Genomic DNA, 115,343 nt, shown 5'->3' on the forward strand with positions numbered 1-115,343 from the left:
TGCGCTTGCCTGTGCAGCAATCACACAAAACAAATACACGGTACTTTGCCTGCCGTTCTTTGCGGCGTATTCATGGAATCAGTTGATTACACGACTCTCTGCAAGAGCATTTATGCAGCCGGAAACGAATATGAATTGGCTTCGCTTTCTGGCAGTATGCCCGACTAATTCTGTGCTTTCTGTTTTTGAGCACAGTACAGCGGAGATTCTTGCACTGCACGGCAGCATTGCGCTGTTGATGATGTTTCTCTTCATCGGAATCATGCAAAGGAGGCGGGACTGTGGCACATAGAACCATACAAAAGGCTTGGGCAGTTGCCGTAACGGAATGGGGAAAATGGCTGCGGAATCCGCGTATGATGATCGCACTAATGCTTGTGATCGTTGCACGGACGCTCGCTGTTGAGCCGTTGAACACACGAACCGCCGAAAGCGGATCGCCAATGAACATTTTTGAACCGATGATCGCAGTTGGCAATTCCGGAATGCTCGTGATGCTCCTTCCGGCTGTGTTTCTGATCCTCATGAGTGACTACCCTGTGCTGGAATCGAACTCTCTGCTGTATCTCTCCCGCACCGGAAAACGTGCGTGGTTCTGGGGGCAGATTCTCTTTGCGGTCATGAGCATTCTGACATATTTAGGCTGTATTTTTCTGCTTGTGACGCTCTCCTCACTCGGCAATACAGAATACAGCTTATCATGGAGTGAAGCAACACGCACCTTCATCGCGCGGAATCCTGAAAAAGCAGACAGCTTTCTTGCGGAGCTGCTGCCGTCCAATCTGTATAATCAGCTCACATTGCCGCAGGCGATTTTTTACACATTTACGCTGCTTGCATTGTATCTGTTCTTGATGTGTATGATTTTGCTGATGTTTACCATGCTAAAGCGGCGCACGATCGGTGTTTTGTCTGCATACGGCGTGCTGCTTTGCGGTGTTATCACCTGTGCCGCACGGCTGCATAGTATGTGGATGTTCCCGATGGCAAATTCGATTATCTGGCTGCATTATACCGAAATATTGCGCAAACCGATATACCCGATTTTGAATTCATATCTGTATTTAGGTGTGTTTAGCGCGGTATTCTTTGCCGTCAACCGTTTTTTGCTGCGCAGAATGGAATTTGAACAAACGGAGGTGCTGACATGATAGAGGTTCAGGGACTTTCGCTGACAATCAGCAAAACAGAGATACTGAAACACATTGATATCAGATTAGAATCCGGCAAGATTCACGGGCTGATCGGCAGGAACGGCAGCGGCAAAACAATGCTGATGAAGTGCATCTGCGGATTTGTGCGCCCGACTGCAGGCAGTGTGACCGTTGCCGGAAAACAGATCGGAAAGGACTGCGATTTTCCGGAATCGGTCGGTCTGATTATCGAAACACCGGGGTTTATTCCGTATTATTCAGGTTATCGGAATCTAAAGCTGCTTGCTGATTTGAATAAGCGAATCAGCAAAGACAAGATTCGCAGTACCATGCAAACGGTCGGACTTGATCCCGACCTGAAACGCCATGTGCGGAAATATTCTCTCGGAATGCGGCAGCGTTTGGGGCTGGCTCAGGCAATCATGGAAAATCCCGATCTGCTGATTCTCGACGAGCCAATGAACGGGCTTGACAAGGAGGGTGTTGCGGATATGCGGAAATACCTCCTTGACCTCAAAGCACAGGGCAAAACAATTCTGATTGCTTCGCACTCTGCGGAGGATATCTCTGTATTATGCGATACTGTATGTGAAATGGACAAGGGCGTGCTAATGAAACAGAGAGGATTTCCAGTTTGAGGAAGCATTATAACTTATAAAAGGGGCTGCAACAGCCCTTTTTATAGTCCGTATAATTGTACTCGTTTCAATTGACAAGCAAGAACGTTCGTGATATAATATATACAAATCAAACATATGTGCATATCAAGATTAATCCAAACCGAAAGAAGGTGTATACCCGCAATATATCATTTCAACGTCAAAATGGTCACTCGAACGAGTGGTGGATCATGTGTAGCAAGTGCCGCATACATCGCAGGAGAGAAGATCAAGAATGAGCGTGATGGTTCAAAGTCATAAAAATTAATTATATACAAAGAGAAGAAGGATGATGTTATGTTTAATACAAAAAAATTAGTTTCACTGGTTATGTCTGTGGTTGTTGGCTGTACAATGGTGACAGCGATACCTGCGAATGCAAAATGCTATGAAAACAAAGGGTCAGGTTTCAAAGCGGTCAACAATTTTACAGCGTATAACAGAGAGTTTTCCATATCACGCCTGCGGAAGCTTTAAAAATAATCTCAAAGAAATATTAAGAGGAGATAAGAGCATTTTAAGTTATAGAGCCGATCAGCCTTTGGATATCAAGAAGACCTGTATCGGACTGAAATACGATAAGGACACAAATACTTATTATGTAACTCTTGTTCTGCTAAACAAAAATGGCGTCAAGCATTATAAGTGGAATGGCGCCATACCCGAGGATATCATGATGAAGATACTCATCTACGGCCACATGAACGACTCTTTTTCAACTGAGTTCCTTTTGCTGGGACTTGCATACAACATAAAGAAGCTTTTTGCTAAGATCTCAGAAAACCGACTTGGAATTTCTCTTTTTGAACTGAAAACGGCATAAAAACCAGCAGAACATAACACCCCCGAGTCCACTTTTTTGAAGAGGGCTTTGGTGTTACTACATCGCTAACGTTTTAGTTTAATCTAATTTATATTTCTTTTGTATGAGTATGAGCCTACAATTATTAAGACTGCGCGCACTGTATCAAAACTTACAACAAATCATATATAAATATGTAATTTGTAACAATTCAAATCGTATATTATTGATTTTTATGAAACTGTATGATATAATTTCATAAATGATTTGATCAAACATTTTACATACAAAACCCAAGTGCTAGCTCTGATGGGTTAAAATTTAAAAGTAATAAAGAAAAAAGGAATTATAATATTATGACTAATTTTAATAAAAAACTGGCTTCGGCTTTAGCAGTAGTCACTTTATTTACATGTGCATCATCGACTTGCCTGACAGCATCAGCAAGTAATTTTATCGGTGATGTTAACAACGATAACAGAGTCGATAATAATGACGTGAATCTTCTGCAACGTTATGTTGTTTACAAAGACGTGTCAATCAACCGTGGTAATGCTGATATAAATGGTGATGGAAATGTAAATATTGCCGATGTAGTGTCATTACAAAAGATGACTAATAATAATAGAGGCAGTTCTATCTCCTGTACTTCGAAGAATAACACCCTACTTAGCAAAGGTCAGCAGTTGACCTCTCCAGATGGCAAATACTTCGCTATCATGCAGAAAGACGGTAATTTTGTTGTATATTACAAAACACCAGTAAAGAATATTGTAATCTGGGCAACATATACACAAAATAATCCCGGAGCATACCTTGCATTACAGCAGGATGGAAACCTTGTTGTCTATAATAGTTCATCTCGTTGGATCTGGCAATCCAAAACAAGCAATCGTCCATTTTCAGATTATATTCTCTCGCTCGGTAATGACGGAATTCTGAGACTTAGGCGAAAAAAAGATGGTAGGCAGCTTTGGAGCAGCCCAAATAATTATCCGAATCTGATTAGTCAAGCACAAAGCAGAGTCAAAGCAAGACATCAGTATTCTTCTATTGATGAAGCAGCAAAAGATTTTATAATTGCTTATAACGGCATGTCAGTTAATCAGAACAGAGAGTATGGTGCAGGCATTGTAAAGGTTGGAAACAAATATACATTTAATCATATTGTTTGGGGACCTGTCAGAAACAGTGTTAATGGTGAATTAGGCGATGATAATTGGAATGAAATAAATTCTTCAGATGCCGTTGCTTATGTTCATACACATGGTAAGGTATGGAATGGAGATAAAGCAAATCTTGTATTTTCTCCAGATGATATGAATGTTGTAGATGATTCCGATCATCTTCAGTATGCTTATCTTGGCAACGAGCATGGTGATGTATATAGGTATAAGAAGAACTCAACTCATTACAGCTATAATGATTATAGAAATAATGGATTGGCAAGCGGTGATCTGATCGCAACTTATCCGCAATATTCATATTTATATTCAAACGATACCTCTTTTAGGCAGAATAACAATCCCGGCATATACAGACTCGGATAATAACGAACCGTAAATTGATCATTATTGTAAGTATCTATATTACATAATTGTACATATTGGCTCTTATAATATATTGGATTCGAAAGCTTCGAAGTACTGACGGTTTAATGGACTTACAATGAAGCGTGATCGTTGTAGTATATAGTTGATGATCGTTTCCGTGTCGGTTATGTGTTGAAATGATCTGATCGAAGATGAATATATCATCTTGATGGATACTACTTTATTTATAAAACGTAACCTAAAAAAATCACCCCTTGCTGAGATTACATCTTGGCAGGGGTGCTCTTTGTACTAGAAGAAGATTAGGATCTCTTATCTCAAATGGAGTGGAGTTTTGACTTTGATGATTGTTCGGTAAAGCGTCGTATGTCCTGTATGAAGGCTTGGATGATTTTCGTCGCAAGATGTATGACGGGATCAAGGATATGTACGAACATACAAATGATTTGACATATAGGTACAATTTTCAGATTGAAAGCGAAGTGCTGGACAATTTTGAAAACGACTTAGATTTTATAGAGGACGTTGTTGCAAAGGATTATCCGCAGTATTACCAGTATTAAAACAATAGTTTTTACATAATAACTTACAACAAACTAGGCAAGAATAATGATGGATATGAGGTAATAGAACTATATCAGGCTTATATATACCGCTCCGACTGCCACAGCTGCACGGACATTTTGCCCACGCTTGCCGCTGACTGCCCACGGGCACTGCACGGCAAAATATGATATACTTGATATGGCACGTCAATGACGTGACTACATATCAAGGAGGTCTATCATATGGTGGACTACAAAGAGATACTCAGGTTTACTAGTATTGGTTACAGTCTGAGGCAAACAGCTGCAAGCGTAGGACATTCTCATCATACCGTCAAGAATGTTCTGGAACTTGCTGAAAAATGTGGTATCGAATGGCCTGTCGATGACGATGTAACTAACGTCGAACTTCTCATATGATACAGAAATGATATTCCATGATGCAAAGGCAAAGTTCAAAAAGGGACACATTTACTACATATGCGGTCAAAGCGGAGTTGGAAAGTCTACGCTTTTACAGCTTATATCAGGTCAGTTGAGAAATTACAAAGGTACGATAAAATACAACGATTCAAACCTTCAAGAGATAGGCACAAAGAACATTTCCGACCTTGTTTCCGTTGTGATGCAGGAAAGTGTACTGTTCAATGATACTATTCTTAACAATATAGTTCTTGATTAGGAGATAGACATTGAACGCATAAGGTATCTTTGCAGGATATGCAATATCCTTGACGATATTGAAGAACTGCCCGATAAATTTGATACGGTAGTCTCAGAAAAGGGTGACAGTTTCTCAGGCGGTCAGAAAAGCAGACTGTGCCTTGTACGAGCACTTTATAAAAACCTTCCAGTCCTTATCATAGATGAGATAACTGCCGGGCTTGACGGAATAACAGAGCGCAATATCAGAGAGAACCTCACTGAGGTAGTCAGCGACAAGATAGTTATAATTGTTACGCACAGCAGCAATTTCATTATGGATAAGTCGATAATTTATAACATAAACGATCATAAAATAAAGCAGGGAGAACCCAGATGTTTAAAATAGTATACAGATATATCCTGAGAAATAAGAAGTATAGTATAGGCGCAATAATAGGTATCATTGTATCAACGATGCTGATGTTCAGTATGATACAGATCAGCGCAAGCTATATTATTTCATACAGGTCTTTCATTAGTTCGGGAGCACCGCAGGATTTCTACGTGGTGGATCTTAGTTATGATGAACTTACAGCTATAAATGATAAGTTCAGTAATATGGGAAAAGATAAGCCTGACAGATACCTTTCTACCATTTACGTTGGCGATATGGACTATGACCTCTCGAAAGCATCAGTCATTATGGGATACGAAGGTGATCTGGATTACTTCAAGAAAACTTCGCTTATAAACGGTGAATACCCTTCAGCCGAAAACGAGATATGCGTTGAGGAAAGCTACACTATATCCAATCCCGAACTAAAAATAGGCGATGACCTTACCCTTGTTTTTACACTGACAGATCAGACCGATGAGAAACAGTTGAAAGTCAGCAGAACTTTCAAAGTGTGCGGAATAATAAAAGACACTATGGATACGGGAAATTTCTTCTTTTCCAATCTAAAAACAGCCGCAGATATCTACAGTGAAAACGGTCTGCCATGCAGCAAATCCAATTCAATAACAGTCGAAGCAGAGGAAGGAAACCTCAATGAAGATAAGCAAGTCATTGCTGTTAATGCTATAAGCGATATCGTAGTTGATGGGACTCCCGAAGATAGAAGATATTTCAACTACGAACAGCTTATCCGAAATGAAGAAAAGACTGCGAATTACGATGAAGAGGGTTCATTCAGGGCGGTATCACTGGGTATATTTCTACTTTCGCTTATAATCGCAGTCTGCCTGACTATATTCGTCTATAACACGATCACTCTCAGCTTTGCACGCAAGATAAGTGTTTTCGGTACTATGCGCTGTATCGGTCTAAACAACAGGCAGCTCATACGGTTCATTCTCTCTGAGCAGTTCCTGATTGTATCGGCAGGAACGATCATAGGTATGGCATCAGGTGCACTGCTTAATCTTGCTGTGGCCGAGAAGATAATGTCTGCACTGATAAATACAGCCGCAAGCATGAAAGTAGAACAGAAAGTATCCACCTATCTGATTACCTATCTGCTTACCCTTGTTTCGTCATTTATTGCCTGCCTTAAACTTATACTTAAAATCAGGAAGACCAATCCTGTAAATATAAGGACATTCAATGCCACCAAAAAGATGCTCACAGAAAAGACAAAAATGTTTTCTTCAAAAAATTATCTTTTTGGTCTTGCTATACGCAATCTTAGAAGGAACTTTGCAAAGAGCGCCATACAGACTGTTACACTAACTGTTAGCTTTCTGCTATGCCTGGTGATAAGTAATGTATTTGCGGTAGTAGGTTTCAATTCTGTCAAGAACGCAGCCGATTTCAGTGATTATTCAATACAGGCAAATATCATCGATCTTAAAAGTAAAAATAACAGTTTCACCGAAGCCGATCTGGATCAACTGCGTTCTACGGATAAGGTAGAAAAGGTATATACAGAGAAATGTTTTGTTGATTACACATGGGACAAAGCAGAACAACAGGACGAAGACGGTAATCTTCAGGTGATGCTGTATGACGATGAACTTTGGACACAGTTTTCGAAAATCAATGGCATCACTTATGACGGATCAGATTCATTTTCAGTATTGATATCAGGAAATGAGTATAAAGAGGTAGAGATCTATTCACGAGATACGGATAATAGGTTCATTGTGAAGCCAGATCACTGGTTTGCTGCTGCCAGCCAGTTAAATTATGCGCTGTACCACAACAGTAATACTCTAATAATAAATGAAAAGCTGGCAGAAAGCAATAATATGGAAAACAAAGGCTACTGTGCATTCCTTGTCAAAACGGATCGTTCAATGTCCGAGCTTTCAGCTATGACATTTTCAGCTTCTGATGTATATGTTACCGATCTTCACGATGGACGTGCAGAATCTGAATCACAGCTTATCGGTATGATCATCATATCAGGATATATAGTTATTGCAACAATAGTGCTCAGTTTTATGATAATAAGCAATACTATCAAGGAAAATATGACAAGCAGAAGGTCGGAATATGGCGTTATGCGAGCTATGGGTCTGAAACTGAAAGATCTGTGGACAGTAGCCTGCTATGAGAACCTTGTGCTTTCACTAATAGCGGTTCTGATAAGTATACCACTTTCTCTTATAGTAAATGTTTATATTTCCTTTGTACTGTTTGATAAGATAAAAATATCGATACTTGCATATCTGCTCGTAAATCTGATATTCATAGGTGCGATAGAACTGTTTGCATATTTCAATATCAAGGGCAGTACAAAAGATTCGATAGTAGAAATGATATATGAAAGGTAGTGATGATCATGGGTATTATTTCATTAAAAAACGTAAACAAATACTATAAAACAGGTGATAACTCCTTTCACGCATTAAAGGATATTAACCTTGAAATCGAAGAAGGCGAGTTCGTTGTTATACTTGGAAAAAGCGGTTCGGGAAAAAGTACTCTGCTTAATGTCATCGGGGGGCTTGACGGATATGATTCGGGTGATGTTATCATGGAGGGTTTCAATTACCAAAATGCTGACGATACTTTGATGTCAGATCTTAGATGCAGAAAGATAGGATTTGTTTTCCAGGCTTACAATCTCATACCAGTACTCAATGTTTATGAGAATATCACCTTTCCGGTAAATATAAACGGTGGAAAGATAGATAAGGAATACATAGCGAATATCATAAAAGAACTGGGACTTGAAGGCAAGGAAATGTCATTCCCGAATCAGCTTTCGGGTGGACAGCAGCAAAGAGTTGCTATAGCAAGAGCTCTTGCCAATAAACCTAAGATAGTTCTTGCAGATGAACCCACAGGAAATTTGGATACTGCCATAAGCTCAGATGTAATAGAGCTACTTACCCATGGAGTAAAGGAGTATGGTCATACTCTAGTAATGATAACTCACGATCCTGATATCGCACAGTACGCAGACAGAGTTGTAACTATAGAAGATGGTAGAATCGTATAAACACTTTATCCGGTAATACCGCCTTAGTACTGGAATATCACTACAGACTAATCACTCGAAATAATCATCTTTTTTGAACTGATGTCACAACCTATGAAGTCAAAAAAGATGATTTCACTTAAAAGCGCGTATTTACGCGCTTTTTTGTTGCCCTGAAACAGAAATTTTTTATATGAAAACCGAAGATGATTTTTGGTATAAAATGCCTTTGGACAGGATTCGAACTCTTTTTTGGAGCGTTTTCAGAAGAATAGAAGATTTTTTTTAAGGGAAAAACAAAAATATAAAGCAAAAAGTTTCACAAACTTTTCAGCCCGAATTTGGTGCTTTTCACGAAATGTGAGAACACCGGATTCGGGCTTTTTTTATTTTTACATTTTAAAGAACGGAGGTGAAAGAATGCCGGGAAATTTTGATGGGATAAAAAATAGAAAATTTGGTATCGAGATCGAGATGACTGGTATAACAAGGTGCGAAACTGCTAAAGCAATTAAAAAAGTTCTTGAAGGTGATATAGATCATGTGGGCGGCACCTACGACAAATACACTGTCGGTGATGACAAAGGAAGAAAATGGCAGATAGTCTTCGACAGCAGTATCTACGCACGAAAGAAAAACTGAGATCTTGCAAGTGACTATTATAAAGTAGAGCTTAACTCCCCTGTGCTTGAATATGAGGACTTTGATCTGCTTCAAAGTGTCATTCGTGCTCTGAGAAAAACAGGAGCGATAACAGGACCAGATTATGACTGCGGTACTCATATCCATATCGATGCGGCTGATTATACGCCGCAACAGATAAGAAACCTTGTAAACCTGTGGTCAAGCAAAGAGGATTTCTTGTGGGACGCTCTTCAGGTATCATCCGCAAGATCAAACTACTGCAAAAAGATCAACCGAACTTTTGTGGAACAGCTCAACCGTAAAAAACCGAAGACTCTAGATCGGATAAGTGACCTGTGGTATGCCGAGACTTCAAACAGCCGCTATAATCACTGCAATCCGACTAGGTACCACGCTCTTAATCTGCACTCGTTCTTTCAGCATGGTCATTATGAGATAAGAGCCTGCAATATGTCGGATATGACGACGGGGGACTGTTGACCAACGCTGTAAGATCTGAACCAAATTGTGTTCTTCTCCTGGACGAAATAGAGAAAGCTCACCCAAAGGTCTATAACGCTCTTCTTCAGGTCATGGACTACGGTATGATGACCGACTCAAAGGGAATAAAGGTCGATTTTACCAATACTGTCATAATAATGACTTCAAATGCAGGTGCTGCATCCATAGTAAAAAAGAACGTAGGCTTCGCAAAAGTTTCTGAAACAGTTGATAATTCTGCAATGGACAAAGCACTCGAAGAGAAATTCCCGCCCGAATTCAGAGGCAGACTTACAGATGTCATATAATTCAATGATCTAACTCCCGAAATTTCAAAAATGATAGTAAGGAAAGAGATCGCTGCTCTGGCAGACAACCTCTATAAGCAAAAAGTCAAACTCACAGTTACCGACAACTGTGTTGAACATCTGGCTGAGGTCGGATACACTCCCATGACAGGAGCAAGAAACATAAAGAATCTTGTTTCCGGGGAACTTTCCGAACTTATTGTAGATGATATGCTTTTTGGAAGTCTTAAAAGCGGTGGCAGCATAAAGATAGACTGGCAGGAAAGATACAAGAAGACTATTAGAACAAAGAAAGCTGTTTGAGAAAACTACGGTCCTCAGAGAAATATAAGGCTCCGAGGGCTTTATTTTTTTCATATATAATCATCGTCACTACCAAATATGGATTTTTCACGTATAATATTTACATGCTGTCAAAAATATACATTAATATTCTTTTCTAATATGAATAGATAACAAACAATCAAGATTATGTGTCAAAATTATTGACAGCGGTGTTCCTGCGTGTTATAATAATTTTGTATTTTATTGATATATTATAGTATTCAACATAATTGGACGGGAGGGCATATTTATGAAGATGAAAAAAGTTTTAGCAGTAATGATGGCGTTTTGTATGACAGCGGGTGCTGTCAGCTATGTTCCGCCGGTAAAAGCACACGCCATCACAACTAAGTTAGCTCCGGCTGATTCAGACTGTTATTATTTTGATGAAACAACAGGCACACTTACACTCAGAGGTGTGGTTGACGGTGATGCATTAAGAAATTTAGATTACAAGGGTAAGGTAATCTCAATTGTAGCTGAAGAAGGTACTGTATTTCCAGAAAATTCTTATTGGCTATTTAAAGGATATTACAATTGTACTTCTATCAATCTTTCGAAAGTTGACACCAGCAGTGTAACAAATATGGATGCTATGTTTTACAGGTGTCAAAATTTAACTTATCTTGATCTGAGCGGCTTTGATACAAGAAATGTTACTAGAATGGCAGATATGTTTTTTTATAATTCCAAATTGACCAAACTAGATTTGAGCACTTTTAACACCAGTCAGGTTACTGACATGACAGATATGTTCTACAATTGTTCAAGCCTGACTACACTTGATCTGAGTGGTTTTGACACAAGCCAAGTTACAAGAAGGGACAGTATGTTCAAGCTTTGTTCAGACTTAAAAGAACTCACTCTCGGCGAGAAATTTTCCGGCATACCAAAAGATGCTGAACTCCCCAATGGCGAGGGCTGGGTAAACGCAAAAGCTCCCACAACTGTTATCAGCGGCAATGGTGATTTTGCTGAAATCGAAAACAGCGGTAAGAACACCTACAAACGCTTACCTATCGTTGAAGAAACCAAGCCCACCTACCCAACAAACATCAAGGTGGAATACAGTGAGAAGTACCGTCAGGTAAGATTTACATGGGACAAAGTCGAAGGTGCTGACAGATATGGTATAGCTGTATACCTGGCAGGAAAGTGGAGAGTACAGAATCAGAATATAACCGGTACGGTTTACACTTCTCCCAAAAACCTTACCCCTGGCATGACTTACAAAGTAGCAATCGCCGCAAGCGTGAACGGTAAATGGGATACAGCTAACGCTATCAAAAATGCTGTAACTGTTACCGTAAGAGGCAATAATTCCTATGTCAAGCCTGACATAGAGCTCAAATATAGTTGGGACTTATATGTTATTGCCGATGAGATCACTATGTATCTCGGACCTGATACAAGCTACGGTAAAGTTACTACTATCCCTAGAAAAACTTTCCTTGATGAACTCGGCATTATGAATGATAATGACAACTGGGCATTTACAAAGTATAACGGACAGTATGGCTGGGTACAAATGGTTAATGAAAAAGGTATAATGGAGGTTCAAATTTGGGGTCCCGTGGCTGCCAAGCCTGTTATCTACCTCTATCCCGAAAAGGAGACAGATGTTCATGTTGAGGTTGAGCTGACCGAAGCTGAACTTTACACTACCTATCCTAAGTACAACAACGGCTGGGATGTAGTAGCTAAGCCAGACGGATCACTTGTGAACAAGGCTGACGGCACTCATCACAGATACCTGTTCTGGGACGCTGTAAACTGTCGTACAGAATTTGATCTCTCCAAAGGATTCTGTGTAGCAGGCAGTGATACCGAGAGTTTCCTCAAAGAGAAACTCAGCTATATGGGTCTGACCGAAGATGAGATGAACGAGTTTATCGTATACTGGCTGCCTAAAATGGAGCATAATAAGTATAATCTCATCTCCTTCCAGAGTGACAAATATACAGATTCCGCAAAGCTGAACATCACACCCACACCCGACAGTATGCTGCGCGTATTCATGACATATGTACCACTTGAAGAGGCAGTGGACATCGAACTGCAGGAACTTTCCACATTTGAAAGAAGCGGCTTCACAGTCGTTGAATGGGGCGGTTCCGAATTATGAAATAAGAGTGTTAAATTGATGCATTTTTAAAGGGCTGTGTCAGCTTATGTAATATATAATGAAGCACTTAATGAATGATTCAGTAGGACATAAATGTACGTATGAAATATTTTTTGAATCTTTAGTTATACTCAGTATCGTAGAAATGAAAAATCCAGTAAGAGCTTATACAAGATGATCTAATTATACCGGACTCGGAATAAACTGAGTCCGGTTTTTTTGTTGAAATCAAAATTTCAGATTTTCATTTTTTGAATTTATGTTTTTCTTAATAGCTCCCTTTTAGTGTACACACGAAAAAGTGTGAAGATTCTAAGGGGCTATTTTATTTCTTGAGACATTAGGATAGCAAATGAACGACACATAGTTACTGTCAAAATATACATTAATATAATTTTCTAACATGGTTATCCCTTTAACACACCACAGATAATTTACAATGCTGTCCAAATAAACAGACCTCAAAACTCAGAAAATATAGTATAATAGTGACAGAAACCGAAGGGAGCTGTCGCTATGTCAAAAAGATTTCCTAAACCTGAGATCACACTTGATGGGATATACTCAAAGTTCGCAGATGAAAGTTTTTGTAAGGATTTTCTGCTTGATATCCGCTTTGAAAAGGGCTTTGCCTGCCCGTTTTGCGGTGGCTCTGAGTACCGCAGGATAAGGTCACGCCACCTGCTGCGCTGCAAGTTCTGTAAAGCTGATATATCCGCCACAAACGGAACTTTTATGCACAGAACACATATTCCGCTGAGGCTGTGGATAGTCACCGCATTCCTCATTATGAGCAACAAATGCAGCGTTTCTGCTGTTACACTGATGAGGTCTTTGGGGGTGACCTACAAGACTGCATGGTACATCCTTCACCGCATCAGAAAAGCTATGAAATGCCGTGAAGAACGCTATTTGCTCGACGGGATCGTTGAACTTGATGACACGTATCTCGGTGCTCCGACTCACGGTAAAAAGCGCGGCAGAGGTACTGAAAAAGTCAAGATGATCGTAGCTTTATCGAAGAACGCAGCAGGAAATCCCGAGTACGTTAAAATGAGCGATGTGCCGAATTTAAAGGGTATAACTGTTGGTAGATTTGCCAGGGATAATATCCGCGCAGGCTCGAAGATCGAGAGTGATAATGCTCGGAGTTACAAGAAACCGTTGGCACAGAAATACTTCCATGTTTTTGAAACATATGATCCGACAAGCGGTCAGCTGAACTGGATGCATAAAGTTATATCAAACTTCAAAGCAATGATCATGGGAACTTACCACGGAAACGAAAAGATCCACACAGCGTTATATGCTGCCGAATACTGCTACAAATTCAACCGTCGTAAGCTGGGAAACAGTGCGTATTTAAGGCTTTTGGCTGCTTTGGTGCAGTGATCTTACTTGTGGTGTGTCAGGGGGATAACCATAATTCATTATAGTCGAAACCAACAAACTGAAAATGTTTCTGGTCAATAAGTACTATCTTTTCATCGCTGTTCTTTTTCTGATATGTGCCCTCTTTAAATCCAAATTCGTTTTCTAATGGCGCAAAAAGATCATCATGATCAGGTTCATCGTCTGTTTCAGAACTGCCGCAACCTGTAATAAGTGCAGTGAAAATCATCAAATGGATAATTAGTTCCTTTTTATTCATTATCATAATCAAACTCACTTATCGCTTATTATAGTCATTTCCGATCTATTAGTTCATTTTTCGGAGATAGATTAAAATTCCACTTATAAATCATAACAAAACCACGTATATTTGTCAATAACAAATCGGATGTTTCATTTTTGTTCATATCGTTTTCGTGATATCTGATATTAATAATAACATTTAATTGTGTAATTCAAACAACGTGCTGATAATAGAACAGTGCAAAGCATACAACACTGATCTTGTTTCTGTAATCAGTCCCAGCCACATGTCCGACAGCTTATTTTTTCGTTCGGTGAAGCCGACGGTATTCCGATGGCGTTTGATGGGTGATGCGCTTGAACTGCTTCATGAAATAGCTTTCTGTAGAATATCCGCACATAACAGTTATCTCTGAAAGCGGGTGATCCGTTTCGGAAAGAAGGCGCTTTGCCTCTTCTACGCGAAAATCTATCAGGTCTTCAAACATGCTTTTTCCGAACAGCTGCTTATAATGTTTTTGCAAAGTGCTTTTTGACAGCCCGCTCTCTTTACAAAGTGCATCGACCGTCCATTGTTCGGCAGATGTTTCGCGCAGCTTTTTACGCAGCATGATCAGCTTTTCATTCAGCGCCGAACGCCTGTGCCCCTGTTCAGTTTCGGAAGTACTGTTCAGTTCATCAGAACATTCGGAATAAAGCCTGTCAAGTGCCTGCGTCAACACAGTAACATAGTTAAGCCAGCCTGCATCGTAAACACGGTAATTCTCACCAAATGATACAGATATGACCCCGAACTGCTTTTCATTCAGATGCAGCGGAGAAACAAACACGATTTCAGGATCGTCTTTACCTGAAAGGAATGCTGATGCGCTATCTAAAGACATATCACAGCGGTGTATCTGCGGAGTCCCGTCAGCATTGCAGGTAGCAGCAAATACATATTCTCCCGAATGTCCGCGAAGATATATCCCTACCCTTTGCATATGGTAGATTTCTTTGCTATGATACAGCGCACACGCCAGAAAATCCGAAACATTTTTTGCCTGTTCGAGAGCAGGAGCCATATTGATGCCGAACGTGTATTCCGACCACATTCGCGGGATCGTTACACAAGGGTCAACAGACAGCTGTTTTGTCGGAATATTGGTGCAGCCACAAGAACTTCCTATCAAAAATCCGCTTTTCTGACTTTCCACAGAACTGCATAAAAGCCCTGTCAAATTGCGATGAAGTCGGCGTACCGCATCTGCACCCAACTGAAAATTATTTCGCACATATGTCGTCAGCGTTACATCAACATTTGCAGTAAATGGGTACCCGTCATATCCTGTCACCGCAACATCGTCAGGTACACGTACACCTCTTGAGATGAGGGTCTTGATAAGTGCAACAGCCATAACATCATTGCCGCAGACTATAGCTTCAGGCATCTGTAATTCACCTGAAAGCAGCTTTTCGGCATAAGGCGTGACAGAATCATACCAGAATGTGCCGTATTCAAAATAGGTATCATCGAAATAAAGTCCATGCTGAGTCATGCGGTCTTTCCATGCTCGCAGTCTTGTCTGTGCCTGAAAGCTGTCCTTCCAACCTGTCAGACAATATATTCGCCTGTATCCGTGAACCTCTATAAGATGTTCGACGACTTTGCCAAACTCATCATAATCATCATACTGCGTGCTGTCAAAAACAGTGTGTGTGCTCTCGTCAACTGTCATGACATATTTCTGCGTTTCCAGCAGCCGATGTTCTATATCTGATATAACGGCAGCACCCATAGTCGTATCATCTTTCAGATAAAGAAAGGCATCAATATCTTTTGCACCGATCATACGGAATATTTCACGTTCAGCCTTTGCATGCGCCTGAACATTATTTTCAAATTGTATCAGCGGCGCAATAATGAGCGCATCACAGCCGCAGTGTCTTAGCTGACTGATCGCACCGCGCAAAATATCCTGAACATATACTCTTGAAAGCACAGGTGCAACTATCCCGATAATAGTTTTTTTACTCACATGCATTTCCTCCCCTTTTATACCTGAACATTTACCGCTTATTCACCGCATATCATGCGGGACATTGTGTCCCTATCTATTGTACTATTATATCATAATAATTTATAATAATCAAGATAATATTACAATCATTGGAAATAAAAATGCGATATTCAGGACAATATTGAATTGACTTTTCGCTTCTGATGCGGTACAATAATAGTACAAAAGTTTTGTTTAAAGAAATAACAAAACTAATACCACAACTGACATTTAGGAGGGAAATATCAATGCAGAAAAAGAAGATCATAGCTGTGCTGGCAGCGGCAGCACTTTATCTGACGCCGTTGACTTCACATATCCGACCGCTTGCATCAGTTTCCGTATCGGCATCTGCGGAAACGATCTCAGATATCCCGCAGGATTATCTTACTGCCTGCGACTGGGTCTGGAAGAATCGTATCGAAACGGAGCGTTCATGTGAAGCATGGTCTACCATCTACGATCAGATCATCGCAGGCAACGGCACACTGCAATACATACTGATATGGCAGTCCTACGAACCGATCACGCTGGCACAAAGACAAAAGCTGCCGCAAATGCTTGAAGAAGCTATAAACAAGTGGAATGACTGCCTTGTGGGCTATGATGACTGGCCGATCGACCACGTTAATGTCAAGGTCGTTGGGTATGCTGTACTCGATGAAAGCTGTATCCTTGACCGTCAGCCGGACGAAAAGGTCTACACACAGACCACGACTTCATGGCTGCATGATGACATGGTATCAAGCGGCATGGGTAATTCAAGCGTCCCGACTATCCAGCCCGCCGAACCTACCGATCTTTCGCGCTATGTACACTGGAACAATAAAAAATGGAACTACAACGGCAGCTACGATAACCGCTATGATATGTACCTTCATGGCATCAAAGGCATGATAAATATGGGCGGCTACGGTTATCACTACGGACAGATACTTTCAGATCAGTCTGTGCTGGGACTTATTGACGGCACGACCACCCAGCATATCCTGCTGCACGAAATGGGACACGGCTTTGGTTTTCCAGATTATTACGGCGGTGAGGGCGAATCTGACGGCTTTCCTCCCGGAGGTTTTCCCGGCGGAAAAGGTTCGATAATGATGGCAGGTTCGTGCAGTTATATCAATACTTTCGACAAATACTTTGCACGCTACACATGGAGCAAGCTAAAAAATGAAGCAGGCAGATTTGACTTGAAAAATGTTCAGCCTGCCGCATCAACAGCTGAATTTACCGACAAGATAACAGCCATCAATATACAGCAGAACGGCTATTCTGCCATAACCTTTGAGAACAACGGCACATACCGTTTCCCTGTCAGCGGCTACTTTGACAGCACTGACAAAGACCTTTCGTTCTATGAGGTCGGAGATACAGTTTCTATCAGCTTCACATACGATAAGTCTGATATGCTGATAAAAAACATCGATCATATACAGCTTATCAGCTATGACCCGATAAAAGGCACTCTTATCAGCAAAGTCAGTGTCATTGATACCGACTATTATAACTCATGGGGCATCGACACATATCTGCAAAAAGGCGATGTGCTGTTCGGTGACAGAACTGCTGACAGATGCGCTGTCACAGAACTGCCCGACTCACTAATTGGCGCGGAAGCTGTACTTACTCCCTGTGATGCAAAATCATCTTCAAAAGAGCAGGCTGCTGTTACTGCAAATAAAGATATTACCCTTTATGTGGGACTTGACAGCCGTGTGACAAATGTACCGTCATGGCTTGGCAGCTTCACAAAAACAAGCCAGACAGTAAAAACAAGCAACAATGTTACATTTCTTCTTTATTCTAAAAAAGTAAATGCAGGCGAGAGCGTTAAACTCGGCGCAAACGGGCAGTCCGCAGGCTGCATGAATTACATCGTGCTTGCATCAGCTGCCGCGAACACCTCAATTTCTGATATTTATCCCGAAATAACCGATGTTGCGTACAGCGAACAATATCATCAGATCAGATTTACATGGAAGCCCGTTGACGGCGCTTCAAACTACGGTATTGCAGTATATCTTGCAGGCAAGTGGCGCATACAGACACAGAACATATCTGCATCGGCAACAAGCTACACCACCCCAAAAAATCTCACGGCGGGCAAGACCTACAAGGTAGCAATCGCTGCAAGAGTTAACGGCAAATGGGATACTGCTAATGCTATCAAAAATGCTGTGACTGTTACAATAAAGTGATTTGAAAAATAAGAAGCGGATAGACCGTCATTATCTGGCGGCTATCCGTTTTTTTGTGCTACGATTTTCATGCAATTGTAATCAATTTTTTGTTTTTATCGTAAGCGTATAACCCTCCGCACCTACCCCATCGAAGTCTAATGAAGTATAATAAACTTCAAGGAACATCATGAAGTAAATTGGACAATCCAAATTGGTACATGGAGTTAATTGGAGTATATTAGACAGGAGAGGGTAAAATATATGCAGTCAAATACGACAAGCATCACAACAATAAAGCAGGAAGTACGTCTGCAAGAATGGGCAGCACAGATCGAGGCGCAGCAGGCGAGCGGATTGACGGTCAGAGAATGGTGCGCAGAAAATGGGATCAAGCCTAACACGTATTACAACCGCTTAAGAAAAGTCCGTGAACAGTATATCGAGAATTCTCCGACCATCATTCCTGTATCAGTTCCTTGTTCAAACGAAAATATCCGCATCGAGAAAAACGGACTTCAAATATCTCTTCCGGCAGATAAATCTGCGGATACTCTGACCGCTTTGGTGCATGAGCTATGCTGAATGATCTGGCAGCGGACGCACAGGTCTATCTTGTTACGGGATACACCGACCTTCGGCGCGGGATAGACGGTCTTGCAGCTATCGTTCAGGCTCAGCTTCGACTTGACCCGTTCTCGAAAGCATTGTTTTTGTTCTGCGGAAGACGCTGTGACAGGATCAAAGGTCTGTTGTGGGAGGGCTTATCCGCAGGTTTTTGTTATCCGAACATTTTTGTGGAACAAGGCTTGATGCTGATGATCAAGCCTTGTTCCTTCAAAAAAATATGCGGATAAAAATTTACCTCAAGCCGCAAAGCCGTGCAAATTCATCCTCGTCATCGGGCCATTCTGGTACCTCATTGCCAGAAGATATTACAGGGTTCCCTATTTCCATGGCCTTGCGTTTTTGTTCCAAAGATGGAAATGCGTAATGGTCCTTCGTGGTCTGGATGCTCGAATGTCCCATTGCCACAGCAATCGTCTCTATTGCCACTCCATCACGATAAAGGTATGTTCTCCGTGTTCTTCGAAGCATATGGGGATAAACTGGATTGGGCAGGTCTGGATGATCCTTTCGGACAATGTCCGCATATTTTTTCACTATGCGCTACACATTCCTTTCCGACATAGATTGTTGTGATACTTGTCGTATTTGACTGCATATATTTCACCAACTCCTATCTGTCTAATATACTCCAATTAACTCCATGGACCAATTTGGATTGTCTAATTTACTTCATGGTGTTCCTTGGAGTTTATTATACTTCATTAGACTTCGATGGGGTAGGTGCGGAGGGTTATACGCTTACGATATTTCAATTCCAATGATATTATTGACAATTTTAAATGAATTCTACAATTTGACCCTGCCGGGATATTGTTTCGGCAGGGTCATGGTTTTGTATACTTGAACTGTTTAACTGTTGAAATTATGTCGTATAATACAGCTATGAATAATGCTATTAAAATTGCGAGATTATTGATGATAAATCTTTAAATATATCGGCAAATGGAATATGACAGACAGCCATTATAATTGCAACGAAAAATAGTATAAGGCTTAATGCAACTTTGTGTTGTTCAATTTTAGGTGCCAGTGTGATGATATTGAAAATAAAAGAACTTAGCGTTAACAACAGAAGTACGAAAGTGAAATGCCAATTACTGCTAACAAATAGCATCCTGCACATATTGCACAGACTGCTTTTGGTCACAACATAGAATATTTTTGTTTTTTGCGCTGTCTACTTGACAGGGGACGGTTCATCTTGGTCTGTGCCAGGCTCTTTTTCTTTGTTGGGGCTGCAACAGCCCCTTTGTTTGTTATTTTAAATCAGGTATTAGGATGTCGCCAAGCGGTAAGGCAAAGGACTATGACTTAAATAAAGACTGGTGATCAACCGTGAAAATCCCTTGCGGATTCTCCGTCTAAAAGGTAAATTCAAGAAGCTCTGCATTGATTTTACAGGGCTTCTTTTGCATTCGAAAAAGATTTTCTTTTTATCGTACAATATTTTCTGCTATCATTTTTTTAGAGATTAATATTGATAACCTGTAGGTCAGACTTGTTGTTGATGTATTTAATCCTATTAGGAGGGGCGCTTTTGTTGTTTGTAAAATTCAAGTATAATTCAGATACACATTGTAATGGAGGAATGATATGCCAAAAGCTATTTTTCGCCCAATCGCATACGGTCGGATTGCGTTCTCTGATCGGTTGATGTTTGGAGGCACATTGTTATTTTGCAGGTTTGTAACATATAAAAAAGTTATGCACGAAAAAAATTCATGCCATTACGCGCGTTTTATTCATTTATATGTTACAATTGACAAACAAAATATTTTATGATAGAATATATATCGTCAGGAATTCACGACAGCTTCCGGAACGGCATATTAAATCAGATTTCTTCAAATTCAGACGTGAAGTTGGAGCAATGTCGCAAAAGAAGCATTTTTTAAGTATTGGAAATCATGAAAAGGAAGGAGCATTGCCAATCATGAATATATTGAAAAAAGCAGCACTCAGCGCAATGGCAGCAGTCATGGCGATAACAGGGCTTGCAGCCACTGTCCCGTCTTTGGAGGTCGGTGCAGAACACTACGGAGAAAATGAACTGACCGCTGAACTTGAGCAGATTGCAGCTTTGAAGAAGACCGTTTTAAATGATTATAAAACGGGCAAGTTTACGCAGTATACAGCCCCATCCGAGTGGAGTGTGCTGTGTGTAAAGTTCAGCGATGTTACGTTTAATAAAGGAACGTCTGGCGAAAGGCGTTATACAATCCCGCATAACAGTGATGCAAACACTGTCATTGACCATGGAATTCAGAGATTTGAAGAAACAATGGAAGATATGTCCAATGGTCAGGTTGATTTTAAAATCACTACAATTTGGGTAGATGAACCTGTTAAAGTAGTATATAATCACTTTGGATACGGAGAAATCATAAGCCAGATTAAACAGGTCATCCCGTACAATTCGTTTGATTCTGTATTCTTTTTCAGCAGTCAGGAAGGCACAAATGGAATGACATATGACAATTTAGCAGGTAATACTTTTGGTCATTCATATGTTCAGCCTTTTAACATTGCTGCTGAGATGAAAGCCATTAAGAATCACTATACAATCGAACAAGAGGAAAAAGAATGCTGGACCTGCGGTATTATGACACATGAATTTTTCCATCAGGTTGATGCAGCTGCAAAGGAAGTGCTGGGCGAAACGAATTTTCCGATGTGTCATGATTATCAGGTAAACGGCAATAGGCTGCCAGATGAAAAGGTTAACGATCCAAAGTACGGATATCTGGTGAAAGGAGAAACCGGAAAATATGACTCCCTGCTTGTGAATAAAAATAAGTTCAAATACGTGATAGGAAAATATCCGGATTATCTCGGTGACTATTATGAAGCATTCTTCAGAGGAGAAATTTACTATCAGGAATCTTCTACAAAACAGGTCAGAAAAGGTATGTTCCCATCTATGTGGCGTTATTTAGACAGAACTGCACGTTTGAATCGATATAATTACACAATTCGTAACGTCGAAACCGGAAACTATCTCAAAAAGGAAGATGAGGTTGACGTGCCTGGTGCTTCCGTATTGAGTAGTGTAAAGACAACAGATCTGTTCTCGGAGAATGTACAATGGAAATTAACTGCTAATCTCTCTGCAGCAGATCCAGCTGTATTTCAGTTGATTCCGGCAGCCGATACAACGCAGTTGATTCGAGCAGAAAAAGGTTCACCGTACGGTACTGCTGCACTTTATAGATCCGGTTGGGGAACGGCTGAGACTGCAAACAAGGGATTTGGATTTAAACTTGTTCCAACAACGGATTCCAAGGGCAACTTCGCTTACAGGATTCAGAGCACCCTTGATGTTTTCAAGAACTGCTATTTCCGTGATAACGGCAATGGCAGCGTGTGCATTGAATCCAATACCAAGAACAACACATGGGATATCGAGAAAATAGGTATCCAGTCCGGCAAATACTATATCAAGAATCTCAAAACCAGAGGCGCTCTGACCGTCAGCAATAACGCTGCTGCGATCACCGAGTATTCAAACGGTAATGGCAATGTCAATCAGGAATGGATGATTATGGAGGATAAGAACGGCTTCTTCAACATCTATTCTGCTGTTGCAAATACAAACCTTTATTTCGACGTTGTGGATAACAACGCGCTTGAAGGCAACAAGGTTCAGCTTTATGGTAAAAGCACGAGGTACGCTGATGCACAGCTTTTCCAGTTCAAAAAGAACTGCAGCGGTTTCTACACCATTATTTTCAATCGCAACCCCGAACTTTGTATTGCATGGAATGCGAACAAGAATCAGATGGAACTCCAGAAGATTAACGGTTCTGCTGAACAGACATGGGATATCGGACAGACTCAAAAGACACCGTCAATCCAGTCAGGCAAATATTACAATATCAAAACTGCTGACGGCGAATACCTTAGTTGGAACGGTTCGACTGTTACCAAATCCGCATCTGCTGCAAAGTGGAAGATTACGGACAAGGGTAACGGTTACTACTGGATCGAAGCGAACACCACAAACAGCATCCGATTCCTCGATGTGTTTTATTCCAAGAATGAGGAAGGTACGCAGATCAGAGTCTGCACGGATACCACGCTTTGCGCAGATGCAGAAGGTGCGCGCTATGCACAGAACTGGGCATTTGTTCCGAATGCTGACGGCACTCTTAAGATCATGCCGAAGCTGACCTTTGCAAGAGGTCTGAAATTCAGCGGTACTAACGCACAGCTTTCTAGCACGCCTGACAGTTTCACGCTGGTTCTTGCAAAATAATCAAACAACCCAAAGCCAGAGATTTGCAGGTCTCTGGCTTTCTTTTATTCTCTTTCAGCAAGAAGACTCCCACCTCTTAGGTGGGAGATGAATTGCGTTTCTTACTCACCGGACTTTTCACTTTGCTCATAGCATAAAATATTCAGTCGAATAAAATGGAGTGGCTAAAATACAGTGGATTTGGATAATAAAGCACATTCTTGCTTTACAAAATGGGAGATTTTTTTTACAGGGCGAGAACACACGTTATTTCAGCTGTGGGATGAAGCACTGTTTTTATTTTTTATAATATGGTTATCCCCTTAACACACCACAAGTAGTACTGGAATATCACTACAGAATAATCACTCGAAATAATCATCTTTTTTGAACTGATGTCACAATAAGACCTCGTAAACGTATAGTTTGCGAGGTTTTTTGTTACTTCTCAACTGCATTTTCTACAGGTGAAAATGTTCATTTGCAGCCCGTAAATTTACGATAGAATGAGCTGAGATATTGAAAGAATATCAGGAAAAAACAAACGTCATAACGTGTAAAGCGTTTGATATATCAATTAAGCGGCAGGGTTTCGGCTCTGCTGATTTTTTTGTACAGTTTTTTTTCAGGATGACAGATAAATAGGTAAAACTTAAACAAGAAAAAGATTAATGTTAACGATTAATTTGTGATTACATAAAATGATTTAAAAAATCCATTGACAAATAATGACACACGTGCTAAACTGATAACATAATTGTTTTTTATATAGGAGGAACTAAACATGAAAAGTAAAAAAATCATTTCAGGTCTGTTGGCATTGAGCCTGGTATTTGGTGGGGCTGTGGTGCCGAGTGCAGTAATAGGTAATTCTGTTATCTCTGCAAGTGCGAGCAGCATTTGTGATGATTCCTTGTTTATTAGTTATGGTGGTAATCATGCGGTTGATTTTACTTCGGAGGATAATCACTATTCTTATTATATCTTCAAAGATGGTACAGTTTACTTATTTGAAATCCAGGGATTATATGATGATACTGGTGAATGGCATAAATATGATGAGGAGATGGTAATGCCAAGTGAGATCGATGGCAAAGCAGTAACCTGTATCGGATATGCTGCTGTAGGTACTAATTCGATCGTAAAAAAAATAACGGTCCCCGAAGGCATTACAATGATCGATAATGGTGCTTTTCAATCTAGTTATAGTCTTGAAAGCATAGATTTACCTGACACAGTAACATATATTGGTGATTATGCATTTGAATGTGATGAAAAACTTAAAAGCTTTAAGATCCCTCCAAAAGTAACTACAATAAATAATTTAACTTTTATGGGATGTAAAAGTCTTACATCTGTATCAATACCGGATGGTGTGACTAGTATTGGTGATTATGCATTTGAATACTGTGAAAGCCTTCCGTCAGTTAATATACCGGATAGTGTTACTAGTATTGGTGACGGTTGTTTTTATGGATGTGTAAATCTTAGAAGTATAGTTATCCCTGCAAGTGTAACGAGTATTAGTAAAAATGCATTTGTTAAAGATGAATATTATGAAAATAACGAGATAAAATATCGCCCTTTGAAAAATCTAACAATTTATTGCTACAAAGGATCATACGCTGAGGAGTATGCAAAAGCAAACGGATTAAAATATTGTTTATTAGATCAGGGTTTTGTTTACAAGCAGCTTGACGATAATACCATTGAGATAATTAAGTATGTCGGTAATGATACAGAAGTCAATATACCAAGCAAAATTGACAATATTCCTGTAACAAGTATTCATTCCGCTGCATTTTATGGCTCTAATACAATTAAGAGTGTTGTTATACCGGATAGTGTTGTTTCCTTAGGTGATGCGGTTTTCGGTGGCTGTACAAACCTTGAGAACGTATCTTTATCAAATAACGTAAGATCTATTGGTCAAGTTGTATTTTCAGGTTGCTCATCTCTGAAAGAGATCGTGATACCTGATAGTGTTACAAGCATTGATTCAGCTGCTTTCCTTGATTGTATCGGTCTTGAGAAAGTATATTTATCTAATAATTTGGAAACTATCGGTGCTTCAGCATTTAATGGATGTAAATCACTGAAAGAAATAGTGATACCTGATAGCGTGATATCTATTGAATCTGCCGCATTTGTTAATTGCACAGGTCTTGAAAGTGTCACTATTCCAAAGAATGTTGTATCAATAGGTGAATATGCATTTGCCGTATGCGATAATCTGACTATATATTGCTACACAAATTCTGCAGCTCAGCAGTATGCTATTGATAATGAGATCAAATATGAGCGTATAGATGCATCAAAGCCATTTGTTCCTACTTACCCCACAAACATAAAAGTAGATCACAGCGAACAGTACCACCAGGTAAGATTCACATGGGACAAGGTTGAGAATGCAGAAAAGTACGGCATAGCTGTATACCTCGCAGGCAAGTGGAGAATACAGACACAGAATATCACCGGTACGATTTACACTACTCCCAAGAACCTTACTCCCGGCAAGACCTACAAGGTAGCTATCGCTGCTAAGGTGAACGGTCAGTGGGATGTTAATAATGCTATCAAGAATGCTGTTACTGTTACAGTAAAGTGATAGGTTTCATCGACATAATTTTATAAACACCAAGCGGATAGACCATCCCGATCGGATGGCTATCCGCTTTTTTATCAGAATGGTATAAAAAGAATCTCAAGTTGTTTTATTCAGAAAGATTAGATAAGTATTCTGTGTTTTCAAAATCTCCTCACACCGGGTCTTATATGTTACGTACTACAGTAAATCTTCTTGCTCAATGCCATATTGCATGGAACTGCAGGGCTTGAAAAAAAGTTAGAGTTATGATATACTATATATTAATAAATCTTTAAAAAGCGGCTGGAATACAGATCGTATTTGATCTTGTGATCAGATAGATCGGGATATATATGAGGTTCTTTAATGGAAGAAGTTATTACTATCAGTAATTGGTTTGATGGACCATTAGAAGGTCTTGCATATTATAATGGGATAGTATGTATCTATGAAAGAGTATTTGATGAAGCTTTGGATGAATATATTGATGAATACTATTTAACACCTGTCACTGATAATGAAAAAGATGAGATGATGTCGGAGTGGCGGGAATGGTGTAATGCGTATTCAAATAACGATACGGACTCATATTACAAAGCACATTTGAAAGAGCGTGCTATAGACAGAGTTCTAATCAATTCGGAATTCAGAAGAACATACAGAAAAAAAGCGAAATTTGACGGACGATTTGAGAAGGGCTTTATTCCTGTCGGGTATTATGTGGAATGGTACGACTAATATCCTTTTTATCACAGGATGACATTTATAAAAAGATGAGGAGTAAGATAATGAAACCAAAACAAATAATTATAAGCTTGCTTGCATTTGTAACGGCATTGGAACTTATAGGCTGCGGCAAGGTGGATGAAAACAGAGGTGATGTGGGGACAGATCAGGCAGATAGTACGGCAGCAGAGAACAGTTCTTTTGCCGAAACGGTAGCTTTATCGGAAGAAAGCGGTGTTGTGGAGGAAAACAGCGAAGCTGAGGAAAGCAGTGCAGCAAATGAAAGCATACCACAGGACAGTTCGCTTGATGAGAACGAAACATTGTCGCTGGCAGATGAAGAAAATCCGGTAAATGATGTTGATTTTACTGCTGATGAAATAGCTTTGTTTGAATTCTTCCCGGAAAAGATCTATTCCTGCGAATATGATACTGCGGCGAAGTTTTTAAATAGTGTTTTTGGTGACGATGCAAATCTAACTGAACTTGGAGAATATATGAACGCTCTTGAAAAGATATACCTGAAAGATCGTTTTGGTTACACTAACGGTGTTTCGGTACTTGGAGAGAAGTTTTACAGCGTGACTTTTGACTATGATCGTGATGACAAGACAGTATACACAGTTTGCTTTAATAAAAATCCCGATCTGAATACTTCAGAGGACGGTGATCCCTCAGCGTCTGAATGTAAGGACAGCTATGACAGACTTTACACGCTGCTGCAGGAAAAGTATGGCGAGCCCACGGAAAAATTCACTCCTGAGAGTAACGGATATTTAGGAGGACTCTGGAAAGACACGCCTTGCGGTGAGATATGGCTTGTATGGGGAGAGGATATATTTGGCACCACGCAATCGGACTGCATACTCAGTTTTTCAAGGTCGGGGATAAGCGGGTTATCCTGACGATCAAAAATATGAAGAACAGAAGTGTGATCTTCAGGCACAGATGCGTATACCATGATATTTGTTGAGAAACGGCATGAACTAAAAAAATTTACAATATTAATGCAAGGATCTGGACTTTATAAATGTATTATATATGCAGAAGGTCGCACAAATAATAAATGAAAGGATAATAATTTTGAAGAAGAAGGAAACTATAGGACGTATAGCAGGGCTTGCTTCCGCTATGACAGTACTTTTAAGTACTGTTGTACCTGCGGCAGCAGACGTACTGCCTCAAAAACACGATTATTCAGATGACGAACAGTTGAAAGTGATAGTTAAGCTGAAAGGTGATCCCATACTTGCTGATAATGAAGGTGTTGGTATCGATTATCTGGATACACAGGCGGCACAGTGCAGAAGAATACAACTGGAAAATGAGCGTATGAATGTATTTGCGGCGGTACAGAAACTGTACCCGGATGCAGAGCAGGAATTCACTTATGATACGATTTTCAATGGTTTCTCATGCACAGTGCCCGAAAGTATTATCGATGACATAGGAAGAATGTACAACGTTGATGATGTGGTATTATCCGGATCCATTATGGTACCTGAGCTTGAAACCGCGAACCCTGAGAGCGGTCTTGACAATTTTCTGGAAGATACAGGGTTGACAGGTGAGGGTAAAGTTATCGCGGTAATAGATACCGAACTGAATATCGATCATGATATGTTCAAACCGCTGGCTGATGATATCAAGACCAAACTAAGCTATGAAGATGTGGTGGACATCATAAATACCAAGGGATTGAGCCACGATATAGACCCCGAAAAGGCATTTCGCAGCAGCAAGGTCCCTTTTGCGGTCAACTATGCTGATGAGAAAAATCTGTACTCGGTAAAGCGCAGTCGTAATATTATGTATCATGGTTCGCACGTTTCGGGTATCGCGGCAGGCAACAGAGCAGAAAATAACGGAAAGCCGATCCACGGTACAGCTCCCGATTCACAGCTGATATTTTTCAAAGCATCATCCGATGAAGATAATTCTTCATTAAATGATGATGCTATAGTAGCCGGAGTTGAAGATGCTGTCAAGCTGGGTGCTGATGTGATCAATATGAGTTTCGGTGGAAGAACGCGGTCACAAAAATTACAAAAGATATTCGATGAGGTATTCGATACCGCATTAGAGGCAGGTGTTATGATAGTGGCATCTGCAGGAAATTCGGGCACTGCCTTTCATACACCGGATCATGCAGATGTAAGTACCATTAGTTCGCCTGCAAGTATGGAAAGTGCATTTTCTGTTGCGGCAGGATGGGCACATATGAATTACGCAAGTATGTTTGCTTTGCCTGACGGTACCAAGCTGTATTTCACTGATCACAGCGCATTATCCTTAGAGGGAAAAGTTGATTATGTATACTGCGGCAAGGCAACAGAATTTGATAACAATAATTATACTGACAAACTAAAAGGAAAATTAGTGCTGCTGGACTATGCGGGATATGATCGTAAGGATATGAAAAATATCAATGACCGTATATCAGCAACTCAAGCTGACGGTATCATTTATTTTGACAGTATGGGTGAAGAAGTGTTAGTTGATCCTGATGATTTTCTACGCATATGTTATTTGATTGAGATCGACAACAAAACTGCCCAGAAAATGATAAAAGCGAAAAACAAGCGTATAGATTTTGATGTGCCTGGTGAAATTATCGGTACGGAAACACACTTGTGTGATTTCACATCATCTGGCATACCGGGAAATTTTGAAATAAAGCCTGAAATAGCAGGATACGGTATCCTTAAATCAGCAGGGTGCGATGGAACAAGCAGTTATTCTGCAATGAGAGGTACTTCGATGTCATCACCGTATGTTGCAGGCTGTGCGGCGCTCGCTTCAAACTGGCTTGATAAGAACGGCATCGATGTCAGCGGTGCTGACAGAGTTCAGATGATAAAGAATGTTATGATGAACAGTGCAACTCCACTTAATATAGACGATGTATACCAGAGTCCCAGAAAGCAGGGAGCAGGTATGGTCAATATGACTAATCTGGAGAAAACCAAAGTCATCATGACAGGCAGCGGCGGCAAGGCGTGCATAAGTCAGGGCGAGATAGATGGTAACAGCTTCACATTTGATGTGACCATGAAAAACATATCCGATAAAACGGTCATGTTCACAGATGCCTATGCAGAATTCACAACTGACAAAGTAGATGAAAATGGTATGATAGATTATGTGCCCGAAGCACTTAAGGTAAACGCTGTATTACCCGATGATATGCTGGCAATAGAGGCAGGAGATGAAAAGACATTCACCATAACTGCAGAGATTGACGCTGATAATGCGGCTGCAAAGGATGAGGTGTTCACAAACGGCTGGTTCGTTGACGGATATATCTGTCTTTCGGGTTCGGTACAGTGCTGTGATATATCAATACCTATAGTCGGTTATCGCGGCGACTGGTATGGTCTTCCTATTACAGAGGGAGAAATGAATGCTGAAAATGCTTCAAAAGAATCCAACTTTATGTTCTCAAATATCTGCAGTAAAAGAATAATATTGCCTTCATGTGTATCGCTGGCTGAACTTATCAGAGCACAGACAATGCCGGGGGCAAATGATACAGAAGATGACAAGGCTGCTGTAGAAGCTTATGAAAAGGCTTGTATTGATGCTGCTAAGTATGAGTACTGTTATTCACCTAACGGTGACGGACTTGCTGATGTAATGAGTTACAGTTACTATGTATATCGTGACTCGTGTCAGAATTACATTGATGTTATCGACAAGGATGGAAATGTGGTTGTGCATACGACATATATGTTTTTGGTCAACGATAGTATAAACGAATGCACAAGCGTGGTCGAAGTACCCCTGGATGACGGTAGATACAGCATAAAGTCAGAAATCGTCATAAAAGCAGATAATACAAACGGCAGAAAAGAAGAGCACGAATTCACAATGACCGTTGATACCAAAGCTCCTGTTGTTAGTGATATCAGGCTTACCGAGAAAAACGGCAGAAAGATACTCAGCTTAAAGGCGAAAGATGAAAGACTCGATGGTGTATACATAATAGGTAACGGAAATGGAAAGGTTACGAATGGATCTGATGACGTACAGATCAAACCGAAAATGCTCACTGCGGCGTTTGAGGCATTAGTCAGCAATATACACTACATTGATGTCATACCCAAACAGGATAAGGTATTTACAAAGTCAACACCCGCTTATTTCGATGATATGCTGAAAGCATATCTGTCCGGTGACAGTAGTATAAATAAGGGGTTCTTTGATGTTGTTCCATCATCAGTCGATGAGAACGGAGAAATGATGTTTGAGTATGATGTTACCGATCTTACCGACTACACCATAACAGTTGCAGACCGTGCTTTCAACATGACAAAATATTCGCCTAAAGCACCTTTCATCCATCCGCTGGCTGACACTATCACTGCGAAGATCGGCAGCAGGCTGAAGATGAATGAAGTTGTCGATGTGGAGTGCGAAGGCGAGATAACTGAGCAGGGATGGGAGATCCTTCTGCCCGATGATAAATGGAGACCCTTCGATCTGAAATCCTATGTAAAGGCAAATTACAACAATGCTCTGATACGTTATTATGCAGTCAGCGGCGGCTACAGAAGCACAAGCAATTCAATGCGTATAAAGGTCAGTGATGCTTACCGAATGAACATGGAAGTGTTTGTGGATGACGAACTCAATTACAGCGCAACTGTAACACCTCAGCACCATACTTTCGATCTTTCGACATTGGCAAAGGAACACAGGATCGAACTGACATCCGAAGGCTTTATCCCACGCACCATCATTTTGGATCCTGCTGATAAACTTGCTGCGGATCTTTATCTGTGTAAGCAGGGAGATGTCAACGGAGACGGAGTGATAAATGTCACTGATGTTTCAATGGCAGCTGCTCACATCAAGGGCGTAAAGAGTATTGGCGGATATGAGCAGAAAGTAGCGGATGTTAACGCAAACGGTTCGCTGAATGTTACCGATATCTCAAAGCTGGCGGCTAAGGTCAAAGGCGTAAGGAATTTCTGATATATTTATAGACCTGCCCCGAAATGTATATATGTGTTTCGGGGCATACTATTATTAGATCACTTTTGTGACTAACTCACTGAAAATAACCATCGCTTGTGTTATCATATACTCAGGAGGGATGTTATATGAAGCGCAAAGCGGTAGTTGATAAAGAACAATGTGTTGCCTGTGGATGCTGTGTCAAGGCATGTCCAAAAACGGCGATAAGTGTACCTAAAGGTATATTTGCTGTGATTGACGAAAATCTATGTGTCGGATGCGGAAAGTGCGTCAAGGAATGTCCTGCTAGTATCATAGGACTCCGGGAGGTGCAGTAATGAAAAAGAAATGGTATGACTATCTCTGGATTTTCTCACTGACGTATCTTTTTCTGGGGTTTTTTAATATCCTCTTTGCATGGCTCGGGCTGATATGCTTCGTGCTTCCGCTTGTAATATCTATCGGACAGGGAAATAAGGCGTACTGTAATAAATACTGCGGCAGAGGTCAGTTGTTCTCACTATTGGGAGGACGCTTGGGCTTATCTCGCAAACATGATATGCCAAAATGGATGAAGTCAAAGATCTTTAGATATGGTTTCCTGATATTCTTTTTTGCCATGTTTTTCCTGATGTTATGGAATACCTATCTTGTTTTTGCAGGTGAAACAACTCTTGCACAGAAAGTCACACTGCTATGGACGTTCAGGCTGCCGTGGCACTGGGCATATCATGGGACCCTTTTTTCAGACGGCGTTGCACAATTTGCTTTTGGTTTTTACAGTGTTATGCTGACATCCACAGTTCTCGGATTTTTTACGATGATACTGTTTAAACCACGGTCATGGTGTGTATACTGTCCTATGGGAACAATGACACAGTTGATATGTAAAACTAAACATAAGGAGGTCAGATAATGAGAACAGTTATTATAGGCGGGGTAGCAGGCGGAGCATCTGCTGCTGCAAGACTTCGCAGATTGCGTGAGCAGGACGAAATAATAATTCTGGAGCGTGGGGAGCATATATCATTTGCTAACTGCGGACTGCCGTATTTTATCGGAGGTGAGATAAAGGACAGGAGTATGCTCACTTTGCAGACACCACAGAGTTTCAGGGCAAGATTTAATATTGATGTACGTGTCAGAAATGAAGCTGTTGCCATTGAGCCTGATAATAATATCGTTATTGTTCGTGAGCTTGATAATAATAGGGAATACAAGCTTTCCTACGACAAGCTGATATTATCCCCGGGAGCTGAGCCGATAAAGCCTCCGATCGAGGGTGTTGACTTACCGCACGTTTTTACCTTGAGAAATATTCCCGATACCCTGAAGATCAGATCGTATATTGAAGCTGAGAGACCGAAGAAAGCAGTCGTTGTGGGCGGCGGATATATCGGAGCGGAAATGGCAGAAAACCTTGTGAATACCGGACTAGATGTAAGTATCGTGGAGCTTGCCGATCATCTTATTGCATCCATTGATGCAGATATGGCTTCGGACGTTCACAATTATCTGCGTGAAAAGGGTATCGGTCTGTATCTTGGCAGCGGCGTGACGAAGATAACGGAAAAAGAGGTATTTCTCAATAACGGAAGCATTCCTGCGGATATGGTGATCATTTCCGCTGGCGTACGTCCTGAAACATCTCTCGCCAAGGACTGTGGTATAAACACTGATCAGCGTGGAAATATCATCGTCAACAAACAGATGCAAACTAATTTCTCTGATATTTATGCAGTCGGTGATGCTGTGCAGGTAACTGATCTTGTGACAGGTGAGCCTTCCTTTATCCCGCTGGCAGGTCCTGCAAATAAGCAGGGACGCATAGCTGCTGATAATATCGCAGGTTTTCCTTCTGAATACAAGGGTACGCAGGGTTCTTCAATTATAAAGCTGTTTGATATGACTGTTGCTACAACGGGTATAAACGAAAAACGTGCAAAAGCAGCAGGCATAGATTTTGATAAGACCTACACTTATTCTGCTTCTCACGCAAGCTATTATCCCGGAGCAAAGAATATGTCTGTAAAGATACTTTGGGAAAAAGGATCGCTGCGGCTGATAGGAGCGCAGATAGTCGGATTTGACGGTGTTGACAAACGCATGGATGTTCTGGCAGCTGCTGTACGCTTTGGCGCAAAAGTTACAGATCTGACAGAAATGGAACTTTGTTATGCTCCTCCGTTTGGAAGTGCCAAGGATCCTGTAAATATGGCAGGGTTTGTTGCTGAAAATATCATAACCGGTAAAATGAAGCAGTTCTTCTGGCATGATGTTGAAGCTTTGCCGCGTGACGGCAGTGTAACACTGCTTGATGTGAGGACCAAGAAGGAAACTGCAAGAGGTATGATAGAGGGATTTATTAACATTCCTCTTGATGAACTGAGAGATCAGCTCGATAAGATACCAGAACACAGACCTGTGTATATCCATTGTCACAGCGGATTGCGCAGTTATATTGCCTGCCGAATACTTGAAGGTCATGGATATTCGTGCTATAATCTTGCAGGAGGTTGGCGGTTGTACGAGTCAGTCATACATGACAGATCGGTCCCTCCCTATATATGCACAGAATGCAAATAACTATAAGGACGCATTTCTTTCGTGAGATGCGTCCTTAAGTGTTGAAAAACATACTTTATTGTGGTATACTTGATACAATAAAGTATAAGGGGGCATTTCCGTGGGATCAACGCAGGAGATACTAAAGACGTTGCTGCCGTTCTGGGACGGTATAGAAGAATCTGACCGAAGTTTGATATGCGAAAACACTGTTTCACATTCGTTCACCGCAGGCGAAACCATACACAGAGGACAGGAGTGTTCAGGTGTGATAATCGTTCGATCCGGCTGTCTGCGGGTGTATATCCTATCTGAAAACGGAAAGGATATCACGCTTTATCGATTGTTCCCGGGGGATATATGTATGCTGTCGGCTTCATGTGTTCTGGATAGCATTACCTTTGATGTGTCTATAGATGCTGAAGAAAACAGCCGGTGTATCATAATAGGAGGTTCAGTGTTCGATACTCTTTCAAATAAGTATAAGGATATCCGTATCTTTTCTCTTGAAACCGCTGTCAGCAGGTTTTCGGATGTGATGTGGGTAATGCAGCAGATATTATTTATGAGTATGGATAAGCGGCTTGCAGTATTTTTGATAGATGAAGCAGCACGTAACAAAACCGATGAGATCATGTTGACCCATGAACAGATCGCCAGATATATCGGTTCTGCCCGTGAGGTCGTATCAAGAACGCTGAAATATCTGTCATCGGAAGGTCTGGTCGAAGTTTCCAGAAAAGGGATCCGTATCATAGATAAAGCAGGTCTAAGGGAACTGACCAATTAACGTATAGATATACAGTGGTATGAATAACGGTAGTGACTGTTTTGGCGGCTCAACAGCAGATGATATCAGCCTACCGCACATCGTTTGTTTTATACCTAAAAAAGAAGAAAGAATAACATTGAATAATATGGTATACCATTTATTCGTTATTCTTTCTTCTTAGTCTTTTTATTCAGATAAATGAGTTAGTCTATCTGTCAGATAACAGTTACAAGAACTGCATTCCTGATCGCATTTGCAACATCCCATGTGCCGTTGACCTTAGCAGCGATAGCTACCTTGTAGCTCATGCCGGGTGTAAGGTTCTTAGGAGTTACATATGACAGAGTAGAACCGGAGATAGACTGAGTCTGAACTCTCCATTTGCCTGCCAGATAAACTGCGATACCGTAGTTCTGAGCATTGGAAACTGCGCTCCATGTAAACTGTATCTGATGATACTGAGCGCTGTAGTTCAATCTGATATTCTGAGGATAAGTATCGCCGTAAGTCTGCTGAGGATCAGGATCGGGATCTGTATTAGTCTTTTCGGGTCCCTTGATGCCTGTACCTGCTACTGCACCGATAACTTCATCAACGTAGAATGAAGTGGTAGAGCTGTCTGTCTCAACATAGATCTGAACATTTGATGCGCCATCGGGTATCTTGAAGTTCTTGTTTGCAAGCTGTGTCCACTGACCCTTTGTTACTGTTTCAGTAGCGATCTTGGTGTAGTTGGTAGTGCCGCTTGCATCGTCATACTGCATTGTGAAATGGAACTTATCGGTAGAAGGACCTTCAAGGTAGTTTACTATAGCACTGAAGCTGTATTCTGTACCTGCCTTGAATGCGCGAGTATCAAGTGTATAAGAAGCACCGTTCCAAGCGCTTTCTCTGCCTGATACATACAGTGAGCTGTTTCCGACGAATGCAGTGTTGGTGCTGGATGCTATGCTTGCAGCACCTCTTGAATTGAAGTTGTCGGTAGAACCTTCAAATCCGTAATTGAAGTACCAGCCGTACTGATTGGGCTCAATAGGCTTAACTTCAGCGCCGCCGTTGAACTTGGAACCATCGCCCCACTGGCTGTCGGGGATGATAGAAGTTATGTAGTTGTATGCGGTCTTGGGCTGATTGTTTCCATCATAAAGCAGAGGCAAGTTTCCGGTTTTGCCTACCCAAGAGTTATTATCGTTAGGACCCCATACCTGAACAAGTGTAACCTTACCCTTGTACTTGCCGCTCTTGTTTACGTCAACACAGTGCTGGAAAATAGCCTTATACTTTTCTGCCTGCTGCTGATCAGAATACTTATAACCGTCACGGGAGATATCAAGCTCAGTTACCTGAACATCGATACCCAGGCTGAGGTAATCATCCATTGCAGCCAGGTATTCCTGAGTTGAACCCCAAGAATTGTATGCACTGCAATCAATATGTGACTGCATACCCATACCGTCCAGCAGACCCTTGTTGTGCAGAGGAACAAGTATAGTATTCTTTATGCAGTTTTTCTTATCACGAGCGAACTCATTGTAGTCGTTGTAGTAGAGCTTGCATCCCTTAGGTGCATACTTTCTTGCATAAGTGAATGCCTTTTCAACGAATGAGTTATTTCCGTAAACTCTTACCCATGCAGAGGAACCGTTCTGTCCGTTAGTTCCGTTGGTAGGACGCAGACCACCGTTATTGGCAGTTCCGTCATATATTACCTCGTTACATACATCATAAGCGTAAAGGTTTACAGAAGGATACTGTGTAGCGTAAGCATTGAACATATTCTTGATGTAGCTTTCCATACGCTGATCCATAGTGTAGGAATTTACATAGCCGTTGTTGTTATTGAATCCCTGCTTGAAGAACCACTCGGGAGTCTGGCTGTGCCATACCAGTGTATGACCACGGAAAGCGATATTGTTCTTTGCGCAGAAATCAAGTATAGAAGCGCAGCGGCTGAGAGATACTTTAACATTGGTATCGGAAGAACCGTTCTGAACGATAGTAGCATCGGGCTTAGTCTCGTTCTCGCACTCGATAGCATTGTGATCTTTGAGCATTATGCCTTTGATAGCGGAATTATTAACTGTATTTCCGTTCAGGATATTACCTACACGGAAATAGTCAGCAAACTCATCCTTCAGACCCTTTCCGTAAGGAGCTGCTGCAGCTATAGCAGCTGACTTCTCGGCAGTTACCTTGACATCATCAAAGATGAAATCGTCAGTATTATCGTTAGTAAGAGTCAGTTCATATTCGTATGTGTTTTCAGGTGCCTTGTAATCTGCTGTAAGTTCAGCCCACTTGCCGCCCTTGACTTTCTTTTCGTCAAGAGTTACAACAGTCACTTCATCTGTCTCTTCATCAATGTACTTCAGATCAAGTCTGAATGTGGTATCCTTTTCACTTAATACCTGCATGGAATAATCGTACTTAACTCCACCGAAAAGGTAAAGTCCCTTTGATGAAGCTGCACCGTCTTCGGTTGAAGTACGTCCTGTGACCTTCATACCTCTTGAAGAATCATAACCGCCGTTATCAATAGCAGTAAGTTCTATCGAGGTGTCTGTGCCGTGCCAACCATCATAGTTGATCTCAAAACTGTCGTAAACTACTTCCTGTGCGTAAACAGGAGCAGTAAACTGTGGCATAGCTGTTGTCAGACAGCTGAGAGCCATCAGTGATGCCAGAATTTTCTTATGCTTCTTCATAATAAGAAGCTCATCTCCTTAATAGATCATTTTTGTCGATCGACGTTTGAAAAAATGAATAACCGAAAATAACATATAGTTATTTTTTCTAACTATATTGTACAACAATCGGCATATATATTTCAACCTAAAATCTGCAGATTTGGTGAAAAAATGAAGATTATATATTGAATTTTGTAATTAATGTGCTATAATAAGAATTAGTAATCAATTATATGCGTATTACATGACCGCTAATTAAAACCGATCACATATCAAGGAGTTGAACATGAGTAATGATCATCGTCCGCTCATAGGCGTGATAACAGCCCGGGCATCACAGAGTGAACAGCGGCAGCTGCTCAAAGGCATACTTTCAAAAGCTGATGAGCTTGGCATAGATATCGCTGTATTTTCAAATGTATATAACTTCGTGGAGTATTTTGCAGACGTTGAGGTGGAAAACAAGATCTATGAGCTTGTCCGCTCAGAACGCCTTGACGGAGTGATAATCACATCTGAGTCACTTATCTTTCCCAATCTGCAAGAAAGAATATATGAACATATAAAAGGTCTTGATATACCTATCGTGATAACCGATGCTGAGGTAGAGGGATACACCTGTATAAATACTGATGTCAGGAGCGATCTTATGAATATCGCCCGTCATCTTACGGATGTACACGGGATAAAGGATATAGATATCATAACAGGTCCCGAGGAGTTTGAAACTTCCCGTCTGCGTGTTGAAGGTGTCAGGAAGATCATGGAGGAGCGGGGATTGCCGTTTGGCGATGAGAATATTATATATGGCAATTTCTGGAATAACACAGGTGAAGATCTTGCGGAGGAATACCTGAGCGGAAACCGCAGACTTCCTCAGGCTGTGATATGTGCCAATGATTATATGGCATTCGGACTGCTGGATAAATTGTTAGATCATGATCTGAATATACCTGAGGATCTTACTGTTATAGGGTATGAGCATATCGGTGAAAGGATATATCACTCTCCCGTACTGACCACCTATCAGCGCAACCGCGCAGCTATAGGCGCAAAAGCAGTAGCGATGATATATTCAAAGCTTACAGAGGCGCCTATGGAAGATATAAGTATTTCGGGCTGCATGATCTGCGGTGATACCTGCTCGTGCGGGGTAGAGAAAAGATATCTCCGAGACGAACTGGTTGAGATAAGACAGATGAAACTGTATAACGATCTGAATTTCTTTGGCAACTTTGAACAGCAGTCTGTTACCTGCCGCTCTATATCCGACTATATACGCACCCTTCAGGATTTCTCCTACCTGATAAGAAATGTTTCGGGAATATACCTTTGTCTTCATGAGGATTGGTGTTCACGGTCGCACAAGTCCTCTGTAAAAGAGTATTCAAACAATGAACCTATGATATGCTACCGTATCATCAGTCCCGAATACGGTTCCGACGATCCTGCGGTTTTTACAAGGGGTCAGCTTTTTCCTGCAGAACTTACGGGCGCAGGGGATAAAAAGTTTCTTTTCTTTGCACCGTTGTTTTCAGAGGGCAAGGAGTTTGGGCATTTTATTTTTCAGTACACCACACCGGGCTCATATGATCCTGTAATGATAGAATGGCTCAAAATTACTGTAAATGCACTTCAGGTGCTTCGTATGAAAAACGATATAAACACCCTCCTTGAATGCACTAATCTGTCAGAGTATCACGATACAGCTACAGGTCTGTACAACAAACAGGGTTTTATAAATGAGCTTGACAACGCCTGCAAAAAGCTGAACGATAAGGAAAAGCTTCCTCTTATTATGATACGCACAGGTATCTTTTCCGATGATAGCCGTATCGATAAGAAAAATCTCTCCGTAAGGCTTGATGTTGAGATCGCAGAATGTCTTAACCGTATTGCTGCTGATATCAATGGTTTCTGCGGAAAGCTTTCTGATAAGCAGTATATCCTTACGACAGTAGGCATAAAGAAGTTTTCAGACAACCATTGTAAGACAGGTACAGCAAGCTAAAAATATTACCGAAAGGGTGCTTACAATGATTGATATGATTTACAACCTCCGTGTGGGCGATATTCACGCCGCTGAGTTCTCTGACGAGTGGAGCAAGCTCTGCATTCCGTTTGAAAACTCTCTGAGTGAGGCGCAGATTGAAGTGTTCCACAAGATACTCGATTGCGTAAGCGAAACTTCCGCTGCTGAGATGAGAGCAGTTTACAAGGCAGACTTCAAGGTGAGAGAACTTAATTGTATGATTTCAGATTTTTTGGGGGATTAACAATCCGATTTCTTGATGAGTGATGACTTTTTAATACAAATCTCCTAAAAATCGCAACAGCATTTCATTCTACTTTAATAGAAATGTTCAACAATTAAATATGTGTTTGTTTGAAATATGGATTTTTTTAATATTGGTCTTGAATCTCAATTAGTTTAATGGTATAATTCATACATAAGCTATAATTGAGGAATATATTTTTAAGCGAGTAAGGTGTAGAAAGTAGCTAAAATATTCCGTGAAGTAGGAAGTGAGTGAGAGTATGGATTATAGAAAGAATTGGAAGAAACGAAGTGTTTCAGTTGCATTGAGCGCAGCAATGCTAACAAACATGGCGGCTGTTATCCCAACGGCAGCAATTGAAGAATTCAAGAAAAATAATGAGATAATTCAATCTCTGAAGAAGCAGGCAGCACATGAAGAGGCTTTTGACTACGCTCTTATCACAGGGAATGCTGATACGACTCTTGAAATGAATGCTCAGAAGATCGACATAACAGGTGATGTGCATTCAAACAGCAATTTTATCTACCGAGGATCGGAGATCGTTATCAACGGAGCTTGTGAAGCATCAAAAAATACAACAATTAGTGTTTCCGATAGTGAGTATCTTGACAAGATATATTCCGTTGATGATGATACAGAACTTGTTTCAGTTCCTGACTATGCGGAAGAAATTCATGCGCATTTGCTTGAGCAAAATGTTCCCGAGTATTACGATTGGACGAGTTTTAGTGACCGCTATGTTGATATAAGCAACGGAATATGCGTAGATGGAACGTTAGGCGTTTACTCAAGCCAGTTCACAGGAAACGGCATTATTTATGCAAAGAACAGCATAAACTATTCAGTTGGTGAAATCAGCAGTGCGGATGGCGGTATGGTCGTACTTTGTGCCGCAAACGGAGATATAAACATTTATGCCTCAAACACCACTATCAATGGTATCATCTATGCTCCGCACGGAACAGTGACTATTACAGGGCAGAATGTCACGATAAACGGCAGGATAATAAGCGACAAGTTTAATTTCTGGGGTTCAAACCTTACCATTAATAAAGGCGAAGGTGATCTGGATCTTTTGGATTTTCTTTTCCTTCCGGCTCCCGAAATATCAAGCGATGGAGAATTCAAGGAGAACAGAAAAGTAACTTTCGATATTTCTCAGACAGAAAAAATCGATAAAGTTGCAAAAGAAGAAACAGTGTGGACTTTCTCCAAAGTTGATGGCGAAACCAAAACAGAAGCTGTTCAAGGAGAAGATTATGTCATTGATGAAAGTTCGTCTGACGGATTCATCAAAAACATGATCTTCAAAAAATATGGTACTTATGAAGTTTCGGTCACTGTGAGATCCGGTGATTCGGAAAAGACAGGTTTGCAAACTATTGAAGTCATCCCGGATGTTGCTCCTATTGTTGATTTCACGTTAGACAATGATTATTATTATCGTGACCCCGAGAATGGCAGCAAAGCCTCAATTCCCCTTAAGGACCATTCATATTCTGTAGACAATGATGAGATAGGTCAGCGTATATGGACTGTTTATTATGATGCTGATAATAACGGAGTTTTCGATGAATCTGAGGGAGAGATCATAAGTGATTCTAATGAGAGCGAACTGACTTATACAACTGGGAAGGTAGGCAAATACAAGGTAGAACTTACGTCTGTAGAAACGTTCAGTGATACTATCCCGAGCCTTATAACACAAGATGATTACAGACGTGCTGATACCGGCGATAAATCTATTGAAAGCAAGACTTTTACAGTAGGAAACATTGCTCCCGAAGCAAGTGTTGATGTGGGGCTTGCAAAAGATGTTGACCTTGTTTTCACAGTCGGCTCGGCAGATGTAGAAAAGATACAGCTTTATGCCGATAGGATAGAGCAGATAAAGGCAGAACTTAAAGAACAAGGCTACAATGTATATCTGTCAACAGTTTCCACTTCAAGTCTTACGGCAAAAGATACATTTGCGTGGGACGAATATGACCATTATGATTATCAGGATTGGTATAACATTAAAAGACCAAAACATATAATCTATGACGAGGACAATATTCAGATGGTAGGATATTGTTGGCAGGCATTGCGTGACTTTCTTTATGTTGAAGATAAAAATGAATCACAGAAAATATTCACTTTTGACATTCAGCGTGATAAGACCGACTGGCACAGCATGGAAGGCGGCGGTTTTCTTTTCAATACTTCTATAGAAGATGGAGTTATCAAAGGTTTTTATGTGCTTATAACATGCTCCGGACTTCAACTTTCTCAGATAAAAGGGGTAAGTGTAGAGGACTTCCAAAACGGAAAGAGAAATTCTATAACCGCTTTAAAAACTTTCAAACTTGACAACCTGTACGATGAGCATAACATCAAGATAGTTGTTGATAAAAAGTCATTGTCAGTATGGGACGGAGAGAAACTCGTTATTGACAGCTACTCTCTTCCCGAAAATGATTATGGATATGGTTATGGACCGATAACCTCTCATGCAAGTCACGGCTGCACTCAGCAATCTTACTTTACTTTTGCTAATATAAAAATGCAGACCATATCCGGTGAAAAGCTCTCCGATGTTTTGGCAAACTATGATTGGAAGAGCAAAACAAGCCGATATGTTATAAATCTGAGTGATTCCGAGCTTGATGAATTTGAAACCGATGAGGAGCTTGCTGCTGTTTCAAAGCAGATACTTGAAAACGAGCTGAACTTCATAGGTATAGGAAATGGTGAAAACAGCGCTCAGTATACAGATATTATAAATTCGGCTGCGGGAAGCGGTATATATCTTGATGCTGAGGATACTGATAACTCTCCCGAAAACCTTTCAAATTATGTGGTAAGCAATGAGAATTCAAAGAATTTCTCAGTAGATTATTATGTTGCAAAAGATCAGCCTATCAGATATATCGATTCGTACAAGGATCATGAGAAAGACCCTATGTACTCTGAAAGTTGGGAATACGAGTACGACCCGTCTGTATTCTATAATGAGTCCGGCAGTACCGAGGTCAAAAAATTCTCTTCCGATAAAGCAATAACTGTTTTTGAAGAGGCAGGCGCATATACTATGCGTCTAAAGGTAAGAGACAATCCGGTCGGCGATAATGACTCATTGGATGAGTACAGATTATGGTCAGGCGAAAAGTCTTATGAAAAAGTTCTGATGGTCCATAACAGACCTGTTGCGGAACTTACCGTGAATGTATCGGAAAACCCGAATGACAAAAATACGGTGATAATCAACACACAGGATAATTGTTATGATAAGGATCATATTTCTGATGCAGATAAAGGGATCGTATCCAAATCATATAAATGGAAAAAACTCTATGATGCAGAATGGACAGACGGTCCTATCCCTAACAAGGTAGAGATCGGCGGTATTTATATTATCTGCCTTACAACGGTTGACAAAGAAGGTCAGATAAGCTATCCGAATATTCAGATAATCAATACAGCAGATTTCCTTGTTCCGGAAGAGGCGGAAGATAAAGAGCCGCCTGTTATCGAGCTTGAACTTGAAAAAACTAAAGCGAATGCGGGCGAGAGTGTAAAGATCACTGCGTATGCTTCGGATAACATAGGTGTCGATACCTTTGAACTCTACATTGACGGAGAGCGTGTCCTTGACCATGCAGGCAGAATTTTCTACACGGGTGATAAAACCGAAACAGTAGAGATAAAAGCAATTGCAGTAGATATTAACGGTAATCGCTCTGAAGAAACACAGCAGTTAACGATCGTTGACAATAGAGATAAGACCGCTCCTACAGTAGAGATAGAATCTCCCGAAGACAGAGCGATAATGGATTTCTCTGTTCAGTTTGTTGGCTCGGCTTATGATGACACTCTGCTCAAAAATTATAGGTTGGAATACAGAAGACAGGGTGCAGGCAGCTTTAACATTATCGCCGAATCAGATCATGAAGTAAAAAGCGGAATACTCGGCGAATGGAATGTCGAGGGGCTTGAATCGGGAATTTATGAGGTCAAGTTGTCGGCAGAGGACGGTGCAGGAAACTCCTCATATGTTATCTATCAATATGAACTGAAGCCGAATAAAGAGAGCGGTATTGTAGATACTGAAACCGTTGACCATGAAGCTCCTGTCATCATTCTGACATCTTCTAAAGATAAAGCAGATGTTGGTGAAGAAGTTAAGGTGACAGTTGATGTAAAGGACGAATCCAAAATAGATGCGATCCAAGTCTACATTGACGATGAACTTATTATGGACGGTTCTGGAAAGATAACGTTCAGCAGAGGTGAGCCGGTAGTTTCCAAAATAAAGGTTTACGCTTCCGATGAATTTGGAAATATATCTGTAAAGGAACTTTCTGTAATATTCGTTGATGACAGCGACTACGATCCGCCTGTTACCAAAATAGACACACCAGAGCATGCAAGCACCATAAGCGGCAGCGTTGATATTACAGGAACAGCAGCTGATGAAACGGAATTATTAAGGTATAGGCTGGAGTATAAGGCTCAGAACGAAGAATCTTATACAGTCTTTGCCGAAATGTATAATCAGGTCGAAAACGGCACGCTCGGAACATTCAACACTTCTGCACTTGCAGACGGTGTGTATGATATTCGCCTGACAGCAGAAGATAAGAGCGGTAATTCCTCATATGTTCAGTACTCTTACATTGTAGACAACAGTGAAAATAACAATAATAACGATGAGGATACTATCAAGCCTGTCATAGATCTGGTACTCACTAAGACCGAAGCTGATATAGGCGAGGAAGTGACGGGTATCGTTTCTGTGACCGATAATAAGAAGCTTGAAGCAGTAAAGGTATATCTTGATGACGAGATCATACTTACAAGCAGCGGCAGCTTTACATTTACCAGAGGAAAAGCCGCAGCTGCAAAAATAAAAGTATATGCTGTTGACAGTGCCGGGAATATGGCAACAGAAACTGCGGAATGCGTATTTATTGATAACAGTGATAAAAAAGCACCTACTGCAAAAATAAGCTCCCCCAAGCACGCAAGTGAGGTCAGCGGAAAGGTCGATATCAAGGGTACGGCAAAGGACGATGAGGAACTTTTAAGATATACTCTCGGCTACAGACTTTCCGGAACAGACGATGTCATCATTTTGGCTGAAAAGACCGAAGCTGTGGATAATGATATTCTCGGCATACTTAATACCGAAAAGCTTGTAAACGGCGTGTATGACATTGTTCTTACAGTTGAGGATAAGGGCGGCAATAAAACTGTAGCCCAAATCTCATATATTGTAAATAATGAACAAGAGGGAACAGGTCTTATTGAAACTGATGACGACAAGGACATTATCGACCCTGTAATAAAACTTGCATTGTCAAAGAATGTTGCGGGGATCGATGATAAAGTAAAGGCAAGCTTTACCGTTACAGATAATAAGAAAGTAAGTTCGATAAAAGTATATGTTGACGGTAAGGAAACAGAATATAAGAATAATCAAGTTGAATTCACTTCAAATAAAGTCGGAAAAATAGAAGTGAAGGTCGTTGCTGTTGACAGCAGCGGAAATAAGGCAGAGAAAAAAGCGGTTTGCAGTTTCTATAATTTGAGTGATAACACTCCGCCCGAATTGGATATAGTTTCTCCCGAATATTACGAAACAGTAGAAAAGCCGACTGACATTATCGGTTCTGTCTATGATGAGACCGAGCTTGCCTATTATAAAGTCGAGTATCGTCCCAAGGGAGCAGAAAAGTACACAACACTTAATAAGAGTACCGAAGAAAAACATAATGAATCCTTGGCTTACTTCGATACTACGGTTTTGGCAAACGGCATTTACGAGTTTAAGGTGATAGCTGAGGACTTTGGCGGCAACACTACAACTTGTGAATTCCAATATGTAGTTGACGGAACACTTAAAGTCGGGAATACAAACCTCGGATTTGAAGATGTTAATACCAAAATATCCGGCATAGGAGTTTCGGTCGCAAGATACTACAGCAGTTCAAACAAGCTGTCGGGCGATTTCGGCATGGGCTGGACACTCGGTCTTGGCGGTATAAGACTGTACGAAATGAGCAGTATTGCAGAAGGTTGGGAACAGCAGTATGATCGTCAGATTGGCAATTTCTTAAGCACTGTTTATACTGTCAGTGAATTAGTTTCACACGATGTTGTAATAACATACGGAGACGGAACTTGTGAACGGTTCAAAGTGAAATTAGACCCTGCAAGTCACTCTTTTGTTCCGCTGCAAAACACTTCAATAAAATTTGAAAGCCCGACAGGGTCAAAGAATAAGCTTGAAGTTTACGGTAAGAATAAAGTTTATTTGGATGGTTACTTAGGCGAAACAGAACTTCTGGATTATAATACCGATAAATTCGTGGTGCAGAAATACAAGCTGACTCTTGAAGATGAAACAGAAGTCATCATCGACAGGGATAAGGGTGTTGAGAGCATAACGGATAAATTCGGTAACACCATAAAAGTAACCGAGAACGGCTATACAGACCCTAATGGTGTAGGCTTGACATTTGAACGTGATCCACATGGAAGACTCACCTCTGTGACTGAGCCTGACGGAAAGACAACTAAGTATACTTATGATGAGAACGATGATCTTATCAAAGTGACAGATCCTATGGGGTATTCTGTAAGCTACGTCTATGACAGCGAACATAACCTCATAAGCATGATCGACTCCAGAGGTGTTGAAGCCGCTCACAATGAGTATGATGAAAGCGGACGTTTAGTTGCTACAGTAGATGCTAACGGAAACAGAATGACTTATGAGCATGATGTTGACGGAAGAACAGAAATTGTAACAGATAAGCTTGGAAATAAAAGTGTCTATGTTTACGATGATAAGGGCAACGTCCTGAAATGCACCGATGCAAACGGCAACACCACATATGCAGAATATGATAAATACGGTCACATAAAGAGCAGTACCGATGCTCTCGGAAATGTTACGCAGTATCAGATGACCGCAACAGGTGAAGTGCTGTCATTAACAAACGCTGTAGGAAATACGGTAACAAACAGCTACAATGATAAGAAGCAGCTTACATCTGTAACGGCAATGGGCGTTACTCAGATGATCGTAAATTATGATGAGGATGGTTTGCTCACAAGTACAAAGGACGCTATGGGCAACGGCACTTATTATGATTATGACAGTTCCTATCGTATAAAGGGTATCTCGGACGAGATCGGCTCTTTCATCAATTTCACATATGACAGTAAAGGAAATGTAATTTCATCTACTGATGGGGCAGGTGAAACTGCAACATTTACATACGATGATTCGGATAATTGCATAAGCAAAACAGTTGTAAAGACCACGGAGAAAGGCTCAGAAAATATTACCGAAAACTATGAATATGATGCTATGAACAGACTTGTAAAGGTTATTTATGCCGATGGTTCTGTTACAAGCGTGTCATATGACGGAAACGGTAATATGACGTCCGCTGTAGACGAAAAAGGCAGAAAAACATCGTATGTGTATGACAACAACTGCAATCTTGTAAAGATAACCTACTGCGACAATACGAGTGAAACATTCGGATATGATGCAGAGGGCAGAAATACTACAGCAACGGACAGAATGGGCAGAACAATCACCATGACCTATGACAAGGTCGGAAATCTGCTCACAAAAACTTATCCTAATGGGATATCCGAGAACTACAGTTACGATGCAAAATACAGATTGACGTCTGTTACAGATGTTAATGGCGGTACGACATCATATGAGTATGATGAGATCGACAGAAACACGGCAATAGTTGATGCACTCGGAAACAGAACCGAGTTTGCTTACAATTCAAGCTCTATGCTTTCTTCTATGACAGATTCGAAAGGTGATGTGTGGAAGTATGAATATGATGCAAACGGAAACAGAACTAAGGTGATAATGCCGGACGGCACAAGCATCTCTTCCGAATATGATGCAAGAGGCAGAGTTACCAAGCAGACAGACCAAAACGGCTATTCCACAAGTTACGCTTATGACGGTGCTGACAGGCTTGTATCTGTAACAGATGCAGTCGGCAGCAAGTGGGTGTATACTTACAGCGAAGTAGGCGAGCTCACTTCTGTAACAGACGCAAACGGAAATACAACGTCATATGAATATGACAATATGGGCAGAGTTGTCAAGACCACAAATGCGGCGGGCAAGACAGCTGAATGCACATATGATGACAGCGGAAATGTTCTTACATCGACTGACTATTCCGGCACGACAACGACTTATACTTATGACAGCCTTGACAGATTGATCAAGCAGGATATTGACGGAGAAGTTACCGAATTTGCTTACACAAGCGGAGGACTTCTTTCCTCGGTGACCGACAGCACCGGAACTATCAGTTATACCTATAACAATACCGATGGGTTGAGTAAGGTCAAGCTGGCAGATGGTACAGAGATAAAGTACAGCTATTATAAGTCCGGTAATCTTAAAACTGTATCTACGGCTTACGGCGATACTACCTTCGGCTATGACAAGATGGACAGGCTGACAAGGGTCGTTGACAAAAACGGTGTAGCTACGCTTTATGAGTACGATGCCAACGGAAACAGGACTGCTGTAAAATATGCAAACGGAATAACCACGACTTTTGCCTACAATGACGTAAATCAGCTTATCAGTGAAAAAACAGTTGACAAAGACAACAATGTTGTAGTACAATATATTTATACGTTAGGCAAAGCAGGCGAACGACTGAAAGTTACCGAACCCGATAAGGTGACAGAGTACGGCTATGACGAACTCTACAGGCTGACATCGGAAAAGGTTACAAAGGACAAGAAAACTACCACAACTACTTACACCTACGATAATGTAGGAAATCGTCTGACTAAGACCGAAAACGGTACTACTAACAAGTACAAGTACAATTCGCTGAATCAGCTTGTTTCGGAGAGCGGTGTTACAAACAGCTATGATGACAACGGCAATCTGATAAAGCAGGTTGAGAACGGCAAGACCACGACCTATACCTTTGACAAGCAGAACAGGCTCGTCAGAGCAACCATTTCGAGCGGTCAGAATGTTACGGTCGAGGAGTATAGGTACGATTACGCAGGCAACAGAACTGCAAAAATAACCGAGGGCGAAACTACCAATTATGTAGTTGATACCAACAGTGCGCTTGCTCAGGTCCTTTATGAAACTGACGGCACGGGCAGCTTGAAAACCTATTACACCAGAGGCAGTGAGCTTATTAGCTTACAGCGTGAGCACGAAGAACGCTACTATTTGTATGACGGTCACGGCAATGTCAGAAGACTTACCGACGAGGACGGTGCTGTAACCGATACCTACGATTATGATGCGTTTGGAAACCTTACAGAGCATACGGGCGAGACCGAGAACAGCTATCTCTATTGCGGTGAACAGTATGATGCAAATACAGGTTTCTACTATCTCCGTGCAAGATATATGAACCCGTCAACGGGGACATTTATCTCGATGGACAGCTATCAAGGCTCGATGTTTGATCCTGTAAGTCTGCATAAGTATCTGTATGCTAATGCGAATCCGGTGATGAATTGCGACCCGACAGGTTATTTCACGATTGGGGAATGTGATGTCAGTGCAGCTATTCAAGGTGTTCTGGATAAGCTGATTACTCCTAAACTTATTCAGGTATTTAATCGTATCAACGATCTTGCCACTATTTATGAAACAGGTAAGCAAGTTGTAATGATCTTGACAGACCCTGATATGTCTGCATGGGATGTTGTGTTTGCCCTTGGTCGTGGTGTTATCACAGGTTTGTTCATTAACCATATGTGTGCTATGAAACGCATTGGACCTATCATAAGTAAAATTATGGTTGGTTACGGTCTTGTGTCACAATGGGAAAGCATAATGGATGCCGCCAAAGACGGAGATTGGGATTTAGTTGCAACTCGTTCTATACAGTTTGTGGTTCAGCTTATCACAATGCACCAAAACTGCTTTACCGGGGATACTCTGGTTGCGGCAGAGGACGGACAGATACGCATTGACGAAATTAAAGTCGGCGATAAGGTTTGGGCATATAATGTTGAAACCGGAGAAACCGAGCTTAAAGGAGTTAAGCAAGTCTACATTCACGAAACAGATGAGCTTTTACACCTATACACTTCTGTTGGTGCAATAGATACTACTTCTAATCACCCATTTTACGTGCTTGGAGAAGGCTGGGTTGCCGCAGGTGACTTGGCTGTCGGCGATGAGATCTACTCTCTTGACGGAACGATTGGTATTGTCACCGGTTCTCAGTTTGAAAAGCTTGATGTGCCTATCAAGGTTTATAATCTTGAAGTTGCTGACTTCAATACATACTTTGTCGGCGATAATGCGGTTTTGGTGCATAATTATTCTGATGGTGCAGATACAATGCACTATCCTAAGAAGGCACAAGATATCGATTTACGTGGTACAGGAACCAACTATCGTGATGCATTAGATATCGCATTTGAACAGACTGGTTATCCAAAAGAACAGTTTATGGTTTCAAAGTGGGCAAGAGATATAAATGGTAAGTCTATACCAGTGGAATACATGGGACCGAATGGTTCATATGTTGACATAGATATAGCTCATTTGTCAAGTTTTGATAGAAATGGTAATTGGGCTACTGGACCAGATGTGCCACATGTAGGTTGGCAAACTGGAAGAAGCAATAAAACAACAGGTCATATTTTACTTGATGATGTTCCAACAGGAAGAGATTATTGCTATTCTGATTTATCATCGCAAATCGCCAAAATATTAAAGCAATTCGGTTTATAAGGGAGTGCTATTAATGATTGAAGATTTAATAGAATATTGTGTTAAAGGTGATATTAGCTATCGAATTATATCAAACGATGAGAAAGAAAAGATTAAAGGTTATATAAATGAACGATATCTTGATAAAAATAGAAAAAGTGGACGTACACTTTTCGACCATTTAAAAATCAGCGAAAGTGTTACTGCTGATGCTGTTGATTCATGGCAATGGTTGAAGCAGTTTTTCAAAGAGAAAAAGGCGGTTGCTTTTTTTAGATATGATGAAGAACAATACGTTGAATTGTATGATAGTAGTCTTTTCTTTGAATTCTATGATGATTATGCAGCAATTGAGTTCTATTTGATAGATTCAAATGGAGAATATCTATGCGGTTATAATCATTCTCATTGTATTTTTACAATGGGAACTGCTGCCGATTGGTTAGAGAACAATGAGCAATATCGAAATTATTATGGATATGATTTGTGATTTGAATATGTGGCTGATTGTCGAAAAAGTATAATGATATTTTCGATCTATTTGCCGAGGTCAAAATAAACTGACCTCGGCAATTTTTTGCAAACCACTTGACAAAACATTAAACTTATGGCAAAATATAGATAAGCGAATGATTTTTTGTATGTTCAATACAGCTTCTGCTTTCACTCATGTCTCTGCATCAGAACTGCTTTACAGGAGAAACACTTGTATCGACTGAGGACGGACAGAAGAGAATCGACGAGATAGAAGTCGGTGACAAGGTATGGGCGTATGACATATACACTGGAAAAACAGAGCTTAAAGAAGATCTGACAGTATATGTTCACGATGATGAGACAGAGATACTCCACCTTCACACAACAGCCGGCGACATAGACACAACAACAAATCACCCATTCTATGTAAACGGCAGAGGCTGGGTAGCTGCAGGCGACTTAACTGTTGGTGATGAGATTTATCAGCTTGACGGGTCAATTGCTGTTGTTACTGGTTCGCAGTTTGAGAAGCTTGATGTGCCTGTTAAGGTTTATAACCTTGATGTTGAAGATTTCCATTCTTACTTTGTTGGTGATGTGCCGGTTTTGGTGCATAATTATGGTGGTTCAAGTGATGATACTCCAAATACGCTCTACCATTACACAAATGAAAAGGGTCAAAATGCAATTTTAGAATCAAATGAATTGAAACCTTCGCTTAAAGCTAACAACCCAAATGATGCAAGATTTGGTGACGGTCAATATTTATCAGACCTTTTACCAGATGAATATTCGCCAATACAATTAGCGTCTCGGTTCATCCACAGACCAAACCGATACAAGTATACCCATTTTATAGAAATTTTAGTTGAAGGACTAAACGTTGTAAAAGGACGTGACGGAGTATATGTCATTCCTAATCAAGATTCTTTAGATTTGACTGGAAGAATTATACGATGGGGTAAAGTTGGGAGTTGATAGTACGGTATATATTTGTATTTCATTCTCTGATGATAAATATTACATGGAACTAAATAAGGAAAATGTAGCTTTAAGAGAAATAATACTCCATTCAAAATCATCCATATTCGAGATATCATGTTTTGATGATTGTTTAGCAGAAGGAGAAGTGGACATTCGCCAAACTGAAGGAGAGATTCTAAAACTCACAAAAGAGCAATTCGAGGAAGTTTGGCAAGGCTATACCGCTCCGTGTAGACCTGAATGGAATAGAGTAAAAGAATCTATGACTATTGGTACACTTTTAAATATGAAACAGTGTTACATTTATCCGCAAGGAATTATACTTAAACAAAATCATATAACAGGATTGTGTAAAAAAATTGACGATTTTTCGTTAAATAAAATTGTAACAGTAAAGATAACCGGGTATGATGATTTGAATATGTGGTTAATTGCCGAAAAAATATAATAAGATTAGAACTATTTGCCCAGGTCAAGATAATCTCAAAGTTTCGTCTCTTTTTTTGGTACTGTAAAGACAATTTGTCGGCTGGGTTTGGTTGCCGCAGGTGACTTGGCTGTTGGTGATGAGATTTATCAGCTTGACGGTTCAATTGCTGTTGTTACTGGTTCGCAGTTTGAAAAGCTTGATGTGCCTGTTAAGGTTTATAATCTTGAGGTTGAGGATTTCCATTCCTATTTTGTTGGTGATGTGCCGGTTTTGGTGCATAACTATGGGAATGATGAACATCTGCCAACATATAATACGCCAGGAACTGGACCATTAAATAAATACGACGAATACGGTAATATTATCCAAACAAAGTATTATGACGAGTATGGTAGGCAAATAGGTTGGGTCGATTTTACCGATCATGGGTATCCTGATGTCCATACAATACCACATTGGCACGAAGTGATTTATAATGTTATTTTCCCAGATGGAAAAATAATCAATCATAGAATGGATCCAAATCCACCATTTTAACTAATTCCTGAATCTGCAAAGTTCATGTGTATTAAAATAGTAAAAGCATTGATATTTCAACGTTAAATTTACTGTTTCATAGTACAATTATAGGTTATCAGTTGGGTGAAGTCACAAATAGTTATTATATCGCTAATAAACTGCGTTATATTGCTGTATTTTTCGCATATTTGTTGATTGAACTTTGCGGATTAAGGTAATTCTTTGTAAATTCTAAATGTTGTATGTCGAATGAAAAGAGTAATGTATTATTTGTTTGTACATTATTTTTAAAAAGGTATTCAATATTTAGCATTAACGATATACTAATAGGGAGGGATAAAGATACTATTTACTTTAGATGATAGTAACTTTAATACTAGTAAGATCATCAATATAATAAATGCAATTTCTACCATTGATAATAAAAATACTTATTTTATAATTAAACAATACGAGATTGCATTATTAAATAAGTACTATGATTGTTATGAATTACCTAATGATTTAATAACAACTTTTGTTAAAATGCAAATTAAGAGTAATGGATTTGCTTGCATAGATTATTCCATGTTTATGCAGTCATTAAATGAATGCAGGACAGTATATTATGGTTTAATTGAAGCATATTCCTCTAATAATAAGCTTTTTCAATTAAAAATCCATGACGGTGATATTATAGAAATCGATTAAAAGCGGCACAACAACTTGGCATTGAAAAGGTAAAAGTTGATGTAATAATATCATATGAAGAGTCTAACGAGTTGGGAATAACTCAATTAGAAATATTTAAGCCTGTTCCAAAACAATATAGGTAATGATGGTAAAATGGGATTTGAAAGTTATTCATGCAAAGTTGTGATGGACAATTCAGATAATGATGGTGTACTTAATGAATTTAACAATACTGTATCAAATATTTTGGATTTAAAAGTAAAAGAATTTAATAGTTACTATATTTATAAAAATATAGAAATTTATGTAGAAAAAGAAAACTTTGTTTCTTTTATTTTGAAGGGTTGTTTTATTTGTTATAATCAAGGATTAGATCAAATGATCGATATAATTAATTGTATAAAAGAAGTTGGTAATGTACGCATATATTGCTTAGATCAATTAATTGATGATATTTCTTTTAAAACAAATATAAAGATACTATACAAAGAAAAGCAGGATTTTTTTGATAAAAAATATTCTAATATTATAGTAGAAACAACTTGTACTGGTTTTTATAGAATAAAGCCCTATATTGACTTTATGTTAAAAATAAAAAGTAAATTAGGGTTCTATAAATGAGCAATTTCGTCAAACTTCACGAATTTCGCGCCGAAAAGCGTACCAAAATACGCATCAGCGAAGTGGGATTCCAAAGGGGGGCACCCACACGGTGGTGCGCCCCTTATGGTGGGGTACGGGGCAAAGCCCCATTAAAATCAGCTGCGAGACTACAAACTTACCGGTCTGCACACTATTTCGAGCAGCTGCTACTTCCTTTGGGCGATATGAGCAACAGCGAACGAGCATACCCCCGAACCGTCACCGCAAAGCCGTCAAAATTGAGATTTAGTTCTGTGAAACTGATTACTAAAAAGTACGAATTTCCAATAACCCTTAGCCTACTGGCGCACCTGATTTCCGTTTCACACAAGTCATAATCAGAATTGTGGAGCATTCCACAACAGGCATAAACCCTATTGAAACGAATAACCGCAAGCTCTCGGAAACGCTCTGTAAGCGTTTCTGAGGGCTTTTTCTTTTCAGCGGTTAGTTTTCCGCTCCGCAGGCTCGGACGGTGATGTGGAGCTTTTCCGTTCGTCTGACGGTCAAGCTGAGGTCTGCTCGGTGATGCCGTGACGGAGTTCATACGTAAGCGTATAACCCCCCGCATCATAAAAGCAAACAGCCGGGCAGATAACACCCGGCCGTAACATCATATTCTGGCTTTGATTTCTCCATTTCTCTTTGCGTCCATGTATATTTCTTTGAAATCAGCTTTGCTGTTCGGACCGAATATGATCGGCATAACAGATACCAGGCCATCGGAAATGATCGCATTTTTAAATGGCAGAAGCGCTGCATCAAGCAAAGTTGGCATCGGTGCATTTCTCAGCATTTCCTCCCAACTGCTGACAATGCCGTTTACAAGAAAAACAGAATTGTCATCGATCGATATAAATACCGATCCCTTTTTCCAATGTCGCTCAATGATAAATCTGCCGGTGATGCACCCTTTCCAGCTTTTAAGTATCTCCATGTGTTCTTCGGGCAGATCCGATCGCTCAAGATAATCATCAATGATCCATGTCCGTTCCCATAAAAGTGGGCAACCTCCGCAGCGTCCTGTGGGTCGATCATTCCTTGCCCGAAATAATCTTCCTCAGGAAGTATATGATATTCTCTGTTCACATAGTCAAGCAGTGGAAAAAACAGTTCATAAAACAGCTTTGCATCTTCATTACTAAGTTTCATTTTCTTCCCTCCATGGTAATAATATCGTCCCCGCAGGCTGTGAAAACAGCTCGGTCAGGTATTTCTCAGCATCAACACCGTTCGCCTGTGCAGTTGAAATGATCGAATACAGCGTTGCACTTGATCTGGCTCCGTTTGCTGTATTTGAAAACAGCCAATTTTTTCGGCCTAACGCAAACGGTCTTATTGCGTTTTCGGCTCTGTTGTTGTCGATAGGCACGTCTCCGTTTTCAAGAAACGTGTAAAGATATTTCCGTTCATTCAACGCATATCTTACTGCATCTGTCAGCTTGCCCTTACCACTGACCTGAACATTTTCAAGCCACGCAAAAAACTCGTCAAGCAAAGGCTTTACCTTCACAAGGCGCTGTTTATATCTGTATTCTGTGGAGCTGTCGGCAAGCAGATTTTCTTCGTGATATATCTTGTTGAAATATTCTACTGCCTTTGCCGCAACAGAAGTGCTGTGCAGCTTTTGGTCGTTCGGAAGAGCCTGAATAAAACCACGCCTTGCATGAGTCATACAGCCGCATCGCTTAGCACCCTCGACTGCATTGTAGGCATCGTATCCGTCACAGATAAGATAGCCGATAAATCCTTTCAGGAAATTCGAGGCGTGCTCACCCTTTCGTGTCGGCTGATAATCGAAAATGATGATGCTCCTGTCATTCATTTTGCCGTTGCAGTAGACCCACATTCTTGATGTCGTGGTAGGCTTTCGGCCTTCCTCGTGAAGCACCTGAACGGTCGTTTCATCGGCATGGATCATCTGCCCTGCGATAAGCATCTCATGCATTTTCTCCACAATCGGCAAACACCATTTTTCGGCAGCAGTGCCTACCCAATTAGACATAGTCGCTTTGAGCAGAGGTATGTTTTTGGAATTAAAGTCCTTTTCCTGACGGTGCAGAGGTACTGACTTTGCATATTTTCGTAGATGATATGAGCCAGAAGTTCGGGAGAGCAATAGCTTCCCGGGATCATAGCGTGAGGATATGGCGCACGGATGATATGACAAGGTTCGTCCCTTTCTTCGGGCTTTTCTCCGCACTCGGGACACTTGTACTTATGTACTATATGCCTGCGGATATGATATTTTGGCGGCGTAAATATAAGTTCATCGTAAGCCTTTTCGGGAGTCAGTTCTTCCATTTCGGCGCCGCATATTTCGCATACCGGGTTGTCAATTTTGTGATGTTCTTCTTTTACAGGCAGATTGTTCATCCATTCATCGTGAGTGCGTTTTTTCTTGCGCTTGTGTTCGGGAACAGTAATTGTTTCGGCAGATTTAGCTGCGGATTTTTCTTCATTGTTTCCGAACATGGAAAGCTGAACACCGAACTCCTTTTCCATAACAACAGATGTCTGCTCTGTTTTTCTTCCGAATATCTGCTTTCTGAACCACGCTAACTGCTGATTGGCAAGTGCTAGTTCTTCCTTGAGAACAGCGTTTTCATTACGGAGCGATACAATTTCCGATGTCATATTTGGTTCGGACATAAAGCACCCCTCCGTTCGTGATGATACTTTAATGATACCACGAAAAGAGGGGCTTTTCAAGCACATATTCTGAATATTCGGTAAGTATTGCCTTAATACAGCGCCCCCGGCTTTCCCTCACGGATAGCCTTCGGCTGCTCTATTTTCAAGCCTTCCAGAAGCCAGCGAATTTGCTGAGATGTGAGCATTACTGCTTCGGTCTCACTGCGCGGCCACTGGAATCTTCCGTTGTCAAGGCGCTTGTACAACAGCAGAAAACCATCGCCCTCCCACAGCAGACCTTTGATGCGGTCACAACGTCTGCCGCAGAACAAAAACAATGCTTTCGAGAACGGGTCAAGTCGAAGCTGAGCCTGAACGATAGTCGCAAGTCCGTCTATCCCGCGTCGAAGGTCGGTGTATCCCGTAACAAGATAGACCTGTGCGTCCGCTGCCAGATCATTCAGCATAGCTCATGCACCAAAGCGGTCAGAGTGTCCGCAGATATATCTGCCGGAAGAGATATTTGAAGTCCGTTTTTCTCAATGCGGATATTTTCGTTTGAGCAAGGAACTGATACAGGAACGATGGTCGGAGAATTTTCGATATACTTTTCTACGAACTTTTCTTAGGCGGTTGTAATACGTGTTTGGCTTGATCCCTTTTTCTTTGCACCATTCCCGGATCGTCAGACCGCTTGCCTGCTGTGCTTTGATCTGCGCAGACCATTCCTGAAGCTGCATTTCTTTTTTGATTGTTGTGATGGATGTTGTTTTGTCCATACCTGTTACCTCCTTGTCTAATCGTCTCCAATGAACTCCATGGATCAATTTGGATTATTCAATTTACTTCATGGTGTTCCTTGGAGTTTATTATACTTTATTAGACTTCGGTGGGGTAGGTGCTGGGGGTTATACGCTTACGTTCATACTCACGCACACGGCGGTAAAAGGTATTTGCCGACATATCCATTCTCCGCATAAAATCACGCCCCGTGATGTGCTTTGATTTCCATTCCCCATAGAGCTGCCCGAACCTCGTCCAGTCGGTGGGGATAGGCTTTCGCCCGGTGTACTTGCCCTGTGCCTTAGCGATCTCGATGCCCTCACGCTGTCGCTGTTTAAGCTGCTCACGCTCCAACTGAGAGAGTGCAGCGAACACAGTCAACATAAATTTACCCGCAGGCGTGTCGGTGTCAATTTTCTCCTTGTGGCTGATAAGGGTAACACCCTTTTCCGTCAGGGTGTCGATGATGTTCAGCAAGTCTTTCGTGGAGCGTCCGAGACGGCTGATGCTCTCGATATAGAGAGTATCGCCCTCACGCACATAGTCCAGCATAGCCCTGAGCTGAGGGCGGTCTGTGTTCGCTCCTGATAGCTTCTCGGAGAAGATGCGGTCAACCTGATAGTCGCACATGATCTCCTGCTGTCTTGCCGTCTCCTGATGTTCGGTGGAAACTCTGATGTATCCGATTTTGCTCATGTTATCGTATCCTTTCATTATTCCAGATAGTTTTTGTTTTTCTGCTGGGTGAGCTTCTTCTGCCTGTATTTCTCACGCTCACGCCTGTTGTGTTCTTCGTTCATATAGTTTCTGACCTGTCGGACATACTTCTTCGCTGTATCACGCTTGGTGACAAATGCCGTGTGTTCAGGGAGAAGACTGTTATACTTCGATTTCAGCTTGTTGGACTTCTCCAAAAGGTCAAGCATTGTCGGCGGTTTGCCGTCAACAAGATAGGGCTGTCTATGCTCCTTGATGTACTTGGCTGTTTCCTCATAATCCTCGATAGCGGCGGCGTTTTTCTTCTTGAAACGGCTCTGAAACCAGCCCGATTTGCCTTGATACTCCTTGTAGACAGGTGCAAGCTCGTCACGGTGTTTCATCTTGGCGATAAGTGTGTCGATAGCTGTGTATTTCTTTTTCAGCTCCGCAAGTTCGTCCGTGTGGTCATCAGGGTGACCGCCCTTGTAAAAGAAACTCGCAAGCACATGATATGAAGTCACACCGCCCGATTCAAGGTCTGCGATAATTTCATTGGCTCTGCCCATACCACGAATCTCTGCCCACGGGTCGGCAGGTGGTGTTGCTTTCTTTTCTGCCTGCGCCTGCCTATCCTGCTCGTTGAGGATTTTGATATATTCCTCCTCGGTCATAACGCTGAGATTGCTTTCAGGTTCGTTCGCAACAGTTGTCGGTTTGGGTGCAGGAGTGATCTCGGCTGACCTCTCGTCAAGAAGTGCAAAGAATTCCTCGCTTGTGAGTCCTTTGCTCTTGGTTGGCTTAGTCGGTGCGGTAACTGTCGGTGTCGGCTCGGTCTTGGGTGTGACCGTAGGTTTGGGCGGTGCAACAGCCTTTTCGGGATTTTTCTTTTCAGCAAGCCTTTCCATAGCAGACTTTGCTTTCTGTATCTGCTCTATCTGCTCGGCTATTCGCTCTGCGGTGTAGTCTTCGCCCAGCGTTTCGGCTCTTGTGAATTTCTGCTGTCCCTCGCCCGAAAGTCTGAACTTCAGCTTGACTTTGTTCTGTGGCTTGTAAACATACTCGATACCGCTTGCAGAACAATTGCGGAGAAAATCTGCAAAGTCCTTGCTGTAAAATGCGACTTCGGCAATCTTGGCTCGGAGTTTGTCTTTCCACGACTTGCCCTGCAACTGCATATCACGTTCAAAATGAGATACGCCTTTCGCTTTCGGTTCAATTACAGATATGCCGTGTTCCTTGCATAGCTCGTCCGAAATAGCCCGTAACTGCGCCCATGACCTGTCCTTTACCTTGCCTTGATTGTGTTCGTAGGTAAAACTAAGCCCGTTGTAGAGATTTGTGTTGTTGAAAATGATGTGACAATGGGTATGGGACTTGTCTGTGTGAACGGCAAGCACATATTGATAGTTGCCTTGTAAGAAACGGTCGCACAATTCCTCTCCGATCTGCAAGGCTTGTTCGGGTGTCACTTCATCAGGAGCGAAACTCTGGACTATGTGGTGTGCGAGAATTTGTGTTCGTTCTGTGCCGCCTGCTCTGACGGCTCGGAAGTCGGCGGCAGCACCGATGCTGTCGGCTCGGCAGGAATAAGACTGCACATATAAGCCGTTGATGGTCTTATCACTTCGGGTGATGTAGTCAAGCGCCGCCCAGTCTGTTGCCTTGATTGAATGGATAGAAGTGTATGCCAAATTTCATTAACCCCTCTCTTTATCTCGGTAATATCCTCGGCATAGATGTGACCTGTGCTGTAAAGTCGGACAAGTATCTGATTGATGTTCGCTCCGATACGCTTCATAAGCCTGTTGGTTTCAGCAATCTCGGTGCGGTCGGGTGTGAGATCAACCCTTGCACGAACACAGTCACGGATATACTCCGTTTTGTTTTTATAGCCGTACTGCTCACACTTCGCAAGAATATCCTGCATTTCCGATTCCGTAAAGCGAACATTCAGCGTGTATGACTTCTTCTCCCTCTTGCGTTTCAGGTACTTGCGTTCATCGTTGGAAAGCTCGTCCTCGGACTTGTGTGCAAGGGTATCGTCAAGCTCGGCTCTGACCTCTTTGTCCAGAGCGTTGTTGATTGCTCCCTCATAGGTCATGCCCTCGAACTCCATAACCTTGCGTTTAGGCGGTCTGCCCCGCTTCTTTTTCTCGGTTTCCATAGTGGTGTCTCCTTTGTATTTATTTCGGCGTTAGCCGATTTTTCTGACCGCTTTGCGGTCATTTCGGGGCTTGGGGTGTCCCCAACAAGCATTGGTGGAATTTCGCTCGCTGTGCGGCGCATTCCACTATGCTTGTTATTTTTGTTGCGCTTAGGCGCATATTTTCTCGCCTGAGCGTTTCTCTCAGCTCAGGCTTTCGATGCTCCGTCATCGAATTTGGAGCGACAGCGACTTATCTACGACGCCGCTTTGGTCGGCGGTCATCTTCACTCACGCTCCTGCGTGATGTTCTCAATATCATCATCTCCAAAATTGTAAACTGGCTCGGCGCAGTTTCAGCGCAATGATGGCGGCAATCTTGTGAAAAGTTTGCCGTTAAAATTTTCCCCATAACAACTTGACGAACTCGAAAACTCTAATGGCGCACAAAGTTCATGCGCCCTGCGAATAGACAGATAGTTCCGAAATTTGCTATAATATTATCGTGGGGTTAAATCAAATCCTGCGATACTCAAAACCGAAAAGAGGTGATGCGAATGAGCAAGAAAGCTAAGAGTGAGGTCGCTGACAACTCTGCTGATGCTGTCATGGACGAAGTGCTGTCTGAGAATCAGGCAAAGCTCAACAAACTGAACAGTTCTATTCAGACAGCCTATGAGCGCCGCCGTAAGATTATTACGGACAGCAAACTCTACACCTACGATAAGCTCGCACAACTTTACGGCGGTGCTGAGGGGCAGGCACTTCTCGATGCTGTGACTGCGGAACATACGATGATCGGTAAGCTGACCAACAGCGGAATGTCCTACGCTGACATTGAGGGGCTGGTCGATAGCTCTGACGGTGCAGACAGCAAGTCGGGCAACAGCTCGGACAGTGATGTTGCTGACGGACAGACTTCCTTCTTTGAAAACGAAAATCCGTATACGGTTTAATATAACCAACAACAAAACGATAGCTGTAAGGGACGGCAGCAATGCCGTTCCGCACGGCTATAATCACAACCAACAACCATGAGGGTAAGAGATATAAAGCGAAGCCCTCAAACCAAAAGCATAGAAACAGACAAGCTAAAGGAGAAAAATTCGCTATGAATGAAACAACAACTGCCGCTGTTGCGGTATCGGGAAGTGTGTCCGAGTATCATATCGGGCATACGATTTACAGAGTGAAAACCGTCTTTAACCCAGCTTTTCGGCAAAGCCTGAGCGACATTCTCGCAAGGCTCATAACGGCTGACTGCGAGAAAATGCTCAGTGATAATGAACAGGAACAGGACAAGCAGGCTGTGTGAAATTTTAGCTTGGTGCGTATTGACTTTTTCGGCAATGCGCGCTAAACTATTATCATAGCTTGCTGTATCCTGTCGGAAAGTGAGGTTAAAATGACAGACAAGATAACAGCTTTATACTGCCGTCTGAGCCAAGATGATATGCTCGACGGCGAGAGCAACAGCATTACCAACCAGAAAGCAATTTTGCAGAAATTCGCTGAGGACAACGGCTTTCCAAACCCGACTTTCTATGTCGATGACGGAGTTTCGGGGACAACGTGGGAGCGTGACGGCTTCAAAGCGATGATGGCTGACATTGAGGACGGCAAGGTCGCTACGGTCATTACTAAGGATTTGAGCCGATTAGGTCGTGACTACCTGAAAACAGGTGAGCTGATCGAAATGGTGTTCCCTGATTATGATGTGCGTTACATTGCGGTCAACGATAATGTCGATACGGCAAAGTCGGAGAATGAGCTGCTTGCTTTCAAGAACATTTTTAATGACTGGTACGCCCGTGATTGCAGTAAGAAAATTCGTGCTGTGTTCAGGGCAAAAGGACAGTCGGGCAAGCACCTGTGTCCGCCCGTGTACGGCTACAAGAAGTCGGATACCGACAAGAATTTGTGGGTGATTGACGAGCCTGCCGCTGAGGTGGTACGCAAGATTTTCAAGCTCTGCATTGACGGCTACGGTCCGGTGCAGATCGCAAGGATTTTGACGGAGCAAGGCATACCAACACCGACCGCCTACGCATTATCGCAAGGTCGTGACAACGGCAGACACAACGCTAAAACATACCGCTGGGGAGCAAACACGATTGCCCATATCCTCGAAAGGCTTGAATACTGCGGTCACACGGTCAATTTCCGTACAAAGATGAAGTCCTACAAGGTTCACAAAATCGTCTACAATCCGCAGAACGAGTGGCAGATATTTGAGAATACGCAAGAGCCTATCATCACGCAGCAGACCTTTGACTTGGTGCAGGAACTTCGCAAGCACAAGCGCAGACCGCAGAAAATGCAGACGGTCAATCCGTTCGCAGGAATGGTGTACTGTGCTGACTGCGGAGAAAAGATGTACCTGAGCCGCCGCAAGAATGAGCGTCCTGAACAGGAACACATGAGATGCTCCACATACGCAAAGGAACAGGATAAATGCACCGTCCACTATATCCGCACTTGCGTATTGAATGAGATCGTCCTCGGTGAACTTAACAAGCTCCTGATGATGGTGCGTGAGAATGAGGACGAGTTTATTCAGACGGCTATGAGCAATTCCGTTCAGCGTAAATCCTCGGAGCTTACTAAGGCGAAAAAGACCTTAAAGCAGGCAGAAAAGAGAATTACCGAACTGGACAAGCTCTTTACAAGGCTTTATGAAGATAATGTTCTCGGCAGGCTGTCGGATGAGCGTTTCACGATGATGTCGGCTGGATATGAGGACGAACAGGCAAAGCTGAAAGCTACCGTTGCGGAGCTTACAACCCTGATTGACGGTGCAGAGAAGAAGTCCTCCGATGTGACAGCTTTCCTCAAAGTGGTGCATAAGTATGAGCATATCGAAACGCTCACGCCTGAGATCATGCACGAACTGGTTGACAAGATCGTAGTCCACGAACCCGACAAGTCCAGCGGTAAGCGTGTGCAGGATATTGAGATACACTTCCGCTTTGATGTTGCGGTATCGACGATTTCCGTTGAAACAGGTAAATTGCAAATACTTCGTAATTGCTGAAAAAAGGTCGCATAATGCCTATTTTATGCGACCTGAATTAAGGGAGAAAAAACTTCTATATCACCACTGTGCTTTGCCGCCGGGGGTGAAATGACGGATGATGATATTGCAATTATCATGGATAAGCTGGAGATACTCATATCCCATTCTCCGATTTATATACGAGAAAGAGGACTGGATACTCTATTTATGGCATCAAGGCTGGTCTCGGCGGATGATGGCAGCGATGAGTGTATATACGGACTCAGCGAAGATATCAATATCAAGATAGGAAAGCTTTCCGATAAACGTCATCACGCATACTATAAAGACTATCTTCAGGTAAGGAACTCCATGTACTGTGAGCCCGGGAAAGAATGGGATGCACAGAAGACCTGCCGTGATTTTCAGCTGAGTTATGGTCATTTCCGTGCAACCTACAAAGATATTTTTGGTATAAGTTTTCATCAGGATCTGATCATGAGCCGTATCTCAATGGCGAAATACCTTTTGCTGTCTACTGTAATAGGTATACCTGCGATATCTTTCAAATGCGGTTATACGGATGAAAAGTATTTCATGCGCCAGTTCCGCCGCTTAACGGGAAGTACACCGAACAGCTACCGTAACAGTACTATCTGATAATCAGTGGTCAAAAAAATGATCCCCTCGGAGTTTTACACGATCTCATTTTTCGTATAAACTTTTAGGGGATCTTATCTATTCAGTCAGATATCGGTCGGAACGAATTGCGTTTTTCAGAGCCTTGCTCTGCTTTGCTCAGTCATTTTTTTCAGTCTGCCTTTTTCGACGATATATACTTTGTCAGCAAGCTTCATAAGGGGCTTGTCATTGAATGAATCGGTGTAGAAGCTGTCGATAGGGGTGTCACCGTAAATTTCTTTGTAGCGTCTGGCTTTGTTCTCACCGAAGTTGAAATATATCATTTCACGTTTGTCGGGGTCGATAACGCTGCTGAGTATATTATCATTACCTAGTTTGTCCCTTATGCCGTCAATAAGCATATCAGGACCTGCTGTTATAATAACATCGTTCTTGCTTATGCGCTTTATCATATTTTTATCCAGTCTGTGGCTGTTCTCTTTCCAGAAGCATTTTACAATATCAGCAGCTTCGTACTTGTCTTTGACAGCTATTTTCAGAAATTCGTTTATGCTTTGTTCTGCTTTTTCCTTGTCCACAAGACACATCTTGTACTTAGCCAGATTTATCAGTATCGATGGTACATACAGCAGTATCCTTTTGTTTCTGCGTATCATATAAAACGCAAGATCCACCGAACTTTCGCCGTGGTATAGGGTGTTATCGAAATCAAATACTTTTATATCGTCCACAACCTTTCAGATCAGTATCAGTTATTCAAGCGGATAAGCAACTGAGTGATCGTTATATCAGTTTACTAAGTTTGCCGTCCTTGGATAATTATACCACAATAATATCTTCAAGTAAAGTGTTTTGATGCGCGGGTTAACACGGTATCTTGGTACAGCTTTTTCTGCACATAAAAAAGCTCCGACAGTAAGCGTATAACCACACGCACCTACCTCACCAAAGTCTAATGAAGTATAATAAACTCCAAACAACACCATGAAGTAAATTGAATAATCCAAATTGATCCATGGAGTTCATTGGAGACGATTAGACAAGGAGGTAACAGGTATGGACAAAACAACATCCATCACAACAATCAAAAAAGAAATGCAGCTTCAGGAATGGTCTGCGCAGATCAAAGCACAGCAGGCAAGCGGTCTGACGATCCGGGAATGGTGCAAAGAAAATGGGATCAAGCCAAACACGTATTACAACCGCCTAAGAAAAGTGCGTGAAAAGTATATCGAAAATTCTCCGACCATCGTTCCTGTATCAGTTCCTTGCTCAAACGAAAATATCCGCATTGAGAAAAACGGACTTCAAATATCTCTTCCGGCAGATATATCTGCGGACACTCTGACCGCTTTGGTGCATGAGCTATGCTGAATGATCTGGCAGCGGACGCACAGGTCTATCTTGTTACGGGATACACCGACCTTCGACGCGGGATAGACGGACTTGCGACTATCGTTCAGGCTCAGCTTCGACTTGACCCGTTCTCGAAAGCATTGTTTTTGTTCTGCGGCAGACGTTGTGACCGCATCAAAGGTCTGCTGTGGGAGGGCGATGGTTTTCTGCTGCTGTACAAGCGCCTTGACAACGGAAGATTTCAGTGGCCGCGCAGTGAAACAGAAGCTGTAATGCTCACATCTCAGCAAATTCGCTGGCTTTTAGAAGGTTTGAAGATCGAACAGCCGAAAGCTATCCGTGAAGGAAAACCGGGCGCGCTGTATTAAGGCAATACTTACCGAATATTCAGAATATGTGCTTGAAAAGCCCCTCTTTTCGTGGTATTATGGATGTATCATCACGAACGGAGGGTTGCTTTATGTCCGAACAAAATATGACATCGGAAATAGTATCACTCCGTAATGAAAATGCTGTCCTCAAAGAAGAACTAGCACTTGCCAACCAGCAGCTGGAATGGTTCAGAAAGCAGATATTCGGAAGAAAAACGGAGCAGACAGCTGTTGTCATGGAGAAAGAATTCGGTGTTCAGCTATCGATGTTCGGGAAAGAAGAAAAGTCTGTATATAAAGAGCATGGAACAATAACTGTTCCCGAACACAAGCGCAAGAAAAAGCGAACTTATGATGACTGGATGAGCAGTCTTCCTGTTAAAGAGGAACATCATGAGATCAAAGATCCCGTCTGTGAGATATGCGGCGCGAAAATGGTGGAGATCGGTGATGAAAAGGCTTATGATGAGCTTGTATATTCACCCGCCAAATTCTATATCCGCAGACATATCGTACATAAATACAAGTGTCCCGAGTGCGGAGAAAAGCCCGAAGAAAGAGACGAACCTTGTCATATCATCCGTGCGCCATATCCTCACGCTATGATCCCGGGAAGCTATTGCTCTCCCGAACTTCTGGCTCATATCATCTACGAAAAATATGCAAAAGTCAGTACCTCTGCACCGTCAGGAAAAGGACTTTTTTTAAATTTCCCAAAAAAAGATACCTTTGCTAAAAGCGACTATGTCTAATTGGGTAGGTGCTGCCGCTGAAAAATGGTGTCTGCCGGTCGTTGAGAAAATGCATGAAATGCTTATCGCAGGACAGATCATCCACGCTGATGAGACAACAGTGCAAGTTCTTCACGAGGAAGGCAGAAAAGCCACATCGGTATCGAGGATGTAGGTGTACTGCAACGGCAAGATGAACGACCGCAACATCATCATTTTCGATTATCAGCCCACAAGGAAAGGCGAGCATCCCTCGAATTTCCTTAAAGGCTTTATCGGATATCTGGTCTGTGACGGATATGATGCCTACAACGCTGTCGAGAGTGCGAAGCGGTGCGGCTGTATGACTCATACCAGGCGTGGTTTTATTCAGACTCTTCCGAACGACCAAAAGCTGCACAGCACTTCTGTTGCGGCAAAGGCAGTAGAATATTTCAACAAGATATATCACGAAGAAAATCTGCTTGCCGACAGCTCCACAGAATACAGATATGAACAGCGCCTTGTGAAGGTAAAGCCTTTGCTTGACGAGTTTTTTGCGTGGCTTGAAACTGTTCAGGTCAGCGGTAAGGGCAAGCTGACAGATGCAGTAAGATATGCGCTGAATGAACGGAAGTATCTGTATACATTTCTCGAAAACGGAGACGTGCCTATCGACAACAACAGAGCCGAAAACGCAATAAGACCGTTTGCTGTCGGCAGACGCAATTGGTTATTCAGTAACACAGCCAACGGAGCAAAAGCGAGCGCCGCACTGTATTCAGTCATTTCAACTGCACAAGCGAACGGTCTTGATGCCGAGAAATACCTGACCGAGCTGTTTTCACAGCCTGCGGGAACGATATTATTACCATGGAGGGAAGAAAAATGAAAGAAGTACTTGAAGAGTGCCGTTACTGCCATGCACCTCTGAAACTTGAGATCAGCGAGACTTCGATCCATACATTTCAAGGTCACAGGAATGAATTCACAATAAAGAACGAGCCCTATCTTGCCTGCACAAAATGCAATAACCGCTTTCAGGCAGAGCCGTACCAGTTTGAGAAAACCGGTGCATTCTTAGATTTTCTTATGTCGATCAAGCTGAAGAGCGCTGAGATCGAGTACAAAAACATGATTGTGTATGCCGTTTCGTCAGAGCCATCTGCACGGACTTTGAGAGAGCCACTTTCACGGAGTAAAGAGCCACTTGTGATAAACGCCATTCTCGAACTAGGTTCGTTCGCATTTATTCCACAGTCCACTTGACAGCAAGCCTCTATGAGTGCGGTAGTCCGGCAGCACAGGCAGGCAGCCACGAGGGCTGCTGCCTGGCCACCAGCCTACCACACTCATACTCACTGTCAAGCGGCTTTTGCGGCATAAAAGCTCACTCCGTCATGCAGATTATCGAAGTGGCTCTCATGTCTGGCAAGGTGGCTCTCAAACAGCGGCAGACTGGCTCTGAAACACCGTGCAGGTGGTTCTCACACGCCGGCGTATACAATGATCAAGTATGTTGATAAAAACCTCAAGTTTATATGCGTGGAATGATCAAACCCCTGCTCGGAAAAATCACGGGCAGGGGTGAGTTTTTTATGGGACGCGGTTTATTTTACGCTTACCTCCGACAAAATGAGTCAGAGCTTTTTATCATTTGAAACAGTATCAGTTCTTGAAAGCTATGCGGAAGAAGTTATAGAGGTGAGCTCTTATACAGTTATCTCCGTGATAGCCGCCGTTTACATAGTGCCATATATGAGGCACACCATTCTTTTCAAAGCTGGAGTGGTAGTTTTTGGGATTGTCATAAACGGTCTTATCGTCGCTGCCGGCAGTTATCATCAGGAAGTAGGGCTGATCATCACCGCTCCATCTGAATGAACCTGATACTCCGGGAGCAGGGCATATCGCACCGATGTAGCCGAATAAGTCGGGGCGCTTCATTCCGATCAGGAGCGATTCACGTCCGCCCATTGAGAAGCCTGTGATAGCAGTATTGTCCTGACCTGTTTTGATACTGAAATTTTTCGCAATATATGGCATAAGATCCTTGGTCAGATCGTTTATGAAGTTATCGTATGCCTGATTGTTTGTTTCATCCATACCTGTACAGGATCTCAGGGTAGGACTTGAGAATACATCAGGGAATACGCAGATCATTTCCTTGGCTGCTCCTTCTGCAATAGCATTTCCTATCATTTCGCGGGTATGCATATCGGCATTTCCTTTTGTGAGCATTCTGTCGATACCCTCATAGTAGCCGTGAAGGATGTACATTACGGGATATTGCTTGTTGGGATCATAGTTCGGGGGCAGAAGGATATTTACGTCCTTTTGTCTGTTGCAGGTGGTCGAATAGTAGCTCTTTTTCAGTATCTCACCGTAAGCTACACCATTCTTTGAACTATTTGCTGAATCAGGCTCTTTTTCAACTATACCGTTCTGGACCTTTGCGGTGAAATCCTTCATTGAAAGATGTGTGTTTATTACAGGAAATTCTTTGATCTCACCCAGAAGATATGACCTGAGCAGGGCTTCGTCGTTTTCATCAACAGCACCGCTGCGGTCTATATCAGCATTGTATTTTGAAGCACTGTTGTTTATACCCCTGATCATGCCTTTTTTGAGTTCTATAAGATCCTTTATCGTGATATTTCCGTCAAGATCAACATCGCCTGTTACGGGTGCTGCAGATCTGTTTATCTTAGTGCCTGCAGGAGCAGCAATGATCTCATCTATATAGAAATCACAAAGCTCCTGTGTGGTTTCTGCCACGAGAACAAGATTCTCGGCACCGCTTGGGATAGTGTACGAAGGATTGTACAGTTGTACGAACTTTCCTCGGTCGGCATAAGCTTGTGCTATCTTGTCATATTTCGTTTCGCCGTTCAGGTCGTACTGTAATGTTAGTTTGAACTCAGTGGTGTCTGAACCTTCAAGATTTGCAAAGCAGGCACTGAATGTGTAGCTCTTGCCCGGTACGAATGCACTTGTGCTCAGGGACTTCTGTCCGCCGTTCCATGCTCCGCTCCTTCCCGAAAGGCTGAGTGATTTGGAGCCTTTATACTTGGCAGAGGAGCTTGCAGCAGCTGTGCATCCGCCTCTTGCAGACCAGTCATCTGTACCGTTTTCAAAAGTATCATGGAAAATGTAGCTGCTTGTTTCGGTTCCGGAAGTGTTTCCTTGTGATACTGATGCGGAAGGTGCATCTATCTTTGTCCCGGCGGGAGCAGCTATAACTTCATCAATATAGAAATCACAGTTCTCCTCGGTGGTCTCAGCTACCAGCACAAGATTAGTAGCACCGGATGGGATAGTATATGAAGAATTGTAAAGCTGTACATACTTGCCGCGGTCGCCTGTTTCCTGAGCTATCTTGTCATAATTTGTCTGACCGTTCAGATCGTACTGTAATGTGAGCTTGAATTCTGCAGTGTCAGGACCTTCCCGATTTATAAAGCAGGCGCTGAACGCATAGCTTTTGCCCGGTACGAATATATTGGTGCTCAATGATCTCATTCCGCCGTTCCATGCTGCAGTTCTTTCCGAAAGACTTAATGAGTATGATCCGCTGTATTTTGAATCAGTGCTTACAGCAGCTGTACAGCCGCCTCTTGCAGACCATTTACCAATGCCGTTTTCAAAAGTATCATGGAGCAGGTAGCCGTCCGCATCAGGTTCAACTACGGAAGGCGGATTCCACTCAGCGCGTTCATAGTCAAAATAGTCAACATCAACGAAACCGCCTGTTGACTTTGTAGCGTAGCTGAATATAGCATTTCTGTATCCTGTGAAAAGTTTTAGATCATAAGTCATACTCAGCTGACTGCCTATCTTTTTCCATGATATACCGTCAAGAGAGTAATAAAAATTAACCTTGTCTATGTTGTTGGATACGTTATAATTTCCGTCAACGGTATTGAACTGAAATTCTGTTTTTAAAAATACAGTACTTCCGCTGAATGATACTTCTTCCTGTATCTTGTCAGCGCTGTTCATTACATCGTTTCCACCGTAATTGCCATTTGTAGCCATGTAGATCTTTTTTTCACCGCTGTCTGTAATACGCACTCCTATATTTCCGTAGTTATACTGGAAAGCTGAAAGACCTGCATAGTCGCCCGGTTTCATATTGGATACATCCATTTTTATAATGCCGGAACAGGAGGGACCTTCTGTTCTCATGGTCAGTGTATTTCTGGCATTCATTATGCTTTTTGCTGTGTAACCGTTTTTAAGGCGCAGCCAGCCCGGTCTTTCGGTAAGGGACCAGTACCTGTTGTCAGGGTTATGGTTCCACTGCCATTCAGGTTTAAGCTTATTATTGCTGTAAACAAATTCGTCATCCACGGCAAGCTGTGTGCCTTTGTGATCACCGGGAATATCCAGTACTACAGGTGCTTTGCCGTTTACACCCATGATCGGCCAGTCGTTCTGCCAAGTAACAGGGACAAGAACAGGTATACGTCCGACCGCACCATGATCCTGGAAAAGAAGTCCGTACCAATCACCGTCGGGTGTATCTACTATACCGCCCTGAGCCACTCCTGAACCGTAGGTGCCGAGTCCCGAATCAAGTACGGTCTTGCCTTCAAAAGTTCCGGTAAGGCTCTTGCTGCGGTAGCAAAGTTCGATCCTTTTGCTGCCGCTTGGCCATGCTATAAGGAATACGTAGTACCAGCCGTTTATTTTCTGTACATGAGCGCCCTCGCCCGCAAGTCCCGAAAGACCTGTCCTGATGATAGTACGCTCCTGTGCGCCGTATGCAAATCCTGTCATCTGTGAGTTGAGCTCCTTGATCTTGATATTGCCGTCGCCGCCGTAAACGAGATAGTTTCTTCCGTCGTCATCGAAAAGGATAGAAGCATCATGGTACATACCGCTTATCTCACTTTTTGTCCAGCTGCCGTTCTCGATATCATTTGTCTTGTAAATATATGACTTGTTCGTGCCGTAGCTTCCGAAAAATACAAAGAACGTTCCTTTGTGATATCTCAGACTTGCAGCCCATGAACCGTGAGAATAGTCATGCTGGCCGTTTGAAAGCGTCTGCTTAGCACCGTCAGCCATGGTATCATAAACATAGGAGCATATCTCCCATGATACAAGGTCTTTCGATTTCATAACAGGCACGCCGGGGCTGAAGTACATGGTAGTACTTACCATATAGTAAGTATCACCGACCCTTATTATATCAGGGTCGGGAACATCTGCCCATATTATTGGGTTAGCTACCTGTCCTGTTTCAAGAGCGTGTGCAGTTGTCACAGGCATCTCTCCGCAAGCGGCTGCCATACAGGATGCTGCAAGTGCCGCTGATGACAATACTGACAGTAGTCTTTGGGTTATCGGTTTTGGTCTTGACATTTCTTATTCCTCCCGTTCTTATTTATATATTACAGCAAACGAGATCCTTTGATTTACGTTTGCAGTTTTCTATTATTTACTGGAATTTGGTGATATATATGATAATATTATTATATACCACAATAATGCACTGAGCTGTTTTAAAACAAAAATTGATCTAATATGGTGATGTGTCTTAAAAATATCAATATAATTGCTTGATTTAGTGTAAGCTGTCTTTATTGTTAAAAATTATAGCACGGTCAATATTTCTTGTCAAGAAAATTCTTAATCTATTTGAAGGTTAATTTTTTGATATATTACAGATATCAATAAGTTTTTAATATCTGTATTTTATAATATCGATTGTAAAAACGAAAGCATATCATATTTCACAGGGCGAGTTTATCGGCAGTATTACCGGTATTTTTGTAAGACTTATCTTCGGCGGAAGAAAAATTTTCTTGCACTACTTGACAAATTCGGGATTATGAGTTATAATATTACAGATATTTGAGGACAATGATGTTCGGAGTTATTCTTCGGGCATTGTTGTCTTTTTTTGCTTTTTTGGGAGGTTTTATGATGAGAAAGTATATTTTCGTGACGGGCGGCGTTGTATCGGGTCTTGGCAAGGGCATAACCGCGGCATCACTTGGCAGACTTCTGAAAGACAGGGGACTGCTGGTGGCAGCACAGAAGCTTGATCCTTACATAAATGTTGATCCGGGTACCATGAGTCCGTACCAGCACGGCGAGGTGTATGTAACTGAGGACGGCGCGGAAACTGATCTTGATCTTGGTCATTACGAAAGATTCATCGACGAGGATCTGAATAAATACTCGAACCTCACCACAGGCAAGGTTTACTGGAACGTTCTCAACAAGGAGAGGCGGGGAGAGTATCTTGGTTCGACGGTCCAGGTGATCCCACACATCACTAATGAGATAAAGGACTTCGTATACAGTGTGGGAAAAAAGACTGATGCTGATGTTATAATAACAGAGATCGGCGGAACTATCGGTGATATCGAATCACAGCCTTTCCTTGAAGCTGTAAGACAAATATCCCTTGAAGTCGGCAGAGAGAACAGTCTGTTCATACACGTTACATTAGTCCCTTTTCTCAGCGGTTCGGATGAACATAAATCCAAGCCGACACAACACTCCGTAAAGGAATTGCAGGGCATGGGCATCAATCCCGACATAATAGTGCTGAGGTGCGACAGACCCCTGGAGGAGCAGATATTCCACAAGATAGCTATGTTCTGCAACGTGAAGCCCGAATGTGTCATCGAGAACATAACGCTGCCATGTTTGTACGAAGCACCGCTGATGCTGGAAAGCTCCAATTTCTCACAGGTGGTATGCGACAGACTGGGAATAGATGCGAAGCCATCCGCTACGGGTGAATGGAAAGCTTTGGTAGAGAGGATCAAGAGTATCGACAAGACTGTAAGGATAGGTCTTGTGGGCAAGTACACCGAGCTCCACGATGCTTATCTTTCAGTTGCTGAAGCACTGCGTCATGCGGGATATTCCTGCGGTGTGAATATAGATATACGCTGGATAGATTCGGAAAAGATAACCGAAGCCAATGTTGCTGAGATCCTTGCTGAAGTAAATGGTATAATCGTTCCCGGCGGATTTGGTACCAGAGGCATAAAGGGCATGATAGAGGCTGTAAGGTATGCACGAGAGAACGATATGCCGTTCTTCGGTATATGTCTGGGTATGCAGATAGCCGTAATTGAGTACGCAAGAAATGTCTGTGGTATCGCGGATGCTGATTCGGGTGAGTTTGACGAACTGTGCAAAAACAAGGTCATCGACTTCATGCCCGACCAGAGCAGTTCGGCACCTAAGGGCGGTACGCTGCGCCTTGGAGCATACCCATGTAAGATAAAGCAGGGTACTACTATGGAGCGCTGTTACGGTTCCGATGAGATAAGCGAAAGACATCGTCACCGCTACGAGGTGAACAACAGCTATCGCGATACCCTTGAAAAGGGAGGACTGGTCCTCAGCGGACTTTCACCCGACGGTGAGCTGGTTGAAACAGTTGAGCTGACAGACAGGGATTTCTATGTTGGTGTGCAGTATCATCCCGAATTCAAGAGCCGCCCCAACCGTCCGCATCCGCTGTTTGCAGGATTTGTATCTGCTGTGATAAAAAAGGAGGATAACAATGCTTAGACCAAATATGTTTTACGGCGAACTTAAAGACAGCTATCTGTTCTACAATATCGCCCAGAAAACTAAGAAATATCTTGAAGAAAATGAAGGTACACACCTGTACAGAATGGGTATAGGCGACGTTTCGCTGCCGTTGTGTGATGCTGTTATAAAGGCGCTGCACGAGGCTGCCGAGGATCAGGCTGATAAATCGAAATTCAACGGATATATGCCGGAATGCGGTGCACCTTTCCTGCGTAACGCAATAGCTGAGCATTACCGTGCCAGGGGAGTTCAGCTTGCTGACGATGAAGTATTTGTATCAAGCGGTGCTTCTGATGAGCTGGGAGATATACTTGACCTTTTTGACAGAGAGAACAGCTCCCTGATAATCGAACCTGCTTACCCCGCTTACGTTGATGCAAATATAATGGGCGGAAGAAAGATAGTTCATCTTCCTTCGGGTCGTGAGAACGGATTCCTGCCGCTGCCGGATGACAGTACCAAGGCTGATCTGATATATATATGTTCTCCGAACAATCCTACGGGTGCCGTGTTCAGCAAAGAACAACTGAAGGCATGGGTGGATTTCGCAAACAGGAACGGTTCTGTGATACTCTTTGATGCAGCTTATGAAGCATTCATCGAGGACGAGGATCTGCCGAGATCCATATTCGAGATAGATGGTGCACGCACCTGTGCCATAGAGATATGCTCGCTTTCAAAAACAGCTGGATTCACGGGCACAAGACTTGGATATACTGTTATACCACATGACCTCGAAAGGTTATGCATGAACTTCAACCGTATGTGGGTAAGAAACCGAACCACCAAGACGAACGGTGTATCATATATCATCCAGAAGGGCGGATCGGCTGTATTCACTCCGGAGGGACAGAAGCAGATCCGTGAGAATATCGCAGTATACAAGAACAATGCAAAGGTGCTGATGAAAGCGTTGGACAAGCTGGGTATATGGTACACTGGCGGAAAGAATGCGCCGTATATCTGGATGGAATGCCCAGATAAAATGGGCAGCTGGGATTTCTTTGACCTGCTCCTGCATAAAGCGCAGATAGTAGGTACTCCCGGTGAGGGCTTCGGCAAATGCGGTGAGGGTTATTTCAGATTCTCAACCTTCGGAAGTCCCGAGGATACCGAGGAGGCAGCCGCAAGACTGCTGAAGCTGCTTGGCTGATATTTGATTTGTGAAAAATTATAAATGTTTGGTTTTTGCAGGATTTCATTTCGTATATTGCAATAAATCTTGATGAAAGCTATTGACATAATCAATTGCATATGTTAGAATAATAAACGAACAAGGACGTTCATACAAGGGCATAGTGCCCTTGCGTGAGCGTCTTTTTATTTATGCAGAGGTGTTATCGTATGAAGGAACAAGAATCCAAAAATTCATTTCGCGGCGGACTTTACCGCAGCGAGTTTGAGCATGACAACTGCGGCATAGGTGCGGTCGTCAACATCAGGGGCATCAGATCGAGAAGAGTTGTGGATGATGCACTGACTATCGTTGAGAAGCTGGAACACCGCGCTGGTAAAGATGCGGAGGGCAAAACTGGTGACGGTGTCGGTATACTTTCACAGATACCATACGATCTGTACCGTCGGGAATGCCGGAAACTTGGTTTCGATATCGGCGGTGAGGGCGATTTTGCTGTAGGTATGTTTTTCCTGCCACAGAACGAGCTGAAAAGGAATCAGGCAATTAACCTGTTCGAGATAATCGCAGGGAAGAACGGTATAGAGGTACTTGGCTGGCGTGATGTTCCCTCATCACCTGATATACTTGGTCAGAAAGCCCTTGACAGTATGCCCTGTATCATGCAGTGCTTTGTAAAGCGTCCCGAAGACTGTGCCGCAGGTATGGAATTTGAGCGCAGGCTGTATGTTACAAGAAGGATATTCGAGCAGAGTGCGGAGAGTACCTATGTATGTTCACTTTCAAGCAGAACAGTGGTATACAAGGGTATGTTCCTGGTGCATGAACTCAGACGTTTCTATACCGATCTTGCAAGTGAGGACTTTGTTTCTGCAATTGCTATGGTACACTCACGTTTCTCTACCAACACCATACCATCATGGCAGAAAGCGCATCCTAACAGAATGATCGTACATAACGGTGAGATAAATACCATTACGGGTAATGCAGATAAGATGCTGGCGCGTGAAGAAACCATGTCCTGTGAGGCTTTCAAGGACGATATGTACAAAATTTTACCCGCTATCAATGCAGATGGTTCCGACTCCGCAAGGCTGGATAATGCACTGGAATTCATGGTTATGTCCGGTATGCCACTGCCTCTTGCGGTTATGATAACCATACCCGAACCCTGGAAAAATGATAGGAGCATATCCAAGGAGAAGTACGATTTTTATCAGTACTATGCAACTATGATGGAACCCTGGGACGGTCCTGCTTCCATTATATTCTCCGACGGCGAGATGATGGGCGCTGTACTGGATCGTAACGGTCTGCGTCCTTCGCGTTACTGTGTGACCTCAGACGGTTTTCTTGTGCTGTCCTCAGAAACAGGATGTATAGATATCCCTCCCGAAAATATAGTAAGCAAGGACAGACTTCGTCCCGGAAAAATGCTGCTTGTTGATACTAAACAGGGAAGGCTTATTGATGATGATGAACTGAAGTCCTATTTTGCAACACGTCAGCCTTACGGTGAGTGGCTTGATTCACAGCTAGTAAAGCTACATGATCTTCATATGCCCACAAGCACGTCAGCACCTATGACCGCGAAGAACTGACCCGTATGCAGAAGGCTTTCGGGTATTCCTATGAGGATATAAACGGCAGTATACTGCCTATGGCTGAAAACGGCACTGAGCCTATAGCATCTATGGGTGCTGACCTGCCTCTGCCTCCACTTGACAAGAATGACCCTCCTTTGTTCAATTATTTCAGACAGAGCTTTGCGCAGGTGACCAATCCGCCCTTTGATGCTATCAGAGAGGAGATAGTAACTGATACCAGCGTCTATATCGGTGAAGACGGCAATATTCTTGAGGAAAAGCCTGAGAATTGTCACGTTCTGAAGATAGAACATCCCATACTTACCGAAACTGATATGCTGAAGATCAAGAAGCTGGACAGCGATGGTCTGCGTTCTGCTGTGATACCGATCATATATTATATCGGAACGAAGCTGGAAAAAGCTATAGAACGTCTTTTCATAGAAGCTGACCGCGCTTACCGCAACGGCGCTAATATACTTATCCTCTCTGACAGGGGAGTTGATGAGTATCACTGTGCTATACCCTCTCTGCTTGCAGTAGCCGCACTCCAGCAGCATCTCGTATCCACCAAGAAGAGGACAGCAGTAGCGCTTATTCTTGAAAGCGCTGAGCCCCGTGAGGTACATCACTTTGCAGCACTGCTGGGCTATGGTGCCTGTGCGGTCGATCCTTATCTTGCACATGAAACTATCCATGAACTCATCGAGGATAAGATGCTGGACAAAGATTTCTATGCAGCTGAGGACGACTACAACAGTGCAGTCCTTCATGGTATTGTAAAGATAGCCTCAAAGATGGGTATCTCCACTATCCAGTCGTATCAGGGCAGTAAGCTGTTCGAGGCTGTGGGCATATCCGATGAATTAATAGAACGCTATTTCAGGGGAACAGTCAGCCGTATCGGCGGAATAACTCTTGCTGATATCAGCCGCCGTACCGAGAAGCTCCACTCAGCCGCATTTGATCCGCTGGGACTCAATAACGATAACGGCATAGCGAGCCTTGGCAGTCACAAGCTGCGTTCGGGCAAGACAGAGCATCTCTACACACCTGAAACCATACATCTTCTCCAGCAGGCGGTTTGGAACAACAACTATGATACTTTCAAAAAGTACACAGCCTGCTTCGAGCGTGAGGACAAGAAGCTCACACTGAGAAGTCTGCTCGATATCGATTTTGACAGCTGTGAGCCTGTACCCATAGATGAAGTAGAGAGCGTTGAAAGTATATGCAGACGTTTCAAGACAGGTGCTATGTCCTATGGCTCAATATCTCAGGAGGCACACGAATGTCTGGCACAGGCAATGAACAGCATCGGCGGACGTTCTAATTCGGGTGAGGGCGGCGAAAGCCCAGAAAGACTTGCTTCAAAGAAATGCTCAGCCATCAAACAGGTAGCATCGGGACGTTTTGGTGTTACAGGAGAATATCTGGTATCCGCTGATGAGATACAGATAAAGATGGCGCAGGGTGCTAAACCAGGTGAGGGCGGTCATCTGCCTGCAAAGAAGGTATACCCCTGGATAGCAAAGACCCGACATTCAACTGCAGGTGTTGGGCTTATCTCACCTCCTCCGCATCATGATATCTATTCTATAGAAGATCTTGCACAGCTGATCTATGACCTTAAAAATGCCAACCGCCGCGCACGCATCAGCGTAAAGCTGGTAGCAGAGGCAGGTGTGGGCACAGTAGCCGCAGGTGTTGCAAAGGCAGGTGCTGAGGTAATACTTATTTCAGGCTATGACGGCGGTACGGGCGCTGCACCAAAGAGCTCAATTTACAGTGCCGGTCTGCCATGGGAGATGGGTCTGGCTGAGGTGCACCAGACACTTATCATGAACGGTCTGCGTTCCCGCGTAAGACTTGAAACCGACGGCAAGCTGATGACAGGCAGAGATGTGCTTATTGCGGCTATGCTTGGTGCTGAGGAATTTGGTTTTGCTACAGCTCCTCTGATAACCATGGGCTGCGTTATGATGAGAGTGTGCGATAAAGACACCTGCCCTATGGGTATAGCTACACAGAATCCCGAACTTAGAAAACGTTTTGCAGGCAAGCCTGAGTATGTTGTAAACTTTATGCATTTTATCGCGCAGGAGCTAAGAGAGTATATGTCAAGGCTTGGCGTGCGCACAGTTGATGAGCTTATCGGCAGAACAGACCTTCTTCATAAGTCTGCTGACTGTAATATCGACTTCACAAATATCCTCTTTGCTGACAATGACAGCGCAGCACACTTTGATAAGAACTGCGTTTATGATTTCAAGTTGGAGGAAACTGCAGACGAAACAGTTCTTGCCAAGAAACTGAAAGCATCACTTAAAACCGGTGCGAAGAAATCTGTCAGCCTGGAAGTCAGGAACACAGACCGTGCATTCGGTACGCTTTTCGGCTCCATGATAACCGAAAAATGGGGCGACCACTCTCTTGAAGATGATACATATACCGTACATTGCACAGGCAGCGGCGGTCAGAGTTTTGGTGCATTCATACCCAAGGGTCTGACACTGGAACTTTGCGGTGATGCAAATGACTACTTCGGCAAGGGTCTTTCAGGCGGCAAACTTATAGTCTTTCCTCCAAAGAATTCAGCCTTTAAGACAGAGGATAATATCATCGCAGGAAATGTTGCGCTTTATGGTGCTACATCGGGCAAGGCGTTCATCAGCGGTGTCGCAGGCGAGCGTTTCTGCGTAAGAAATTCAGGCGCGTATGCGGTTTGTGAAGGCGTGGGAGACCACGGCTGTGAGTATATGACAGGCGGTGCAGCTGTAATACTCGGAAGAACAGGCAAGAACTTTGCTGCAGGTATGTCAGGCGGAACAGCATTTGTTCTCGATGAGGACAGAGATCTTTATATGAGGCTGAACAAGGCTCAGGTATCTCTTGAAAGTGTCAGTGAAAAGTATGATATCGGTCTGCTGAAAGATCTTATTGCTCAGCATCATGAAGCGACAGGTTCACAAAAGGCGAAGCGCATACTTGACAGTTTTGATGAATATCTGCCGCTGTTCAAGAAAATAGTCCCCCATGACTATGCTAAGATAAATAAGGCGATATCTGTATGTGAAGAAAAGGGCATGAACCGCGAACAGGCAGAGATAGAAGCATTCTATGCGGTAACAAGCAAAGGACAGGTGTAAGTAAGATGGGTAAACCGACAGGATTTCTGGAATATAACAGGGCGGAGACAGCAGCGCGTACTCCGCTGGACAGGATAAAGGACTTCAATGAATTCCACACGGAGATAAGTGCTGAGCACCGCTGTGAGCAGGCGGCACGCTGTATGGACTGTGGTGTGCCGTTCTGTCAGAACGGTAAGCTCATAGGTGGTATGATATCGGGTTGTCCACTTAATAATCTGATACCCGAATGGAATGAACTGCTTTACCGAGGCAAAAAAGAACAGGCACTCATGCGTCTGCTTGAGACTAACAACTTTCCCGAGTTTACTTCAAGAGTATGTCCGGCTCTTTGTGAAAAGGCTTGTATATGCGGCATACACGATGATCCGGTCACAGTAAGAGAGAATGAGAAGGCTATTATCGAAAATGGTTTCTCCACAGGGCTTATCAAGCCGCGTATTCCTCTGAACAGGAGCGGCAAAAAGATAGCTGTCATCGGCTCGGGTCCCTCGGGTCTGGCAGCTGCTGATTCACTCAACAGGCGCGGACATAACGTTACCGTATTTGAAAGGAGCGACCGTGCAGGCGGTCTGCTTATGTACGGTATACCGAACATGAAGCTTGAAAAGGATATCGTTACACGCAGAACTGCACTTATGGAGCTGGAAGGTGTTGAGATACGCACAAGCTGCGATGTGGGCATTGATATCTCAGCCGATGAGATACTGGCAGACTACGATGCTGTTATCCTCGCCTGCGGTTCCTCCCAGCCCAGGGATATCACAGCAGCAGGACGTGATGCAAATGGTATCCACTTTGCAGTTGATTTCCTGAAAGCCACAACAAAGAGCCTATTGGATTCGGATCTTAAAGACGGTAGCTATATCTCCGCTAAGGATAAGGACGTTGTCGTGATCGGAGGCGGTGATACAGGCAACGACTGTGTAGGTACAGCTGTGCGCCACGGCTGTAAGTCAGTCACCCAGCTTGAAATGATGCCGAAGCTCCCTGATACCCGTGCTGCAAATAACCCTTTCCCCGAGTACCCCAGAGTATGCAAGACCGACTACGGTCAGGAGGAAGCTATCGCGGTATTCGGCAGTGACCCGCGTATCTATGAAACTACAGTCAAGGAGTTCATAAAGAACGATAACGGAGAACTGGAAGCAATAAAGACAGTAAAGGTTAGATTTGAAAACAAGGACGGAAGGAGAGTGCTTGTTGAAGTAGAGGGCAGCGAACAGGTCATACCTTGTCAGCTTTGTCTTATTGCCGCAGGTTTCACGGGCTGCCAGAGCTATATTGCTGATGCATTCGGTGTTGAACTGAATGTACGCACCAACGTCAGCACCGCAGAAGGCAGTTTTGCATCAAGTGCTGAAAAGGTGTTCACTGCAGGTGATATGCACATTGGTCAGTCGCTGGTAGTACGTGCTATACGTGAGGGAAGGGACTGTGCTGCAGAGGTGGACAGGTTCCTGATGGGATATACAAATCTTTGATCGCATACTAAAAAATGCGGAGGAAAGCGTTTGGCTTCCTCCGCATTACTGTTTATATGATATTTTTTATAAACGGTACAAATTTAAGTACTCTTGTTATGGCATATGAAATGATGAATGCCGCAAGCATCACAAGTATAAGCATCCCTGCGCCTCCGTGAGCGAATGGGTCAAACTTCATTACTGCAAATATATGCTTGTAAACTACCATATGGATAAGATATATACCGAATGAGCATTTGTCGATCTCAGCCGCCAGTTTGTCTAGCACCGGTATCTCTTTGCCTTTGTCTGTTGACTTGAACAGCGCAAATACTCCGGCAGATGCAAGTACCGTGTGCGGTGCAAAATACTGATCTGCGATGTTCTTTATGCGATCAGCCATTACCGGGTCATCAGTGTGCAGACGGTAGTAGGTCATTATTATCATACCCGCCGCACCGATGAGTATGAACACGATACTCAGCACATTTCCGATCTTCACCTTTCCGCTGTGTATGGCATATCCAAGGAAGAAGAACAGCGGGAATATTGTTCCCGTGAATATGCTGAACACCAGTGTATTACAGCCCAGTGCCGTCTTTGCAGCCGTTATAGCTGAATTTGCCGCGAACAGCACTCCCAGCAGATACATAAGCTCCTTTTTGTCAGCCGATCTGGTAATGATGCGGTATACAGGCAGCATCAGGTAAAATGATATCATAAGGTAGAGATACCATGTGTGTGACCAGCTCATGCCGTTTTCGGTGAAAGTATCGAACACCGCGTGACGTACACCTTCCCAAAGATGTGACGGGACAAAATCCTTCTGATACACAGCGTGGTCATACACCGCGAAGATGATACCAAATGCGAACAGGGCTATAAGCATCCTTGGCAGGTATTTACCGAAGACCTTTTTAATATCTGTCTTTCGCTTTTCATCCAGCATCAGCGCACCGCTGACCATCATGAATGCAGGCACAGCCCAGTACATCAGATTGCGCACTGTGAACAGTACTGTCATGCGCTGTATATTATCTCTTGCGAATGCACCTCCTGCCATGTAGCAGCCGTGGAGAACTACCACCGCGATGCAGGCAAGCGCCTTTAAACGGCTGAAGTAAAGTACCCTGCTTTTCTTTTCAGCGTCCTTGACCATATCAGAATGTGAAAGCGTCATCGCCTATGCAGCCGCCCTGATCGGTATTATCCTGTGCAGGTTCTTCATTTACCGGTTCTTCGGAAGCAGGCTGTTCATAAGAAGGTTCTTCGTTAACGGGCTCCTCATATGCAGGCTCATCATAGTTAGTTTCAGTGTCTTCGTTAATAAACTCGGTGTACTCAAAACCCTCTACATAAGAACCAACGATAGTCCTTGTTTCGCCATCCTTGGTTTTGCATATAACTGAAGGTTCGTTTACATTACGGCAGAGCATGATCTCAGTGAGGTCACTTGTCTTGACACCCTTCATGTCAAATATAGTAGTGTCTTCGGTGCCATATCTTACCGTCAGATCATCGCCGGATGTTATCTCGAAGGATTTGGTAGATCCTGTAGTAAGCATTCCGTTGTCGAGGGAAAGATCATCGAGTACATTTCCTTCACTGTCCATGATCTGTATCTTTGTTACAGCAACACCGACATTGTTGTTAAAATCGACTGTTACTTTCTCGGCAGCCTCTTTAGCTTCGGGAGCATCCTCAGCCTTGCTTTCCTCTTCGGCAGCCGATTCCTTTACTTCATTTTCTTCCTCAACTGTACTGCTTTCTTCCTTAGCAGCTGCCACAGAAGAAGTGTCTGACTTTTTGGACTCGTCCTTTTTGGATGTATCTCCGCAGGCGCTCATGCAAAGTGCTGTTACAGCTATAATTGCAAGGATAGATGCTTTCTTCATAAATATATTATTCATTTTACTTACCTCCATAGTATCAACTCATTATTACTCTTTTTATCGAGCCGCTTATATCGTACATAAGTGTACCCTTATCGCCGTAGCTTATTGCAAATCCGTTGCGTCCAAGCTCGCTCTCGAAATCGGGGTCAAAAATGTAAGACTTTCCTGTACCGTTGTAGTTTTTTATCTCTACCCAGGAATGATCGACAAAACCGTTGCTTGTAAGTGTTCCGCTTGATATCTGGTGTGCATCATATCCAAGCATCTTAGCCATCTCACAGAAGCACGCTGCCATAACGTAGCAGTTGCCCTCGTGTGCGTCAAAGCCTCTGTCAGCATACCATTCCATTCCGGGAGAACCGTCTCTCGGCAGCCATTCACCGTTGATATAGTAAGCGTATGGCATGATACACCAGTTGAATGCCTTATGAAGATCCCAGCCTACCTTGTCAAGTACAGCTTCGGCTTTTGCGTAGTAGGGAAGAGTGTGTACCTTAGCAGTAGCGGACTTATCTGCATTAACATAGGATTTGCCCATAAGGTTTACAGCAAGCACCCTGAAACTTACGTCCTTGTTTGCAGGTACGTTGATCTGTCTGCTGAGCTCACTGGTCTGACCGTGGAAGGACTCCTTACCGTTAACGGTGTAGTATACATTATATACATCCGCATCGGCAGCTGCCTTCCAGCTTAGCTTTACATAGTTGCGCTCTGACTTTGCTTTAAGTCCTGTAACGTTTTCAGGTTTTATTGAAAGCTTGCCCTCATAGCCGTCGCTGAAGCTCTTTACGCCCTGCCTTGTTTCAGTATTGTAATATGTATATGGCATCACCTTTATGTTGATGATATCGTCATCTGACCATCTCAGTGCGTTTACGTTTATACTGTTGCTCTTTACCTGATACTTTTCGCTACGGTCAGCACCCGAGATCACAACATCGTAACCGTCAACACCGTTTACAGCAGTCCAGTCAACTTTTACAATGCTTCGCAGGGATACTATGTCCGGAAGTTTGCTGAACCTGGTTGTTTTGGCAACTATACTGCTGTCACTGACCGTTTCAAGAAGTTCCAGCCAGTTCATCACTCTTATGCCTTTGATCTCGGCTATCATTATGCTGAGATCGGTGATGTTTATCTTTCCGTCTTCGTTGATATCTGCTGCTTTCAGTGCCTTATCGTTCAGATTGATCTTTGCTTTGATGAAAGCCGCTACCTTAGCAGCATCTGTTATATTCAGCTTGCCGTCGTTATTTAAATCTCCGGCAGCGTAGTCTTCTTCTTCAGTTGCAGCTACGCTTTCGGTGATATCTTCATCGGCGGTGGTATTCTCGTCTGCGTTGAAAAAGATCTCATCCGCAGGAACTGTCTGTGCGTTGTTGTCTGCAAATGCATATACAGATGTCTGTGATAAAACAAGTGCCATAGCTGCAGCTGCAGCGCAGAACTTTTTAGAGATATCAGTCATGATAATTCTCCTATTCTCAGTATTTTCGGGATATCATGATGCGATCCCACCGCTTATTATAACACATTCTCCAATAAAAGTAAAGACACGGTGAAACAGTTTTGTTAATAAGCAGATAACAACCGTGATTTGTAAAACAAATTGTGCTTACTGCCAATGTTTGGAAATGTCCTCGAAGATACGTCCGGTGCCGTGATATTTCTCGTGCTTTTATCATGTTAATATAATCTGCTCGGTTTTACGGAGTGCCGCAAGGCGGTTATATAATTCCTAAAAAGGCAAAGCAAAAGATAACTACGGGTGGTGATACGTTATCATGTGAAATGGGTATGTAATTGATCCTTTTTATCAGACGAATGCTGAAAACGATGTATATAGCCATATTCGTGCGATAACGTTGTCATTCCTTAGCGCGGGATCTTCATTTTGTTAAGATACTGAGGCAGATATCCTGCATAGTCCAAGGCTTTTTTTATGAAATATCAGACAGTTAACGATGAACAGATACTGTGATGTGACAACGTTATCGCATCTTATCATTGATTATGAAACAGATATATGTTATAAATATTATTGCAGAGGTGACGGATTTGCATAAATTATTTTTATTAATGGAAAGGAAGCTTAGAAAATAGATATGATGAGAGCTAGATATGCTTTTACTGTCGCAGTTATGATGTTTGTGCTGACAGGCTGCGGCGAGGCAGGGGATAAAGTATCAGATGCTTATAAAAAAAGCAGCGATAAACCGCCTGCGACCGTAAAGACGACAGAAGTCACCACAACAGAGATCTCCACGGAAACTACAGTGGAAACATCGGAGAAAACAACCTCGGTGACTACCTCTGCCATAACTGATGAAAGCAGCGAAGCAGTAACCAGAACAGAAACAGTAACCGAGGAAGTATCCGAAGTACCTGCGGAGAGCGAGATCATACAGGAAAAATACGATACATTCTATGGTATACTCATAGATGAGGATTGCAGTGATGTGGAAGACCCCGTAATGCATGACCTGCCATGTATGCTGATGGAAGAATGTCGTGCAAGCGGATACGGTCTTGATATACTTCAGGAGGATGGTTCGTGGATATTCTATATGTTCGACAGTAATGGTCAGGATTTAGCCTGGGAATATCTGCTGCAGACCGAGCGTGAGTACGGTCTGTATGTAACTGTTACAGGCAGATGGGAGGACAATGTGATCAAGGTCATATCAATAGAGGAAAGCTAAGGAGGAAGTAAAATGGAAAAAAATGTAGTGGGGAAAAGTAAAATTGTGTTGGTTTCAGTACTGGTGATATTTGCAGTGCTGGCGGCTTTGCTGCCGATGAATGCAGCTGCTGAGGAAGTGCAGACGCTGGTTACTCCCTATGATGAACTGTGGAAAGGTGATATCACAGTTACAGCGGGTGTTCCTGTCAGGTGGTATGTAAATGTTCCCGAAGGTACCGAGCCACGCGGCTGCGGTGCTACCGTAAAGATCCCTGGGCTTGGTTTTGGCACAGATACCCATAACAAGGAGGAGGGTCATATAGTACTCAAGGAGGGGAATAATTTTATATACGAATTCACTCCCGAAATGGAAGAGGATATCCTCTTTACCTGCTGGATGGGATCCGGCTGTCATAAAAACTATATCCATGTCAAAGCCGCTGAAGATCAGGGCAGCGAGGGAAATCCGTCCGGGGCTTCAGAAGAAAACGGAGCCAAAAAGATAGTTACTGCATACAGCGATCTCTGGACAGGAGTGATATCTGCAAAAGTCGGAGAGCCTGTAAGGTGGTATGTAAGTGTTCCTGAGGGTACCGAACCCCGCGGCTGCGGTGCTACCGTAAAGATCCCCGATCTGGGTTTCGGTACAGATACATACAATAAGGAAGAGGGTCATATAGTCCTCAAGGAGGGCGAGAATTTCATATACGAATTCACTCCCGAAATGACCGGCGATATCCTATTTACGTGCTGGATGGGATCTGGTTGTCATTCCAATTATTTCCATATAACCGAGAATGGCACATATTCTGTTCCCGCCCCCGCTGATCCCTCTGATATTACTGCTTCATGGAACGGTGAAAACGCTGTAATAGGATTTACAACACCCATAGCCCCCGAGGGTTCAAAGATAAAGGGCTACAAGGTAATAGCAGCCGATGATGAAGGCAACAGAAAGAAAGCAACAGGAGATTCAAGTCCTGTTATTATTGAAGGGCTTGATAGCAGCAAAAACTACACGATAACCGTTACCACGCTTGGTACATCAGGCAAAAGCGAGGGCGGCAGCGCTGTACTCTCGGCGGTGACACAGAGTATCCCTGAAAATAAACCCGATGACGACAGCAAGGCAGACTCATCACCGGCAAAAGAAGTACAGATAATTGTTACAGATTTTGCTGACCTCTGGACTGGAAATATCACCGTTAAGCAGGGCGTTTCTGTCAGGTGGTATGTAAATGTCGTGAATGGTGCAGACGCCAAGGGCTGTGCCGCTACCATAAAGATACCCGGACTTGGCTTCGGTACTGACACGCACAACAAGAATGAGGGTCATATAGTTCTTAAAGAGGGAGAAAACTTCATATACGAATTTACACCCGAAACTTCAGGCGATATCCTATTTACCTGCTGGATGGGTTCGGGCTGCCATTACAATTATATCCATGTTACCTCGGACGGGATTGCTGATCCCTCTGCCGCAACAGGCGGAAAGGTTAACAGCAGACCAGACAGCCGATCAGACAGCAGCACAGCAGTAAAGAATAATTCAGCAAATCCCAAAACGGGTAACACTGATTACTCCATATTACTTATCATAGCAATTGTCGCACTTATACTCATCAGCAGGAAAAAGGCAAAATAGCGCATGATCATGTGATATTTGCATACTGATCACGAATATATGATAACTGCCCCCTGATGTTAGTTCACACCGGAGGGCAGTTTATATACAGCGCTCATACGCCGAATGTATTTTTGAATGCAGTTATGTTTCTGCCGTCGGGTTTCCCGTATACAGCGAATACTATGTGGGTGAAGCATTTTTCGTAGCCATCATCTTTAAGGACATTTTGGAAATATCCTGACACCTTCTCAGGAGGATTGCCGAAGGCACCGCATCCCCACGCACCAAGCACAAGCTCACGGCATCCGTGGGATGCGGCTGTATGAAGCATTATACGTATGCGCCTTGTCATGGTTTCTTCTATCAGTTTTTCTGATGCTATCAAAGCAGCACCGCGTCTGTTTGGTGCAGGAACAGTTATGACCGATACGCGGAAGGGTGTTGGCAAAAGCTTCATATCGCTGTCACGGAATACCCATACCTCAGGTGAAAACAGCATATAGTCTGATTCTGTTCTTGAAAGGTGAGTGTTGTTGAATAAGTACATCTCGGTTGCAGCAGCAGATGTTATTGAACGGTACAGGGTACTGCATCTGCACAATGATTCCTCCTGTGCGTGAGCCCCATGACGAAATCCGCCGCCGGGCTTGTGGGCATTGGCGAAGTTCATTACCATTGGTTCTTTAAGCCGCCTTGCAGCCTGAAAGGAATCCTCACAGGTAACTTCGGTAACACAGGATCCACCTGTGAAGTATTCTGATATATCCATAGCGAGCATATCTTTACCAATCGCGGGGGTTATTACCTCAACCGCAGACATATCATTCTTCGGCAGATCTATCGTTCTGCCCTCTGCTGTGTATTTATGCTCATCGGTTATCCTTATAGTCTCATTTGCGATAGCTATATAATTCATAATGTATCTCCCGAAGAAAAGCCCGAAACGCGTGAGTTTGCGGGCTTGTTGGTAAATGTGGTCATACTACTACGAATCTGTTCTTGCCGCCGCGCTTTGCATCGTAAAGCGCTGAATCAACACGGAAGAGAAGTTCATCGAGTGTATCGTCATCCAGTGCTTCGGTAACTCCAACAGATATAGTTCGCTGTCCCGCAAGAGGGAATTCTATATCATTGAAATAATTTACCATTTCCTTAGCTGCAATTATAGCATCATTTACGCCTACAGGAAGCAATACCATGAATTCCTCACCGCCCCAGCGTCCTGCGGAGGCTATATTGTCGTGTCTTGCAATGCCTTCCTTCAGCATATCTGCAAGTCCTATTATGACGTTGTCACCTTCATTGTGTCCATAGGTATCGTTAACGGATTTGAAGTTGTCGATATCTATCATTACCAGTGACAGCGGCTTGCCGCTTATGAGTCGTTCGTTTATTCTGTGCTGTATTTCCGCACGGTTGTAAAGCTTCGTAAGGCTGTCAAGGATCGCGGCTTCTTCCAGCTCACGGAATGCAGCATTGATATAGTTGGCAAGGCGGTTAATAAGCGCCATCTTGCCTGTGAACTCATTTTCATCGACTTCAAGGGCTTTTGCAGGTAAATCCTCTGCAAGTCCCTCACGCATACCTACCAGCACCATGGTAACATTGTGCTGATTGACATATTTGCCTGTACGCAGAAATTCACCCGAGGTGTAGAATCCTGAGGTCGGCGCGATGTTTCCGAATGGCATGGATTCTTTGGATATCTCTGTATTTCCCCAGAAGCTTCGCCTTGCAGCGCAGGAAAATATCTGTACGTTCTCGGGTCTGAAATCTCGTATCTTGATACCTTCTTCTCGTACAGATTCCAGTATCGTACCGGGATCACCGTAAGCAAGCTGAGCAGATACATCTGATTCCATATCAGATGTCATCATCAGCGAACCGTCTTTCAGGCTCTCGGTAGGCGCACGCAGTATATTTATGCCGTGATGGTTATAAAAGAACGGAAATTCCAGCGTGTGACTGAAAAATTTATCGTCATTCTTTATATTGAGATATTTGTGGTATACATCGTAAGCGGGAGCACCGTCAAGCTCATACAGCCTGCTGCCCTCTGACTTGGTTACATGGAATACCTTTCCAAGAGGTTTCCATCCGGTAACATAGGTGGATATGATATCAAGATCTTCTCCGCCAAGCAGCCAGAATACTACACTTCCTTCGGATATGCCTCCGTTCTTTGAAAATACGCAGGCATGATGATCGTTTACATCCGCTGCAAAAGCACCGCCTCCGAATATCTGTATATCTGGCTTAGCCTGACTCAGCTTTTCGCAGAAGCCCGTCATAGACATACCGCGTATAGTCGTTAACAGTTCCACCGCCTTGACCCAGGGATTCCTGTCTATCATATCAAGCAGGTCATCAGTGACCGCTTCATAGGTCTCAGCAGAAAGGTCATACTGCTTTATTATCATATTTGTGGAAGGAAATTCAAAAACAGTGCATATCAGGCTAATCTCTTCGCCCGAATATTCACCGCCGATGATATTGCCGTTTGTTGAGCATCCGAAGTATTCAGCATTCGGCAGTTCTCTGCTGACAATGTCACATACGTTTTTAATTTTTTCTACATCGTTGTTCTCCGAATATATCTGGAATACGATATGGGAGTATACACTTGAATCACACCAGAGCCTTATTTTTGTAAGTTCATTCTTGAGTGTAAAATCAGTGTGATAGTCAAACTGGAATTGTCTCAATATTATCGCCTCCACTCACAATGATAATAAGTTTCTTTGCGTAAAATAATTATACCACATTTCATTGTAAATTTCAAGTATATTCATAGTGCTTCTCTGAAATTCACAATAGATTTCCAAGGTTTTGTACATTATATTATTCCGGATGTGTACTTGAAATTTATTACGATATGTGATATATTTGTAATATAGAGGAGGGGAGTGCTTTGAAAAGAAACTGGCTGACTTCTGCCGATAAGGCAGCGCGTGGTAGAACGAAACGTACATTGGATAATTTTGCACATAATACGGCGGTATTTGATGAATACAGTAGCAGACTTCTGCACGGACAGCGAACCCGACCGCTGTGTGATATGCGATACGGGACTTACCCTCTCAGCTGGAACGGCTGCGAACTCATCGCCTGCTATAATTGTGCTGTTCTGCTTGGCAGGCAGATATCTTTTCCTCAGGTGGTATTTGAATTCGAGCTGAACCGTATGCACTATATTTTCCCGAACGGCTATTGGGGAACAGCGCCTAAAAAGCTGTGGTATTTCTTTATAAAACATGATATGCCGTACCGCTCCTTCCGCGACGGCGGTCAGTTTGCCAAATACGCCAGAACGGAGAGAGCCTCATGCGGTATAATCTCTTTCTGGAACAATGAACGTTCGACCGCAAGATTCCATGGACTGGATTTTTTCAGCGGAGGACTTCATACCGTAGCCTACAGATACCGAGCAGGAAGATTCTTTGTGTACAACCTGTTCGGCAAAGATACCGCAACACGTTCATTTGCAGATATCAGCGAGGTTTACAGCGATAATCGTTTCATTATCGGCTATATTTTTGATGGTGATATAAAGGAATGATTTGACAATTAATGTATGATATGATACAATAATAGTATACGTTATCAGGAGGTAATAGAAATGGCAGAAGTTAAAATTTCAGAAAGCATAGTATACATAGGTGCTGACGATAAGGACATTGATCTTTTTGAAAGTCAGTATGATGTACCTAACGGTATGGCTTACAATTCGTATGCAATACTCGATGACAAGGTTTGTATCATGGATACTGCCGACAAGCGCGTAAGTGATGTATGGCTTGCAAATGTTAAAAAGGCTCTTGGCGGAAGAAAGGCTGACTATCTTGTTGTACAGCACGTTGAGCCCGATCATTCGGGAAATATCGCAAAGCTCATGGAAGAGTATCCCGATATGAAGGTGGTGGGTAATGCAAAGACCTTCACTATGCTGGGACAGTTCTTTGATATACCGGGTATCGGATCGCGTTCGGTGATCGTCAAGGAGGGCGATACGCTCGAGCTTGGCAGCCACACACTTAAATTCTTTATGACACCTATGGTACACTGGCCTGAGGTAATGATGACCTTTGAGATCAGTGAAGGTGCATTCTTCTCGGCAGATGCTTTCGGTAAGTTCGGAACTCTCGATACTGACGAGGACTGGGCTTGCGAGGCAAGAAGATACTATTTCAATATCGTAGGCAAGTACGGCGCACAGGTACAGGCTGTTCTCAAAAAGGCAGCTGCGCTTGATATAAAAATGATACTTCCCCTCCACGGTCCGATACTGACCGAAAATCTGGACTACTATGTAGGCCTTTACAATACATGGTCAAGCTACGAACCTGAGAACAAGGGCATATTCATCGCTTGTGCTTCTATTCACGGCAACACTCTCGCAGCTGCTGAAAAGCTGAAGGAGATGCTGGAGGCAAGGGGAGCTGAAAAGGTATCACTCTCTGATATAACCCGTGATGATCAGGCAGAGGCAGTCGAGGACGCATTCCGTTATGACAGACTTGTGCTCATGTCGTCATCCTATGACGGCGGCGTGTTCCCTCCTATGGAGGAACTGCTAATGCACCTGCGTGACAAGACTTACAGAAACAGAAAGGTAGCGATAGTAGAAAACGGCTCATGGGCACCCTCTGCAGCAAGGGTCATCAAGGGATATGTTGAAAAATTCAAGGATATCACATTGATCGAACCTGTTGTTACTATAAAGTCAGCACTTAATGCTGAAAGTGAAAAAGCACTGGCTGAACTTGCAGATGCTCTGACAGCAGAGTAAAAGATAATGATACAGCGGTTCGCAGCACACGGACCGCTGTTTTTGAGTCTTTCGTCAATAGGTATAAAACATAATTATTAAATATAAGTAAACAATCGTTGTTAGGTTATTATTTTGATATATAGATTATTTGCCTGATATAGTTTTTTGTGAAAAAGTTGTATTATATATTCAAGGTAAATGTTGGGAATAAATAACCGTGTGAACATTATCACGATAGTTCATATTATTATGGAGGATATCTACATGAATAAAATATCAGCTTCATTATTTGCATTTGTTATTGCAATTTCTGCAACTGCTTGCGGTGATACAAAAGCAAGTGAGTCAAAAAAACAAGTATCGTCAGCAGCCGAAAGTACTGTATCCGATGAGGAAGAGATCTCTGCTGATGACAGCCCGTATACAGTTCGGGCTGATTTTTCTAAGGGAGCTTCGGATGCATTTATCTGTTCGGACGGCTGGTCGAATGGTTCACCGTTTGACTGTAAGTGGAAAGGCTCTAACGTTTCTTTTGAGGATGGTCTGATGAAGCTGACTATCGACAGTATCATCGAGGATGAATACAATGCAGCTGAGTACCGTTCAAATTGTTTCTACGGATACGGACTTTACGAGGTATGCATGAAGCCTATCAGGAATGTTGGCGTTGTTTCCTCATTCTTCACATATACAGGTCCGTCAGACAGCAATCCCTGGGATGAGATAGATATCGAATTTCTCGGCAAGGATACCACAAAGGTGCAGTTCAATTACTATACCAACGGCAAGGGCGGTCATGAATATTTGTTTGATCTCGGTTTTGATGCAGCTGAGGAGTTCCATACCTACGGTTTTGAATGGAAAGAGGATTCCATTACCTGGTATGTTGACGGCGCGGCTGTGTATACTGCGAACGAAAACCTGCCTGTTACACCCGGTAAGATCATGATGAATGCCTGGAACGGCAAGGGTGTTGACGGCTGGCTCGGCAAATACGACGGCACAACACCTCTAACTGCTGAATATAAGTTTGCAAGATTCACAGCAGCTGAATAAGCCTTCTTCCGTTACTTCCTATAAAGGGGTAACGATACCCAACCATATCCATATATCCGTCGGGCGTTACCCTCGCCTGACAAAGTCAAGACCCTTTAATGAGGGTCTTTTCTTTTTGTACAAGGATCTTTAGAAATCATAATGCAAAAATACAGGACGTTCCTGCCTGGAGGCGGAAACGTCCTGTTTGTTATTATTCTTTTCCTTCCCAGCTCATCCTGAAATAATTCTCACGGAACTGTTTTGGGGTAAGACCCGTGTGCTTGCGGAAGCAGGCGATGAAATGGCTGTGGGAGCTGAAATTCAGGAAATTGCCGATGTCAAGCGGAGCATACTCTGAAAATTTCAGCATATTCTCAGCAGCCTGTATGCGCCTTGACATTATGAACTCCGATATAGTCACACCTACCTCCTGCTTGAAAAGCTTGGATAGATACTGTGGAGTCAGACCCAGCTTGTCGGCTATCTCCTGTACACGTATGCCATTGTAGATGTTGTCATAGATTATGTCAAGACACATAAGTACGTGCTTTGAGTAAGCGTTGCCCGAATTGATCTTCTGCATACGCTTTGCATACTCTATAAATACCTCACGGTGGATATCCTCAAGCTGTTCAACAGAGGTAGCAACATCCAGTCGATTAATGAAAATATCACTTATAGTATAGCTTGTTTCGGTAGGCAGACCCTTCTCTATGCAGAACCTGGCTATAAGCGCGATTGTGATGGTCAGATGATACTTGACATTTCTCACAGGATCATCGCTGAGTTTACCGTAGCCCTCAACAGCCAGCGGAGTGTAAAGATCTTTTACCCGCTCAATATTGCCTGCTGCAACTGCTGAATAAAACTCAAGTTCTTTTTCATACGGCGAATGAGTTTCGCCGGTCTCACGCTGTATAAATTCGCGTTGTGAAAGTTCTTTGTTGATGCCCACGAACAGCACCTCCTTCACAGAAGTCTGTTTTATAGTATCATACCACATTTTTGTCTCCTTGTCAAAGTGAAGTCAGTTGTTAGCTGACTTTATACGGCCTGTTTTTTTGTTATATTACACAAAATAAAGGTGTAAAAATGCTTGATAAATAAAAATATACTGTGCAATATGACGAAAAATTATTGAATTCAGATCCGCTTAACCAAAACGGCAGGCCATTGTTCAGCCTGCCGTCTTGAAAAACCGGAATATAAAAATGAAGGATATTAAAGCAAGATCATATTATTCCTCAGTCTTTTCCTGAGCCTCTTTTATCAGATAGTCGAGAGCCTTTTCGTTCTCTGCTACAGTAGAGGTCCAGGTATGGGACTCGGCAGGGTTCATAGAATTCTTGATTATATTATCAGTCAGATTTGACAGATCACTGGAAACGCCCTGTGCAAACTCAAATACAGGATGCTCAGCTGCTTTTGCATAGATCTCATCGCGCATCTGGAGCATTTCATCTGTCCAGCCGTAATCTTTCTTATATTGATCAAGTGTGATCTGGTGAGCTTCTTCGTCTATTTCTGCATATCTTGTGCAGTCGAGCCAAGCAGCAACACCCTCAGGATTCTTAGCACCCTTGGCGATGCAGAATCCGTGGATCCTTGAAGGAACGTACATATTGTCTGAATCCTTAGCACAAGGAACAGGAACGAACATTACTTCACCTGCAGCAAGATCACCGTAAGGAGCTGTTACGCTGGGAGCATCTTCGATAGCCCACAGACCTATGGGATAGAACAGTGTATCGCCTGATGCTATACCTGTACCGAATACGTCGCCTCTTACCTTCCACTCATGCAGATGTTTGGGGTATACAACGTTGTTCTTCTGGAGCTCATACATCATGTTCTGTGCTTTGGCGAGCTCAGGAGTATTTATGTTGTTTACGATGTTGCCATTCTCCATACCTACAAGAGGTTTACCGGAGGATTCAGTGAGTGCATTCTCGTAATACCAGCCGTCCATAGCCCATTTATCAGCTTCGGCGTCTGTAAAGTCTACGCACATCTCGGAAAGCTTGTCCCAGTTCCATTCGCCCTTGTAGTAAAGTTCGGCGGGATCCTCATAACCGTTGTCTTCCATAACAGTTTTATTGTATATCCAGATATAACTTGGATCAACACGGGAAACGGCTACATAGTGTTTTCCCTTGTACATAAACTGATCGTTAGCATTCTTCATCTGGCTCCACAGCGGATCATCGAAATTGATATAATCATCAATAGGCTCGATCATGTTCTTTATGGCGCCCTTGGGGAATACGTCCATATCGTCAGCACCGATGAAATCGGGTGAATTGCCTGCCATGATAGAATTTGCGAGATCGTCGAACTTAGTTTCCCATGTTGTCTGTCTGTAATTTATCTTGCCGTTATACTTGGTCTGGAACAGAGCAAGGTCAACACCGATGTCCTTATCTGCTGAAGCAGTCGGGTTGATATCATAGAATGAGAACCATACGATCTCATTGTTTTCCAGTTCTCTGACATTTTCCATGCTGTCAGCAAGTCTTGAAACAACATCCTGCTGATCTTCTTCCAGCTTTTTTTCAGGCATCGAAGATGCGTTGTTGCCGTTTTTGTCTGAATCGCCGTTATTGCCTGAGCCGCACGCTGTTACGCCTATAGTGAGAGCCAGTGCAAGCAGTGCTGCTGCTGTGAGTTTTAATTTTCTCATGAATATCCCTCCTGATTACCCTATAGTTACGATATTATCAGTGCTTCTTCTTTGCAACTATCGCACCTGCAGCCGCAACAGACATCATACCAAGTACTGCACCTGTTGCCGATCCTGTGTTGGTGTTTGAGTTATTTAATGTATTGGAAACTGCTGAAGATGCAGATGAGGTACTGTCAGTATTGCTTGACTTTGATTCAGCTTTGCTTTCCTTCTTGGAGTCTTCCTTGCTTTCGACCTTTTTGTTATCACCTGCAGCATCAGGTGCGCCGAAATCTATTGTAAAATACAGTGTACCGCCGTTGAAAGCACCTTCCTCATCCCAGCCTGCAACTTCGGGGTTTGCGGTCAGCAGCACTTCCTGAGTATCCTTATCGACTTTGTCAGTAGGACGGATGTGGAATCTTATATCGCCCTCGGCATCACGCGGCATCTCTGTGATATTCATCATATCGTTGAATACTGTTTCAGTGCCGTCCTCAGCAACGAATTTAGCCTCAGTAACGCTCAGCTCGATTGGATAAGTGGAATCGTTTTCGAGACCTGCAGCTTTTATTGCCTTGTCGAGATTGCATATCATAACGCCCATTTCACCAAGTGAGCCTTTGTTGGATATGGTCTTGTCTGCCAGAATGGGGCTGATCTTGTATTCAACGGATATCTTGCCCTCAGCATCGATCCCGAACCATTCGCTCTGGTTCCAGGACCACTTACCGTCGTTGTTCATGAAGAATCCCATAGCACCTACGCCGTACCACAGATCGTTCTTTGCTGCATCAGTATCACTGGGAGCACAGATATCAGAGAGCTTTGTTGCGGATACTGTAATAGTCATAGCTGCTGCGATAAATGCTGCGGAAAAACCCGCAAAAATTCTTTTAGCTTTCATGTTCTATTCCTCCGTTATTATTTCATACAGGACGTTCCTCGTCCCTTTCCTGACAATGATTATATCTCAAAAATTGATTTTTTTATATAAAAAACGTAACTTAAATATTCAAATAATAATATAACCTTTGTTCATGCTCTCTAAATTTCAGTTTTCAATACCCTCTTAATATGGCAAAGTGTACTTAAGCTCAACTTATCTAATTAAAAATTTCTCTCTATAAAGATGTTATTTTTTCTTCTTTGCACGGAATACACCGAATGCTGCGCCGAGCAAAGCAGCGCCTGCTATACCGACTGAAACGGCAGTGGTCTTTCTTTTGCTGCTGTTTTTCTTTTTGCCCTCAGTTTCTGAGGATTTCTGTTCTTTGGCATCTGCGGCATTATTTTTTGGTATGCTTTCCTTATCCTTGGCTATCACCAGCAGGGATACAGTTTCTGGTTCCATATCATATATAATAGTATTGTCAGATACCTGAACTGCGTTATTGCTGTCTGTCATATCAAATACCTGCGGCGCGAAATTATTAAGCCCGTAAAGGTGGACATAACTATATTCGCCGCCTTTTATCTTGATGTTAGCGGTTGTCTTGTCATTCATGGATTTGTTAGTAACAACAAGTGTAACAACATCGGTGTTGTCACCGTAGGTTGAAGCATAGGCTGTAGATAAACCGGTGTTGTCAGATACGGTCTGTCTGAGTGTATCACCAAAACGACCACCGTTACCATCGAAATTTGTGAAAAGATCAATGGCAGCGCACTGATAATCTGCCTGCATGGCAAACAGAGTAGCAAGATATACATCGTTCTCCATGAAAGCGCCAAGAGCGTCAGCTTCGGCTATTGCACCGCATATATCGTAGCTTCCGCCGAAATCATATTCGGATATAGCTATCTTTGTTCCGGGATAGTATTTGTCTATGGACTGCTTGACATTAGGCAGCAGCGGCAGGAAAGTTCCGCCTGTATCGGTTATCCAGCTGTCCTCTTTGTAGGTATCATCCCACAGACTCCTTACCGAATCGAACCTGGCTTGTACACAGCCCTCGTCGGAATAATGCTTGCATGAGCGTTCTCCACAGGGCCCCTTTGCTTCGGTATAGTAATGTATATCCAGCGCATCCAGCAAACGTGTACCGGCTTCATCCTCTGCTTTTTTCATGCTGTCAAGATAGTAGTCGATGAACCAGCGGTAATCATCTCTCTCATTTTTTATATCTTTCCAGTCGGGCGCAGAGCATAGATCCACAAATGCGCTGTAACCGAAAAGCGCAGGTCCGAAGATCTCTGCATCGGGATCAATTTGTTTTACAGCCTTAGCCATAGTCACATTTTTATCGACGATCTCAGCACAGGTGGTCTTCTCGGGATGCATGAGCGCATGGGTCGAATTCCAGAGAGCGGGTTCATTATCCATTGAATACCCGCGTATCCCGCCGTTCTTTGCTGAGCCGAGGTTTTTTACAAGATAGTTTACGTACTCGTCCATGTACACAGTTCCGTCTGTGAGATCGGGTGTGTCAGCAAAATCGCTTCCCTTTATCAGCTCGACTTTGTTCCATCTGTTTGAAGGTGCTTTCTCGCTCTGTGATACTATGCCGTCCATATCAGCAGAAACATATCCCGCAAGCTGTAGGGTTGTCATTGGATAAGCGTTGTTCTTTTCAGCACAGCGCCGGCTGAGATGTATGGACATAGCGCCGGGTACATCGGCAAGTTCTTTCTCCATGGTCTGCTGGAAGTAATTATCAGATGTATGTTCCTTGTCAGAACCTGCGTTTGAAGCGTTTGTTTCCCAGTTGTATGCTGAAGACCTGTTGCCCCCTGCGCGAATGGCAGTCGGCATAACATCTCCGCCCATTAGTTCTTCATTTATACCATATATATAAGGGGAGATCGTTTTTGTCTCACCCGAAAGGTCAACTGCGATGTCTACAGTATTTCCATCTGCACCAGCGCTTACAGCACAGGTGGCGATTATTGCTGCAGCAGCTGCCAGCTCAGCAGTTTTTCTTATCCTTATCATTTAGTGTTCCTCCGTTGTGAGACTGCGGTAAATTTCCGCAGCCTTAATATAAAAAATGGATATAATACCCTCTCGTATTTTAACATATTATTCAGAATTTGTCAATAGTAAACGCCTTTATTTTGTAAATTTTTGTTAATCCAAAAGCAATAAACGGTAAGTGGCTGCATTGATATAGCAATATCGGGCTTGAATTTGGGCTTATACGGTGATATCATAAAATAAAGGTCGATTTCACGAATTGTGAAAAGGGCTGTATAAGTATAAAAAATTTACTAAACACTTGAAATGTCACAGTGAATTGTGCTATAATTATTTAAAGTAATTTTAAGCGGTGCATGGTATGATATACCAAAACATCAAAGGAGCTGTGATATATGAGACTGCTGCTTGCAGAAGATGAAAAGGAGCTTTCCAATGCTCTGGTAGCTGTACTGAAACATAATAATTATTCTGTTGATGCTGTGTATAACGGTCTTGATGCTTATGATTATATCATTGGTGCTGAGTATGACGGAATCGTACTTGATATCATGATGCCGGGACTTGACGGCTTGACTGTGCTTGAACGTATCCGCGAAAAAGGTATACAGACTCCTGTGCTGCTGCTCACAGCAAAGGCTCAGGTTGAGGACAGGATAGCCGGACTTGATACAGGGGCAGATGATTATCTCACAAAGCCCTTTGCTATGGGTGAACTGTTGGCGCGGATAAGGGCTATGACAAGGCGCAGGGCTGAATTTTCGCCTAATACGCTGAAAGTCGGAAATGTCACTCTTGACAGAGAAAGGTTTGTCATTTCCACCAAAAACGGTGAGACCAAACTTGGCAATAAAGAATTCCAGGTATTGGAGATGTTAATGCTCAACCGCAATATCCTTATTTCCACAGAAAGGCTTATGGAGAAGATATGGGGTTTTGATGCTGAGGCTGAGATAAGCGTGGTGTGGGTGTATATATCCTACATCAGGAAGAAGCTTTCTGCGGTCGGTGCCGATGTGGAGATAAAGGCCAGCCGCGGTGTGGGATACACGCTGGAGGTAAAGGAATGATAAAAAGACTTCGGCGCAGGTTCATATTGATAGCTGCCTCAAGTGTGATGGCGGTAGAGCTTCTTGTGGTAGGTCTGATAAATGTCATATATATATCGCAGATAAACAAGCGCGAGTTACAGCTCATGCAGATACTGTGTGACAATGACGGCAGATTTCCCGAATTCGGCAAGCACTTTGACCAGAAACCCGACAGTAGGAATGAAAACGTTTCCATACCTCCCCCCGAAAAGAAGTACAGACTTGGTGACCTTGGATTTAAGGTGAATGAAGAAACACGATATCAGACAAGGTATTTCTATATTCGCTATGATGAGAATATGAATCCTGCTGAGATAAATACGGGTCACGTAGCTGCAGTCACCTCAGGTGAGGCGCTGGGCTATGCGAAAGAGGTCGGGGATTCCGGCGAAACATCAGGTTTTATGGGCGATTACCGCTTTTCGGTAATTGAAAAAGAAAACGGTAAGCTGTACATCTTTTTGGATTGCCGTGAAGATATACGAATGAAGCGTTCTTTCATGCTCATATCTTCGGCTATCTCTCTGGGGGGCTGGCTGCTGGTGTGCCTGCTCATAATTATATGCTCGCGGGCAGCTGTAAAACCGTTTATCGAGAATTTCGAGAAGCAGAAAATGTTCATCACTGATGCCGGACATGAGATAAAAACTCCTCTTGCTATAATACAGGCGAATGCAGAGGTCATCGAGATGATAAACGGCACCAGTGAGTGGACTCAGAGTATAACCAACCAGGTCACAAGGCTGAACGGGCTGACAGCAGATCTGCTGCGGCTGTCGCGTATGGAAGAGGATGGAGTCAGACAAACATTTGCTGAGTTCGATCTCTCTGAAGCCTTTGCAGATATAGCAGGACCGTTCAGGACACTTGCAGAGAACAAGGGGCTATCCTTTGATGTCAAAGCTCAGGAGGGTATACGCATAAACGGCGACAGCTCCGCTATCAGACAGCTTATATCCATACTTACAGAGAATGCAGTAAAGTATTGCGATGAAGGTGGCTGCATAACTGTTTCATTGGAAAAGACAAGCAGCGGCAGACACGCTTTGATAAGTACAGAGAATGACTGCGCTGAACCTCCCGAACATCCTGAACGTCTGTTTGACCGCTTTTACAGGGCAGATAAGTCACGCGGACGTGAGGAAGGTGAAGCTGCATCAGGCTACGGCATAGGACTTTCGGTAGCCAGGGCAGTGGTAATGTCCCACAAAGGCAGGATATCCTGTAAAGCTGAAGACGGCAGGATAGTATTCACCGCGAAGCTGCGGTGCCTGTAAAAAATGAAATAATATATTTCAGATAACTTACACATACGGTTAAGCTTCAATTAAGGTTGATAGCTTATAATAATAACCATAGAAGAAAAACACATGGGAAAGGAATGATTTACATGGGTGCTGTACAGGAGATTTTCAAGAGGGTCGAAAAAAAGTACATAGTTACTGATGAACAGCAGGAAGAACTTGTACGTGTTATGGCAGGTAAAGCTGCTGCAGATAATTACGGGCTCACAACTATCTGCAACATATACTACGACACTCCGGATCATCAGCTGATAAGGACTTCTATGGAGAAGCCTGTTTATAAGGAAAAGCTGCGCATACGCAGCTACGGCGTGCCCGATAAGGACAGCAAGGTGTTCGTGGAGCTGAAGAAGAAGTACAAAGGTGTAGTCTATAAGAGGCGTGTTGATATGTCGCTGATAGATTCCTATGAATTTGTAAACTTCGGTGTTAACCCCGGAAAGAATCCTCAGATCGAGAAGGAGATAGCGTATTTTCTTAAATACTACCGCGATATAGGCCCCGCGATGTATCTCAGCTACGACAGGATCGCTTATGCAGGTACTGATAATCCCGACCTGCGTATCACCTTTGACGGCAACATCACCTACCGCGAGGAGGAAACAAGGCTTGAAAAAGGGGTGTGGGGCGATAAGCTTCTTGATCCGCACACAAGGATCATGGAGATAAAGATCCCCGGCGCTATGCCTCTGTGGCTCAGCTTTTTGCTTGATCGTATGAAAATCTATCCGGCAAGCTTTTCAAAATACGGAGAGGCATTTAAAAGGGTCTTCAGTGAAGCCCTTGATCCCAACGAATACTTAAAGCTTGGCGGGACGAAAAGTAAAGGAAAGGTGAATGATTGTGCTTAATGAGATCTATATGAATGCGGCGGACCTTACGTCCGGTTTAGGAGCGTCAGCTGTTACTACCAAAACTTTTGCTGTATGCTCACTGGTTTCCCTTTTGGTAGGAGCAGTTATAGCAGTTGCTTTCTGCTTCAGACAGCATAAGAGCAAGAGCTTCTTTACTACCCTTGCGCTGCTGCCGCTCATCGTGCAGGTTATAATAATGATGGTCAACGGCAATCTTGGAACAGGCGTTGCGGTAGCAGGTGCCTTCAGTCTTGTAAGATTCCGTTCGATGCAGGGAAATGCCAAGGATATACTTGCCATATTTATGGCTATGGCAGTTGGCATCGCCACCGGTACCGATAATCTTAAACTTGCGATAATATTCACTCTTGTGGTATGTGCAGTGAACATTGGATATCTTGTACTTCCTCTGGGAATGGATGACAACAGCGACAAGGTGCTGACCATCACTATCCCCGAAAGTCTTGATTACAGCGATGTATTTGACGATATCTTCAGAAAGTTCACTGTAAAGGCAGACCTTGTACAGGTAAAGACAACCAATATGGGCAGCCTTTTCAAACTGAAATATGATATCACGCTGAAAAAAGGTGTAAGCGAAAAAGCTTTCATAGACGAACTCAGAGTCCGTAACGGCAATCTTGAGATACTCTGCTGCAGAAGAATGCCTGAAACATCACAGCTCTGATAGCTTTATAATACTCGCCCGAAGCCGATATTTTCGGGTGAGTATTATTTGAATCAAATTTTAAGTTATAACATTTAACCAAATGAAATGGGAGGCGGCATTAATGAAAATAAATACAATGAAAAGAGCAGCAGCCCTTGCGGCAGCGATAACAGTGCTAGCCATGACAGGCTGTTCGGATTCTAAGAATAATACAAATAAGACATCAACAGAAGTAAAGACAGCCGTAGTAACATCAACGGAAGCCGCCATTGACGCAGATGATATCGAAGTAGGGTATGAAGAAGATGATGCGGTCAGCGTGTCATTTTCGGACAGCGGTATCGAAACGGAAGGCAGCGGGGTAACAGTTGACGGAACTGTGCTTACTATAACTGCTGCAGGAACGTATAAACTTAGCGGTACCTGCTCAAACGGCAGGATAGTCATAGAGGCAGGCAAGGAGGATAAGGTGAAGATTGTCCTGGACGATCTTGACCTGACCTGCAAGGATAACGCAGTTATCACTGCAAGAACTGCAGATAAAGTGTTCCTGCTGCTTGAGAGCGAAACAGTTAACACCCTTGCAGACGCAACGGCTTATAATCTGGCTGCTGATGATAATACCGATGCTGCAGTATTCGCAAAATGCGACCTTATCATAAACGGTGACGGGACTCTCAATGTGACAGGCAACTACAAACATGGAATAGTTTCTAAAGATGACCTTGTTATTACGGGAGGCAATATCACTGTTAAGGCAGAATCATCAGGTCTTGTCGGTAAAGACAGCGTAAAAATAAGCGCGGGCAGTATTGATGTGACATCGGGCAAGGACGGAGTGAAGTCTGATAACTCGGAAGATGAGGGCAAAGGCATCATAAGTATCACAGGCGGTACAATTAAAATAAATGCAGGAGGTGATGGTATCTCTGCTGCAAAGGAACTTCAGATAAGCGGCGGAGATTTCAATATCACAACAGGCGGAGGAAGTGTCAACGCTTCGATGAAGTCAGAGGCTATGCCCAATGGTGACCGGATACCAGGATTTGGCGGTAAAGGCGATTTTACACCTCCCGATATGGGCAATTTCGATATGGGTGATCTCGGTACTCCGCCTGATATGGGTGAACGCCCTGATCGCGGAGACTTTGACCCTTCAAAATTTGATAATAATGGTGAACGTCCCGATTTCGGTGATATGGGCACTCCTCCCGAAATGCCTGATGGCGAAACCTTTGAAAAGTCGGAAGAACAGTCAGCAGATTCAGATAATGATACTTCTTCCGGAAATACAGAAACTTCTTCGGATACTGTATCAACTTCAGCCAAAGCCCTGAAAAGCGGTGGCATCATCATGATCGAAAACGGCACCATTACAATAGATTCCGCAGATGACAGCCTGCACTGCGACGGGTCTGCAAACATCAGCGGGGGAAGTATCACAGCATCTTCCGGTGATGACGGTATCCATGTCGGGGGTGATCTGATAATAGACGGCGGTGATGTGACTATCACAAAGAGCTATGAGGGCATAGAGGGTATGACCGTTACCGTATCAGGCGGTACTATAAATGTTACCGCAAATGACGATGGCATAAACTGTGCAGGCGGTAGTGATACAGGTTCATCCGATCGCATGGGCAGGGATCAGTTCGCAGCACAGGAGGGAGTTTACCTTAAAATAAGCGGAGGTACAGTAAACGTTGATGCCGGAGGAGATGGACTTGATTCAAACGGAGATCTGTATATCGAGGGCGGAATGATAACTGTGAGCGGCCCTGAGAACAGCGGTAACGGGTCTATAGACCACAATGGTTCAGCAAGTATAACAGGCGGAACGATAATAGCTGCAGGAGCTGTGGGCATGGAAGAAATGTTCGACGAAGAGGGCACTACTCAGTGCGCAGTCCTCCACGATTTCACAAAGAGCTTCTCAGCCGATACCGAATTCACCGTCACCGATAAGGACGGTAATACCATACTTTCATTCACTGATCCCAAGACGTGGCAGGGCGTGATATTCTCATCTCCCGACCTTAAACAGGGTGAAACATATACAGTTTCAGCAGGCGGCGAAAGCGCCGAGATCACCATAGACGGGGTTATAACCTCAAACAGTACCGGTGGTATGGGCAATATGGGAGGTATGGGCGGACATGGCAGAAACGGCGGACGTTTAGGCACATCTCAAACCATGACATAAAAAAGCGCTCCTGTCTTACTGCGGGTGCCGATATAGAAGATTATATTATTTATCGGGGGAAACTTTTCTGAAGAAAAGTTATCCCCCGAACCCATTTCAAAAGGATTTTTCCGGTAGATAACATAAACTTCCGTATAAGCACCAGCCGTAAGGGCGAGGACGTTTCTGATGCATAGGATATCTGACGTAAATGTAAAGTAATTGACATTTGAAGTGTGATATGATAAAATATATATATTATATGAATAACGGATATATCAATTTGGGGTCGATATATCCTTGTATCTTGCGCGGGGGGATTTTACATGAACGAGAACGAGCTTCAGAGCAGGCTGCTCCATATAGATAAGATAGGGGTGCGTCTTACAAGGATAATGTGGGCGCTGATACTGGGTTTCGGACTTTCTGCTATACTGAATATGGCTGCTGCTGCAGGTTCGGTGTTTTATGACCATATGCCTGAAAAAGTCGCTGAGACCTTGTACATGAAGGATTTTCATTTCGGCACTTTCAGTATAGATGCTTTGAAGGACAGCATCGAGGCTCATCATCTTGCAGGCATCGGGTATCTGATGTATTCACTCTATTCTGCACTTATCGTGATGATACTCAGCTTTTACCGCAAGCTTATCATAACTGTGGTCAGGGGCGGACAGCCTTTCACCGAAGAAGCGGGTACGATGATGAAAAAGTATTCCTATCTTACACTGTTTTTTATCTTTTCATCAAATCCGATAGTTACTATACTGCTTTTTATGATACTCAGGCTTTTTGCCGTCATATTTGATTATGGTGCCTATCTGCAGAAAAAAGCGAATGAAACCAACCGCATCCAGGAAGAGATGATAATGTCATTTGCGGAAATAACGGAAAACAAATCAGGTCAGACGGGTCAGCATATCAGGCGCGTTTCCGAATATTCAAAGATCATAGCTGAAGAACTTGGTCTAAAGGATAGTCAGGTCGAGATGATAGGTCTTGCCTCCACGATGCATGATATCGGCAAGCTTATAATACCTGCTGAGATACTTGACAAGCCGGCCAGACTCAATGATGAAGAATTTGCAACGATAAAGACTCATACTACATACGGTGCAGCACTTCTAAGCAGAGTTGAGGGCGACATTATGCAGCTTTCTAAGACTATAGCGCTTGAGCACCATGAGAGGTTCGACGGAAATGGATATCCTCTCGGCAAGCAGGGTAGAGCTATTGCCCCAGAAAGTCGTATAGTAGCCGTAGCTGATGTTTATGATGCGCTTACCAGCCGCAGAAGCTATAAAAAGCCGTGGGATCCCAAGGATGCCTATGATGAGATAGTAAAGAATGCAGGCAAGCAGTTTGATATCAATGTTATCGAAGCTTTCAAATCGGGATATGAAAGGATAGAAGAAGCAAGAGAACGCTATGCCGACAAGGATACAGTGGAAGATTGTGAATTGTAAAAAAAGTATTAAATGCATTGACAAATGTGATTTATTGTGTTATAATATTTTAGTCTGATAAGACATTATATTGAATGCTGCATAGAACTACTGTCTGAACTAAGGATGATGGGCTTCTATGAGCCATAATTTTTAGTTTGGAAGGAGGTAAGTTCTGATGAGAGAAGGTATTCACCCTAACTATGTCGAGACTACAATTACTTGTGCTTGCGGCAACGTTATAAAGACCAGATCCACCAAGGAGAACATCAAGGTCGAGATCTGCTCCAAGTGCCACCCTTTCTTCACCGGTAAGCAGAAGCTGGTTGACAGCGGCGGACGTGTTGACAGATTCAAGAAGAGATTCAATCTCGGCTAATTATCAAGAAGTTAAAGAGCGGATATTTTCCGCTCTTTTTTTCACCCCGAAATGAGGAGAAAAATATGAACTACAAAACGGTCTACGGTTGTGCCCAAGGCACCTATACCGAGAAAAAAAGTGAGTTTATAGGACAGATCGCCCCTGTAAAAACAGCCGAACAGGCTATCGCTTTTATCGAGAAGATAAAGGCTGAGAACCGCAAGGCGAGGCATAATGTGTATGCCTATGTGGTGCGTGAGGGCAACGTTTCAAGGTATTCTGATGACGGAGAGCCCCAGGGCACAGGGGGTGTGCCGGTACTTGATGTGATAAACAAGGCAGGTCTGACTGATGTATGCGTTGTGGTCACAAGGTATTTCGGTGGGGTACTGCTGGGTGCTAACGGTCTTGTGAGAGCGTACTCACAGGCTTGCTCACTGGCAATAGCCGATGCAGATATAATGGAGATGTATGAATGCTCCAGGATAGTATTCTCCTGTGATTATAACCTTTACGGCAAGATAAAGTATATCCTGCCCGATCATGAAGCTATCACCGAGCGTGAGGACTTTGCTGATACTGTTGATATGACCCTGCTGGTCAAAAGCGAACTCGTTGATCCATTCACAAAAAAACTGACAGATATATCCAATGGTCAGCTGAAATTTGAAATTGAAAAAGGTCTGTGGGCAGATTTTTCAGCACAAGCTGGATAGTCACTGTGCATAATTAAACGAGGTATAAATTAGAATAATTGTGATGTTCTACAAAAATCTGTTTTTGCCCTGAAAAAATAAAGGTTTTTTATTGATGCGGAAAGTATATATTTTTAGTGACATTTTTCGCGGAAATTATTTTCGGGCGGGGTGATGATATGCTTCCAAGAGAACAGTGGGAACAGTTTGAACATATTATACTATGCGATAAAGCCGCATTCTCGGATATGTCTGAGGGAAGGGAAAAACAGGAGGAAAAATGTTCCATACGTTCTGAATACAGGCGTGACAGGGACAGGATACTTCACTGCAATTCTTTCAGGAGGCTGAAGCACAAGACACAGGTGTTCCTTTCACCTGCCGGAGATCACTATCGTACCCGCCTTACACATACTTTGGAAGTAAGCCAGATAGCAGGTACCATAGCGCGTGCGCTCAGGCTTAATGAAGATCTTACTGAAGCTATAGCACTGGGACACGATCTTGGGCATACTCCCTTCGGTCATGCAGGAGAGCGTATGCTTAATGAGTTGAGTCCTTACGGTTTTCACCATTATGAGCAAAGTCTGCGCGTGGTGGACAAGCTTGAAAAGGAAGGCAAGGGGCTCAATCTTACCTATGAGGTCAGGGACGGCATACTCAAACATACCAACGCTGTGGCAAAGACCTATGAAGGCTACGCTGTGCGCTTTGCCGATGTTATAGCTTATATAAACCATGATATCGACGATTCCATCAGGGCGGGGATACTGAGAGAGGATGATATCCCCTCAAAGATAACCTCGGTACTGGGACATGATAAATCCTCACGTATAACTACGCTTGTAAACTCACTGATCGAATGCGGTCTGAATGGGAAAGCGGGGGACGAGGATTCACTGAAAATGACACCCGAGGTTGAAACTGCATATAAAGCACTTCACAGGTTCATGTTTGACAGTGTGTATACAAATCCTGCCTGCAAATCCGAAGAACGCAAGGCGCAGGATATGATCGCATTTTTATATAAATATTATACCGACCATCTTGAAAGATTGCCAGCAATGTATATGAATCTTGCATATCATTACGGTATAGATATGGCGGTCTGTGATTATATATCGGGTATGACCGATGTATTCGCAGTAGAAACTTTCAAGGAACTTTTTATCCCCGCGGCATGGATGATAAAGTGATGATCATGCCGTATAATGAGAGGGGGCATCTGTTTGGATCAGGAATTTCTTGAAAAACTGAAATATGAAAACCCGATCAACGAGGTCATGCGCGAGAACGGCGTTGAGTTAAAGACCTCGGGACGCGGTTATATGTGCAAATGTCCTTTCCACGATGACAGCACAGCTTCCTGCAGTGTCGTGCCTTCACAGGGATTCTTCCACTGCTTCGGCTGCGGTGTCAGCGGAGATGTGGTAACTTTCATAAGAAAGTACAGGAACTTAGGCTTCATGGACGCTGTAAATTTCCTGGCACAGCGTGCGGGAATGACAGTACCCACATGGCAGGGCGCGGACGATAAAAGCTACAAGCGCAGGATGCGCATATACGAGATGAACAAGTGTGCTGCAAGGTTTTTCCGCGACCAGCTGAAAACTCAGGATGGATTAAGGTGCTTGAATTACCTCGTGCATACCCGTAAACTTTCTGCCGATGTTATAAAAAAGTACGGTATGGGCTTTGCTCCAAAAAGCTTCACAGCGCTGAAGTCATATATGCTGAGCTGCGGCTACAGCGAGGATGAACTTGTATCTGCGTCGCTTCTGGGGCGTTCACAGACATCGGGCAGAACTTATGATTTCTTCATGGACAGGGCGATGTTCCCTTTTATAGATGTTACTGGAAATATAGTCGGCTTCGGTGGAAGAACGCTGGGGGACGACAAGCGTAAGTACCTCAACACCGGCGATACTACCTCGGAAGAATTCCGCAGGACTAATGACGAAAAAAAGCTGGACGGCTATTCAAAGGCGAGGTTCGTATTTTCCCTCAATTATGCCAAGGACGTTTCGGTAAAAAGCCGTGAACTTCTTTTGTGCGAGGGCAATCTCGATGTGATATCCCTGTACCAGCACGGATTCACCAATGCGGTGGCATCCTGCGGTACAGCGCTTACACCCGAACAGGTCAAGGTAATGAAGAATTACGCCGATAAAGTCGTAATATGCTACGATGCCGATGACCCGGGACAGAAAGCAGCACTTCGTGCGGTTGGTATGCTGCGCAGCGGAGGTCTCGGCAGCAGTGTTATCCACATGGAAGGTGCAAAAGACCCCGACGAATATATAAACAAGTTTGGTGAGGATCATTTCAGGTACCTGTTAAATAATGCCGCTGACGGCTTTGATTTTGAGCTTGGGTATTACTCACGAGGACTTGACCTTGAAAAACGTGACGATAAGATTCGTTTTTTGAAAATGGCATATACTTCCATAGCCGGTGAACCCGACAGTACCGCTAGGGATACGATGGAAAGGCAGCTGTCAGAACAGTATAACGTTTCATTTGATGTGGTAAGGGCTTCGGTAGATGATATAATGATGCGTGAAATGGATACGCAAAGACGTGCAAAACAGCGCGAAGAAGTCAGAAAGACTATTGCTACCGAAGAGGAGAGCGCAGCTAATAAGGCGGTCTACTGTGAACGCGGTTTGATATACTATATCTGTACCAATGCCGATTCGGCGCAGGAGATAGGTCAGCGTATCTCCCCCGAGGAATTCACTGATGAGCTAAACAGGAAGATACTTCTGGAGATCTCGGGCAGGATAGCGCTGGGTGATATCGTATCACTTGATGTTATCTGTGAGACCCTCACCGAAGAAGAAGCTGACAGGCTCAAGCGTTCATTTACTAAGTACGCAGGGCTCAATGTCACAAGAGAAGTGGCGCAGCAGTATATTGACTCCATAAAGGAGTATAATAAGAAAAATGCGCCGCAGCAGGAAGATGGATTGACAGACAAGGATTATCTGAGAATGATGGAGGAACTGCGCAGAAAAAAACGCTGACGCATAATAGTTCTAACAAATAAGGAGAGTTGAATATGACTGACAAGAGCAAGATAATGGAAAACCTGATGGAACACGGCAAGCAGACAGGCAAGCTGACCACCAAGGAGATAACCGACGCACTGGAAAAGCTGAATTTTGATGTTGAGCAGATGGATAATTTCTATGACACCTGCAACAGCCTTAACATCGAGATCATCGACGACGTTGTTGTTGATGATACACTTGATTTCGTTAATCCCGATGATGAACTGGATCAGGATGACGTTGATATTGCCCTTTCCACCGACGGTATCGCTATCGACGACCCCGTTAAGATCTATCTCAAGGAGATAGGAAGAGTGCCGCTGCTGACCTCCGAGGAGGAAATACAGCTGGCTGAGATGATGTCGGGTGACAACGACAGGGAAGCTGTAAAGGCGAGAAAGCGTCTGGCAGAAGCTAACCTGCGTCTGGTAGTATCAATCGCCAAGAGATACGTGGGCAGAGGTATGTCATTCCTCGACCTTATCCAGGAAGGCAACATGGGTCTTATCAAGGCAGTTGAAAAGTTCGATTACAAGAAAGGCTTTAAGTTCTCCACATACGCTACATGGTGGATAAGACAGGCTATCACAAGGGCTATCGCCGATCAGGCAAGAACTATCCGTATCCCCGTTCATATGGTTGAAACTATCACCAAGGTAAAGAAAGTTTCTTCACAGCTTCTCCACAAGAACGGCCACGATCCGTCCCCTGAGGAGATCGCAGAAGAACTGGATATGAGCGTTGAGAGAGTACGTGAGATCATGAGGATAGCTCAGGATCCCGTATCCCTTGAAACTCCTATCGGTGAGGAGGAAGATTCTCACCTGGGCGACTTTATCCCCGATGATGATGCTCCCGCTCCCGCAGAGGCTGCTTCTCTGGTATTGCTGAAAGAGCAGATAGATCAGGTTCTCTCCACCCTTACCGAGCGTGAGGAAAAGGTACTCAGACTCAGATTCGGTCTTCAGGACGGCAGATCCAGAACTCTGGAAGAAGTCGGTCAGGAATTCAAGGTCACAAGAGAGCGTATCCGCCAGATCGAAGCTAAGGCACTGCGTAAGCTCCGTCACCCCAACAGGAGCAACAAGGTAAGGGATTATCTTGACTGAGGTGTTGAGAGATGTACATAACTCTCGAAGCGGATTACGCTGTCAGGATAACTGCTGCTCTTTGCAGGGCAGAAGGCAAGCTTGATGCAAAGACCATTTCCGATCAGACCTGTGTCACACTCAGGTTCTCGCTGAAGATACTGCGTAAGCTGGTATCAGCAGGGCTTGTACAGTCCTTCAAAGGTACTCAGGGAGGATATATGATAGCTATGGAACCTAAGGATATCACGCTCAGGATGGTCATTGAGGCTATTGAGGGTAAATACTGCTTTTCAAGATGCCTGCAGGAGGATGCTGAGTGTAGTCGGGGCGCATCGGGAAAATGTCCTTTTCAGGATGCTTTCTGCGATATAACCAAAATGGTATCAGAAAAGCTTGATAGTCATAATTTTGCCGAACTGAACAGCAAGTATGAGGTCGCTGATGGAAATAACACCAAATAACAAACGCAAGACCAGCTTTCGTCTCAGCGATGAGGCGAGAGCTGAAATTGACAGAGAATTTGCCTTTGTACCGGAAAGACACATTGATGCACCGATAATTTCTGAAGGGTATTATGATATACCTGAGGATATCACGGAAAGCGCTGACGAACCTATCATTGAAAAGCCGAAAAAGCATTGGCTAAGAAAGCTGGCAATAGCTGTGATGCTGCTTGGCATTTTAGTCATCGCAGTGGATATAGGTATATTGTTTTTCACAGGACAGCTCTGGTTCAACGAACCCAGAAAAAGGGATTACCCGATAAGAGGTCCCGTTATAACCGACAAGGAAGGCGAGGTGCTGTGGAAACGCTTTTCACAGCAAAATATACAGATATGCTTTATACGTGCAACAAAAGGCGTTTCCTTTGAGGATAAGCGTTTTGAAGAAAACAAGGAAGGTTCTGGAAAAACAGCCCTGCCAACAGGTATGCTTCATGTTTTTGACCCATTTAAGGACGGCAAAGAACAGGCTGAGCATTTCATAGATGTATGCGGCGGCATGGGCGGCAGGCTTCGTCCTGTTGTTGACTGCGATTTCGGTCTGATGTATTCTATACTGCCTTCCGATGAAGAAAAGGTATCTGACAGATTAAGGGCATTTGTTGACAGGATAGATGAGGAATACGGCTGTACGCCTATCATAAAGTGCGATAAGGATGTTTATGATGATATTGCAGGAAAAGAGCGCTTTGCTGACTGCCCGATATGGTACGTCAGCGAGTTCAGAAAGCTCCCCGATAATGTACGTGCCGATCTCTGGGGTTATAGCAGCCGTGTTAAATTCAGCTATTATGAAAGCAAAGGTTTTCTTGAAATGGTAGTGCTGAACGGCGGCGAAGATGATTATTATAAGCTGACCATTCACAGTGATACAGAATAAAAAAACATGGTTATCCCTTTAACACACCATTACAAAGTGATATATAACAATGAATCATCGTGTTGATGTTATTCTAGTTCTGATATTACACCAAATTAATTGGTGTTTAAACGGGATAATCAGATAAAAAAATACCGCCTGCGGATAGTATTCGCAGACGGTATTATTTATTTTGTAAAGTATTCCGAAACTTCAGTGGAGTAGTACCGAAGTATCTCTTGAAACTGCGTATGAAATTCTCGCTGCTGCTGTAACCGCATTCTTTTGATATTTCATCCACACTCATGCGGCTGTCTTTAAGGAGTGAAGCAGCCAGATCCATTGTTATTTTCTGTATATCCTCCCCGGGAGAAATCCCGAAGTGATTTTTGTAAAGAACACTGAAATGACTGCGTGTCATGTAGAAAGCTTCTGCCATACGCTCCACCGACCACTCTGCGGGTGCTGAGCTTACCTCACTGCGTATCTGTCGCAAACGCTGCACAGTCAGATTGTCTCGCTTTGCTTTAGGACTGATATCTGTGCGGTTAAGACTAAGATCCTCTATGGCACAGCGGAGCGCATCTTCCATCTCTGCAGTGTGATCGTTCATCACATCGGTCAGCCACCAGGTTATACGTGATATCTTTTCTTTGAATATCCATCCCGGAGCTGCATAAAATACCTCATTTACTGGGAGACCGCTGCTTTCCAGCAAAGGTTCGTCCTTGTATGTGAATTTAACATAGTCGTTTGTAAAGCCACCGCTGAAGGAGCGGTAATCTACCGGTTCATCGGGCGGGAATATCACACAGGCATCAGGCTCGGTAATGATATTTGTGCCGCATAGCAGGATCTCAACCGGATCGTGAAAATGTACCAGCATATAACAGGGTTCGCCTGTGATGTTTATATGGAAGGTGTCATCTTCTGTTCTGTCGTTGAAAGCGCCCCATATCTTTATACTCATTTATTTCTCCCTGAGAAGTATATCTCTGATCTTAGTCCTGACTTTCTTCAACTCACTGCAGGTCAGCAGCGGTATCAGAGAATTGATCTCATCTATGCTCCTGTCCCACCATTTTAATCTCAGCAGCATATCCGTCAGCTCCTGATCAAAGCGCCTGCGAATTAGTCTTGCAGGATCGCCTGCCACTATTGTATATGGCTCCACATTGCTGCCTACCACGCTGTCAGCACCTATTATCGCACCATCACCTATATGCACACCGGGAAGTATCACGGCATTCTGACCTATCCATACATCATTTCCAATGACGGTATCGCCTTTCAGCGGAAGATCTTCCTTTGCAGGCGGCATCATATCCCAGCCTTCAAGAGTATAAAAAGGATAAGTTGTTACAGCATTCATCTGGTGATTTGCTCCGTTCATGATGAATTCCACACCGGCAGCTATCTGGCAGAAGCGTCCGATGATAAGCTTGTCATCGTTCCAGGGGTAATGGTGAGTCACGTGGCTCTCGAAATCACTATCTGCTATATATGAAAACTCCCCAACAATGATATTTGGTGAAGATACTGTTGGCTTGATATAGATCTCCTTGTCGTACCCTTTTATCGGGTGTATGACTTCGGGATCCGGCCTTTTTTCGTTTTTCATAAAAGAGTACTCCTTTTATTATTATCATAATGTTAGTATACCACACAAAATGATAATTTTCAAGCAGCATTTAAATGAAAAATGTCTAAATATTTATTGATTTGAACGAAATATGGGAACGTATTGCACATCACTTAATATTATTTTATGTGAAATGCAATCGTTTTCGATGTAGATTGTCTGGAAACGGGAACAAATTGCTATTTAAATATCTGAAGAAATATGCTATATTATATTTGAAAAAGGGTGTAACGGATTAGAAAATAAGGTGTTTGTATAGTTTAAGACAGTTGATTATTCCCCAACGAAACGACCGCATACGCTATTACAGTGTATGCGGTCGATATTTTAGTA

Annotated in this window: 87 protein-coding genes and 4 pseudogenes (1 of these 91 only partly in view); 66 read left to right on the forward strand and 25 right to left on the reverse strand. The window is 43.0% G+C overall.

The window, feature by feature from the left end; genetic code table 11:
• The 15 genes and pseudogenes from RUMAL_RS07265 to RUMAL_RS07345 all read left to right on the forward strand — a co-directional run.
• Positions 1–292, forward strand: partial view of a hypothetical protein gene (locus RUMAL_RS07265; protein WP_028504398.1) — the 3' portion only. The gene continues 518 nt to the left of window position 1, outside the view; only the last 292 of its 810 coding nucleotides appear in the window; its start codon lies beyond the left edge, outside the window; its stop codon occupies positions 290–292.
• Positions 282–1,151 carry a hypothetical protein gene (locus tag RUMAL_RS07270; RefSeq protein ID WP_013498111.1) on the forward strand — a complete coding sequence of 290 codons (870 nt, stop codon included), beginning with the start codon at positions 282–284 and terminating at the stop codon, positions 1,149–1,151. Before RUMAL_RS07265 ends, RUMAL_RS07270 begins: the two co-directional genes overlap by 11 nt.
• Positions 1,148–1,792 (forward strand): ATP-binding cassette domain-containing protein, encoded by a 645-nt coding sequence (locus RUMAL_RS07275; RefSeq protein ID WP_013498112.1) that lies wholly within the window; start codon positions 1,148–1,150, stop codon positions 1,790–1,792. The genes RUMAL_RS07270 and RUMAL_RS07275 overlap by 4 nt, the downstream gene beginning before the upstream one ends.
• Before the next feature lie 409 nt (positions 1,793–2,201).
• Positions 2,202–2,636 (forward strand): hypothetical protein, encoded by a 435-nt coding sequence (locus RUMAL_RS22140; protein ID WP_193384654.1) that lies wholly within the window; start codon positions 2,202–2,204, stop codon positions 2,634–2,636.
• Between the two features lie 335 nt (positions 2,637–2,971).
• Positions 2,972–4,165, forward strand: a complete 1,194-nt coding sequence (locus RUMAL_RS07290) for a DUF4329 domain-containing protein (RefSeq protein WP_013498114.1) — start codon at positions 2,972–2,974, stop codon at positions 4,163–4,165.
• A 350-nt stretch (positions 4,166–4,515) separates the two neighbouring features.
• Positions 4,516–4,731 (forward strand): hypothetical protein, encoded by a 216-nt coding sequence (locus RUMAL_RS07295; RefSeq protein WP_013498115.1) that lies wholly within the window; start codon positions 4,516–4,518, stop codon positions 4,729–4,731.
• A gap of 225 nt (positions 4,732–4,956) precedes the next feature.
• Entirely contained in the window at positions 4,957–5,133 is a 177-nt protein-coding gene (locus RUMAL_RS07300; protein WP_013498116.1) for a hypothetical protein, read from the forward strand.
• A 7-nt stretch (positions 5,134–5,140) separates the two neighbouring features.
• Positions 5,141–5,764: pseudogene (locus RUMAL_RS22410) on the forward strand (ATP-binding cassette domain-containing protein).
• Positions 5,752–8,136, forward strand: a complete 2,385-nt coding sequence (locus tag RUMAL_RS07315) for an ABC transporter permease (protein ID WP_013498117.1) — start codon at positions 5,752–5,754, stop codon at positions 8,134–8,136. The pseudogene RUMAL_RS22410 and the gene RUMAL_RS07315 overlap by 13 nt, the downstream one beginning before the upstream one ends.
• Positions 8,137–8,144: 8 nt before the next feature.
• Positions 8,145–8,807, forward strand: coding sequence for an ABC transporter ATP-binding protein (locus RUMAL_RS07320; RefSeq protein ID WP_028504401.1), 663 nt, complete (start codon positions 8,145–8,147; stop codon positions 8,805–8,807).
• 399 nt (positions 8,808–9,206) lie between these two features.
• Positions 9,207–9,911: pseudogene (locus RUMAL_RS20675) on the forward strand (amidoligase family protein).
• Positions 9,908–10,219, forward strand: a complete 312-nt coding sequence (locus RUMAL_RS07330) for an AAA family ATPase (protein ID WP_028504402.1) — start codon at positions 9,908–9,910, stop codon at positions 10,217–10,219. Before RUMAL_RS20675 ends, RUMAL_RS07330 begins: the two are co-directional and overlap by 4 nt.
• Positions 10,220–10,240: 21 nt before the next feature.
• The gene (locus tag RUMAL_RS07335; protein ID WP_272868104.1) at positions 10,241–10,522 is read left to right on the forward strand and encodes a hypothetical protein; all 282 of its coding nucleotides are present in this window, start codon (positions 10,241–10,243) and stop codon (positions 10,520–10,522) included.
• A gap of 271 nt (positions 10,523–10,793) precedes the next feature.
• A complete protein-coding gene (locus tag RUMAL_RS21285; RefSeq protein WP_013498119.1) occupies positions 10,794–12,668 on the forward strand; it encodes a BspA family leucine-rich repeat surface protein in 1,875 nt (624 codons plus the stop codon).
• A 516-nt stretch (positions 12,669–13,184) separates the two neighbouring features.
• Positions 13,185–14,060: an IS1595 family transposase gene (locus RUMAL_RS07345; RefSeq protein ID WP_013483548.1), complete on the forward strand. Its 876-nt coding sequence runs from the start codon at positions 13,185–13,187 to the stop codon at positions 14,058–14,060.
• A gap of 16 nt (positions 14,061–14,076) precedes the next feature.
• Here RUMAL_RS07345 and RUMAL_RS07350 read toward each other — a convergent pair whose 3' ends face one another.
• Both RUMAL_RS07350 and RUMAL_RS07355 read right to left on the reverse strand, forming a co-directional pair.
• Positions 14,077–14,325, reverse strand: a complete 249-nt coding sequence (locus RUMAL_RS07350) for a hypothetical protein (RefSeq protein ID WP_013498120.1) — start codon at positions 14,323–14,325, stop codon at positions 14,077–14,079.
• A gap of 277 nt (positions 14,326–14,602) precedes the next feature.
• A complete protein-coding gene (locus RUMAL_RS07355) occupies positions 14,603–16,321 on the reverse strand; it encodes a substrate-binding domain-containing protein (protein ID WP_013498121.1) in 1,719 nt (572 codons plus the stop codon).
• Positions 16,322–16,590: 269 nt separating this feature from the next.
• On the opposite strand from RUMAL_RS07355, the gene RUMAL_RS22415 reads away from it, so the two are divergent.
• From RUMAL_RS22415 to tnpB (RUMAL_RS21735), 3 genes are all read left to right on the forward strand, one after another.
• Complete coding sequence (locus RUMAL_RS22415) at positions 16,591–18,543, forward strand: fibronectin type III domain-containing protein (protein ID WP_013498122.1); 1,953 nt, start codon at positions 16,591–16,593, stop codon at positions 18,541–18,543.
• 243 nt (positions 18,544–18,786) lie between these two features.
• Complete coding sequence (gene tnpA / locus RUMAL_RS07365; RefSeq protein ID WP_013498123.1) at positions 18,787–19,107, forward strand: IS66 family insertion sequence element accessory protein TnpA; 321 nt, start codon at positions 18,787–18,789, stop codon at positions 19,105–19,107.
• A complete protein-coding gene (tnpB, locus tag RUMAL_RS21735) occupies positions 19,101–19,379 on the forward strand; it encodes an IS66 family insertion sequence element accessory protein TnpB (RefSeq protein ID WP_154662851.1) in 279 nt (92 codons plus the stop codon). The genes tnpA (RUMAL_RS07365) and tnpB (RUMAL_RS21735) overlap by 7 nt, the downstream gene beginning before the upstream one ends.
• A 4-nt stretch (positions 19,380–19,383) precedes the next feature.
• On the opposite strand, the gene RUMAL_RS22925 is transcribed toward tnpB (RUMAL_RS21735), so the two are convergent.
• Entirely contained in the window at positions 19,384–19,686 is a 303-nt protein-coding gene (locus tag RUMAL_RS22925; RefSeq protein WP_028504356.1) for a tyrosine-type recombinase/integrase, read from the reverse strand.
• 1,399 nt (positions 19,687–21,085) lie between these two features.
• Here RUMAL_RS22925 and RUMAL_RS07385 point away from each other — a divergent pair.
• The 9 genes from RUMAL_RS07385 to RUMAL_RS07425 all read left to right on the forward strand — a co-directional run bounded on the left by RUMAL_RS07385 (position 21,086) and on the right by RUMAL_RS07425 (position 35,013).
• Entirely contained in the window at positions 21,086–23,407 is a 2,322-nt protein-coding gene (locus RUMAL_RS07385) for an RICIN domain-containing protein (RefSeq protein ID WP_013498125.1), read from the forward strand.
• A gap of 763 nt (positions 23,408–24,170) precedes the next feature.
• The gene (locus RUMAL_RS07390) at positions 24,171–25,994 is read left to right on the forward strand and encodes a leucine-rich repeat domain-containing protein (protein WP_013498126.1); all 1,824 of its coding nucleotides are present in this window, start codon (positions 24,171–24,173) and stop codon (positions 25,992–25,994) included.
• Positions 25,995–26,339: 345 nt separating this feature from the next.
• Positions 26,340–26,711, forward strand: a complete 372-nt coding sequence (locus RUMAL_RS07395; protein ID WP_013498127.1) for a hypothetical protein — start codon at positions 26,340–26,342, stop codon at positions 26,709–26,711.
• Positions 26,712–26,761: 50 nt separating this feature from the next.
• Positions 26,762–27,604 (forward strand): hypothetical protein, encoded by an 843-nt coding sequence (locus RUMAL_RS07400; protein ID WP_013498128.1) that lies wholly within the window; start codon positions 26,762–26,764, stop codon positions 27,602–27,604.
• 178 nt (positions 27,605–27,782) lie between these two features.
• Positions 27,783–31,676 (forward strand): S8 family serine peptidase, encoded by a 3,894-nt coding sequence (locus RUMAL_RS07405; protein WP_013498129.1) that lies wholly within the window; start codon positions 27,783–27,785, stop codon positions 31,674–31,676.
• A 128-nt stretch (positions 31,677–31,804) separates the two neighbouring features.
• On the forward strand, positions 31,805–31,996 hold the full coding sequence (locus tag RUMAL_RS07410) for a 4Fe-4S binding protein (protein ID WP_013498130.1): 192 nt from the start codon (positions 31,805–31,807) through the stop codon (positions 31,994–31,996).
• On the forward strand, positions 31,996–32,574 hold the full coding sequence (locus tag RUMAL_RS07415) for a 4Fe-4S binding protein (protein WP_013498131.1): 579 nt from the start codon (positions 31,996–31,998) through the stop codon (positions 32,572–32,574). Before RUMAL_RS07410 ends, RUMAL_RS07415 begins: the two co-directional genes overlap by 1 nt.
• Positions 32,574–34,244 carry an FAD-dependent oxidoreductase gene (locus RUMAL_RS07420; protein WP_013498132.1) on the forward strand — a complete coding sequence of 557 codons (1,671 nt, stop codon included), beginning with the start codon at positions 32,574–32,576 and terminating at the stop codon, positions 34,242–34,244. Before RUMAL_RS07415 ends, RUMAL_RS07420 begins: the two co-directional genes overlap by 1 nt.
• A gap of 100 nt (positions 34,245–34,344) precedes the next feature.
• On the forward strand, positions 34,345–35,013 hold the full coding sequence (locus tag RUMAL_RS07425) for a Crp/Fnr family transcriptional regulator (protein WP_013498133.1): 669 nt from the start codon (positions 34,345–34,347) through the stop codon (positions 35,011–35,013).
• Between the two features lie 197 nt (positions 35,014–35,210).
• On the opposite strand, the gene RUMAL_RS07430 is transcribed toward RUMAL_RS07425, so the two are convergent.
• Entirely contained in the window at positions 35,211–37,700 is a 2,490-nt protein-coding gene (locus RUMAL_RS07430) for an endo-1,4-beta-xylanase (RefSeq protein WP_013498134.1), read from the reverse strand.
• A gap of 268 nt (positions 37,701–37,968) precedes the next feature.
• On the opposite strand from RUMAL_RS07430, the gene RUMAL_RS07435 reads away from it, so the two are divergent.
• The 8 genes from RUMAL_RS07435 to RUMAL_RS07475 all read left to right on the forward strand — a co-directional run bounded on the left by RUMAL_RS07435 (position 37,969) and on the right by RUMAL_RS07475 (position 54,408).
• Positions 37,969–39,693 (forward strand): substrate-binding domain-containing protein, encoded by a 1,725-nt coding sequence (locus RUMAL_RS07435; RefSeq protein WP_013498135.1) that lies wholly within the window; start codon positions 37,969–37,971, stop codon positions 39,691–39,693.
• Positions 39,694–39,718: 25 nt separating this feature from the next.
• Positions 39,719–39,958: a hypothetical protein gene (locus RUMAL_RS07440; RefSeq protein WP_013498136.1), complete on the forward strand. Its 240-nt coding sequence runs from the start codon at positions 39,719–39,721 to the stop codon at positions 39,956–39,958.
• Between the two features lie 262 nt (positions 39,959–40,220).
• A complete protein-coding gene (locus tag RUMAL_RS07445) occupies positions 40,221–50,726 on the forward strand; it encodes a polymorphic toxin-type HINT domain-containing protein (RefSeq protein WP_013498137.1) in 10,506 nt (3,501 codons plus the stop codon).
• Positions 50,727–50,739: 13 nt separating this feature from the next.
• Positions 50,740–51,195: a hypothetical protein gene (locus RUMAL_RS07450; RefSeq protein WP_013498138.1), complete on the forward strand. Its 456-nt coding sequence runs from the start codon at positions 50,740–50,742 to the stop codon at positions 51,193–51,195.
• Positions 51,196–51,374: 179 nt separating this feature from the next.
• Complete coding sequence (locus RUMAL_RS21290) at positions 51,375–52,160, forward strand: HYD1 signature containing ADP-ribosyltransferase family protein (RefSeq protein WP_013498139.1); 786 nt, start codon at positions 51,375–51,377, stop codon at positions 52,158–52,160.
• Between the two features lie 46 nt (positions 52,161–52,206).
• Positions 52,207–52,614 carry a hypothetical protein gene (locus RUMAL_RS07465; protein ID WP_043550701.1) on the forward strand — a complete coding sequence of 136 codons (408 nt, stop codon included), beginning with the start codon at positions 52,207–52,209 and terminating at the stop codon, positions 52,612–52,614.
• Positions 52,615–52,701: 87 nt separating this feature from the next.
• Positions 52,702–53,133 carry a polymorphic toxin-type HINT domain-containing protein gene (locus RUMAL_RS22055; protein ID WP_013498141.1) on the forward strand — a complete coding sequence of 144 codons (432 nt, stop codon included), beginning with the start codon at positions 52,702–52,704 and terminating at the stop codon, positions 53,131–53,133.
• 807 nt (positions 53,134–53,940) lie between these two features.
• Entirely contained in the window at positions 53,941–54,408 is a 468-nt protein-coding gene (locus RUMAL_RS07475; RefSeq protein WP_013498142.1) for a hypothetical protein, read from the forward strand.
• A 634-nt stretch (positions 54,409–55,042) separates the two neighbouring features.
• Here RUMAL_RS07475 and RUMAL_RS21745 read toward each other — a convergent pair.
• The 8 genes from RUMAL_RS21745 to RUMAL_RS22430 form a co-directional block, all read right to left on the reverse strand.
• On the reverse strand, positions 55,043–55,366 hold the full coding sequence (locus RUMAL_RS21745) for a hypothetical protein (RefSeq protein ID WP_043550769.1): 324 nt from the start codon (positions 55,364–55,366) through the stop codon (positions 55,043–55,045).
• Between the two features lie 204 nt (positions 55,367–55,570).
• Positions 55,571–56,491 (reverse strand): IS66 family transposase, encoded by a 921-nt coding sequence (gene tnpC, locus RUMAL_RS22420; protein WP_242843411.1) that lies wholly within the window; start codon positions 56,489–56,491, stop codon positions 55,571–55,573.
• Positions 56,419–57,081: an IS66 family transposase zinc-finger binding domain-containing protein gene (locus tag RUMAL_RS22425; RefSeq protein WP_050793274.1), complete on the reverse strand. Its 663-nt coding sequence runs from the start codon at positions 57,079–57,081 to the stop codon at positions 56,419–56,421. Before RUMAL_RS22425 ends, tnpC (RUMAL_RS22420) begins: the two co-directional genes overlap by 73 nt.
• 92 nt (positions 57,082–57,173) lie before the next feature.
• Complete coding sequence (gene tnpB / locus RUMAL_RS07495) at positions 57,174–57,530, reverse strand: IS66 family insertion sequence element accessory protein TnpB (RefSeq protein WP_013483393.1); 357 nt, start codon at positions 57,528–57,530, stop codon at positions 57,174–57,176.
• A 72-nt stretch (positions 57,531–57,602) separates the two neighbouring features.
• Positions 57,603–57,842 (reverse strand): IS66 family insertion sequence element accessory protein TnpA, encoded by a 240-nt coding sequence (gene tnpA / locus RUMAL_RS07500; protein WP_013498143.1) that lies wholly within the window; start codon positions 57,840–57,842, stop codon positions 57,603–57,605.
• 100 nt (positions 57,843–57,942) lie between these two features.
• Entirely contained in the window at positions 57,943–58,542 is a 600-nt protein-coding gene (locus RUMAL_RS07505) for a recombinase family protein (protein WP_013498144.1), read from the reverse strand.
• Between the two features lie 17 nt (positions 58,543–58,559).
• Entirely contained in the window at positions 58,560–60,143 is a 1,584-nt protein-coding gene (locus RUMAL_RS07510; protein WP_242837770.1) for a relaxase/mobilization nuclease domain-containing protein, read from the reverse strand.
• Positions 60,038–60,709: a plasmid mobilization protein gene (locus RUMAL_RS22430; protein WP_028504451.1), complete on the reverse strand. Its 672-nt coding sequence runs from the start codon at positions 60,707–60,709 to the stop codon at positions 60,038–60,040. The genes RUMAL_RS07510 and RUMAL_RS22430 overlap by 106 nt, the downstream gene beginning before the upstream one ends.
• Before the next feature lie 536 nt (positions 60,710–61,245).
• Between RUMAL_RS22430 and RUMAL_RS07520 the strand changes: the two genes are divergently transcribed.
• From RUMAL_RS07520 to RUMAL_RS07535, 4 genes are all read left to right on the forward strand, one after another.
• Complete coding sequence (locus RUMAL_RS07520; RefSeq protein ID WP_013498146.1) at positions 61,246–61,644, forward strand: hypothetical protein; 399 nt, start codon at positions 61,246–61,248, stop codon at positions 61,642–61,644.
• A 155-nt stretch (positions 61,645–61,799) separates the two neighbouring features.
• A complete protein-coding gene (locus tag RUMAL_RS07525) occupies positions 61,800–62,003 on the forward strand; it encodes a transposon-encoded TnpW family protein (protein WP_028504450.1) in 204 nt (67 codons plus the stop codon).
• A 90-nt stretch (positions 62,004–62,093) separates the two neighbouring features.
• Positions 62,094–63,722, forward strand: a complete 1,629-nt coding sequence (locus RUMAL_RS07530; RefSeq protein ID WP_013498148.1) for a recombinase family protein — start codon at positions 62,094–62,096, stop codon at positions 63,720–63,722.
• A gap of 90 nt (positions 63,723–63,812) precedes the next feature.
• Entirely contained in the window at positions 63,813–64,343 is a 531-nt protein-coding gene (locus RUMAL_RS07535; RefSeq protein ID WP_013498149.1) for a helix-turn-helix transcriptional regulator, read from the forward strand.
• 116 nt (positions 64,344–64,459) lie between these two features.
• Here the strand turns inward: RUMAL_RS07535 and RUMAL_RS07540 are convergent, their stop codons facing one another.
• Complete coding sequence (locus RUMAL_RS07540) at positions 64,460–65,056, reverse strand: haloacid dehalogenase-like hydrolase (protein ID WP_013498150.1); 597 nt, start codon at positions 65,054–65,056, stop codon at positions 64,460–64,462.
• 325 nt (positions 65,057–65,381) lie between these two features.
• On the opposite strand from RUMAL_RS07540, the gene tnpA (RUMAL_RS07545) reads away from it, so the two are divergent.
• From tnpA (RUMAL_RS07545) to RUMAL_RS07565, 5 genes and pseudogenes are all read left to right on the forward strand, one after another.
• The gene (gene tnpA / locus RUMAL_RS07545) at positions 65,382–65,699 is read left to right on the forward strand and encodes an IS66 family insertion sequence element accessory protein TnpA (RefSeq protein WP_013483392.1); all 318 of its coding nucleotides are present in this window, start codon (positions 65,382–65,384) and stop codon (positions 65,697–65,699) included.
• Positions 65,693–66,049 (forward strand): IS66 family insertion sequence element accessory protein TnpB, encoded by a 357-nt coding sequence (tnpB, locus tag RUMAL_RS07550; protein ID WP_013483393.1) that lies wholly within the window; start codon positions 65,693–65,695, stop codon positions 66,047–66,049. Before tnpA (RUMAL_RS07545) ends, tnpB (RUMAL_RS07550) begins: the two co-directional genes overlap by 7 nt.
• 92 nt (positions 66,050–66,141) lie before the next feature.
• A complete protein-coding gene (locus RUMAL_RS22435) occupies positions 66,142–66,804 on the forward strand; it encodes an IS66 family transposase zinc-finger binding domain-containing protein (RefSeq protein WP_043550705.1) in 663 nt (220 codons plus the stop codon).
• Positions 66,797–67,654: pseudogene (gene tnpC, locus RUMAL_RS22440) on the forward strand (IS66 family transposase). Before RUMAL_RS22435 ends, tnpC (RUMAL_RS22440) begins: the two are co-directional and overlap by 8 nt.
• A complete protein-coding gene (locus RUMAL_RS07565) occupies positions 67,651–68,031 on the forward strand; it encodes a hypothetical protein (protein ID WP_013498151.1) in 381 nt (126 codons plus the stop codon). Before tnpC (RUMAL_RS22440) ends, RUMAL_RS07565 begins: the two are co-directional and overlap by 4 nt.
• 399 nt (positions 68,032–68,430) lie before the next feature.
• Here the strand turns inward: RUMAL_RS07565 and RUMAL_RS20695 are convergent, their stop codons facing one another.
• A complete protein-coding gene (locus RUMAL_RS20695) occupies positions 68,431–72,132 on the reverse strand; it encodes a carbohydrate binding domain-containing protein (RefSeq protein WP_013498152.1) in 3,702 nt (1,233 codons plus the stop codon).
• 564 nt (positions 72,133–72,696) lie between these two features.
• Between RUMAL_RS20695 and RUMAL_RS07575 the strand changes: the two genes are divergently transcribed.
• The 4 genes and pseudogenes from RUMAL_RS07575 (at position 72,697) to RUMAL_RS07590 (ending at position 81,685) form a co-directional block, all read left to right on the forward strand.
• The gene (locus RUMAL_RS07575) at positions 72,697–74,307 is read left to right on the forward strand and encodes a CTP synthase (RefSeq protein ID WP_028504368.1); all 1,611 of its coding nucleotides are present in this window, start codon (positions 72,697–72,699) and stop codon (positions 74,305–74,307) included.
• Positions 74,300–75,484 carry an LL-diaminopimelate aminotransferase gene (locus RUMAL_RS07580; RefSeq protein ID WP_013498154.1) on the forward strand — a complete coding sequence of 395 codons (1,185 nt, stop codon included), beginning with the start codon at positions 74,300–74,302 and terminating at the stop codon, positions 75,482–75,484. The genes RUMAL_RS07575 and RUMAL_RS07580 overlap by 8 nt, the downstream gene beginning before the upstream one ends.
• A 191-nt stretch (positions 75,485–75,675) precedes the next feature.
• Positions 75,676–80,201, forward strand: a pseudogene (gene gltB / locus RUMAL_RS07585) (glutamate synthase large subunit).
• 5 nt (positions 80,202–80,206) lie between these two features.
• Positions 80,207–81,685: a glutamate synthase subunit beta gene (locus RUMAL_RS07590; protein WP_013498155.1), complete on the forward strand. Its 1,479-nt coding sequence runs from the start codon at positions 80,207–80,209 to the stop codon at positions 81,683–81,685.
• A 52-nt stretch (positions 81,686–81,737) separates the two neighbouring features.
• Here the strand turns inward: RUMAL_RS07590 and RUMAL_RS07595 are convergent, their stop codons facing one another.
• From RUMAL_RS07595 to RUMAL_RS20700, 3 genes are read right to left on the reverse strand one after another with little or no spacing between them, the layout of a single operon-like run.
• Positions 81,738–82,847, reverse strand: a complete 1,110-nt coding sequence (locus RUMAL_RS07595) for an acyltransferase (RefSeq protein WP_013498156.1) — start codon at positions 82,845–82,847, stop codon at positions 81,738–81,740.
• Positions 82,828–83,577, reverse strand: a complete 750-nt coding sequence (locus RUMAL_RS07600; RefSeq protein ID WP_013498157.1) for a hypothetical protein — start codon at positions 83,575–83,577, stop codon at positions 82,828–82,830. The genes RUMAL_RS07595 and RUMAL_RS07600 overlap by 20 nt, the downstream gene beginning before the upstream one ends.
• A 19-nt stretch (positions 83,578–83,596) precedes the next feature.
• Positions 83,597–85,030 (reverse strand): dockerin type I domain-containing protein, encoded by a 1,434-nt coding sequence (locus tag RUMAL_RS20700; protein ID WP_013498158.1) that lies wholly within the window; start codon positions 85,028–85,030, stop codon positions 83,597–83,599.
• Between the two features lie 637 nt (positions 85,031–85,667).
• Between RUMAL_RS20700 and RUMAL_RS07610 the strand changes: the two genes are divergently transcribed.
• The gene (locus RUMAL_RS07610; RefSeq protein WP_013498159.1) at positions 85,668–86,264 is read left to right on the forward strand and encodes a hypothetical protein; all 597 of its coding nucleotides are present in this window, start codon (positions 85,668–85,670) and stop codon (positions 86,262–86,264) included.
• A 12-nt stretch (positions 86,265–86,276) separates the two neighbouring features.
• Positions 86,277–87,890: a fibronectin type III domain-containing protein gene (locus RUMAL_RS07615; protein WP_013498160.1), complete on the forward strand. Its 1,614-nt coding sequence runs from the start codon at positions 86,277–86,279 to the stop codon at positions 87,888–87,890.
• Between the two features lie 94 nt (positions 87,891–87,984).
• Here RUMAL_RS07615 and RUMAL_RS07620 read toward each other — a convergent pair whose 3' ends face one another.
• Positions 87,985–88,788, reverse strand: coding sequence for a TIGR02452 family protein (locus tag RUMAL_RS07620; RefSeq protein ID WP_013498161.1), 804 nt, complete (start codon positions 88,786–88,788; stop codon positions 87,985–87,987).
• Positions 88,789–88,849: 61 nt separating this feature from the next.
• Complete coding sequence (locus RUMAL_RS07625; RefSeq protein ID WP_013498162.1) at positions 88,850–90,577, reverse strand: sensor domain-containing diguanylate cyclase; 1,728 nt, start codon at positions 90,575–90,577, stop codon at positions 88,850–88,852.
• 206 nt (positions 90,578–90,783) lie between these two features.
• Between RUMAL_RS07625 and RUMAL_RS07630 the strand changes: the two genes are divergently transcribed.
• From RUMAL_RS07630 to bglS, 3 genes are all read left to right on the forward strand, one after another.
• Positions 90,784–91,431: a hypothetical protein gene (locus RUMAL_RS07630; RefSeq protein WP_013498163.1), complete on the forward strand. Its 648-nt coding sequence runs from the start codon at positions 90,784–90,786 to the stop codon at positions 91,429–91,431.
• 60 nt (positions 91,432–91,491) lie between these two features.
• The gene (locus RUMAL_RS07635) at positions 91,492–92,661 is read left to right on the forward strand and encodes an FprA family A-type flavoprotein (protein ID WP_013498164.1); all 1,170 of its coding nucleotides are present in this window, start codon (positions 91,492–91,494) and stop codon (positions 92,659–92,661) included.
• Positions 92,662–92,907: 246 nt separating this feature from the next.
• Positions 92,908–93,699 (forward strand): beta-glucanase, encoded by a 792-nt coding sequence (gene bglS / locus RUMAL_RS07640; protein WP_013498165.1) that lies wholly within the window; start codon positions 92,908–92,910, stop codon positions 93,697–93,699.
• Positions 93,700–93,892: 193 nt separating this feature from the next.
• On the opposite strand, the gene RUMAL_RS07645 is transcribed toward bglS, so the two are convergent.
• The 4 genes from RUMAL_RS07645 to RUMAL_RS07660 form a co-directional block, all read right to left on the reverse strand.
• Positions 93,893–94,684: a helix-turn-helix domain-containing protein gene (locus tag RUMAL_RS07645; RefSeq protein WP_013498166.1), complete on the reverse strand. Its 792-nt coding sequence runs from the start codon at positions 94,682–94,684 to the stop codon at positions 93,893–93,895.
• A gap of 234 nt (positions 94,685–94,918) precedes the next feature.
• Positions 94,919–96,361: an ABC transporter substrate-binding protein gene (locus tag RUMAL_RS07650; RefSeq protein WP_013498167.1), complete on the reverse strand. Its 1,443-nt coding sequence runs from the start codon at positions 96,359–96,361 to the stop codon at positions 94,919–94,921.
• Between the two features lie 37 nt (positions 96,362–96,398).
• Positions 96,399–97,250 (reverse strand): NPXTG-anchored protein, encoded by an 852-nt coding sequence (locus RUMAL_RS07655; protein WP_013498168.1) that lies wholly within the window; start codon positions 97,248–97,250, stop codon positions 96,399–96,401.
• A gap of 228 nt (positions 97,251–97,478) precedes the next feature.
• Positions 97,479–99,278, reverse strand: coding sequence for a glycoside hydrolase family 44 protein (locus RUMAL_RS07660; RefSeq protein ID WP_013498169.1), 1,800 nt, complete (start codon positions 99,276–99,278; stop codon positions 97,479–97,481).
• 377 nt (positions 99,279–99,655) lie between these two features.
• Between RUMAL_RS07660 and RUMAL_RS07665 the strand changes: the two genes are divergently transcribed.
• From RUMAL_RS07665 to RUMAL_RS07725, 13 genes are all read left to right on the forward strand, one after another.
• Entirely contained in the window at positions 99,656–100,330 is a 675-nt protein-coding gene (locus RUMAL_RS07665) for a response regulator transcription factor (RefSeq protein ID WP_013498170.1), read from the forward strand.
• The gene (locus RUMAL_RS07670; RefSeq protein WP_013498171.1) at positions 100,327–101,628 is read left to right on the forward strand and encodes a sensor histidine kinase; all 1,302 of its coding nucleotides are present in this window, start codon (positions 100,327–100,329) and stop codon (positions 101,626–101,628) included. Before RUMAL_RS07665 ends, RUMAL_RS07670 begins: the two co-directional genes overlap by 4 nt.
• A gap of 113 nt (positions 101,629–101,741) precedes the next feature.
• Positions 101,742–102,506 carry a polyphosphate polymerase domain-containing protein gene (locus RUMAL_RS07675; protein WP_013498172.1) on the forward strand — a complete coding sequence of 255 codons (765 nt, stop codon included), beginning with the start codon at positions 101,742–101,744 and terminating at the stop codon, positions 102,504–102,506.
• Entirely contained in the window at positions 102,493–103,197 is a 705-nt protein-coding gene (locus tag RUMAL_RS07680; RefSeq protein WP_013498173.1) for a DUF4956 domain-containing protein, read from the forward strand. The genes RUMAL_RS07675 and RUMAL_RS07680 overlap by 14 nt, the downstream gene beginning before the upstream one ends.
• Positions 103,198–103,300: 103 nt before the next feature.
• Positions 103,301–105,382: a carbohydrate-binding domain-containing protein gene (locus RUMAL_RS07685; RefSeq protein ID WP_013498174.1), complete on the forward strand. Its 2,082-nt coding sequence runs from the start codon at positions 103,301–103,303 to the stop codon at positions 105,380–105,382.
• A gap of 305 nt (positions 105,383–105,687) precedes the next feature.
• Entirely contained in the window at positions 105,688–106,827 is a 1,140-nt protein-coding gene (locus RUMAL_RS20705; RefSeq protein WP_013498175.1) for an HD-GYP domain-containing protein, read from the forward strand.
• 157 nt (positions 106,828–106,984) lie between these two features.
• A complete protein-coding gene (gene rpmE / locus RUMAL_RS07695) occupies positions 106,985–107,185 on the forward strand; it encodes a 50S ribosomal protein L31 (protein ID WP_013498176.1) in 201 nt (66 codons plus the stop codon).
• A gap of 65 nt (positions 107,186–107,250) precedes the next feature.
• Positions 107,251–107,883 carry an IMPACT family protein gene (locus RUMAL_RS07700; RefSeq protein WP_013498177.1) on the forward strand — a complete coding sequence of 211 codons (633 nt, stop codon included), beginning with the start codon at positions 107,251–107,253 and terminating at the stop codon, positions 107,881–107,883.
• A gap of 158 nt (positions 107,884–108,041) precedes the next feature.
• Positions 108,042–109,058, forward strand: coding sequence for a deoxyguanosinetriphosphate triphosphohydrolase (locus RUMAL_RS07705; RefSeq protein WP_013498178.1), 1,017 nt, complete (start codon positions 108,042–108,044; stop codon positions 109,056–109,058).
• A gap of 33 nt (positions 109,059–109,091) precedes the next feature.
• The gene (gene dnaG, locus RUMAL_RS07710; RefSeq protein ID WP_013498179.1) at positions 109,092–110,888 is read left to right on the forward strand and encodes a DNA primase; all 1,797 of its coding nucleotides are present in this window, start codon (positions 109,092–109,094) and stop codon (positions 110,886–110,888) included.
• Between the two features lie 35 nt (positions 110,889–110,923).
• Positions 110,924–112,024: an RNA polymerase sigma factor RpoD gene (gene rpoD, locus RUMAL_RS07715; protein ID WP_013498180.1), complete on the forward strand. Its 1,101-nt coding sequence runs from the start codon at positions 110,924–110,926 to the stop codon at positions 112,022–112,024.
• A gap of 11 nt (positions 112,025–112,035) precedes the next feature.
• The gene (locus tag RUMAL_RS07720; RefSeq protein ID WP_013498181.1) at positions 112,036–112,467 is read left to right on the forward strand and encodes an RrF2 family transcriptional regulator; all 432 of its coding nucleotides are present in this window, start codon (positions 112,036–112,038) and stop codon (positions 112,465–112,467) included.
• Entirely contained in the window at positions 112,448–113,389 is a 942-nt protein-coding gene (locus RUMAL_RS07725; RefSeq protein WP_013498182.1) for a glycoside hydrolase family 25 protein, read from the forward strand. Before RUMAL_RS07720 ends, RUMAL_RS07725 begins: the two co-directional genes overlap by 20 nt.
• Positions 113,390–113,552: 163 nt before the next feature.
• Here RUMAL_RS07725 and RUMAL_RS20710 read toward each other — a convergent pair whose 3' ends face one another.
• Positions 113,553–114,338, reverse strand: coding sequence for a helix-turn-helix transcriptional regulator (locus RUMAL_RS20710; protein WP_013498183.1), 786 nt, complete (start codon positions 114,336–114,338; stop codon positions 113,553–113,555).
• Positions 114,339–114,989, reverse strand: a complete 651-nt coding sequence (locus RUMAL_RS07735) for a CatB-related O-acetyltransferase (protein ID WP_013498184.1) — start codon at positions 114,987–114,989, stop codon at positions 114,339–114,341.
• Between the last annotated feature and the right edge of the window lie 354 nt (positions 114,990–115,343).

Source organism: Ruminococcus albus 7 = DSM 20455 (genome assembly GCF_000179635.2).
Taxonomy (GTDB): Bacteria; Bacillota; Clostridia; order Oscillospirales; family Ruminococcaceae; genus Hominimerdicola; species Hominimerdicola alba.

Coding starts and splice junctions, on each gene's coding strand:
- RUMAL_RS07275 (WP_013498112.1), top strand. CDS start 1,148: ATGATAGAGGTTCAGGGACTTTCGCTGACAATCAGCAAAACAGAGATA.
- RUMAL_RS22140 (WP_193384654.1), top strand. CDS start 2,202: ATGAAAACAAAGGGTCAGGTTTCAAAGCGGTCAACAATTTTACAGCGT.
- RUMAL_RS07290 (WP_013498114.1), top strand. CDS start 2,972: ATGACTAATTTTAATAAAAAACTGGCTTCGGCTTTAGCAGTAGTCACT.
- RUMAL_RS07300 (WP_013498116.1), top strand. CDS start 4,957: ATGGTGGACTACAAAGAGATACTCAGGTTTACTAGTATTGGTTACAGT.
- RUMAL_RS07315 (WP_013498117.1), top strand. CDS start 5,752: ATGTTTAAAATAGTATACAGATATATCCTGAGAAATAAGAAGTATAGT.
- RUMAL_RS07320 (WP_028504401.1), top strand. CDS start 8,145: ATGGGTATTATTTCATTAAAAAACGTAAACAAATACTATAAAACAGGT.
- RUMAL_RS21285 (WP_013498119.1), top strand. CDS start 10,794: ATGAAGATGAAAAAAGTTTTAGCAGTAATGATGGCGTTTTGTATGACA.
- RUMAL_RS07345 (WP_013483548.1), top strand. CDS start 13,185: ATGTCAAAAAGATTTCCTAAACCTGAGATCACACTTGATGGGATATAC.
- RUMAL_RS07350 (WP_013498120.1), bottom strand. CDS start 14,325: ATGATAATGAATAAAAAGGAACTAATTATCCATTTGATGATTTTCACT.
- RUMAL_RS22415 (WP_013498122.1), top strand. CDS start 16,591: ATGCAGAAAAAGAAGATCATAGCTGTGCTGGCAGCGGCAGCACTTTAT.
- tnpA (WP_013498123.1), top strand. CDS start 18,787: ATGCAGTCAAATACGACAAGCATCACAACAATAAAGCAGGAAGTACGT.
- tnpB (WP_154662851.1), top strand. CDS start 19,101: ATGCTGAATGATCTGGCAGCGGACGCACAGGTCTATCTTGTTACGGGA.
- RUMAL_RS07385 (WP_013498125.1), top strand. CDS start 21,086: ATGAATATATTGAAAAAAGCAGCACTCAGCGCAATGGCAGCAGTCATG.
- RUMAL_RS07390 (WP_013498126.1), top strand. CDS start 24,171: ATGAAAAGTAAAAAAATCATTTCAGGTCTGTTGGCATTGAGCCTGGTA.
- RUMAL_RS07395 (WP_013498127.1), top strand. CDS start 26,340: ATGGAAGAAGTTATTACTATCAGTAATTGGTTTGATGGACCATTAGAA.
- RUMAL_RS07400 (WP_013498128.1), top strand. CDS start 26,762: ATGAAACCAAAACAAATAATTATAAGCTTGCTTGCATTTGTAACGGCA.
- RUMAL_RS07410 (WP_013498130.1), top strand. CDS start 31,805: ATGAAGCGCAAAGCGGTAGTTGATAAAGAACAATGTGTTGCCTGTGGA.
- RUMAL_RS07415 (WP_013498131.1), top strand. CDS start 31,996: ATGAAAAAGAAATGGTATGACTATCTCTGGATTTTCTCACTGACGTAT.
- RUMAL_RS07420 (WP_013498132.1), top strand. CDS start 32,574: ATGAGAACAGTTATTATAGGCGGGGTAGCAGGCGGAGCATCTGCTGCT.
- RUMAL_RS07430 (WP_013498134.1), bottom strand. CDS start 37,700: ATGAAGAAGCATAAGAAAATTCTGGCATCACTGATGGCTCTCAGCTGT.
- RUMAL_RS07435 (WP_013498135.1), top strand. CDS start 37,969: ATGAGTAATGATCATCGTCCGCTCATAGGCGTGATAACAGCCCGGGCA.
- RUMAL_RS07440 (WP_013498136.1), top strand. CDS start 39,719: ATGATTGATATGATTTACAACCTCCGTGTGGGCGATATTCACGCCGCT.
- RUMAL_RS07445 (WP_013498137.1), top strand. CDS start 40,221: ATGGATTATAGAAAGAATTGGAAGAAACGAAGTGTTTCAGTTGCATTG.
- RUMAL_RS07450 (WP_013498138.1), top strand. CDS start 50,740: ATGATTGAAGATTTAATAGAATATTGTGTTAAAGGTGATATTAGCTAT.
- RUMAL_RS21290 (WP_013498139.1), top strand. CDS start 51,375: ATGTCTCTGCATCAGAACTGCTTTACAGGAGAAACACTTGTATCGACT.
- RUMAL_RS07465 (WP_043550701.1), top strand. CDS start 52,207: ATGGAACTAAATAAGGAAAATGTAGCTTTAAGAGAAATAATACTCCAT.
- RUMAL_RS07475 (WP_013498142.1), top strand. CDS start 53,941: ATGGGATTTGAAAGTTATTCATGCAAAGTTGTGATGGACAATTCAGAT.
- RUMAL_RS21745 (WP_043550769.1), bottom strand. CDS start 55,366: ATGGAGATACTTAAAAGCTGGAAAGGGTGCATCACCGGCAGATTTATC.
- RUMAL_RS22425 (WP_050793274.1), bottom strand. CDS start 57,081: ATGTCCGAACCAAATATGACATCGGAAATTGTATCGCTCCGTAATGAA.
- tnpB (WP_013483393.1), bottom strand. CDS start 57,530: ATGCTGAATGATCTGGCAGCGGACGCACAGGTCTATCTTGTTACGGGA.
- tnpA (WP_013498143.1), bottom strand. CDS start 57,842: ATGGACAAAACAACATCCATCACAACAATCAAAAAAGAAATGCAGCTT.
- RUMAL_RS07505 (WP_013498144.1), bottom strand. CDS start 58,542: ATGAGCAAAATCGGATACATCAGAGTTTCCACCGAACATCAGGAGACG.
- RUMAL_RS22430 (WP_028504451.1), bottom strand. CDS start 60,709: ATGGAAACCGAGAAAAAGAAGCGGGGCAGACCGCCTAAACGCAAGGTT.
- RUMAL_RS07520 (WP_013498146.1), top strand. CDS start 61,246: ATGAGCAAGAAAGCTAAGAGTGAGGTCGCTGACAACTCTGCTGATGCT.
- RUMAL_RS07525 (WP_028504450.1), top strand. CDS start 61,800: ATGAATGAAACAACAACTGCCGCTGTTGCGGTATCGGGAAGTGTGTCC.
- RUMAL_RS07530 (WP_013498148.1), top strand. CDS start 62,094: ATGACAGACAAGATAACAGCTTTATACTGCCGTCTGAGCCAAGATGAT.
- RUMAL_RS07535 (WP_013498149.1), top strand. CDS start 63,813: ATGACGGATGATGATATTGCAATTATCATGGATAAGCTGGAGATACTC.
- tnpA (WP_013483392.1), top strand. CDS start 65,382: ATGGACAAAACAACATCCATCACAACAATCAAAAAAGAAATGCAGCTT.
- tnpB (WP_013483393.1), top strand. CDS start 65,693: ATGCTGAATGATCTGGCAGCGGACGCACAGGTCTATCTTGTTACGGGA.
- RUMAL_RS22435 (WP_043550705.1), top strand. CDS start 66,142: ATGTCCGAACAAAATATGACATCGGAAATAGTATCACTCCGTAATGAA.
- RUMAL_RS07565 (WP_013498151.1), top strand. CDS start 67,651: ATGAAAGAAGTACTTGAAGAGTGCCGTTACTGCCATGCACCTCTGAAA.
- RUMAL_RS20695 (WP_013498152.1), bottom strand. CDS start 72,132: ATGTCAAGACCAAAACCGATAACCCAAAGACTACTGTCAGTATTGTCA.
- RUMAL_RS07575 (WP_028504368.1), top strand. CDS start 72,697: ATGAGAAAGTATATTTTCGTGACGGGCGGCGTTGTATCGGGTCTTGGC.
- RUMAL_RS07580 (WP_013498154.1), top strand. CDS start 74,300: ATGCTTAGACCAAATATGTTTTACGGCGAACTTAAAGACAGCTATCTG.
- RUMAL_RS07590 (WP_013498155.1), top strand. CDS start 80,207: ATGGGTAAACCGACAGGATTTCTGGAATATAACAGGGCGGAGACAGCA.
- RUMAL_RS07595 (WP_013498156.1), bottom strand. CDS start 82,847: ATGACGCTTTCACATTCTGATATGGTCAAGGACGCTGAAAAGAAAAGC.
- RUMAL_RS07600 (WP_013498157.1), bottom strand. CDS start 83,577: ATGAATAATATATTTATGAAGAAAGCATCTATCCTTGCAATTATAGCT.
- RUMAL_RS20700 (WP_013498158.1), bottom strand. CDS start 85,030: ATGACTGATATCTCTAAAAAGTTCTGCGCTGCAGCTGCAGCTATGGCA.
- RUMAL_RS07610 (WP_013498159.1), top strand. CDS start 85,668: ATGATGAGAGCTAGATATGCTTTTACTGTCGCAGTTATGATGTTTGTG.
- RUMAL_RS07615 (WP_013498160.1), top strand. CDS start 86,277: ATGGAAAAAAATGTAGTGGGGAAAAGTAAAATTGTGTTGGTTTCAGTA.
- RUMAL_RS07620 (WP_013498161.1), bottom strand. CDS start 88,788: ATGAATTATATAGCTATCGCAAATGAGACTATAAGGATAACCGATGAG.
- RUMAL_RS07635 (WP_013498164.1), top strand. CDS start 91,492: ATGGCAGAAGTTAAAATTTCAGAAAGCATAGTATACATAGGTGCTGAC.
- bglS (WP_013498165.1), top strand. CDS start 92,908: ATGAATAAAATATCAGCTTCATTATTTGCATTTGTTATTGCAATTTCT.
- RUMAL_RS07645 (WP_013498166.1), bottom strand. CDS start 94,684: ATGTGGTATGATACTATAAAACAGACTTCTGTGAAGGAGGTGCTGTTC.
- RUMAL_RS07650 (WP_013498167.1), bottom strand. CDS start 96,361: ATGAGAAAATTAAAACTCACAGCAGCAGCACTGCTTGCACTGGCTCTC.
- RUMAL_RS07655 (WP_013498168.1), bottom strand. CDS start 97,250: ATGAAAGCTAAAAGAATTTTTGCGGGTTTTTCCGCAGCATTTATCGCA.
- RUMAL_RS07660 (WP_013498169.1), bottom strand. CDS start 99,278: ATGATAAGGATAAGAAAAACTGCTGAGCTGGCAGCTGCTGCAGCAATA.
- RUMAL_RS07665 (WP_013498170.1), top strand. CDS start 99,656: ATGAGACTGCTGCTTGCAGAAGATGAAAAGGAGCTTTCCAATGCTCTG.
- RUMAL_RS07670 (WP_013498171.1), top strand. CDS start 100,327: ATGATAAAAAGACTTCGGCGCAGGTTCATATTGATAGCTGCCTCAAGT.
- RUMAL_RS07675 (WP_013498172.1), top strand. CDS start 101,742: ATGGGTGCTGTACAGGAGATTTTCAAGAGGGTCGAAAAAAAGTACATA.
- RUMAL_RS07680 (WP_013498173.1), top strand. CDS start 102,493: ATGATTGTGCTTAATGAGATCTATATGAATGCGGCGGACCTTACGTCC.
- RUMAL_RS07685 (WP_013498174.1), top strand. CDS start 103,301: ATGAAAATAAATACAATGAAAAGAGCAGCAGCCCTTGCGGCAGCGATA.
- RUMAL_RS20705 (WP_013498175.1), top strand. CDS start 105,688: ATGAACGAGAACGAGCTTCAGAGCAGGCTGCTCCATATAGATAAGATA.
- rpmE (WP_013498176.1), top strand. CDS start 106,985: ATGAGAGAAGGTATTCACCCTAACTATGTCGAGACTACAATTACTTGT.
- RUMAL_RS07700 (WP_013498177.1), top strand. CDS start 107,251: ATGAACTACAAAACGGTCTACGGTTGTGCCCAAGGCACCTATACCGAG.
- RUMAL_RS07705 (WP_013498178.1), top strand. CDS start 108,042: ATGCTTCCAAGAGAACAGTGGGAACAGTTTGAACATATTATACTATGC.
- rpoD (WP_013498180.1), top strand. CDS start 110,924: ATGACTGACAAGAGCAAGATAATGGAAAACCTGATGGAACACGGCAAG.
- RUMAL_RS07720 (WP_013498181.1), top strand. CDS start 112,036: ATGTACATAACTCTCGAAGCGGATTACGCTGTCAGGATAACTGCTGCT.
- RUMAL_RS07725 (WP_013498182.1), top strand. CDS start 112,448: ATGGAAATAACACCAAATAACAAACGCAAGACCAGCTTTCGTCTCAGC.
- RUMAL_RS20710 (WP_013498183.1), bottom strand. CDS start 114,338: ATGAGTATAAAGATATGGGGCGCTTTCAACGACAGAACAGAAGATGAC.
- RUMAL_RS07735 (WP_013498184.1), bottom strand. CDS start 114,989: ATGAAAAACGAAAAAAGGCCGGATCCCGAAGTCATACACCCGATAAAA.